We start from the raw sequence: 110,485 nt of genomic DNA, 5'->3' as shown, positions 1-110,485 counted from the left end.
CGACACGAACGGGAAGCTCAGCACCTCCACGAGGCCGGCGCCGGCGAGGGCGCGGCCGACGCGGCGGCGCAGCCGCTGCTGCACGGTGAGGCCGCGGCCCGACACCGGGCGGGGGGCGCGCGAGGGGATGTCCTCGTAGCCCTCCAGCCGGATGACCTCCTCGGCCAGGTCGTTCGGGTCGTTCAGGTCCGGCCGCCACGACGGCGGCGTCACCGTGAGGGCGTCGCCGTCGCCCGCGACCGCGCACCCGACCTGCTCCAGGCGGTGCACGACCCGGTCGCGGCCGTAGGCGACGCCCGCGACGCGGTCGGGGTGCCCGGCGGCCATCGCGACCGTGCGGGCAGGCACCGGCTCCTCGGCGTGGGTGACGCCGGGCGCGACCTCGGCGCCGCCGAGCTCGGCGAGCAGGTGCGCGGCGCGGCGGGAGGCCACCAGCGGCAGGTCGCGGTCGACGCCGCGCTCGAACCGGTAGGACGCCTCGCTGTGCAGCTTGTGGCGGCGCACCGTCCGGGCGATCGCGACGGGGTCGAAGTGCGCGGCCTCCAGGACGATGTCGGTGGAGCCCCCGTCGATCTCGGTGGACAGGCCGCCCATGGCGCCCGCCAGCGAGATCGGGCCCGAGTCGTCGGTGATGAGGACGTCCTCGGCGGAGAGCGCGCGCACGACGTGGTCGAGGGTCTCCAGCTTCTCGCCGGCGACGGCGCGCCGCACCACGATCGGGCCGGTGAGCTTGGCCTTGTCGAAGGCGTGCAGCGGCTGGCCGAGCTCCAGCATCACGTAGTTGGTGACGTCGACGGCGAGCGACACCGGCCGCACCCCGGCGCGGAACAGCCGGGTCCGCAGCCACACCGGCGACGGCGCGGCCGGGTCGAAGCCGCGCACCTCGCGCAGCACGAACCGGTCGCAGGCGCTCGGGTCGGCGATCGCCGCCGGGTGTCCGGGCGCCTCGCCGGCGGGCGGGCCGACCGCCGCCGGGTCGTGGAACGGCACGTCGTAGGCGGTGGCCGCCTCCCGCGCGACGCCGCGGATCGACAGGCAGTAGCCGCGGTCGGGCGTGACGGCGATGTCGAGGACCTCGTCGCGCATGCCGAGCAGCTCGACGGCGTCGGCGCCGACCTCGGCCGTCCCCGGCGGCAGCACCAGGATGCCCGAGTGGTCGTCGCCGATGCCGAGCTCGGTGACCGAGCAGATCATGCCCTCCGACAGCCGCCCGTAGGTCTTCCGGCTGCCGATCTTGAAGCCGCCGGGCAGCTCGCCGCCCGGCAGGATCACCACGACGAGGTCGCCGGCCGCGAAGTTGGTCGCGCCGCACACGATCCGCTGCGGCTCGCCGGTGCCGTTGGCGTCCCCGACGTCCACCGCGCAGTAGCGGATCGGCTTCTTGAAGCCGGCCAGCTCCTCGATCTCCAGCACCCGGCCGACCACGATCGGGCCGGTGATGCCGGCGCCGGCCTGCTCGACCGTCTCGACCTCCAGGCCCGCCGCGATGAGCTTGGCCGCCAGCTCGCGGCCGGTCGTCCCGGCGGGCAGCTCGACGTGCTCGCGCAGCCAGGAAAGCGGGGCCCGCATCAGATCTCCGTTCCGAACGGGAGGGTGAACCGCAGGTCGCCCTCCACCATGTCGTGCATGTCCTCGACGCCGTGGCGGAACATCAGCGTGCGCTCCACGCCGAGCCCGAACGCCCAGCCGCTGTAGCGCCCGGCGTCCACCCCGCAGGCCGTCAGGACGCGCGGGTTGACCATGCCGCAGCCGCCGATCTCGATCCAGCCCTCCGACCCGCAGGTGCGGCACGGCTCGCCGCCCGGCTCGGCCGACGCGCCCCGGCAGACGAAGCACCGCATGTCGACCTCGGCCGACGGCTCGGTGAAGGGGAAGTAGGACGGGCGCATCCGCACCGTCAGGCCCTCGCCGAACATGCCCGCGACGAAAGCGTCGATGGCGCCGCGCAGGTCGGCCATCGTGAGGCCCTCGTCGACCGCCAGGCCCTCGAGCTGGTGGAAGACCGGCGCGTGGGTGGCGTCCAGCTCGTCGGTGCGGTAGGTGCGGCCGGGGCCGACCACGTACACCGGCAGCTCGCGGGCGAGCAGCGAGCGGATCTGCATCGGCGAGGTGTGCGTGCGCAGCACCAGGCCGGTCTCCTCCGACTCCACGAAGAACGTGTCCTGCATGGAGCGGGCCGGGTGGTCGGGCTTGAAGTTCAGCGCGTCGAAGTTGAACCACTCGGCCTCGACCTCGGGTCCCTCGGCGACCTCGAAGCCCATCGAGACGAACACGTCGACCATCCGCTCCTGCAGCGTGGTCAGCGGGTGCCGGGCGCCGCGCGGGGCGCGGTCCCAGGGCAGGGTGACGTCGACGCTCTCCTCGACCAGCACGCGCTGGTCGCGCTCGGCCTCCAGCTCGGCCTGGCGCTCCTTCAGCGCTTTGGACACCGCGCCGCGGGCGGCGCCGATGCGCTTGCCGGCCTCGGCGCGGCCCTGCGGGGGCAGCGCGCCGATCTCGCGGTTGGCGAGGGCGAGCGGGGAGCGGTCGCCGGCGTGCGCCAGGCGGGCCTGCTTCAGGGCGTCCAGATCGGCCGCGGCGGCGATGGCCGCGAGGGCCTCGTCGCGCGCGGCGTCCAGCGCATCGGGCTGCAACGCGGACACCTCGACGGGGTCGTAGGACTTGTTGGGTGCAGACATGGTGGTGTGATGACTCCGGTCGGCGTGGGACGCCCCGCAGTCTAGTGCGCGGACGGCGGGGAGCCGGGAAGGTCGGGGCGGAGGCGCCCGCGCGGGGGCCCGCGCCGCTCAGAAGGCGTGGTCGGGAGCCCCGGCGGGCATGGTAAATCGGAACTCGGCGCCGCCGCCGGGGGCGCGCCGCACCGCGATCGCGCCGCCGTGCGCCTCGACCAGGCCCTTGACGATGTAGAGACCGAGCCCGGTGCCGCCGCGGCGGTTGCCGCCGGGACCGCGCCAGAAGCGCCGGAACACGCGCGCGGCGGCCTCGGGCGGAATGCCCTCGCCCTCGTCGCGTACCGACACGACGGCCCCCTCCTTGTGCGCGTCCGGCTCGACCACGATCGTGACAGTACCAGCGCCGTGCCGCACCGCGTTCTCCAGCAGGTTCCCGAATATCTGGTCGACCTTGTCGGGATCCAGCCACAGGTCGGGCAGGTCGCCGGTCACCTCGAAGCGGAACCGGTCCGCAGGGTCGCCGGCCGCCACCCGCCCGGCGATGATCTTGCGGATCTCCCCCGGCAGGTCCACGACCTGGCGGTGCATCTCCAGCCGCCCCGACTCGATGCGCGACACGTCCAGCAGCTCGGTGATGAGCCGGGTGACGCGGTCGGCGTCGGCGTTGACGGTCTCCAGCATGACCCGCTTCTGGTCGTCGTTGAAGCGGTGCCACTTGGCCAGCAGCGTCGCGGTGAAGCCCTTGACGCTGGTGAGCGGGGAGCGCAGCTCGTGCGCGACGGTGGAGACGAGGTCGGCGCGGTCGCGCTCCTGGCGGGCGCGGGCGGCGGCGTCGCGCAGCGCCACGGTGAAGCGCTCGACGCGGCCGCGCTCGCCGCGCCGGTAGGACGCGGTGACGAGCACCTCGGCGCCGCCGGACAGGTACAGCGACCGCTCGGGGTGGCGGGTGCGGGTGGCGAGGCCCCCGTAGGGGTCGACGCACGCCCACCAGTCGCGGCCCTCGGCGTCGTGCAGCGGCAGCACCTCGCGCAGGTCGGCGCCGAGCGCGCCCGCGGCGGGCACGCCGGTCACCCGCTGGGCGGCGGCGTTGAAGACGACGACGCGGCCGGCGGCGTCGGCGACGACGAGCCCGTCGGGCAGGTCGTCGTACGCCCCCGGGTCCGCGGACCCGGGGTCCGCGGCGTCCCCGCCCCCCCGGCGCGCGGGCGCGCGTTGCGGCGCGCGCGGGGAACCCTCTCCGCCCACAACGGCCTCCAGAACACCGGTGAGAACGCGGCCTGTCGGAACAAGACCCTACCCGCCCGGCGGGCCGCTCCGGGACCGGGCGAGCCCCCTACGGCAGGGCCTTCGCGGCCTCGGCGACGGCTCCGGCGAGGTCGTCGTGCAGGTCGAACAGGGCGTGCAGCCCGGTCAGCCGCACGAGCCGCTCCTGCGCGGGCCGCAGCCGGGCCAGGCGGATGTCACCGCCGCGCCCGGTGACGTGGTTGCGCGCGGCGACGAGCGCGCCGAGGCCCGCCGCGTCGCAGAACGCCACCCCGGCGAAGTCGACCACCAGCCGGCGGTGCCCGGCGTCGTGCAGGGCGATCAGCCGGTCGCGCAGCGCGTCGGCGGTGGACAGGTCGATCTCCCCGGCCACCGCCAGGGCGGCGGCGTGCCCCCTGACCCGCACCAGGTCCAGCGCGAGCCCGGGGCCGCCGCCGTCCGGCGGCACCACCGGCGCCCGCCGCGCGGACGCGCCCGCGCGGCAGCGCACGCCCGGCCCCCGCCGGACGGGCCGCCGCGTCGCGGTCCTGTCGTCGTCCATGCTCGTCGCCCCCATCTCGCGCGGTGTCCCTCGCGGGCGGCACGCCCCCGCGTGCCCCGTGCCGCTCCCCATCCTCCCAGGTCACATGCGGCGAAAAGGCGCACGGCACGGCCGTTCCCGGCCAAGATCATCAGGAACCGGGGCGGCCGGGCGGGCGGCTCAGCCGCGCTGGGCGCGGGCGGAGGCGTAGAGGCAGACCGCCGCGGCGGTCGCCAGGTTGAGGCTCTCGGCGCGCCCGTGGATCGGGACGCGCACCACGTCGTCGACGTGCCGCAGGATCTCCTCGGGCAGCCCCCACGCCTCGTTGCCGAACACCCAGGCGGTGGGGCGCGCCAGCGTGCCGTCGTCGATGGCCTCGTCCAGGGTGCGCGTCCCGGCCCCGTCGGCGGCGAGCACGGTGAGCCCGGACCGCTTCAGCTCGGGGATCAGGGTGTCGAAGCGCGGGCCGGTCACGACCGGCAGGTGGAACAGGCTGCCCGCCGAGGCGCGCACGCACTTGCCGTTGTAGGGGTCGACCGAGGCGTCGGTGAACACGACCGCGTCGGAGCCGGCGGCGTCGGCGGTGCGCAGCACCGTGCCGGCGTTGCCGGGGTCGCGGACGTGCGCGAGCACGGTGACCAGCGACGGCGCGGCCGCCAGGGTCGCGCCGAGCGGCGCGTCCAGGAAGCCGCAGACCGCGAGCAGCCCCTGCGGGGTGACGGTCTGGGCGAGCTCGGCCATCACCTCGCCGCTCACCCGCAGCACCGGGACGCCCGCCTGCTCGGCGGCGCGCACCAGGTCGGCGTGCCGGGCCTCGGCCTCGGCGGTGGCGAACAGCTCGGTGAGCCCGCCGGGGACGCGCAGCGCCTCGCGCACCGCCTGCGGGCCCTCGGCGAGGAAGCGCCGCTCGCGGTGCCGGAACGCACGCTTGGCGAGCCGCCGAGCGGCCTTCACCCGCGGGGACCGCAGGGAGGTCAGCTCGCGGCCCGCCATGGCGTGCGCGCCCGCTCGCGTGCTCAGGCCGCCTCGCTGCCCTCGGCGGGCAGCGCGGCCTTGGCGACCTCGACGAGCGCCGCGAAGGCGGCGGGCTCGTTCACGGCCAGCTCGGCCAGCATGCGGCGGTCGACCTCGACCTCGGCCAGGCGGAGGCCCTGGATGAGGCGGTTGTAGGTCATGCCGTTGGCGCGGGCCGCGGCGTTGATGCGCTGGATCCACAGGCGGCGGAACTGGCCCTTGCGGTCCTTGCGGTCCCGGAAGGCGTAGGTCATGGAGTGGAGCTGCTGCTCCTTGGCCTTGCGGTACAGGCGCGACCGCTGGCCGCGGTAGCCGCTCGCCCGCTCCAGGACGACCCGACGCTTCTTGGCGGCGTTGACCGCCCGCTTCACGCGTGCCACGTGATGAACTCCTTCGTGGGGGCCGGGCCCTTCCGGGCCTCGGCAGGTCGTACGGGTTGCCGGACGGGGGCTACTTGCGCAGCAGCTTCTTGATGTTCTTGGCGTCGGCCGGGGCGACCACGGCCGGGCCGTCCAGGCGGCGGGTGCGCTTGGAGGGCTTGTGCTCCAGCAGGTGGTTCTTGTTGGCGCGGCGGCGCATCACCTTGCCGGAGCCGGTCAGCTTGAACCGCTTCTTGGCACCGCTGTGCGTCTTGGTCTTCGGCATGGTCGCCGTCGTCTCCTCAACTCCAGGGCCCGGCCGCGCGGCGCGGGCGGGCACGCCTGATCGGACGCGCACCACGCGTTCGTGGTCGCGCGCCTGGTCAGGCTCAATGTACGTGCGTCCCGACCGTGCCGGGGCACGGGCGGACCGGACCGGCGCGACGCCGGTCCGGTGGTCCGGCCGCCTTAGGCGCCGGCCTCCGGCAGCGCCTCGACGGCGACGTCGGTGTCGGCGCCGCTGCGGGCGGCGGCGCGCTCGGCCTTGGCTTCGGCCTTCTTCTTGTGCGGACCAAGCACCATGATCATGTTACGGCCGTCCTGCTTGGCGCGGGACTCCACGAAGCCGAGTTCCTCGACGTCGTCGGCCAGCCGCGACAGGAGGCGGAAGCCGAGCTCCGGGCGGGACTGCTCGCGGCCACGGAACATGATCGTGACCTTGACCTTGTCCCCCGCCTTGAGGAACCGCACCACGTGACCCTTCTTGGTCTCGTAGTCGTGCGGGTCGATCTTGGGGCGGAGCTTGATCTCCTTGATGACCGTGTGCGCCTGGTTCTTCCGCGCTTCACGCGCCTTCATCGCCGACTCGTACTTGAACTTGCCGTAGTCCATGAGCTTGGCGACGGGCGGGCGCGCGGTCGGCGCCACCTCGACGAGGTCGAGGTCCGATTCACGCGCGAGTTCAAGGGCCTTGGCGATGGGCACGATGCCCACCTGTTCGCCGTTCGGGCCGACGAGCCGGACCTCGGGCACGCGAATGCGGTCGTTGATACGCGGTTCGGCGCTGATGGGACCTCCTTGGGGCCGTTCTCCGTGCGGGTTCCAGGACCGGTCGTACCCCAGGGCCTTTACGCGAAAAGCCCCGCACGACGCGCATACGGGGCCACCTTCGGTCGCCGGCCGCACGGGGCGACGCGACAACCGGCGTCACGGGCGGAGCCCGCGCGCCGGACCGAGACCCTCCGGCCGATGCGGCCGGTCAGGTGGGAGGTGGCCTCCGCTTGTGTGCCCGGCGAGGCCGTACGGGACGTCCGCGCAGGGCCGGTCAGTGCACCAGTCTACCTCATGGGCGCACCGTCCCCGACCATCCTGCGGGCGGGGACCTGGAACGTGCTGGACGGCACAACCGCGGCGCCGCCCGGGGTATTCCCGGACGGGCCGGTCAGCCGGCGTCCCTGGTACGGGTGAGGACGATGACGCGGTCCTCGGCGGCGAACGCGCGGCGAGCCGCCTTGGCGGGGTTCAGCACGACGCCGAACGCGGGCGGCTCGGCGGTGCGCGCGCCGACGCGGTAGCCGATGGCGATGTCGCCCCGGCGGGCGGCGGCCTCGACCACGGTGTGGAAGTCGATCTCCACGTCGGGCAGCACGTAGTCGGTGGCCGGCCGCAGGTAGATCTCCGCGCCCGCGGGGTCGAACAGCTCGGCGAACACCTCGGCCAGGTGCCGGTTCTCCGAGAGCTGGACCATCAGCAGGCTGAGCAGCTTGTCGCTGACGATGAAGTCGTCGGCCTTGGTGACCTGCGCGAGGCGCCGGTTGCGGTCGTCGCTCATCTCGCTGACGATCGAGTAGCGCCGCCCGGTCTCGGCCTGCATCTGGCGGAGGTGCAGCAGCGTGATGAGCGCCCGGCTGTCGGCGTACTGGGCGTCGGGCCCGTCGTAGCAGAGCACGATCACGTTGTCGTAGGAGGCGATGTCCAGGGCCTCCAGCGGGGCGCGCTCGTCGGTGTCGCCGAGCTCGAACGTCACCTCCAGGCGCTCCAGCCCGGGGCGCAGGGCGTCCAGGCCCGCCTTGGCGTCGGGGTCGTCGGCGACGACGTCCAGCACCGAGCCCGCGGTGACGTAGCCGTCCAGCCGGCGGGCGATGCCGGCCGACCGCCGGTTCCAGCCGAGCATGAGGGTCCGGGTCGGGCGGGCCGCGCGCTCGGGCACCGCCTCGAACGCCTCCTCGGCCACGAACCCGTCCCAGGGGTCGACGAGCAGGGTGTCGTCGTCGGCGGAGATCGCGATGATCTCGTCGCCGGCTCCGACGACCGCGTCCATCGGCGGGCACAGCTCGATCCGGCCGTCCGCGCGGTGCAGGCCGATGACCGAGGAGGCCGGGTAGGCGTGCAGGGCCTCGCCGAAGGCGCGGCCGGCGAGGGCCGGCTCGGCCGCCATGTAGATCTCGTCGCCGGCGAAGTCCAGCAGGTCCTGGTAGACGACCGACAGGCCCGACTGGCGGCAGGTCTGCACGATGAGCCGGGCGGCGATGTCGTCGGCGTCGACCAGGACCGTCTCGGTCCCGCCGGCCAGCTGCGCGGCGGCGCGGTTGCGGGCGTCGCGCACCGCGGCGACGATGTGGTACCGGCCGGGGCGGCGGGTCGGGCTGTTAGTCAGGGCGAGCAGCGTCTTGATGACCTGCGCGTCGGGGGTGTCGCCGGCGGGGCTCAGCACCACCACCGACCGGGCCGTCTGCGGGCCGACGATGTCCAGGTCGCCCGGGTCGATCGGGTTGCCGGTGCGGCAGACGACGCGGGTGCGGCCGGTCCGCCCGACCACCCGGCGGATCTCCTCCTCCATCTCCACCCGGTCGCGGTCGGCGAGGACGGCGACGCAGCCGCCGCGGCGGCTGGCGTTGGCCTCGGCCAGCTCGGAGATCATCGGGAAGATCTGCTCGGACCAGCCGATGAGCACCGTGTGGTCGCGCTCGATGACCAGCGAGCGCCCCTTCCGCAGCTCGGCGATCTTGCGGTCGACGCCGCTGGTGAGCAGGCTGATCAGCGCGCTGGCGAAGAACAGGCCGGCGAGGGCGAGGGCGACGACCAGCGCCCGGTAGACGAGCCCGCCGCTGGTGGCGTCGCCGAGGTGGAAGGTCTCGACGGTGTTCTTCCAGATCTCGTGCGTGGACGTCCCGACGCTCGCCCGCCGCCCGTCCACGGTCACCATCAGCGCGCTGAGCACGACCACCAGCGTCAGCGAGACGAGCGCGAGCCAGCCGACGAGCGCGGGCGTGCCCCGCGACATGGTGTTGTCGAACCAGTAGCGCAGGCGCCGGTAGGACGTCGGACGCTTCATGGATCCCCCTGGGTGAGCGGCCCGCCGGAAACCGGCGGACCATGGTCGTCAAAGGTCTCACAGCCGGGTCGAACGCACTGGTCAGCCGCGTGGGGATGCGCGTGCCCGCCCCGCTCAATTCTGCGCCGGGGCCGGGGACCTGATCCACCGAAACGCGCGCCGAAATGAAATACCCACCGCCGAATATGGCGCGTACCGGAATAAGGGACGGAGAACGCTAAAAGCGCATTTCTTTGAAGAGGGGCATTTCGCCCGCCGGGGTCACCGGCGCCCGAGCGCGGCCTCTCCCGCCGCGCGCATCGCCGCGACCGGGACGTCGTCGCGGCCGGTCATCAGGGCGACCTGCCGGACGGCCTGGTGCAGCAGCATCTCGAAGCCGCCGACGACCGTGCCGCCGCGCGCGCGCACGGCGGTGGCGAGCGCCGTCGGCCAGGGCGCGTACACGACGTCGAACAGCGCCGCGCCCGACGCGGCGACCGGCGCGGCGAACGCGTCGGCGGCGGTGCCGGGCAAGGTGGACACCACCAGGTCGGCGGTGATGCCGGCGGCCGCCTCCGCCAGGGCGACGACCCGCACGTCCAGGCCGAGGGCCCGCCCGGCGTCCACCGACGCCGCGGCCCGCTCGGGGCTGCGGACGGCGAGCACGGCCTCGCGGGCGCCGAGGGCGGCGAGCCCGGCGAACGCCGATGCGGCGGTCGCCCCGCCGCCGAGGACGAGCGCCCGGCCCGGGTCGCCGAGCCCGGCCTCGGCCAGCGCGGTGACGATGCCGTGCACGTCGGTGTTGTCGGCGTGCCAGCGGCCGCCGCCGCGCACCAGGGTGTTGGCGCCGCCGACCGCGACGGCGAGGTCGGAGACGGTGTCGGCGAGCTTCAGCGCCGCGCGCTTCAGCGGCATGGTGAGCGACAGGCCCGCCCAGGAGGCGTCCAGGCCGTCCAGGAAGCCGGCGAGGCCCTCCTCGTCCATCTCGACCGCCCCGTAGGACCAGCCGTCCAGGCCCATCGCCGCGTGCGCGGCGCGGTGCAGCGCCGGCGACAGCGAGTGCGCGATCGGCGATCCGAGCACCGCCGCGCGCGTCGTCGTGGTCGTCACGGAGCCCTTCCTACCGGCGCTGCGGGTGGGCGGCGAGCCAGTCGTTCAGCTTCTTCTGCATCCGGGTGAAGTCGGCGTCGGTCGTGCCGTACTCGGTGAACCCGGTGCTCGGGTCGGTCGTCACGAAGAAGATCCAGTTCCCCCGGGCCGGTGCCAGCGCGGCCTCCAGCGCCTTGGCGCCGGGGCTGTCGATGGCGCCGGCCGGCAGCCCCGGCACCTGGTAGGTGCTGTAGGGCGAGGAGACGGCGGTGTCCCTGGTCGTGACGTTCAGCGACCGCCGGTTCTGGGCGTAGAGCACGGTGGTGTCCAGCCGCAGCTTCATCTTGATCTTCAACCGGTTGTAGAGCACCCGCGCGATCTTCGGGTAGTCCTCCTCGGTGCCGCCCTCGGCCTGCAGCAGGCTCGCCAGCACGACGACCTCGCCGGGGTCCAGGCCCACGTCGCCGGCCTTGTCCTCCAGCCCGACGGTCCTCGCCTCGTCCTTGAAGCGGTCCACCATCTGCTTGAGGATCTGCTTGGCGGTGGCGTTCGGGTCCAGGTCGTAGCGGCCGGGGAACAGGTAGCCCTCGACCTTGCGGTCCCCCTGCCCCCTGGCGTAGGACGGCAGGCCGATGCCCCGGGTGTCGCGGGCCGCGGCCTGGAAGTCGCGGACCGGGATGCCGGTCTTCTTGGCCAGCGTCGCGAACACCTCGGCGGCGCGCCGCCCCTCGGGGATGGTGATCTGGCTGCCCGCGCGCGACTTCGGGTCGTGCAGCAGCGCCATCGCCGACGCCGAGGACATGCGCAGCCGCATCTGGTAGAAGCCGGGCTGGATGCCGGCGGCCTTGGCGTCCTTGGAGTACACCTTCAGGAAGGCGCGGACGCTCTTGACCACGTCGTGCTCCTGGAGGGTCGCGGCGATGCTCGACCCGGTCGCGCCCTCCTTGATCTGCACCGAGACGCTGCCGGCGCCCGCCCCCTTGTAGTCCGGCGGGTGGATCCGGTTGTCCAGCCAGGCCGCGCCGAGCACGCCGGCGGTGCCGAACACCGCGACGATGAAGGCGAGCGCGAACAGGAACGCGGCGCTGCCCTTGCGGCGCTTCTTGCGGCCCTTGCGGGCCGGGCGCCGCGCGTGCGGGTCGGACGGCCGGCGGCCGTCGCCGCGGTCGGGCTCGGAGAACAGGTTCAGATCGTTCATGCGTCCACCCGGACGACCTCGCCCGGCGGGCGTCCCGTCGAGCGCTCGCCGTCGAGCGCGGCCTGCAGCAGCACGGTCGCGGCGGCGCGGTCCACGACGCGGCGCCGCGCCTGGCCGTGCACGCCGCTCGCGCGCAGCCCGTTCTCGGCGGTCACCGTGGTGAGCCGCTCGTCGTAGAGCCGGACGGCGCCCGCGGGCAGCCGCGCGGCGAGCCAGCCGGCGAACCGGCGGGCCGACCTGGCCGCCGGGCCCTCCTGGCCCGACAGCGAGGTCGGCAGCCCGACGATCACTTCGACGGCCGCGTGCTCGGCGACCAGCTCGACGAGCCGGTCGACGTCGCCGCGGCCGGCCTTGACGGTGTCCAGCGGCGAGGCGAGGACCCCGCGCGGATCGCTGCGGGCGACGCCGATGCGCACGCTGCCGACGTCGACGCCGAGCCGCACGCCCGGTCTCATCGCGCTCTCCTGCACGTCGCCTGCTCCACCCGGTCCGGGCTGTTCGGTCACGCGGCCCCTACCGCTCGTTCGACGGCGGCCAGCGCGTCGCCGACCGCCGCGGCGTTCGCGCCTCCGCCCTGTGCCAGGTCGTCCTTGCCGCCGCCGCCCCCGCCGAGGGCGCGGGCGGCGGTCCCGACCAGCGCGCCGGCCGTCAGGCCGCGCTCCCGGGCGCCGTCGCTCGTGGCGATGACGACGACCGGCCGGTCCCGGGGGACCCCGATGATCATAACGACGGCGGGCCGCGCGGCGAGCCTGCCCCGCACGTCGGCGGCCAGCCTGCGCAGGTCGTCGGCGCCGGTGCCGTCCGGGGCGCGGTGCCCGACGAAGGCGACGCCGCCGATGTCGCGGGCGCCCTCGGCGAGGGAGCCGGCGGCCGCGAGGACCTGCTGGGAGCGGAGCCGCTCCAGGTCGCGCTCGGCGTCGCGGAGGCGCGCCACCAGGCCGGCGACCCGCTCGGGCAGCTCCTCCTTGCGCGCCTTCAGCTGCTCCGACAGCTGCGCGACGAGCACGTTCTCGCGGGCCAGGAAGCGGAAGGCGTCGATGCCGACGAGCGCCTCGACGCGGCGGACGCCGGCGCCGATGGAGGACTCGCCGAGGACCTTGACGAGGCCGAGCCGCCCGGAGCTCGCGACGTGGGTGCCGCCGCACAGCTCGCGCGAGTAGTCGCCGACCTCGACGACGCGGACCTCGTCGCCGTACTTCTCGCCGAACAGGGCGAGCGCGCCCATGGCGCGGGCCTCGTCGAGGGAGGTGTGGAAGGACCGCACCTCCAGGTCGTCGACCAGGACCTCGTTGACCTCGTCCTCGACGTCGCGCAGCACGCTCGCCGGGACGGCGCCGGCGGCGGTGAAGTCGAACCGGAAGCGGCCCGGGGAGTTCTCCGAGCCGGCCTGCGCGGCCGAGTCGCCGAGCGCCCGCCGGAACCCGGCGTGCACCATGTGGGTCGCGGTGTGCGAGCGGGAGATGGCGCGCCGCCGGGCCAGGTCGATCTCGGCGTGGGCGGTGTCGCCGGCGCGCGCCTCGCCCTTGACGACGCGGCCGCGGTGCACGATGAGGCCGGGCAGCGGGGCCTGCACGTCGGTGACGGCGATCTCGGCGCCCGAGCCGGTGCGGATGGCGCCCTGGTCGGCGAGCTGGCCGCCGCCCTCGGCGTAGAAGGGGGTGCGGTCGAGGACGACCTCGACCTCGGCGCCCTCCCCCGCCGCCGGGACGCCGGCGCCGCCGACGAGCAGGCCGACCACGCGGGCGTCGCCGCGGACGGCGTCGTAGCCGATGAAGTCGACCGTGCCGCCGGCGCCGACGAGCAGGTCGTCGAGGACCGACACGTCCAGGTTGCCGGTCTTCTTCTCGCGGGCGTCGGCCTTGGCCCGGTCGCGCTGCTCGGCCATGAGGCGGCGGAAGCCGTCCTCGTCGACCTGGAGGCCCTGCTCGGCGGCCATCTCCAGGGTGAGGTCGATGGGGAAGCCGTAGGTGTCGTGCAGCCGGAACGCCTGGTCGCCGGCGAGGCGGGCGCCGCCCGCGCGCTTGGTGTCGGCGACGGCGGTGTCGAACAGCGCGGTGCCGGTGCGCAGCGTGGCGAGGAAGGACTCCTCCTCGGCGTCGATCACGGCGTGGACGCTGTCGGCGGTGCGGGCGAGGTCGCCGTACTGCTCGCCCATCGCCGCGATCGCCGCGCCGGTCAGCTCGTGCAGGAGGCCGGCCTCCCGGCCGCCGAGCAGCCGCAGGTTGCGGACGGCGCGGCGGAGCAGGCGGCGCAGCACGTAGCCGCGGCCCTCGTTGCCGGGGCGGACGCCGTCGGCGACCAGCATGGTGCCGGTGCGGACGTGGTCGGCGACGACGCGGAGCGACACGTCGGCGCGGCGCTCGCGGCCGTAGGCGGTGCCGGTGAGGTCGGCGGCGCGGTCCAGGACGGTGCGCAGGGTGTCGGTCTCGTAGATGTTGCCGACGCCCTGGAGGATCGCGGCCATCCGCTCCAGGCCCATGCCGGTGTCGATGTTCCTGGCGGGCAGGCCGCCGGCGACGTCGAAGTCGGTCTTGGACCGGACGGCGCTCAGCTGCTCCTGCATGAAGACGAGGTTCCAGACCTCCAGGTACCGGTCCTCGTCGGCGACGGGGCCGCCCTCGCGGCCGTGGTCCGGCCCGCGGTCGTAGTAGATCTCCGAGCAGGGGCCGCCGGGGCCGGGCACGCCCATGTGCCAGTAGTTGTCGGCGAGGCCGCGGCGCTGGATGCGGTCCAGCGGGACGCCGACGCGGGCGTGCCAGAGGTCGCGGGCCTCGTCGTCGTCCTCGTAGACGGTCACCCAGAGGCGGTCCTCGGGGAAGCCGAAACCGCCGTCGGCCTGGGGGCGCGTCAGCAGCTCCCAGGCGTAGGTGACGGCGCCCTCCTTGAAGTAGTCCCCGAGGGAGAAGTTGCCGAGCATCTGGAAGAAGGTGGCGTGCCGGGCGGTCCTGCCGACCTCCTCGATGTCGGGGGTGCGCACGCACTTCTGCGCGCTCGTCATGCGCGGCGCCGGGGGCGTCCGCTGGCCGAGGAAGTAGGGCTTGAACGGCACCATCCCGGCGGGCACGAGCAGCAGCGTGGGATCCTCGGCGACGAGGCTCGCCGAAGGCGTCACCAGGTGCCCGCGCTCCTCGAAGAAGCCGAGGAAGCGGCGCGCGACCTCTGCCGACTTCATGATCTGTCGCCGTCCTTGTCGTCGTCGATGACGGTGTAGCGGGCCCGCAGCACGCGCGGGCGCGGCTCGCCCGGCTCCGGCGGGGCCTGGTCCATGCGGATCGCCTCGCGCAGCTCCTCCTCCCGCTCGTGCATGGCGGTACGCACGTCGGTGGCGAAATACCTCAACCGCTGCCCGGTGCTCTGCCCGGTCGCGACGGCGCGCATGGCGACGCCCTCGGGCGACAGCTGCTGCGCGATGCGGGTGACCTTGCGCTTCACGCGGTGGGTGGCGTACACGCCGGCGCCCGCGCCGACGCCGAGCCAGAACAGCCTCTTCATCGTCGTCCTCCCGGGGCGGCGCCGCCGCGCCTCACTTGCGGCCCTTGCCGTTGCCGCGGGGCAGCTCGGGGCGGCCCGCCTCGCCGCGGCCGGGGCCGTTGCCGCCGAGCGCCTTGCGCACGCCGTAGGAGAACGCGGCGGCCTTGACGAGGGGCCCGCCGACCACCGAGGTCATCACCGTGGTGACGGCCGACACGTTGGAGGTGACGCCGGCGACCTGCTTGGTGATCACGTCGGTGCGGCCGAGCTGCTCGTTGGCGCGGCGCACCGTGCGGTTCATGTCCTCCAGCAGCGGCCCGGCCTGCTCGCCGACGTCGCGCACGACCTTGCCGGCCTCGTTCAGCAGCCGGGCGAGCTTCAGCAGGGTGACGGCGAGGAACGCGACGAGTATCGCCCAGAACACGGCCACGATGAGACCCGCGAGCTGTCCACCAGTGAGCATCAGGCTTTCCGTTCGATGAGTCGACTCGGCCGGGCGTTGGTGCCAGACCCTACCGTGGGCGCCGCCCGCCCGAGGCGCGGCGCGACCCCCGCCCGGAGCGGGGCCACGGGCAGCAGGCTAGCGGCCCGTACCCCGCAGTACCGATCTGATGCGCGCCAGGACCTCGGTGAAGCGGCCCTCCGCCCCGTGCCTGGTGGGCTTGTAGTACTCGCGGCCGTGGACGGCGTCGGGCGCGTACTGCTGGCGGACGACGCCGCCGGGGTGGTCGTGGGCGTACTGGTAGCCCTCGCCGTGCCCGATGCGGGCGGCGCCCTTGTAGTGCGCGTCGCGCAGGTGCCCGGGGACCGGTCCGGCGAGGCCCTTGCGGACGTCGCCGATGGCGGCGTCCACCGCCTTGATCACCGCGTTGGACTTGGGCGCCAGCGACAGGTGGACGACGGCCTGGGCGAGGTTGATGCGGGCCTCGGGCAGGCCGACGAGCTCGACCGCCTGGGCGGCGGCCACCGCGGTCTGCAGCGCGGTCGGGTCGGCCATGCCGACGTCCTCGCTGGCGTGCACGACGAGGCGGCGGGCGATGAACCGCGGGTCCTCGCCCGCCTCGATCATGCGGGCGAGGTAGTGCAGCGCGGCGTCCACGTCGCTGCCGCGGATGCTCTTGATGAAGGCGCTGATGACGTCGTAGTGCTGGTCGCCCTCGCGGTCGTAGCGGACGGCGGCGCGGTCGACGGCGCGCTCCAGCACGGCGGTGTCGATCGCGCCGTCCTCGGGGGCCACCAGCGCGGCGGCCTCCAGGTAGGTGAGGGTGCGGCGGGCGTCGCCGCCGGCCAGCCGGACCAGGTGGTCCGCGGCGGCCGGCTCCAGCGTCACCGCGCCGCCGAGGCCGCGCTCGTCGGCGAGCGCCCGGCGGATCACCTCGCGCAGGTCGTCCTCGGCGAGCGGCTCCAGGGTGAGCAGCAGCGACCGCGACAGCAGCGGGCTGATCACCGAGAAGAACGGGTTCTCGGTGGTGGCGCCGATGAACGACACCCAGCGGTTCTCCACGGCGGGCAGCAGCGCGTCCTGCTGGGCCTTGTTGAAGCGGTGCACCTCGTCGACGAACAGGACGGTCTGGCGGCCGCTCATGCCGAGCTCGCGGCGGGCGAGGTCGATCTCGGCGCGGACGCGCTTGACGCCGTCGGAGACCGCCGAGACCTCGACGAAGCGCCGCGCGGTGACCTGGCTGACGACGGTGGCGAGGGTGGTCTTGCCGGTGCCGGGCGGGCCCCACAGCAGCAGCGACATGGGCGCGTCGCGCTCCACGAGCTGGCGGATCGGGGTGCCGGGCCCGAGCAGGTGGCCCTGGCCGACGACCTCGTCCAGGCTGCGCGGCCGCATCCGCACCGCGAGGGGCTGCTCGGCGGGCGCCGGGGCGGCCGACGGGGTCGCGGACGGCGCGGCGGGCCCCGCCGCGCTCTCCGGGCGCGGCTCGCCCACCGGATCGTCGAACAGGCTCTCGGCCTGTCCCGCTTCGCCCCTGCTGCTCACGCTCCGACACTATCCGGCCGCGGTGCCCCGCCGGTCCCGCCGGTTCCGCCGGGAACCTATCCTCGGACCGAAGCGTTCATTCGGCGCGAAACGTCGATCCGGGGAGGCTCGTGGGCACCGCGACCGCGCGCATGCGACGCCGCGGGCCGGCCGTCCTGCTCGTGGCGCTGTTCGCCGTGGCCGGGCTCCTCGCCGGGTACGGGCTGGAGCACGGGGCGCCGCCGAAGGTCTGCGCCGCGCACCTGGCGCACGGCGGGGACGCCGACGTGATCGTCGGCGGCGGCCCGGCCGCCGCCGGGCCCGCGCTGAGCGCCCCGGACCCGCACCCGCCGCTCTCCCCGGGCGACTCCTGCCTCGGTCTCGCGATCCTGCTCACCCTGCTGGTGCTGGCGCTCGCCTGCCGGCCGGGGCGCGCGGGCGCCCGCTTTCCCGCGCGCACGGGCTGGACGCTGGCGCTGCCGCCTCCCCCGGCGCCCCCGCGTCCCGACCTGTCCTCCCTCCAGGTGCTCAGGCTGTGACGGCCCGGCCGTGAGGCCGACCCCGTCGCCATGCCGCCGACCCGTTTCCACGAGCACTCCCCGAGGGATCCCCCATGTCCAAAAGCGCGCGCAACCGCGCCCGCAACAGCACGTCCGGCGCCCCCAAGAAGGGCGGCGCCCCCCGGAAGAACGGCGCCCGGAGCCCCCAGAAGAACGTCCTCACCCAGCGGCAGACGCCCTGGGGCGGCATCGTCTTCTTCACCGCGATCGGCCTGGTCGCCGCCGTCGCGATCACCTTCGCCTTCCTGCAGTCCCGCTCCTCCGCCGGCGACGGCATCGAGGGCCTGATCACCAAGGACGGCCTCGGCCGCGACCACACCACGGCCGCGGTGAAGTACGACAGCCCGCCGATGGGCGGCTCGCACGACCCGACCTGGCAGAACTGCGACGCCCGCGTCTACGGGCAGGCCCTGCGCAACGAGAACGCCGTCCACGCGCTGGAGCACGGCGCGGTGTGGATCACCTACCGGCCCGATCTCGCCGCCGACCAGCGGGAGGCGCTGGCGGCCAAGGTGCGCGCCACCGACTACTCGCTGATGAGCCCCTACCCGGGCCTGGACTCCCCGGTCGTGCTGTCGGCGTGGGGCAGGCAGGTGAAGGTCGGCTCGGCGTCCGACCCGCGCGTCGACGCGTTCCTGCGCGCCTTCGTCAAGGGCCCCCAGACGCCCGAGCCGGGCGCCGCCTGCACGGGCGGCAAGGACACCCCGTGACCCCGTCCCGGGCTCGCGGCAGGCGGCTCACCGTCGTCCTCGCGGTCCTGGTCGCCGTGGCCGGGGCGGCGTGGCTGCTGCTGCCCCGGCTCGGCGGGGGCCCCGCCGCCGACGGCCCCGAGGCCGGGTTCGCCCGCGACATGAGCGCCCACCACGCGCAGGCGGTGCGGATGTCGTTCACCGTCCGGGACCGGACCGGCGACGCGGCGGTCCGCCGGCTGGCGTTCGACGTCATCACCACCCAGCAGGCCCAGATCGGCATGATGACGGCCTGGCTCGACGCCTGGAAGGCGCCGCACACCGACCCCGCCGGGCCGATGCGGTGGATGGAGGGCCACTCCGGGCACACCGCGGGCACGGGCGTCCGCACCATGCCGGGCATGGCGACCGACGCGCAGCTGGCGGCGCTCGGCGCCGCGTCCGGCCGCGACGCCGAGCGCCGCTACCTGCAACTGATGATCACCCATCACCGGGCGGGCGTCGCCATGGCCGAGGCGGTGCTCGCCCGCACCTCGGACGAGGCGGTGCGGCGGCTCGCGCGCAGCATCGTCGCCGGGCAGCGCGCGGAGGTCGCCCTGATGGAGGGGATGCTGGCGGAGCGGTCCGGACGATCTTCGCGATAGCGCTTGACAGGCTCGCCGGGACGCGGGTCACTGGGCGCCATGGCTCAGGAACTCAGCGGCTACCGGCGGGCTCTGGATCGGTTCGAGGACGTGGTCGGCGGGGTCGCCCGGGACGGCTGGGACGCGGCGTCGCCGTGCGCCGGCTGGACCGCGCGCGACGTCGCCGGCCACGTCATCGGCGGCCAGGCCCTGGTGCGCGCCCTCGCCACCGGCGCGCCGCCCCCCGACATCGGCACGGACCCGGCGCGGTTCTGCGCGGGGGACGTGCTGATGGCCTGGCGGACCGCCCGCAAGGAGACCGACGCGGCCCTCACCGCGGACGCGCTGGAGCGCCCGGTGCCCGCGGGCGGCCTCGGCGACGTCCCGCTCGGGATCTTCCTGGAGGGCTACCTGCTGGAGCCCCTGGTGCACACCTGGGACCTGGCGCGGGCCGCCGGCCGGCCGGCCCGCCTGGATCCCGACCTCGTCCACCACGCGTTCGCCACCGCGCAGATGACGGCCGCGGGGATGCGCGCCGCCGGGACGCTCGGCCCGGCGCTGCCCCCGCCGCGCGGCGCCGACGAGCAGACCAGGATGCTCGCCTTCCTCGGCCGCGCCGCCGGATGACCCCCGGCCCCCGCCCGCGGGGCCGGGGACCGGCGCGGCGGGCGGGACCGGCTCAGGAGAACTCCGCCAGGGTGCGCTCGGCCTCCTCCAGCCACGCGCGGCGGGCCGCCAGGGCCTCCTCGGCGTCCTTGACGTCCTTGTCGCGCCCGGCCGCGCGCGCCTTGTCCAGCCGCGCGGCGAGCTGCTCGATCGAGGACCGGAGCTGGTTCACCGTCGCCTCGGCGCGGGCCCGCGCCTCGGGGTTGGTGCGCCGCCACTCCTGCTCCTCGGCGCCGCGCACCGCCTCCTCGATCTTGCGGAGGCGGCCCTCCAGCCGGTCGCGCTGGTCGCGCGGGACCATGCCCGCCGCCTCCCAGCGCTCCTGGACGGTGCGGAGCGCCTGCCGGGCCTGGCGCACGTCGGTGACGGGCAGCAGCTTCTCGGCCTCGACGAGGATCTTCTCCTTCTCGGCGGCGTTGCCGGCGAACTCGGCGTCGCGCTCGGCGAACGCCGCGCCGCGGGCCGCGAAGAAGGTGTCCTGTGCGCCCTTGAACCGCGCCCACAGCTCGTCCTCGGCCTCGCGGGAGGCGCGCCCGGCGAGCTTCCAGCGGCGCATGAGGTCGCGGTAGGCGGCGGCGGTGTCGCCCCAGTCGGTCGACCCCGCCATCGCCTCGGCCTCGGCGACCAGGCGCTCCTTGTCGCGGCGGGCCTCCTCGCGCTGGTCGTCCAGCGTGGCGAAGTAGACCTTGCGGCGCTTGGTGAAGGCGTTGCGGGCGGCCGACAGCCGCTTCCACAGGGCCGTCTCGGTGGGGCGGTCGACGCGCTCGGCGGCCTTCCACTCCTCCACGAGCTGGCGGAGCCGCTCCCCGCCGTTCTTCCAGTGCGTCTCCTCGGCGGCGATCCGCTCGGCCTCGGCGACGATCCGCTCCTTGACCTCGCGCGCCTCGCTCCGGGCGTGCTCGCGGCGGGCCTTGACCTCCTCGCGGCGGCGGCCCACCTGCTCGGTGAGGGCGTCCAGGCGCCGGGCCAGCGCCGCCAGGTCGCCGACGGCGTGCGCGTCGTCGACCTGCTCGCGCAGCCGCTGCACGCTCTGCTGCGCCTGCTGGGGCTGCAGGTCGGTGGTCTTGATCCGCTGCTCCAGCAGGCCGATCTCGGTGACGAGCGTGTCGTACTTGCGCTTGAAGTAGGCCAGTGCCTCCTCCGGTGCGCCGGCCTGCCAGGAACCCACGACGCGCTCGCCGTCCGACGTCTTCACGTAGACGGTGCCGTCTTCGTCCACCCGGCCCCAGGGATCGGTCGCGCTGGACACCCTTGCCTCCTGAATCGCGGGTCCGGCCGCGGTCGAACCCGCCGGACCCTCCACACCTTAGTATCCCGTTCGCCTATTTCCCGGCGATCGTGACGTCCTGGATCGTGACCTTCTTCTTCGGCTCGCCCGTCCCGTCCTGGCCGGCCTTGGCGATGCCGGCCTTGGCGACGGCCTGGAGCGTGTCGAGGCCCGAGGTGATCTTTCCGAGCACCGTGTAGTCGGGCGACAGCTGGGAGTCCCCGTACACGAGGAAGAACTGGCTGCCGTTCGTGCCCGCCCCGGCGTTGGCCATGGCGAGCGTGCCCGCCTTGTAGGTGGCGCCGGCGGTGTTCTCGTTGCCGAACTGGTAGCCGGGGCCGCCGCTGCCGGTGCCGGTCGGGTCGCCGCACTGCAGCATCTTCAGGCCCTCGCTGGTGGACAGCCGGTGGCAGTGGCTGTTCTTCCAGAAGCCCTTGGCCGCCAGGAACGCGAAGGAGTTGGTGGCGCAGGGGGCCTTGTCGCCGTACAGCTGCAGGCCGATGTCGCCCTGGCTGGTCTTGACGGTCGCCGCCACGGGCGCGGTGTAGGCCGGCTTGGCGGGCGGCGTCCCGAGGCCCTTGGGCGCCCCGGCCTCCTGGGCGGGCTTGTAGGAGCAGGTCCCGGCGGCCGCCGTCTTGGCGTCGGCCTTCTTGTCGTCCCGGCCGGTGTACCAGACGGCCGCGCCGGTGCCGGCGGCGATGACCGCGACACCCGCGGCAACGCCTATGATCTTGATGCGGCGCGCCCTGGCCCGCTCGGCCGCCCGGCGCTGCTGCTGCCGTTCATAGCGCTGCCTCGCGAGCTGCTTCTCGCGGTCCTTCCCCGCCACGTGCTGTCCCTCCGCTGTGATCAGGTGAACGTGCAGCGCATAGTAGCGGTACCGGAGGAGCGGCGGGACCGCGCGGCGGAGCCGGGGGCGGCGGCGCCCGACGCGCCGACACGGCGATCCGGCCAACTCGTTCGCGGTGCCGCGGGCCGCGCCGGTACGCTCGGTCGCACCGCAGCTGGCCTCGAAGGAAGGACGACCGTGCTCGTCGCCGGGTTCCCCGCTGGATCGTTCGCCGCGAACTGCTACGTCGTGGCCCCCGCCGCCGGCGAGGAGTGCGTCATCGTCGATCCGGGCGAGAACGCCGAGGCCGGGATCGAGGAGATCCTCCGCGAGCACCGGCTGAAGCCGGTCGCGGTGCTGCTCACCCACGGCCACATCGACCACGTCTGGTCGGTGGCGCCCGTCTGCGGCGCCAAGGACGTGCCCGCCTTCATCCACCCGGACGACCGGGACCTGCTGACCGACCCCGCCAAGGGCCTGTCGCTGCAGGCGGGGCAGCAGCTGTTCGGCGGGATCACCCTGGCCGAGCCCGACGACGTCCGCGAGCTCGCCGACGGCGAGGCGATCGAGCTGGCCGGCCTCAGCTTCACCGTCGACCACGCGCCGGGCCATACGCCCGGGTCGGTGACCTTCCGCACCCCGCCGGCCGGCGACGTCCCCGATGTGATGTTCACCGGGGACCTGCTGTTCGCCGGGTCCATCGGGCGCACCGATCTGCCGGGCGGGTCCTACGAGGAGATCCTGCGCAGCCTGGCGCGGGTCTGCCTGGCGCTCCCCGACGAGACCGCCGTCCTGCCCGGCCACGGCCCGCAGACCAGCATCGGGCGCGAGCGCGCCACCAACCCGTTCCTGGCGGACCTCACGCCGGCGGACGGGCCGCACAAGGGATTCTGAGCGAAGATCATGAGTTCGACCTTCCAGGCCCCCAAGGGGGTCAAAGAGTATGTCCCGCCGCAGGCCGAGGTCTTCCAGGCCGTCCGCGCGGCGTTCGCCGAGCAGGCCCGGCTGGCCGGATACGGCTACCTGGAGCTGCCGGTCTTCGAGGACACCAACCTCTTCAAGCGCGGCGTCGGGGAGTCCACCGACGTCGTCAGCAAGGAGATGTACACCTTCGAGGACCGCGGCGGCCGGTCGCTGACGCTGCGGCCGGAGTTCACCGCCTCGGTGCTGCGCGCCGTGCTGGAGCACAACCTGCACCGCCAGGGCGGCCTGCCGGTCAAGGTGTGGACGACCGGGCCGGCGTTCCGCGCCGAGGCGCCCCAGGCCGGCCGCTACCGGCAGTTCTACCAGCTCGACCTGGAGGCGATCGGCAGCGAGGACCCGCAGGTCGACGCCGAGACGATCGCGATCGCGGCGGGCTGGTACCGCTCGCTCGGCCTCACGCGGGTGCGGCTGCTGCTGAACTCGCTCGGCTGCCGCGAGTGCCGCCCCGCCTACCGGGCCCTGCTGCAGGACTTCCTGCGCGGCCTGGACCTGGACGAGGCCACCCGCGCCCGCATCGAGATCAACCCGCTGCGGGTGCTGGACGACAAGCGCCCGCACGTCCGCGCGCAGCTCGCCGGGGCGCCGCTCATGGCCGACCACCTGTGCGCCGCGTGCAAGGCCCACCACGACACCGTCCGCTCCCTGCTCGCCGACCTCGGCATCGCCTGGGAGGACACCCCGACGCTGGTGCGCGGCCTGGACTACTACACCCGCACCACCTACGAGTTCGACCACCCGCTGCTCGGCGCCCAGTCGGGCATCGGCGGCGGCGGCCGCTACGACGGCCTGTCGGAGGACATCGGCGGCCCCGAGCTGCCCGGCATCGGCTTCGGGCTCGGCCTGGACCGCACGATCCTGGCGCTGGAGGCCGAGGGCGTCGCCTTCGACGCCGCGCCGCGCTGCGAGGTGTTCGGCGTCGCGCTCGGCGAGGAGGCCGGGCGGCGGGTGTTCGCGCTGGTCGCCGAGCTGCGCCGGGCCGGCGTCGCCGCCGACCTCGCCTTCGGCGGCAAGCGGCTGAAGGGCGCCATGAAGGACGCCGACCGCTCGGGCGCCCGCTTCGCCGTCATCCTCGGCGAGCGCGACCTGGCGGCGGGCGAGGCGCAGGTCAAGGAGCTGGCGACCGGCGAGCAGACCGCCGTCCCGCTCACCGCAATCGTTCCGACGCTGACCGAAAGGCTTTCACGATGATCCGCTCACACGAGGCGGGCACGCTCCGCCCGGAGCACGCCGGGCAGCAGGTGACGCTGGCCGGCTGGGTCGCGCGCCGCCGCGACCACGGAGGCGTCACCTTCATCGACCTGCGCGACGCCTCCGGCTCGGCGCAGGTGGTGTTCCGCGAGGACGAGGCCGCGCACGACCTGCGCTCGGAGTACTGCGTGCGGATCACCGGCGAGGTCCGGGTCCGGCCCGAGGGCAACGAGAACCCCGAGCTGCCGACCGGCGGCATCGAGGTCGCCGCCACCGAGATCGAGGTGCTGTCGGAGTCGGCGCCGCTGCCGTTCCCCATCGAGGGCGACGTCAACGTCAACGAGGAGGTCCGGCTCCGCTACCGCTACCTGGACCTGCGCCGCGAGTCCGTCGCGCGGGCCGTGCGGGTCCGCTCGCAGGGCGCGCAGATCGTCAACCGGGTGCTCGGCGAGCGCGGCTTCGTCAACGTCGAGACCCCGACGCTGACCGCCTCCACCCCCGAGGGCGCCCGCGACTTCCTCGTGCCCGCGCGGCTCCGCCCCGGTCACTGGTACGCGCTGCCGCAGTCGCCGCAGCTGTTCAAGCAGCTCCTCATGGTCGGCGGCCTGGAGCGCTACTACCAGATCGCCCGCTGCTACCGCGACGAGGACTTCCGCGCCGACCGGCAGCCGGAGTTCACCCAGATCGACGTCGAGATGTCGTTCGTCGAGCAGGACGACGTCCTCGCCGTCGGCGAGGCCCTCGTCCGCGCGCTGTGGGGCGAGCTGCTCGGCCACGAGATCGGCGAGATCCCGCACATCACCTACGCCGACGCCCTCGCCCGCTACGGCTCCGACAAGCCGGACCTGCGGTTCGGGCAGGAGCTGACCGACCTCACCGCCTACTTCTCCGGCACCTCCTTCCGGGTGTTCCAGGCGCCCTACGTCGGCGCGGTCGTCATGCCCGGCGGCGCGTCCCAGACCCGCAAGGAGCTCGACGCCTGGCAGGACTGGGCGAAGGCGCGCGGCGCCCGCGGCCTCGCCTACGTCCTCGTCGGCGAGGACGGCGCGCTCGGCGGCCCGGTCGCCAAGAACCTGTCGGACGAGGAGAAGGCGGGCCTCGCCGCCGCGACCGGCGCCGGCCCCGGCGACGCCGTCTTCTTCGGCGCGGGCCGCCCGCACGCCACCCGCGAGCTGCTCGGCGCGGCCCGGCTGGAGATCGGCCGCCGCTGCGACCTCATCGACCGGGACGCCTGGGCGTTCTGCTGGGTCGTGGACGCCCCGGTGTTCGAGCCCGTCGAGGACGACAAGGGCGAGCGGATCGGCTGGACCGCGGTGCACCACCCCTTCACCGCGCCGAAGCCCGAGCACGCGGCCGACTTCCAGGACGACCCGGGCGCGGCGCTCGCCAACGCCTACGACATCGTCTGCAACGGCAACGAGATCGGCGGCGGCTCGATCCGCATCCACCGCGCCGAGATGCAGCAGCGGGTGTTCGACGTGCTCGGCCTGTCCAAGCAGCAGGCCGAGTCGCAGTTCGGGTTCCTGCTGGAGGCGTTCAAGTTCGGCCCGCCGCCGCACGGCGGCATCGCCTTCGGCTGGGACCGCGTCGTCATGCTGCTCACCGGCTCGGACTCGATCCGCGACGTCATCGCCTTCCCGAAGGCGGCGTCCGGCTACGACCCGCTGACGTCGGCGCCGACGCCGATCACCGCGCAGCAGCGCAAGGAGGCGGGCGTCGACGTGATCCCCGAGGACGAGGACGCCGCCGCCGAGAACGCCGACACCACCGCCGGCGGCCTCGCGGTCGACAACTCCTGACGTCCCGCACGGAAAAGGGCCGGTCCGCTTCGGCGGGCCGGCCCTTTCCCGTGCGCGCGGGCTAGCGGTTGGTGCCGCTGGTGACGCGGTAGACGTCGTAGACGCCGTCGATCGACCGGACGGCCTTCAGCACGTGCCCGAGGTGCTTGGGGTCGCCCATCTCGAAGGTGAAGCGGCTGACGGCGACGCGGTCGCGGGTGGTGGTGACCGACGCCGACAGGATGTTGACGTGCTGGTCGGACAGGACGCGGGTGACGTCCGACAGCAGCCGCGGCCGGTCGAGCGCCTCGACCTGGATCGCGACGAGGAACACCGAGTCCTCGCCGGGCGACCACTTGACGTCGATGAGCCGGTCGGGCTGGGCCTTCAGGCTCGCCACGTTGGCGCAGTCGTTGCGGTGCACCGACACGCCGTGGCCGCGGGTGACGAACCCGACGATGTCGTCGCCGGGCACCGGCGTGCAGCACCGCGACAGCCGCACCCACACGTCGGGGTCGCCGGCGACGACGACGCCCGGGTCGGCGGACGGCCGGTTGCGCTTGCGCGGCGTCGGCAGCGCGATCTCGGCGAGGTCCTCCTCGGCGCTCTCCACGCCGCCGAGGGCGTCCACCAGGCGCTGCACGACGGTCTGCGCCGACACCTGGTTCTCGCCGACGGCCGCGTACAGCGACGACACGTCCGAGTAGCGCATGTCGCGGGCGAGGGCGAGCAGCGCCTCCCCCGACATCATCCGCTGCAACGGCATGTTCTGCTTGCGCATCGCGCGGGCGATCGCGTCCTTGCCGGACTCGATCGCGGTGTCGCGGCGCTCCTTGGAGAACCAGTGCTTGATCTTGTTGCGGGCGCGGGCCGACTTGACGAAGTTCAGCCAGTCGCGCGACGGCCCCGCGTCGGGCGACTTGGAGGTGAACACCTCGACGCTGTCGCCGTTGTCGAGGGTGGACTCCAGCGGGACGAGGCGGCCGTTGACGCGCGCCCCGATGCACCGGTGCCCGACCTCGGTGTGGATGGCGTAGGCGAAGTCGACCGGGGTGGCGCCCTGCGGGAGCGCCATCACGTCGCCCTTCGGCGTGAAGACGAACACCTCCGACACCGACAGGTCGAAGCGGAGCGACTCCAGGAACTCGGCCGGGTCGGCGGTCTCCTTCTGCCAGTCCAGGAGCTGGCGGAGCCACTGCATGTCGGCCGCCTTGCGGCCGCCGACCGTCTCCTCCTTGTACTTCCAGTGCGCGGCGACGCCGTACTCGGCGCGGCGGTGCATGCCCCAGGTGCGGATCTGCAGCTCCACCGGCTTGCCCTCGGGGCCGATCACCGTGGTGTGCAGCGACTGGTACATGTTGAACTTCGGCATCGCGATGTAGTCCTTGAACCGGCCGGGCACCGGGTTCCACCGCGCGTGGATCGTGCCGAGGGCCGCGTAGCAGTCGCGGACGCTGTCCACCAGGACCCGGATGCCGACCAGGTCGTAGATGTCGTCGAACCCGACGTCGCGGGCGATCATCTTCTGGTAGATGGAGTAGTAGTGCTTGGGGCGGCCGGTGACGGTCGCCTTGATCTTGGACTCCCGCAGGTCGGCCGAGACGTTCTCGATGACCTCCTGGAGGAAGATGTCGCGGCGCGGGGCGCGCTCGGACACCAGCCGGGCGATCTCGTCGAACCGCTTGGGGTACAGGGTGGCGAAGGACAGGTCCTCCAGCTCCCACTTCAGCGTGTTCATGCCGAGGCGGTGCGCGAGCGGGGCGAAGACCTCCAGCGTCTCGCGGGCCTTCTTCTCCTGCTTGTGCCGCGGCATGTACCGCAGCGTGCGCATGTTGTGCAGCCGGTCGGCCAGCTTGATCACCAGGACGCGGATGTCGCGGGCCATGGCGACGACCATCTTGCGGACGGTCTCGGCCTCGGCGGCGTCGCCGTACTTGACCTTGTCGAGCTTGGTGACGCCGTCGACCAGCGCGGCGATCTCGTCGCCGAAGTCGCCGCGCAGCTCGGCCAGGGTGTACGGGGTGTCCTCGACGGTGTCGTGCAGCAGCGCCGCGCAGATCGTCTCGGTGTTCATGCCGAGCTCGGCGAGGATGGTGGCGACGGCGAGCGGGTGCGTGATGTACGGGTCGCCGCTCTTGCGCTTCTGGTCGCGGTGGTAGTGCGCCGCGACGTCGTAGGCGCGCTCGATCAGCCGCAGGTCGGCCTTCGGATGGGTGTTGCGGATCGTCTTGTTGAGTGGTTCCAGAACCGGGTTCATCGTGGGCCCGCGCTGTGCTCCGAGCCGGGCGAGCCTGCGGCGCACCCGGGCGGCGGACGGTGGGATGGCGGCCGCGGACGGCCGGGACGGGTCGGCGGCCTCGGCCGGCTCGCCGGCGGCGTCGTCGGCGGTCGCGCCGGCGGGCACGTCACCGGTGCCGGCGGCGCCGTCACCGCCGGTGTCGTCGGCGGGACCGGAGGCGGCCGGGTCGGCGGGCGCGGCGGGCGTCCCGGTGCCGGGCGCTCCCCCGGACCCGGGCACGGCGACGTCGCCGGGCGCGGCGCCGGGCGCCGCGTCCTGGATCACCGCTTCGGTCGATACCGCCTCACCTGGCACCCAGCCTCCTCAGCGCTCGTGGGCGCGTGCCACGGTCCGTCCCGCGGGAAGCGCCCGTCCCCACCGGACCGCTGATGCCGCCAGTGTATCCGGCGCCGTTTTCGTACTAGACCGTAACCAGCGAATGGACGTCCAGATTCCCCAGCTTGGCGCGGCCGTGCAGGAACGACAGCTCGATCAGGACCGAGATCCCGGCCACCTGCCCGCCGCCCCGGCGCACCAGCTCGGCGGCCGCCGCCGCGGTCCCCCCGGTCGCCAGCACGTCGTCGACGATCAGGACCCGCTCGCCGGGCGCGAACGCGTCGGTGTGCATCTGGATCGTCTCGGTCCCGTACTCGAGATCATAGTTCTCCTCGATGGTGGCGGCGGGCAGCTTCCCCTTTTTCCGCACCGGGACGAAGCCCGCGCCGAAGTGGTAGGCCACCGGCGCGGCCAGGATGAACCCGCGTGCCTCGATCCCCACGATCTTGTCGACGGTGCCGCGGCCGTGGTGGTTGACGATGGTGTCGACGACGCCGGCGAACGCGACGTGGTCGGCGAGCAGCGGGGTGATGTCCTTGAACACCACGCCGGGCTTGGGGTAGTCCGGGATGTCGCGGATCCGGTCCTGGATCAGCCGGTCGAGGTCCACGCCTGCGTCGCTCCTTGCTCATGGCGACGGCCGCGCCCCGCGATCAGGCGGGGACGCGGCCGTCGAACGGTCGGTCCGAGACTACTTGGTGTTCCGGCGCTGGTTGCGGGTGCCCCGCTTGGGCTGGTTGCGCGGCCCCTGCTGGACGACCTTGCGGACCGTCACGCCGGACGGCAGGCCGTCCTCCGCGCCCGCGGCCGGGCCGCCCGCCGGCGCGTCGTCCACCGGCTCCTCGCCCGCGGCGGTGGCGCCGAGCGCGGCGCCGACCTTGGCCGACCTGGCCTGCCGCTTGGCGCTCGCCTCGCGGCGGGCGATGTTGGCGCGCAGCTCGCGGAACCGCGGCTCGCGCTCCTTCAGCTGCACCAGCAGCGGCGTGGCGACGCAGATCGAGGAGTAGGTGCCGACGATCATGCCGACGAACAGCGACAGCGACAGGTCCTTGAGCGTGCCCGCGCCGAACAGCGTGGTGCCGATGAACAGGATCGCGCCGACCGGCAGGATCGCCACCAGCGAGGTGTTCAGCGACCGCACCAGGGTGCTGCTGAGCGCCTGGTTGGCGGCCTCGCTGTAGGTGATCCGGGAGGCCGGGGTGAGCGGCCTGGTCACCTCCTTGATCATGTCGAACACCACGACCGCGTCGTAGAGCGAGTAGCCGAGGATCGTCAGGAAGCCGAGCAGCGTCGCCGGCGTCACCTCGAACCCCGTCCAGGCGTACACGCCCGCCGTGATGACCAGGTCGTGCACCAGCGCGACGAGCGCCGCCACCGCCATCCGCCACTCGAAGGCGATGGACAGGTAGGCGATGATGATGATCATGAAGACGGCGAGCGCCTGCCAGGCCTTGCTCTGGATCTCACCGCCCCAGGACGGGCCGACCACCTGGGTGCTGACCTTGTCGGTGGACACGTCCAGCTTCTCGCTGATCGACTGCTTGACCTTGGTGACCTCGGCCGACGGCAGGCTCTCGGTGGTGACCCGCCAGCCGTCGCCGGCCTTCTGCACGATGGCCTGGTGCGGGCCGGCGCTCGTCACCGCGCCGCGCACCTCCTCGATGGAGTGGTGCGGGGCGCCGAAGGTGAAGACCGCGCCGCCCTTGAACTCCACGCCGAGGGTGAGGCCCTTGATCAGCAGTCCGGCGATGGACAGGATCAGCAGCACGCCGGAGATGGTGTACCAGATCTTGGGGCGGCCGACGATGTCGGCGCTGATCTCGCCCCGGAAGATGCGCCCGACGGCGGTGCGCAGGCCCAGCATCACGCCTCCTGACGGGTCGGTCGGCCGGCGGAGGGGGGCGCCGCCGGTTCCTTGTGGAGCTTGCGCGGGTCGAGGCCCGACATCGGGTGCCCCTTGCCGTAGAAGGAGGTCCGCGCGAGCAGCGCGACCAGCGGCTTGGTGAAGAAGAACACCACCACGATGTCGATCAGGGTGGTGAGGCCCATCGCGAACGCGAAGCCCTTGACGCCGCCGACGGCGAGGAAGAACAGCACCGCCGAGGCGATGAAGGTGACCGCGTCGGCGACCAGGATGGTGCGCCGCGCCCGCTTCCAGGCGACCTCGACCGAGGGCCGCAGCTTGCGGCCCGCCCTGATCTCGTCCCGCAGCCGCTCGAAGTAGACGATGAACGAGTCCGCGGTGATGCCGATCGACACGATGAGGCCGATGATGTGCGGCAGCGAGAGCCGGAAGCCCATGTTCTCGCCGAGCACGACCACCGACACGTAGGTGACGCCGCCCGCCACCAGCAGCGAGGACACCGCGACGAGGCCGAGGCCCCGGTAGTACAGCAGGCAGTACAGCACCACCAGCACGAGGCCGATGCCGCCGGCGATGATGCCGCCGCGCAGCTGGTCGGTGCCGAGGGTGGAGGACACCTCGTCGATGGAGCTCTGCCTGAACTCCAGCGGCAGCGCGCCGAACTTCAGCACGTTGGCCAGGTCGGTGGCGTAGGTCTGGGTGAAGCTGTCGACCGAGCCGTCGATGCTGGCGATGCCGCCGGTGATCGCGCCCTGCTGGATGCTCGGCGCCGACACGACCCGGCCGTCCAGCACGATCGCGACCTGGCCCTGCGCGGACGTCGGGTCGGCCTGGTACGCCTGGTAGGCCTTGGCGGTGACGTCGCCGAACGCCTTGGCGCCGCGGCCGTTGAACGACAGGTTCACCGACCAGCTCGCCGAGCCGCCGTTCTGCAGGTCCGGCGGCATCGCCGAGGCGCTCTTGACGTCCTCGCCGAGGACCGACACCGGGCCGAGGATGTACTTGGCGGTGGCGCCCTTCTCGACCTTCTGGTCGCAGGCGGCGACCCACTTCTTGTTCGGGTCGTTGGCGCCGGGGGCCAGGTTGTTGGCGGTGTAGCAGTTCAGCTCGGCGAACTGCTTGACCACCGCGGGGTCGGTGACGCCCGGCACCGTCTCGTCGCCGGCCGCCGGGGCGCTGGCCGACGGGCTCGGGCTCGCCGACGGCTTGGCCGACGCGCTCGCGCTCGGCGTCGGCGCGGTGAGCGCCCTGTCGGCGGCCCTGCCGCGCGGCGTGGCGGTCCCGGCGGGCTTGGCGGACGCCTTGGGCGACGCCTTGGCCGAGGACGACGCCTTGGGCGACGGGGAGGCGCTGCCGCTCGCCGACGGGCTCGGCGAGGCCGTGGCGCCGGCGGGCTTGCCGTCGGCGACGGCGTAGACCTGCCGGAACTGCAGCTTGGCCGTCGTGCCGATCATGTTGACGACGCGCTCCTGCCCCTCACCGGGCACGTTCACGACGATGTTGTTGCTGCCCTGCTTGGAGACCTCGGCGTCGGCCACGCCCAGACCGTTGACCCGCTGGGTCATGATCTTCACGGCCTGGTCCATCTGGGCTTGCGGCGGGTTCTTGCCGCTCTCGGTCTTGGCGGTGAGCGTCACCGTCGTCCCGCCGGCGAGGTCCAGACCCAGCTTGGGGGTCGCGCTGCCCTGCAAGAACATCACACCGATGAGAGCGGCCATGACCACGAAGAACGCGAGGAGCGTCCGTCCTGGCCGGGGCACATTGCTACGAGGCGGAGCCACTGGTCGTCATACTTCCCGTCTTGGAGTGTCGGTGCCGGCCGGCGTCAGGCCGAGGGCTTGTCGGCGCCCTTCGCGCTGGTGACGGGCTCGACCGGCTCGACCGGCTCGCCCGTGGCGGTCGCACCGGCGGCCGCGTCCCGGCCGGTCTCCTTGGTCAGCTCGACGCGGTCGCCGGCCTCGTCCGCCGGCTCCACCGCGTCGTCGTCCACCGCGTCGTCGTCCTCGGTGAGGTCGTCCTCGGCGTCCGCGTCGTCCTTGACGACCTGCATGATCGCCTGCTTGAGGAAGCGGGCGTTGACGCCCGGGGCGATCTCCAGCACGACGCCGTCGTCGTCGGTCTCCACGACGGTGGCGTGCATGCCCGCGGTCGTGATGACCTTGGCGCCCGGCTCGATGGCGCTCTGCATCGCCACCTGCTCCCGGCGCCGCTTGTTCTGGGGGCGGATCAGCAGGAAATAGAAGACCAAGACCATCGCGAGCAGGACCAAGATAGTCATGGATCCACTCCCTCCCGAATTCTGCGCCGCAAGATTCATGTCGCTGCCCGTGAAAGGGCATCCTTCCGATGTGGGTTTGCCCAGCCCATCGCCTGAGCGGCCGAGTCCGCGGCGGGCGGACGGCTGGTGGCGGTGACCAAGTCCCGGAGTCTAGAGATTACGCCAGACCCCGGCAACGACGTGACGAGCGAGCGCCCGCGAAGGTTCCCAACCCGTTACCCGATGATCACCTAGTCGGTGCCGGTGCCCGGCTCGTCCAGGTCGAACAGGGCGCCGGCGAGGGGCGCCGTCGGGGGCGCGGTGAGGCCGAGGTGCGCCCAGGCGGCGGGGGTGGCGATCCGGCCGCGCGGGGTGCGGGCCAGCAGCCCCTGGCGGACCAGGAACGGCTCGGCGACGACCTCGACGGTCTCCGGCTCCTCGCCCACCGAGACCGCGAGCGTGGACAGGCCGACCGGGCCGCCGCCGAACTTGCGCAGCAGCGAGCCGAGGACGGCGCGGTCCAGGCGGTCCAGGCCGCGCTCGTCGACCTCGTAGAGCTTCAGGGCGGCCCGCGCGGAGTCGCGGGTGACCTCGCCGCCGGTGCGGACCTCGGCGAAGTCGCGGACGCGGCGGAGCAGCCGGTTGGCGATGCGGGGCGTGCCCCGGGAGCGGCCGGCGACCTCGGCGGCGGCGTCGTCGTCGATCCGCACGTCCAGCAGCCGCGCCGACCGCTGGACGATCACCTCCAGCTCCGCCGGGCCGTAGAAGTCCATGTGGGCGACGAACCCGAAGCGGTCGCGCAGCGGGCCGGGCAGCATGCCGGCCCGGGTGGTGGCCCCGACCAGGGTGAAGGGGGCGATGTCCAGCGGGATGGCGGTGGCGCCGGGGCCCTTGCCGACGACGACGTCGACGCGGAAGTCCTCCATCGCCATGTAGAGCATCTCCTCGGCGGGGCGGGCCATCCGGTGGATCTCGTCCAGGAACAGCACCTCGCCCTCGGAGAGGGTGGACAGGATCGCGGCGAGGTCGCCGGCCCGCTCGATCGCGGGGCCGGAGGAGATGCGCAGCGGGCGGCCCAGCTCGGCCGCGATGATCATGGCGAGGGTGGTCTTGCCGAGGCCGGGGCCGCCCGACAGCAGGACGTGGTCGGGGGTGCGGCCGCGGCGCAGGGCGCTGTGCAGGACGAGCGAGAGCTGCTCGCGGACGCGGTCCTGGCCGATGAAGTCGTCGAGCTGCTTCGGCCGCAGCGCGGCCTCGATGACCTCCTCCTCCGGGCTCGCGGCGTCCCCCGAGACGAGGCGCTCCTCGGCGCCGCGGCCGTCGTCGTGCCCGCTCATCGGGACAGCTTCTTCAGCGCGGCCTTCAGCAGCACCGGCACCGGCGGCACGTCGGCGCCGTCCAGGTCGGCGGCGACGGCGTCCACGGCGGCCTCGGCGTCGCGGACGTTCCAGCCGAGGTTGATCAGGCCCGCCGACACCTGGTCGCGCCAGGCGGCGGCGCGGGCCGGGGCGCGGGTCTCGGGGGCGCCGCCGGAGGGGGCGCCGAGCCGGTCCTTCAGCTCCAGGACGATGCGCTGGGCGCCCTTCTTGCCGATGCCGGGCACCTTGACCAGGGCGTTCAGGTCCTCGGCGGCGACGGCGTGGCGGAGCGCCTCGGGGCTGTGCACGGCGAGCATCGCGAGGGCGAGGCGGGGGCCGACGCCGCTGGCGGTCTGGAGCAGCTCGAACACCTGGCGCTCGTCGTCGTCGGCGAACCCGAACAGCGTCATGGAGTCCTCGCGGACGACGAGCGAGGTCGGCACCCTGGCGTCGGCGCCGACGCGCAGCCCGGCGAGAGTGGCCGGGGTGCACTGCACCGCGTAGCCGACGCCGTGCACGTCGATCACGGCCCCGTCCGGCCCGGCCGCGGCGACCTGGCCGCTGACGAAGGCGATCACTGCCCGAGTCCTCCCGTCCGCGGCGCGCCGAGGCGCGCCCGTGCCTGTGCGTGCGACCGTGCCTGCGCCTGGGCCCTGGCGAGCCGCGTCTGCGCGCCGCCCCGCCACACGTGGCAGATGGCGAGGGCGAGCGCGTCGGCGGCGTCGGCGGGCTTCGGCGCCGTCTCCAGCCGCAGCAGGCGGGTCACCATCATGGTCACCTGCGCCTTGTCGGCGCGCCCGTTGCCGGTCACCGCCGCCTTGGCCTCGCTCGGGGTGTGCAGCGCCACCGGCAGGCCGCGCCGGGCCGCCGCCAGCATCGCGATGCCGGCGGCCTGCGCGGTGCCCATGACGGTGCGCACGTTGTGCTGGGCGAAGACCCGCTCGACGGCGACGGCGTCGGGCCGCAGCTCGTCCATGAGGGCCTCGATGCCGCGCTCCACGCCGAGCAGCCGCTGCTCGATCGGCTCGTCCGGGCCGGTCCGCACCACCGAGACGTGGACGAGGCCGAGGGGCCGCCCGGGGGCGCCCTCGACGACGCCGACGCCGCAGCGGGTGAGGCCCGGGTCGATGCCCATCACCAGCACGGACCGCTCCTTCGATCATCTGTTCGGTCAGCCGCCACGCTATCGGAAGGCGGGCTCCGGCGTCGCGCGCGACCGGCCGGTCAGAAATGCTCCAGGGAGATCGCCTGGCCCGCGAAGGCGGCGCCGAGCGCGCCGAGCGGGCCCCCGCGCAGCAGCCCGGCCCGGCGCAGCGTGCCCTCGGGCACGCCCGCGTACAGGGCGGCGAGGCCGTTCGGGCCGACCTCGGCGGCCCCCGGGCGCTCCGGGGAGCGCTCCAGGCGGCCCTCCCCGCCCGCCACGGACAGCGTCCAGGAGCCGGTGTTGGCGGGCAGGTGCGGGTCCTCGACGCGGAGCGGGACCTCGGCGGTCACGCCGTTGGGGTAGCCGCGGGCGGCGACGGCGGCCGGGGCGTCCACCAGCCGCAGCATCCACGGGTCGCGTTGCACCGTCACCGGGTGCCGCTCGCGCAGCGCCCAGAGCAGCGGGTCGTGGGCGCCGAGGCGGGCGCGGACGGTGCGCGCGGTGGACGAGCCGGACCCGACCAGCGCCCAGAGCGCCCGCAGGGTGGCCTCCGAGCCGGCGAGCAGGCGGACGACCTCCAGCCGCTCCTCGCCCGCCCAGCGGTAGGTGAGCAGCCCGTCGGGGGCCAGGTAGTGGTACTCCCCCGGCACGTCCAGGTAGAACCGCAGGCCGTCGGCCTTGCGGTCCACGGCGCCGAGCAGCCTGTTGTCGCGGTAGACGGCGCGCAGGACCGCGAGGGCCTCCTCGACGTCCTCGGGGCCGATCGGACGGACGTCCACGGCCGCGCCGCCGCCGAGCCCGCGCAGGGCCTCGGCCGGGAACTCGGCCCAGTCGTCGGAGCCGGCGTGCTCCCAGCCGAGGGCGCGGTAGAGCGGCGTGGTGGCCGGGAACAGCGCGGAGACGGCGTGCCCGAGGTCGACGCACTGTTCCAGGACCGCGGCCATCAGCCGCTTGCCGAGGCCGCGGCCGCGCGCCTCGGGCGCGACCGCGACGGCGGCGACGCCGCCCATCGACACCGGGCGGCCGCCCCACCACTGGTCCATGTCCCACAGGGCCGAGGTGGCGACCGCGCGGCCGTTCTCGCGCCCGGCGAGGTCGCGGCCGGCGGCCAGCCGGTACCGGGCGTGGCGGGTCTTGCGGGCCCACCGCTCGTCGCTGATCGGCTCGAAGGACCGGGTGAGCAGGTCGCGGACGTCGTCGTAGGTCTCGGAGGTGAGGGGGCTCAGTTCCATGGGGTCCGACCGTTCCAGGGCCGCCTAGAAGAAGTCCAGCGAATAAGCGTCGGCGGCGAAGACGGCGCCGAGCGGGGCGGCGGCCGCGGCCTCGGCGGCGTCCAGGATCCCGGCCCTGACCAGCGTGGTGACCGGGACGCCCGCGTACAGGGCGGCCAGGGCGTTCGGGGTGAGGCGGACGGCGGACGCGCCCGGCCCGGCCTCCTCGACCCGCCCCTCGCCGTCCTTGACCGTGAGCCGCCAGGTCCCGGTGTTGGCGGGCAGCTGCGGGTCCTGCACGGCCAGGGTGACGGCGGTCTCCAGGCAGGCCGGGTAGCCCCGCCCGGACAGGGCCGCCGGGACGTCCACGACGCGCAGCATCCAGCGCTCCTGGCGCAGGGTGTCGCCGGTGCGCTCGCGCAGCGCCCACAGGACGGGGTCGTGGGCGCCGACGACGGCCTTGACAGTCGAGGCGGTGGAGGAGCCGGAGCCGACGACGGCCCAGAGGGCCCGCAGGGTCTCCTGCGAGCCCGCGACGGCCCGGTGGACCTGCAACGTCCCGTCGCCCTCGGGCCCGTAGCCGTCCGCCCAGCCGTAGGACAGGAAACCGTCGCCCGCCAGGTAGTGGAAGCGGCCCTCCTGGCCGAGCGCGATCCGCCAGGCGTCCGCGCCGAGGTCGAGCGGCCCCGCGTCGCCGGCCTCCTCGTGCACGCGGGCGATGGTCGCGGCGACCTCGGCGGCGTCGTCCGGGCCGGCCCGCCGGACCGGGACCGGCGCGGCCGCCAGCGTCCGCAGCGCCTCGGCCCGCAGCGTGACCTGGGCCTGCGCGCCGGCGTGCTCCCAGCCGAGGCTCCGGTAGAGCGGGGTGGTCGCCGGGTACAGCATCGCCAGGGCGTGGCCCAGCCCGGCGCAGCGGTGCAGCGCGTCGGTGACGACGGCCCGCCCGACGCCGCGGCCGCGCTCCTCGGGCGCCACGGTGATGTTGGTGACGCCGCCGAGGGACACCGCGCGCCCGTGCCACCACTGGCGCATGCCGTACACGCGCGAGGTGCCGACGAGGCGGCCGCCGTCGAACGCCCCGAACTGGCGCCCGGCCGCCACCGCGTCCGACAGCCTGGCCCGTACCGCCCCCTCGTGGGGGGCGGGCGGGTGCCCGAAGGCGCGGGCGGCGGCGTCGAGGGCGGCGGGAGAGTCGTCGGGGGTCAGCGGCCGGATGTCCATGATCTGCACGTTAGTGCAGATCGGAACAGGTCCGCCCCGCCCCCCGCGGCGGGGGGCGGGGCGGGACCGGAGCCGACGATCAAGCGTCGATGCTCGCCATGACCTCGTCGCTGACGTCGAAGTTGGCGTAGACCTCCTGGACGTCGTCGGAGTCCTCCAGCGCGTCCAGCAGGCGGAACACCTTGCGGGCGTTGTCCTCGTCGAGCTCGACGGTCGAGGTCGGCAGGAACTTGCTCTCGGCCGACTCGTAGTCGATGCCGGCGTCCTGCAGCGCCTTGCGGACGCCGAGCAGGTCGCCCGCCTCGGACACGACCTCGAACTCCTCGCCGATGTCGTTGACCTCCTCGGCGCCGGCGTCCAGGACCGCCATCATGACGTCGTCCTCGCTGGTGCCGGCCTTCGGGACCACGACGACGCCCTTGCGGTTGAACATGTAGGACACCGAGCCCGGGTCGGCGAGCGTGCCGCCGTTGCGGGTGAGCGCGACGCGCACCTCCGAGGCGGCCCGGTTGCGGTTGTCGGTGAGGCACTCGATGAGCACCGCGACGCCGCCGGGGGCGTAGCCCTCGTAGGTGATGTTCTGCCAGTCGGCGCCGCCCGCCTCCTCACCGGCGCCGCGCTTGCGCGCGCGCTCGATGTTGTCGTTCGGCACCGAGCTCTTCTTCGCCTTGTAGATGGCGTCGTAGAGCGTCGGGTTGGCGTCGGGGTCGCCGCCGCCGGTGCGGGCCGCGACCTCGATGTTCTTGATCAGCTTGGCGAACAGCTTGCCGCGCTTGGCGTCCAGCGCGGCCTTCTTGTGCTTGGTCGTCGCCCATTTGGAATGGCCGGACATGCGTTAATCCTCCTGATCCGTCGCCCGGCGCACCAGATCGGCGAAGTAGTGGTGCACGCGGAAGTCGCCCGTCAGCTCGGGGTGGAACGCGGTCGCCAGCAGGCGGCCTTGACGGACGGCGACGATCCTATCGGCGTCCGGCCCGCTCTCGGCACGACCGAGCACCTGGACCCCCGCGCCGACGCTCTCCACCCAGGGTGCGCGGATGAACACGGCGTCGAACGGCGTGTCCCCCATGCCCGCCAGCCGGACGGTGGACTCGAAGGAGTCCACCTGGCGGCCGAAGGCGTTGCGGCGCACCGTCATGTCGATGCCGCCGACGGTCTCCTGGCCGGCGATGCCGTCCTCGATCCGGTCCGCCAGCATGATCATGCCGGCGCACGAGCCGTACACCGGCAGGCCGCCCTCGACGCGCTTGCGCAGGGGATCCAGCAGGTCGAAGGCGCGCGCGAGCTTGCCCATCGTGGTGGACTCGCCGCCGGGGATGACCAGGCCGTCCGCCCGCTCCAGCTCCTCGGGCCGCCGCACCGTGAGCGTGCGGGCGCCCGCCGACTCCAGCGCGCGCAGGTGCTCGCGCACGTCGCCTTGCAGGGCGAGGACTCCGATGGTGGGCACAGCGATCACGTGGGACCTTCCGGATGGCTCGGCGCGGGACGCGCCCGGGGGCGGGGCACCGCCCCGGGTACAGGGTTCAACGCCCGCGGAACGGGGTGTTCTTCCCGGCCGCCCCCGGACCGGGGCGGTCAGGACATCGTGAAGCGCCGGAGCGGGAGCTCCAGCGCCAGGAAGCCGTCGTCGCCGCGCTCGGCGATGCCGCGCCCGAACATGTGGGCCTCGGCGAGCGCGAGCCCGAAGTCCTCGGCGGCGAAGGGCAGCGGGACGTCGCCGCCGCCCTCGTCGATGGTCTTCCAGAAGGGCGCCTCGGCGGGCAGCCGGTCGCCCTGGTCGATCACGACGCCGTCCGCGGCGGTGACCAGCACCTCCCGGCGCGGCTCGCCCGCCTCGTACCAGCGGAACCAGCAGCCGGGCTGCACGCCGTGCAGGACGAGCACGCCGCAGCGGGCGCCGGGCAGCGCGGCCGCGGTGGTGTCGGCGACGCGGCGGGCGTCGTCGTCCAGGCCGGCGAGACGCCGGTCGCAGACCAGCAGCGCGCCGCCGAAGGCGCCGACGAACAGCTCGTCGGCGTAGGGCCAGAGCGCGAAGTCCAGGACGGTGTCGCCGATCTCGGTGACGGTGCGGCCGGGGGTCAGCCGCCGGGCGAGGGCCCCGGCGGCGCCGGGGTCGGGGGCCAGGCCGGGGCGGAAGACCGCGCCGGGCTCACCGGAACTCGCGCAGGCGAGCGCGACCGACCACGCCATCTCGTCCCCTCCCCCGGCCGGACGCTGCGCGGGAGCCCGCCCCCCGATCGGCCGCGCCGCCAGCGTAAACCGAAAACGGCGCGGTGTGCAGGGGCGGTGGAAAGTGACCGGCCGGCCACCGGGCCGGGCCGTCCGCGCCCGGCCGGGGCGCGGACGGCGGGCGGTTCACCAGCCGCGGTGCGCGAACTTCTGGTCCTCGCCGAGGGAGGCGACGTTGATGCCGACCATGGCCTCGCCGAGCCCGCGCGACACCTTGGCGATGACGTCGGGGTCGTCGTGGAAGGTGGTGGCCTTCACGATCGCCTCGGCGCGCTGGGCCGGGTTGCCGGACTTGAAGATGCCCGAGCCGACGAACACGCCCTCGGCGCCGAGCTGCATCATCATCGCGGCGTCGGCGGGGGTGGCGATGCCGCCGGCGGTGAACATCACCACCGGCAGCCTGCCGGCGCGGGCGACCTCGACGACCAGGTCGTAGGGGGCCTGGAGCTCCTTGGCCGCCACGTAGAGCTCGTCCTCGCGCAGGGCCGCCAGGGCCCGGATCTCGCCGAGGATCTTGCGCATGTGGGTGGTGGCGTTGGAGACGTCGCCGGTGCCCGCCTCGCCCTTGGAGCGGATCATCGCCGCGCCCTCGGTGATGCGGCGGAGCGCCTCGCCGAGGTTGGTGGCGCCGCACACGAACGGCACGGTGAAGGCGTGCTTGTCGATGTGGTGGGCGTAGTCGGCCGGGGTCAGCACCTCGGACTCGTCGATGTAGTCGACGCCGAGCGACTGCAGCACCTGGGCCTCGACGAAGTGGCCGATGCGGGCCTTGGCCATGACCGGGATGGACACCGCCGCGATGATCCCGTCGATCATGTCGGGGTCGCTCATCCGGGAGATGCCGCCCTCGGCGCGGATGTCGGCGGGCACCCGCTCGAGCGCCATGACGGCGACGGCACCGGCGTCCTCGGCGATCTTCGCCTGCTCCGGGGTGACCACGTCCATGATCACGCCGCCCTTGAGCTGCTCCGCCATGCCGCGCTTGACGCGCGGGGTGCCCGTCGCGGGCGCGGTGTTCTCAGAAGCCGGGCTGGTTGTGGACACGGGCAATCCTCACATGAACCGATGACACGTCTTCTGCCATGGTATTGCCTGCTAGGCCCGCTCCTCGACCCGGCACAGTGTCAGCACCGGGCCCCGCCCCCTTACGGGATGTAGGGCTTGCCGTCGTTGAGGAGCACGATCCAGACCTGGCCGGTGGCGAAGGTCATGGGCGCGCCGGCGGTGGTGGTGAAGGTGGTGCCCTTGTCCTCGCTCGGCCGCGACCACTTGGCGCTGTAGGACTTCCCGTCCCGCAGGACGGTCGCGCGGCCGGTCCCGGTGGTCTTGATCAGCGGCGTGTAGCTGCCGAGGAAGTCGTGGAACTTCGACCGGGTGGTCTTGGCGTACTGCAGGACGACGGTCCTGCCGCCGAGCCGCCCGCCCTCGCGGGCCATGTCGGGGCGGCCGCCCCAGGAGGCCAGCCAGCGTTTCTCCTTGGCCGACCAGGTGAAGGCCATGTTCGCGGCGGGCCACTTGGCCGAGGCGGTCTTGACGGGCGTGCCGCCCTCGGGGGCGGGCCCGAACCGGAAGCCGACGTCGCGCGGCCCCTGCGCCTTGGGGGCCTGCTTGAGCAGGTCGTGCGGGTCGGCGTACAGGTTGTAGGGCGGCGCCGCGTTGTTGCCGCGGTAGTAGGCCGATCCCCCGTTGTCCTGGGAGATGTCCTCGACAGGGGCCTTGCGGACGTACTTCTTCATCTTGCTCTGCACGCCGGAGAAGGCGAAGGCGGGGCGGCCGAACTGCGGCAGCAGGTGCAGGTCGGAGATGCGGGCGCTGCGGACGGGCCCGACCTTCTTCGGCAGGTGCGAGGAGAAGACGGCCATGAGGCGGGTCTCGCCGCCCTCGACCTGCTCGACGTAGACGATGTCGGCCGACTTCACGCCGCTCTGCGGCATCGCCGGCCGGGTGTTCTCGATCTTCACGGCGAGCACCGGGTTGCGCAGGCCCGCCGTCCCGCCGGTGAAGGGGTGGGTGGCGGCGGCCGTCGCGGTCGGCGCGGGGCTCGCCGGCGTCCCCGCGGTGGTCGGGGCCACCTTGGCGGGCTTGTCGCCGTCCGAGCAGGAGGTCAGCGCGGTGACGGCGAGGACGGCGGCGCCCCCGGCGGCGGCGCGGCGGCACCGCACGGCCCGATTCCAGACAAAGACCACCGTCTACCCTCTCTTCCGGCGAACAGCCCGAGGGTAGCGAACGGCGTCAAAGCCGGGGCGGGTCGTCGTCGATCTCGAAGAAACCGGGCAGCGGGGCGCGGCCGGCCAGCGGCAGCGCCCTGATCAGCCACTTGCGGCGGGCGTCGCGGGCCGAGGCGACGGCGTCGTTGTAGAAGTTGCGGGCGTAGACGACCTTGGACGCGGCGGCGCCCACCTCGTCCAGCACCGCCGCGCCGTCGGCGCGCCCGTCCAGCGCGGCGGCGAAGCCGGGCTGGTCGACGACGGCGCGGAGCGCCCGCGACAGGTCGCTCTCGGCGAACTCGCGGCCCTCGCTGTCGGCGGTGCGGGCCTCGTGCGCGGCGGTCGCGAGGACCAGGCTCGTCGCCGGGTCCAGCAGCCGCGACGCGGCGAGCTCCAGCGCGACCGCGGCGCGCCGCACGAGCGCGGCGTCCAGCGCGGCGCGCGCCGTCTCCACCCGCACGTGCAGCCGGTCCAGGCGGGTGGCCCGCCAGGACACGTACACCGCGACCAGGAAGACGACCGCGACCCAGAACAGCAGGTCGATGATCCAGTCGTAGGACACGCTCACCCCTCCGGCGGCGCTCAGCCGCCGCGTCCGGTCGCGACGACGGCGACGCCGTCCAGCGCGACGGTCTCGTAGACGCGCTCGACCTCGCGGGCGACCGACGACCAGTCGTAGGCGCGCACCGCCGACCGGGCCTCGGCCGACAGCTGCTTGCGGCGCGCCGGGTCGTCCAGCAGCTCCCCCGCGGCGGCCGCCAGCGCGGCGGCGTCGCCGACGGGGAACAGGGCGCCCGCGCGGCCGCCGCGAAGCACCCGGTCGAACGCCTCGATGTCGCTGGCGATGATCGGCGCGCCCGCCGACATGGCCTCGGCGAGCACGATGCCGAAGCTCTCCCCGCCGAGGTTCGGCGCGACGAACACGTCCACCGAGTGGTAGGCGCGGACCTTGTCCTCCTCGCTCACCAGGCCGAGCGGCACGACCCGGTCGCGCAGCTCCGGCGAGACCCGGGCGAGCGCGTCGGCGGCGTCGCCGGGGCCGGCGAGCAGCAGCCGGAGGCCCGGCCGCTCGCGGCCGAGCGTCTCGAAGGCGCGCAGCAGCACCGGCAGGCCCTTGCGCTGCTCGTCCATGCGGCCGAGGAAGCCGAGCGCGCCGCCCTCGCCGGGCCAGCCGGGCAGCGGCTCGGCGGCGGTGTAGCGGGCGGTGGCGACGCCGTTCGGGATGAGCACCGCGTCGCCGCCGAGGTGCTCGACCAGGGTGGTGCGGGCCGCCTCCGACACCGCGATCCGGCCGGTGATCTTCTCCAGCGCGCTCTGCAGGATCGGCGCGGTCACCGACACCACCCGCGACTTGGCGTAGGAGGCGTGGAAGGTCCCGACGATCGGCCCGTCGGCGGTCCAGCAGGCCAGCAGGCCGAGCGAGGGCGCGGCGGGCTCGTGCACGTGCAGCACGTCGAAGTCGTTGTCGTTGATCCAGCGGCGCACCCGGGCGGCCGACAGGAACCCGAACGCCAGCCGCGCCACCGACCCGTTGTAGGGCACCGGGACGGCGCGGCCCGCCGACACGGCGTAGGGCGGCAGCTCGGCGTCGTCGTCGGCCGGGGTGATCACCGAGACGGAGTGGCCGAAGCCGGTGAGCGCCTCGGCGAGGTCGCGGATGTGCTGCTGCACGCCACCGGGCACGTTCCACGTGTAGGGGCAGACGATCCCGACCCTCACCGGCCGCCCGTCCTGTCCCGCGCGGCCGGGGGGAAGTCCTCCACCCAGACCTTCTGCAGCATGTGCCAGTCCTCGGGGTGGGCGGCGATGCCCTCGGCGAAGGCGTCGGCGAGCCGCTGGGTCATCGCCTGGATCCGCTCCTGCCGGGTGCCCTCGGCGGGGACGGCGATCTCCTCGTGCACGCGCGCGCCCCAGCCGCCGTCCTCGAACCACAGGGTGACCGGGTGCAGCGCGGCGCCGGTCTGGATCGCCAGGGCCGCCGACACCGCCGGCATCCGCGCGGTGCGCCCGAAGAACTCCACGTCGATGCCGCTGTCGGTGAGGTCGCGGTCGACCACCAGGCAGACGGGCCGGCCGGCGCGGAGCCGCTGGGCGAGCTTGCCGAACGCCGACGCGCCCTTGTGCGCCAGCACCTCCATGCCGAGGCCCTCGCGGAAGGCCACGAACCGGTCGAACAGCGACGCGGGCTTCAGCCGCTCGGCGACGGTGGTGAAGGGGTACCCGCTGTAGACGAGCCAGGCGCCGGCCTGCTCGTAGTTGCCCATGTGCGGCAGTGCGAGGATCACGCCGCGGCCCGCGTCCAGGGTGGCGAACATCGGCTTCTCGCCGGTGACGTGCATGCCGCCGAGGATGCGGTCGCGGCCGAACTCCGGCAGCCGGAACACCTCCAGCCAGTACCGGAAGTACGAGCGCAGCACGCGCTTGCTGAGGACGCGGACCTCGTCGTCCACCCGGTCCTTGCCGAGGACGCGGCACAGGTTGCGCTCCAGCTGCTTGACGCCGCCGCCGTGCTGCTGCCAGGTGCGGTCGGCGAGGCAGTTGAAGACCAGCCGGGCGGCGCTCTCGGGCATCTTGCGCACCACGGTCCAGCCGAGCGCGTACGCGGTGTCCATCACCTCGTCGCGGGCGGCGGCGAGCGCCTCGCGGCCGGGCCCAGGACTCATGCGCGCGGCCCGGCCGCGGCCGGTGCCGCACCGGCCTGCTCCGCGCGGGCCTGCTTGTACACGACGGCGAAGCGCTGCCCGACGGTCACGGTGCTGAGGGCGGCGAGCGCCCAGAGCGCGAGCGTCAGGACGTAGGGGACGCCGAGCCCGTCGAGGCCCGCCGCGACGAGCGCGACGATGAGCCGCTCGGCGCGCTCGGCGATGCCGACGTTGCAGGTGTAGCCGAGCCCCTCGGCGCGGGCCTTGGCGTAGGACACCACGACGCCCGAGACCAGGCAGTACAGGGCGACGGCGGCCAGGCCGCGCTGCCCGTCGCGGTCCAGGCCGATCATCAGGCCGGCGAAGATGGCGGCGTCGGCGACCCGGTCCATGGTCGAGTCCAGGAACGCGCCGAACTTGGAGGTCTTGCCGGTGACGCGCGCGACCGCGCCGTCCAGCATGTCGAACAGCACGAACGCGGTGATGACCATCGTGCCCCAGAAGAACGAGTGGCGGGGGAACCACCCGAGCGCGCCGACCAGCACGCCCGCGGTGCCGATGACGGTGATGGTGTTCGGCGAGACCCCGGTCCGCGCGACCGCCTGTCCGATGGGGGTCAGGACGCGACCGATCGCGGGCCGCAGTTTGTTGAGCATCGCCGTCCGTTCGTTCAGGGCTCGTGGTCGTGGGCCGTGGCGGTCCGCCCGCTCCCGGGGGGCCGCGGGCGCGCCCATCGTAGTGCCGATGTCGGCACAGGTGGTGACGCCGGGCCCGCCCCGCCGGCCCCGCCCCGCCGGGGCCCGTCACCCGACCTCGCCTCTTGTGATCGGCGCCCGCCCGGTGAAGGGTGGGAGCACGGATGTGACGTCGGTCACGCATCCTGGGAGGCCGGACGCCGCACCCGGACGCGGGGCCGGGCCCCCGCGGCCCGCCCCGAGCCGACGCGGGCCCGCCGGGCGGGCCCCTTCCGAGGAGGTAGTCATGACCGACAGGGGAGGACCGTCAGGAGGCCCCGGCAGGGCACCGGCGGCCGACCGGCCCGGCGGCGTGCGCAACGTCGCGCTGGTCGGCCACTCGGGCGCGGGCAAGACCACGCTGGTCGAGGCGCTGCTCGCGGCGACCGGCACCATCGCGCGCGCCGGGCGGGTGGAGGACGGCGGCACGGTGAGCGACTCCGACGACGTCGAGGTCCGCCAGCGCCGCTCGGTGAACCTGGCGGTGGCGCCGCTGGAGCACGCCGGCACCAAGGTCAACCTGATCGACACCCCGGGGTACGCCGACTTCGCCGGCGACCTGCGGGCCGGGCTGCGCGCCGCCGACGCCGCGCTGTTCGCGGTGTCGGCGGTGGACGGCGTGGACGGCGTCACCCGCCTGCTGTGGGAGGAGTGCGCGGCGGTCGCGCTGCCGCGCGCCGTCGTCATCACCAAGATCGACCAGGTGCGCGGCGACTTCGAGCAGGTCCTCGCGCAGTGCCGGGACGCCTTCGGCGAGGGCGTGCTCCCGCTCTACTTCCCCGTCGGCGCCGGGGAGGCCGCGACCGGCCTCGTCGGGCTGCTCACCCGCCGCTGCTTCGACTACGCGGCCGGGGCGCGCCGCGAGTGCGCGCCCGACGGCGCGCTCGCCGGGCGGATCGAGGAGCAGCGCGCCGCGCTCATCGAGGGGATCATCCAGGAGAGCGAGGACGAGTCCCTCATGGACCGCTACATCGGCGGGGAGGAGCTCGACGTCGGCGCGCTCGTCGCCGACCTGGAGACCGCCGTCGCGCGCGGCGGCCTGCACCCGGTGCTCGCGACGAGCGTCCCGCACGGCGACCGGACCGGGCCGGTGATCGGGATGCTGGAGCTGCTGGAGATCGTCACCCAGGCGTTCCCCGGACCGGCCGAGCGCGTCCTGCCCCGGGTGGAGCCGGTGGCCGGCGGCGCGCCCCGCGAGCTCGCCTGCGACCCGGAGGGCCCGCTCGTCGCCGAGGTGGTGAAGACGACCTCCGACCCCTACGTCGGGCGCATCTCGCTCGTGCGGGTGTTCTCCGGGACGCTCCGCCCCGACGCGCTGGTGCACGTGTCCGGGCACGGCCTCGCCGACCGCGGGCACGAGGACCACGACGTGGACGAGCGGATCGGCGCCCTCGGCGCGCCGCTCGGCAAGGCGCAGACGCCCGTCGGGTCCTGCGCGGCGGGCGACATCTGCGCCGTCGCCAAGCTCGCCCGCGCCGAGACCGGCGACACCCTGTCCGACCCCGCCGACCCGCTGCTGATGGAGCCCTGGACGATGCCCGATCCGCTGCTGCCGGTCGCGATCGAGGCGCGCTCCAAGGCCGACGAGGACAAGCTCGGCCAGGCGCTCGCCCGGCTCGTCGCCGAGGACCCGACGCTGCGGCTGGAGAACAACGCCGAGACCCGCCAGCTCGTCCTGTGGTGCATGGGCGAGGCGCACGCCGACGTGCTGATCGACCGGCTCGGCGGCCGGTACGGCGTCGAGGTGGACCGCGCCGAGCTGCGCGTGCCGCTCCGCGAGACCTTCGGCGGCGCCGCGAGCGGGCTCGGCCGGCACGTCAAGCAGAGCGGCGGGCACGGCCAGTACGGCATCTGCCGGGTCGACGTCGAGCCGCTGCCGTCCGGGGCGGGCTTCGAGTTCGTCGACAAGATCGTCGGCGGGGTGGTGCCGCGCCAGTTCATCCCCTCGGTCGAGAAGGGCCTCCGCCGCCAGATGGCGCGCGGCGTCGCGGCCGGCTACCCGCTGGTGGACGTGCGGGTGACGCTGCGCGACGGCAAGGCGCACTCGGTCGACTCCTCCGACATGGCCTTCCAGGCCGCCGGGGCGCTCGCGCTGAAGGACGCCGCCGCCGGCGCCCCGATGCTGCTGCTGGAGCCGGTGGACGAGGTCGCGGTGCTCGTCCCCGACGACCACGTGGGCGCGGTCATGTCGGACCTGTCGGCGCGGCGCGGGCGCGTGCTCGGCTCGCAGACGGTGCCGGGCGGGCGCACGCTCGTCCGCGCGGAGGTGCCGCAGCTGGAGATCGTCCGCTACGCGATCGATCTGCGCTCGCTGTCGCAGGGCACCGGCACCTTCAGCCGCGGCTTCCTGCGCTACGAGCCGCTGCCGGCCCACCTGGCGGACAAGGTCGCGGCCGCGCACGCCCCGTGACGGCGCGCCGCGCCGCGCGGTCAGGGAACGTCCCCGCCCCGTCCGGCGGACGGGACGGGGGCGTTCCTCCTTCTTTCGGCCGATATTCAGCGGAACACCCTCGTTCACGCGACGGATGACCTTGACCGTGCCGCCGTGCGACGCTGAGGCCACCATGGGGAGAACAGCGGATGCACCGCCGCCGGGGGCGGCCGCGGGCCCGCCGGGGCGGCGCTCCCTGCTCCGGGGCCTCGCGCTCGGGGCGGGCGGGGCGGTGCTCGGGGGCGCGGGCGGGATCGCGGGCGGGCGGCTGATGGCCGAGGACGAGGTGCCGGCGTCGGCGGCGTCGGTGGACTCCTGGGAGCCGCCCGAGCGCCAGGTCGACATCGTGTGGTCGGTCGACACGGCGGCGCGGCTCGTCGCGCTCACCTTCGACGACGGGCCGCTGCCGAAGTGGACGCCGATGGCGCTGGACGTGCTGGACGAGGCGCGGATCCCGGCGACGTTCTTCATGGTCGGGTCACGGCTCGCGGCGCACGCGGGCCTCGTGCGGGGGCGGCTCGGCCGGCACGAGGTCGGCAACCACACCTGGCGCCACGACGACCTGTCGCGCCTCAGCCGCGCGGCGGGCTACCGCACCGTGCACCGCACGCACGCCGCGATCGCCGCGGTGACCGGCCGCGAGCCGGTCCTGCTGCGCCCGCCGTGGGGCCGGATGGGCGGCACCACCGTGCACGTCGCCGCCCAGCACGGCTACGACATCGCGCTCTGGTCGCTGCTCGTGCAGGACCGCGCGCTGCACCGCGACCCGCAGCGGATGATCGACGACGTGGTGCAGCGGGCGCGGCCCGGCACCGTGCTGCTCGCGCACGACGTCGGCCAGGCGTCCCGGCTGGAGGCCGTCCGCCGGCTGCCCGCGATGATCGCCGGGCTGCGCGGGCGCGGGTTCTCGTTCGTCACCCTGTCGGAGCTGCGCCGGGCGGCCGCCCGGTCCGGCGGGCGCGCCGCGCCCGCCGCGCCGTGAGCGCCGCTCCCCCGGTCCGCCGCCTCGGCGCCGCGGGCCGGCGCTGGCGCGTCCTCACCGCCGCCGGCGCGGTGGTCGCGCTGTTCGCCACCAGCCTGTTCGGCAGCGACGACGACTTCCCCATCGGGCCGATGTCGCAGTTCGCGTTCTCGGTCAAGAGCGACGGCGGCGTCATCACCTCGCACTGGCTGGAGGCCGACACCGCGGGCGGCGGGCGGGTCAAGCTGTCCCTGGACGCCGTCGGGACGGGCCTGAAGCGCGCGGAGGTCGAGGGGCAGATGAGCCGGTTCGTGCACGACCCGTCGCTGCTGCAGGGCATCGCCGACGCGCAGCGGCGGCTGCGGCCCGGCGCCCCGCGCCTCACCCGCGTCTACGTGGTGTCGCAGGTCAAGACCCTGGAGCACGGCCGGGTCACTTCGGTCGCGACCACCGACCGCGTCTCCTGGACGGTCCGGTGAGCGCCCCGGCCGCCGCGTGGCGGCGCTGGTGGTTCGGGCCCGTCCCGCTCGCCCGGATCGCCTGGCTGCGGATCCTCGCCTACGGGTTCCTGCCGTTCGACATGCTGCTGCTCACCGGCAGCACCCTCGCGCACGCCCGGCTGCCCGCCGACCTGTACCAGCCGGTGCGGCTCGCCCGCTGGCTGCACCTGCCCGCCCCGACGCCGGACGCGATGCACGCGCTGCTCGCGGTCACCCTGGCGGCGGCCCTCGTCGCGGTGACGGGACGGCTGCCCCGCCTCGCCGGGTACACCGCCGCGCTCGGCTACCTGTGGTGGGTCCTCATCAGCATGTCCTACGGCAAGGTCGACCACGACCACCTCGCGCTCGTCGTCGCGCTGCTGGTGCTGCCGACGGCCGGGCGCGCCTCGGTGCGGGACCGGGACGCCGGCGAGGACGCCGCCTGGGCGGCGCGCTGCATCCAGCTCGCCGTGGTCGCCGCCTACTTCCTGTCGACGTGGGCCAAGGTGCGGTTCGGCGGCTTCCCCGCCTGGCCGAACGGCGCCACGATGCAGTGGGCGCTCAGCCGCCGGGGCACGCCGCTCGGCCGGGAGCTGATCGGCTGGACGGTGCCGCTGAAGATCAGCCAGTGGTTCACCATGGCGGCCGAGGCCGCCTCCCCCGCCCTGCTGTTCCTGCGCGGGCGGCCGCTGTACCTGGCGGTCGCCGGGTTCGCCGGCTTCCACGCCGTCACCTACGCGCTGATGAGCATCCACTTCCTGCCGCACGCGATCTGGCTGGCCGCGTTCCTGCCGCTGGAGCGGCTGTCGGACCGGCTGCCGGCCCGGCCGGGCGGGCCCCGCGCGAAGGCCCCCGTCCCGGCGCCCGCGCGCGCGGCCTAGGACGCGGGGCGGGCGGTCGCGCCCGGACGCTGGGCGGCGGGCAGCGCGCAGGCGGCCGTCCCGCCCGGCATCCGCTGCCGGTTGTTCGCCACCAGGCGGTAGACGGCGTGCGCGAGCCAGCTCACCGGCGGGATCCGCATCGCCACCCCCGGTACCCGCCACACGCCGCCCGCGTCGGTGAGCAGCCGCCCGACGGCCTCGGCGCCGCCCGCGACGCGGCCGTCCGGCGTCACCCACAGCACCTCGTGCTCGGCGCGCTCGGCGGTGACGCCGAGGGAGGCGAGGTCGGCGAACTGGAACGCCACCACCTCGGCGCGGGTGCCGATCCGCGTCTCCAGGAACCGCACCGAGCTGGTGCAGAACCCGCAGTCGCCGTCGTAGACGAGCACCGGGCGGGTGCGGCGGGCGGCGTCGGTCATCTCAGTCCTCCGGCCAGGCGTCGGCGATGATCTGGCGGGTGTCGCGGAGCAGCTGCGGCAGCACCTTGGTGTGCCCGACCACCGGCATGAAGTTGGTGTCGCCGCCCCAGCGCGGCACCACGTGCTGGTGCAGGTGCGCGGCGATCCCCGCGCCCGCGACGAGCCCGAGGTTCATGCCGACGTTGAAGCCCTGCGCGCCGCTCGCCTTGCGGAGCGCGGTGAGGGCCCGCCGGGTGAGGACGGCGAGCTCGGTGTACTCGGCGGCGTCCAGCTCGCCGTAGTCGGCGACGTGCCGGTACGGCACGACCATCAGGTGGCCGGAGTTGTAGGGGTAGAGGTTCAGCACCCCGAACACGTGCGCGCCCCGCGCGACGACCAGCCCGTCCTCGTCGGACATGGCCGGGATCTCGCAGAACGGGCAGGCGTCGCCGCCGGCGGCGGGCTTGTTCTCGCCCTTGATGTAGGCCATCCGGTGCGGCGTCCAGAGCCGCTGGAAATTGTCGGGGACCCCCGCGCCGCCGCGTTCCTCCTCCAACGAGGGCTGCGGGACGGTCCGCGCGCGCGGCTCGGGCGCGTCCGCGCGCGCCTCCGGCACCCTGGGCTCCTCCGGCTCTACGCTCAAGGCGGTGCTCTCCTTTGCTCACGGCCTGCCAGCAGCATAGAGAGCGCCCGCGGGTGCTCGGTCGCCGGGCTCCCGGCGCGCGCCTTCCCGGCCCCGAAATCCCGGGTTCGGTGACGCGGCGGACGCCGCTCCGCCACCATGTCTGTTCGCACGCCCCTTCCGCACCACCCCTCCGCACCACCCTTCACGCACCACGACCGATCCATGCCGTGCGGCGCCGGGACCCCCGCGCCGCACCCGAGACCGCACGATGGGGAGCCGCTCCATGACCGACCTCGACAAGGGCTATCCGGGCGCCGGCGGCCAGGAGCCGCACCCCGAGGTCAGGTCCATGCCCTTCTTCCCCGGGCCGCCCGGCCCGCCGCCCGGCTCCACCCCCGGCGGCGGCCTGCCGCTCGGCGCCCCGACGCTGGCGCCCCCGCCGCAGATCCCGCACCAGGCCGGCCGGTCCGGCTCCGACGCCGAGGGCACCCGGCCGCTCCGCGACGAGTTCGGTCCGCCGGACGGTCCCGGGCGCCTCGGCGGGCCGGGCGGCGGCGCGGTGCAGGGCCGGATCACCATCGAGGACGAGGTCATCGAGAAGATCGCCACGCTGGCTGCGCTGGAGGTCGCCGGCGTCGCCGGGCTCGGCGGCCGCGCCGAGCCCGGCGGGGCGGACCCCGATCCGTACGGGCGGCCGGGCGTGCGCGTCCTCATGCACGACAGCGAGGTCAGCCTGGAGCTGCTCGTCGCGGTCGAGTACGGCAGCGTGGTCATGGACGTGGCCAAGGTCGTCCGGACCAACGTGGCCCGGGTGATCGGGCTGATGCTCGGGATGCGGGTGGCCGCGGTCGACGTGGCCGTCGAGGACGTCCGGATGCCCGGCGCCGGCGCGCCCTGACCGGGCCGCCGGCCGGCGGGCGGCGGCGCCGCGCGGTCAGGCGGGGCGGGCGTAGCAGGTGGTGCTGGCCGCCGCGATCGACACCGTGGTGATCTTGACGCGGCTCACGTCGGCGGGCCGCACGCCGGTGAAGTGGAAGGTGTGGGGCGTGCCGCCGTTGACCGTGGCGCTCCGGGAGATCGCGGACGCCCCGCCGTTGCGGGTGAGGTCGGCGCGGACCGCGCCGCTCGCCGACACGTTGATCACCAGGTCGACGCCGCCGGGAACGCCCTGGTAGATGGCGGTGCCGGCCGGGCACCAGGTGGCCCCGGCGCCGCCGGAGTTCTGCGACGGGACGACCTGCGGGCCGCCGCCCGCCCCCGCCCCCGCCCCGCCCTGGCCGTTCTGCCCGTTCTGGCCGGTCACGGGGGCGGTGCTCCGCCCGGCGGCGGGCGCGGTGCCGGTGGGCGCGGCGCCGGGGGCGCCGCCGGCCAGGCCGGGCAGCCCGGTCTGCGCGGCCGGCGCCGTCGGCCGCCCGGCGGCGGCCTTGCGGTCGCCGCCGGAGTCCTTGCCGAGCAGCGGTGTCAGCAGGACGGCCACGGCGAGCGCCACCAGCACCAGGGCGCTCCCGTAGCCGGTGACGCGCCCCGGCACCGGCCGTTTGCCCCCGGGCCTTCTGGCCGACTTCATCGCTGCACTCCCCGGTCGTGAACGTGACCGCCGAGGCTACCAACTCCCCGCGCGGGCCCGGACCGTCACTCGTCGCGGCGGAGCGCCTCGTCCAGCCGCGCGAACATCTCGGCGACCTGCGGATCGCCGCCGTCGCAGGCCCGGCAGTAGGTGATCGGGATCGCGGCCACCCCGATGGTGTCGGGGTCCAGCGGGACGGCGGCGGTGATGACCTCGCGGCCGCCGCACTCCGCGCAGCCGCGCGGCCCCCGCGCGTCGGCCCGCGCGATCAGCCGGGCCACTTCCTGGATGTAGCGATCGTCCATGCCGGCGCGACCCTCCGGGTGAGTGCTACCGGCGAGTCTGCCCCAGCGGGCGCGGGGGCGTCCGCGGAACCGGCCAACCGGTCTCGGACGCCCGCCGGCCCGGCCGTCACCCCGGCCCGGCGAGCGCCGGCCCGGTCTCCGCGCGGGGCGGAGGGCCGGGCCGGCGCTCGCGCGGCCGGTCAGATCTGGACGCGGGCCTCGACGGTCTTGACGATCTCCTCGACGGCGTCCTCGAGGGACACGCCGTTCTTCTGCTCGCCGCTGCGGTAGCGGAACGACACCGCGTCCTTGGCGACGTCCTCGTCGCCGGCCAGCAGCATGAAGGGGATCTTCTGCTTCTGCGCGTTGCGGATCTTCTTCTGCATGCGGTCGGCGGAGGCGTCCACCTCGACGCGGATCCCGCGCGCGCGCAGCAGGGCGGCGACGCGCTCCAGGTGCGGGACGTGGGCGTCGCCGATCGGGATGCCGACGACCTGGACCGGCGACAGCCACGGCGGCATGGCGCCCGCGTAGTGCTCGATCAGCACCGCCATGAACCGCTCGATGGACCCGAACAGCGCGCGGTGCAGCATCATCGGGCGCTTGCGGGTGCCGTCGGCGGCCTGGTACTCCAGCCCGAACCGCTCGGGCTGGTTCGGGTCGACCTGGATGGTGGACAGCTGCCAGGTGCGGCCGATGGCGTCGCGGGCCTGCACCGAGATCTTCGGGCCGTAGAAGGCGGCGCCGCCGGGGTCGGGCACGAGGTCCAGGCCGGTCGCCTCGGCGGCCTCGCGCAGCGCGCCGGTGGCGGTCTCCCACATCTCGTCGGTGCCGATGAACTTCGGCGAGTCGTCGCGGGTGGACAGCTCCAGGTAGAACTCGCTGAGGCCGTAGTCGCGCAGCAGCCCGAGGACGAAGTCGAGCAGCCGCTTGATCTCGTCGCCCATCTCCTCCTCGGTGCAGTAGATGTGCGCATCGTCCTGGGTCATGCCGCGCACCCGGGTGAGGCCGTGCACGACGCCCGACTTCTCGAACCGGTAGACGCTGCCGAACTCGAACAGCCGGAGCGGCAGCTCGCGGTAGGAGCGGCCGCGGGCCCGGTAGACGAGGTTGTGCATCGGGCAGTTCATCGGCTTGAGGTAGTACTCGGCGCCGTCGACCTCCATGGCCGGGAACATGTCCTCCTTGTAGTTCTGGAGGTGCCCGGAGGTCTGGAACAGGTGGCCCTTGGAGATGTGCGGGGTGTTGACGAACTCGTACCCCTCCTCCTCGTGCCGGCGGCGCGAGTAGTCCTCCATCACCCTGCGGATGACGCCGCCCTTGGGGTGGAACACCGCGAGGCCGCTGCCGATCTCGTCGGGGAAGGAGAACAGGTCGAGCTCGGCGCCGAGCTTGCGGTGGTCGCGCTTCTCGGCCTCCTCCAGCATCTTCAGGTACTCGTCCTGGCGCTCGCGCGACTCCCAGGCGGTGCCGTAGATGCGCTGGAGCTGCGGGTTCTTCTCGCTGCCGCGCCAGTAGGCGCCGCCGCTGCGCATCAGCTTGAAGGCGGGGATGACGCGGGTGGAGGGCAGGTGCGGGCCGCGGCAGAGGTCCTTCCAGCACAGCTCGCCGGACTTGGCGTCCAGGTTGTCGTAGATGGTGAGCTCGCCGCCGCCGACCTCGACGCCCGCGCCGTCGTCGGCGGCCGCCGCGGAGCCCTTCAGCCCGATCAGCTCCAGCTTGTAGGGCTCGCCGGCGAGCTCGGCGCGGGCGTCGTCGTCGCTCACCGGCCGGCGGGCGAACCGCTGGCCCTGCTTGACGATCTCGCGCATCCGCTTCTCGACGCGCTTCAGGTCCTCGGGGGTGAACGGCTCGGCGACGTCGAAGTCGTAGTAGAAGCCGTTCTCCACCGGCGGGCCGATGCCGAGCTTGGCCTCGGGGAACAGGTCCTGGACGGCCTGCGCCATGACGTGCGCGGCCGAGTGCCGCATGATCGCCCGCCCGTCCACCGAGCCGATCGCGACCGGCTCGACGCGCTCGCCGTCGCGGACCGCGTACTCCAGGTCGCGCAGCTCGCCGTCGACGCGGGCCGCGATCACGGTGCGGCCGTCGGCCTCCAGGGCCTGCCCGGCGGTCGTGCCGGCGGGCACCACTCGATCGCTCCCGTCGAGGTCGATGCGCAGCTCTGACACGGTGGACACGGGTTCTCCTCGCGGTGGGGACGGCTCGACGCGGATCGCCGGTCGAGCGGGGTCAGGGTACCGGCTCGCAAAACACCGAAGGCCCCGGGAACATCTCCCGGGGCCTCAGCGGATGCGCGTCAGTGCGTGCGGCCGCGGCGCCGGGCGGAACCCGGCGTGGTCGTCTCGAACCTGGCGGCCTGCACGCTCCCCATCCTACCGCACCGGCCCGCTCAGGACCGGCCGGGAACCTTCAGGTCGTCCATGTCCTCCAGCTCGCGGCCCTTGGTCTCGGGGACCGCCCGCAGCACGAACACGAACGCGATGGCGGCGAACACCGCGTAGGTGCCGTAGGCGAAGCCAAGGCTGATGTCGGCCATGCCGGGGAACAGCGTGGTGATCAGCCAGTTGGCGATCCACTGGGCGGCCGCGGCGACGGCGAGCGCCGAGGTGCGGATCCAGTTGTTGAACATCTCGCCGAGCATGACCCACACGACCGGCCCCCAGGTGGCGCCGAAGGCGACCACGTACAGGTTGGCGGCGATCAGGGCGAGGAGGCCGGCGGTGTCGCCGAGCTTCGGGTCGCCGTCCACGATCGGGGCGGTGGCGAAGCAGACGGTCATCACCGCGAGGGTGACGGTCATGCCGGCGGCGCCGAACAGCAGCAGCGGGCGGCGGCCGATCTTGTCGACCAGCGCGATCGCGATGAGCGTGGTGACGATGTTGGTGACCGAGGTGATCACCGAGGTGAGCATGGCGTCGTCCTCGCTGAAGCCGACCGACTGCCAGAGCGTGGAGGAGTAGTAGAAGATCACGTTGATGCCGACGAACTGCTGGAAGACCGACAGCAGGATGCCGACCCACACGATCGGCTGCAGGCCGAGCCGGGTCCCCTTGAGGTCGCTGAGGCGGACCGGGCGGTCGGTGCGCAGCGACTTGACGATCTGGCTGATCTTCAGGTCGGCCTCGCCGCGGCCCATCAGCCGCATGAGCACCTGGCGGGCCTTGGCGATCTGCTGCTTCTTCACCAGGTAGCGCGGCGACTCGGGGATCGTCGTGGCGACCACCCCGTAGACGAGGGCGGGCAGCGCGGCGCTCGCGAACATCCACCGCCAGGCGGTGCCGCCGAGGGGGAACCGCCCGGACGCGCCGCCGTCGGAGACCTGCGCGATGACGTAGTCGGCGACGAGCGCGGCGAAGATGCCGATGACGACGGCGAGCTGCTGGAGCGAGCCGAGCCGGCCGCGCATGGAGGCGGGGGCGATCTCGGCGATGTAGGCGGGCGCGATCACCGAGGCGGTGCCGATGGCGAGGCCGCCGATCACCCGCCAGAAGGTGAGGTCGATGGCGTTGAAGGCCAGCGAGGAGCCGATCGCGCTGATGAAGAACAGCAGCGCGGCGATCTGCATGACGCGCACCCGGCCGAACCGGTCGGCGAGCGGCCCGGCGAACCAGGCGCCGACGGCGCAGCCGAGCAGCGCCGCCGACACCACGAACCCGACGACCACCGAGTTCAGGTGGAACTGCGTCTGCAGCGCGTCCACCGTCCCGTTGATCACCGAGGTGTCGTAGCCGAACAGGAAGCCGCCGAGGGCGGCCGCCCCGGCGAGCAGGGCGGCCGTCGCCGCGGAGTGCGCCGGCCGGCCGCCGTCGCCGGTCGCCGGACCGGCCGGCGTCGCACCACTACTCTCGGTCATGATCGTTGATCTTCCCGGTCGCGCGGGCATTATGCGCGGTCGGGGGCCCTTCCCTGCGAGGCAGGGCGGGCCGAGCAGGCCGAGGCGGGCCGGGCGGACCGGCCGGCGCGGGGACGTCCCCCCGCGCCGGCCGCGGTCCCGCACACGTCCCTGGGAGTGGCGGTGAGTCCGCGGAGGAGGCGGGGCTGCTCCGGCCCCGGGCACGCCTCCCCCGTCCCTTCCGCACGCCAGGCGACGACGAGACGTTACTACCCGCCGCCGGGCGCGATGAAAGATCGGGACGCGATTCCCCCCGAATGACTATTCGGCGGCCGCGCCGCCTGGTCACCGCGTGGCCGCCGCGGGCCATCCGCCATCCGGCCGGTGGCCGGACGGTCAGGCGGCCCCGCCCGGCCCGGTGTAGGAGCCGCGCCGGCGCAGCTCCGACAGCACGCCCTCGCCGAACCAGTAGGACTCCTCCAGGTGCGGGTAGCCGGACATGATGAACTCCTCGATGCCGAGCGCCGCGTACTCCTCGATGAGGTCGGCGACCTCGGCGTGGCTGCCGACGAGGGCCGTCCCGGCCCCGGCGCGCACCAGGCCGACGCCGGCCCAGAGCCCCGGGTGGATCTCCAGGCTCCGGGCGCCGGCCCCGCCGCCGGCGCGGTACTCCTCGTGCAGCGAGCGCATCCGCCGCTGCCCGACCGAGTCGCTGGCGGCGAGCGCCTCCTGCGCCTTGGCGATGTCGGCGGGGTCCACGCCGGACTGCAGCCGGTCGGCCTCGGCCCAGGCGGCCTCGGAGGTGTCGCGGCTGACGGTGTGCAGCCGGATCCCGAACCGCAGGGTGCGGCCCTCGGCCGCGGCGAGGCCGCGCATCCAGGCGATCTTCTCGGCGACCTGCGCGGGCGGCTCGCCCCAGGTGAGGTAGACGTCCACGTGCTTGGCCGCGACGGGCCCGGCGGGGCCGGACGAGCCGCCGAAGTAGATCTCGGGGATCGGGTCCGGCGGCAGGGCGACGACGGCGCCGTCCACGTGGTAATGGTCGCCCTTGAAGTCGAACGGGGTGCCGGTCCAGGCGCCGCGGACGATCTCCAGGAACTCGCCGGTGCGGGCGTAGCGCTCGGCGTGGTCCAGGTGGTCGCCGAAGCGGCGCTGCTCGGCGGCCTCGCCGCCGGTCACCACGTTCAGCAGCAGCCGCCCGCCGGAGATGCGCTGGTAGGTCGCCGCCATCTGGGCGGCGAGCGTCGGCGAGACGAAGCCGGGCCGGAAGGCGACCAGGAACTTCAGCCGGGACGTCTCGCGCAGCAGCGCGGCGGTGACGAGCCAGGCGTCCTCGCACCAGGTGCCGGTCGGGGTGAGCACGGCCTCGAAGCCGAGCTGCTCGGCCGAGCGGGCGACCTGCGCGAGGTAGTCGATCGTCGGCGGGCGGAGCCGGTCGGCGGTCCCCGGCCGTGCCTGGGGGCGCCCGACGCCCGCGGGCACGGCGTGGCCGCCGCCGATGAGGGCCCGGCTGTCGCCGGTGGTCGGCAGGAACCAGTGGAAGCGCAGGGACATCACTTCACCTCGATGTCGTTGGAGCGGCGGTCGACGAAGTCGGCGATCTTCACTTTCGCCGGGATGGGTCCCGCGGCGTTGAAGGCGTCGGCGAGCCGCGGTTCGTTCGCGATGAGCGTGTCGTCGACCGGGGGAACCCGGCGATGCGCCGGTCGCGGCGGGCGGGCGTCAGCGGGACCGGCGGCTCAGCGGATCCGGTGACACGGACATGCGGCGCGACACAGGCAGGCGGCCTGGCGGCGCAGGTCCACGTGCCGCCGCGCGACGAGGAGGGCTTGGGGGCGGCTCACGCGTTCCACCCTGACCCAAATTTCCTATCAAGTCAATCGGGAATATCGCCTTGGTCGCGCGCTGTGATCATCACCACCCCGGGTAGCGGTCCCGATCTCCCCCTCCGGAGGCACGCGGCACCGCCGCCGCGCGGCCTAGGCTCGGGCCCAGGATGAACGAGAACACCCCCGCCCCGCCCCGCGCCCCCGGCGCGCTGGCGCGCGGCGTCCGGCTGGCCGTCCGGCCGGGCCCGCACGACCCGCGCGGCTCGCGGCTGCCCGCCTCGCCGCTGGCCCGCCTCCCGCTGCTCGCCCTCATCACGCTCGCCGCGGTGGGGCTGACCGGCGGGACCATCGCGATCCCGCTGCAGATCTTCCGCCCGCACCCGCCGGCCTCGCTCGCGCTGCTGCTCGCCCTCGCGCAGGCCGCGCCGCTCGCGCTCGCCCCCTACCGGCCGCTCCTCGCCTGGCGGATCAGCGCGCTCGGGCTGCTGGCGGGCGGCCTGCTGCTCGGCGGCGACTACTTCTTCCCCTGGCCGGTGACCGGCTGGATCGCCGTCCTGCTGCTGCTGTTCCTGGTCGGCCTCGCCGGCGCCCGCGAGGCCACCCTCGGCGTCGGCGCGGTGACCGTCGGCGCCGTCCTCGTCCCGGTGTCGGCCCTCGGCGCGATGCCGGGCTGGTTCGCGGCGATCCTCGCCGGCACGGTCGCGCTCGCGCTGCTGTTCGGCGACGCGATCGGCGGGCGCCGGAGCGCCGTCGCCGAGCTGCGCGAGCGCACCGAGCAGCACCGCCAGGACCTCGCCCGGCAGGCGGTGCTGGAGGAGCGCGCCCGCATCGCCCGCGAGCTGCACGACGTGGTCGCGCACCACATGTCGGTGATCGCGATGCAGGCCGAGGCGGCGCCCTACAAGATCCCCGACCTGCCGGCGGACGCGGCGCGCACCTTCCAGGTGGTCCGCGACGCCGCCCGCGACGCGCTCGCCGAGACCCGCCGGGTCGTCGGGCTGCTCCGCGCCGAAGGCGAGGGCGCCGAGCGCGCCCCGCAGCCCGGCCTGGACCGGCTGGACGAGCTGGTCGAGGCCGCCCGCTCCCACGGTCTCGCCGTCACCGCCTCGGTGGTCGGGATGCCGCGGCCGCTGGAGGCCGGCCTCGACCTGTCGGCGTACCGCATCGTCCAGGAGTCGTTCAGCAACGCCGCCCGCCACGCGCCCGGCTCGGCGGTGCGCGCCGAGATCCGCTACGGCGAGCGGGCGCTCCGCGTCAGCGTCCGCGACGACGGGCCGCGCACCGCGCCCGCCGCCTCCCCCGGCGGCGGCCACGGCATCGTCGGGATGCGCGAGCGGGCCGCCATGCTCGGCGGCACGCTGGAGGCCGGACCGGACGGGGCGGACGGCGCGGGCTGGCGCGTCGTCGCCGATCTGCCCTATGACGGCCCCGCCTGACCGTTCCGCCTGGCTAGAGTTCCCCTGTGACGATTCGGGTGCTGATCGCTGACGACCAGGTGATGATCCGCGACGGGCTGGCGGCGCTGCTGTCCTCCGACCCGCGCATCGAGGTGATCGGGCAGGCGGGCGACGGCCGCGAGGCGGTGGACCTGGCCCGCGAGCTGGACCCCGACGTCATCGTCATGGACATCCGGATGCCCGAGCTGGACGGCCTCGCCGCGACCGCCGAGCTCCTCGGCGACCGCGCGGCCGCCGAGGACGCCGACCCCGCCCGGCTGCGGCCGAAGGTCCTCGTCCTCACCACCTTCGACCTGGACGAGTACGTCTACGAGGCGCTCGGCGCGGGCGCGAGCGGCTTCCTGCTGAAGGACGCCCCGGCCGCCGACCTCATCCAGGGCGTGGTCGTCGTCGCGAGCGGCGACGCGCTGCTCGCGCCGTCCATCACCCGCCGCCTGATCGGCGACTTCGCCCGCCGCCGGCGGCACCAGCGCCCGAGCCCCGGCGCGACGGCCGGGCTGACCCCGCGCGAGCTGGACGTGCTCCGGCTCATCGCGCGGGGCCTGTCCAACGCCGAGATCGCCGCGGAGCTGGTGCTCGCCGAGCAGACGGTGAAGACCCACGTGGGGCACCTGCTGACCAAGCTCGGCCTGCGCGACCGCACGCAGGCCGTCGTGTACGCCTACGAGAACGGCCTCACGGCCTAGCCGGGCCTCCTACCGGGACGGGTCGAGCAGCAGCTTGCCGCTGGTGCGGCGGGCCCGCAGGTCCTCGTGCGCCCGCCGGACCTCGGTGAGCCCGTACTCGCCGCCCGGCACCACCCGCAGCCGCCCGTCGGCGACGAGGCCGAACAGCTCGCCGAGGGCGGTGCGCATGACGTCGCCGGGCAGCGCGAAGACGTGCGCGAGCCACATGCCGGCGACGGTGGTGGAGTGCGCCATCAGCGCGGCGGGCTGCACCGGCTGCGGGGGCGTCCGCGACGCCATCCCGTAGAAGCCGAGGCGGCCGAACGGCGCGAGGGCGCGGAGGCTCTGGTCGGTGACGGTGCCGCCGGTCATCTCCAGCACGATGTCCACGCGGCGGCCGCCGTTGGCGTCGATGAGCGCGGCCTTCATGTCGGGCTCGTTCGCGTCCACCGCGACGTCGGCGCCGAGCTCCAGCGCGAGGTCGCGCTTCTCCTTCGAGGAGGCGGTGGCGATGACCCGCCCGGCGCCCCACGCCTTGGCGAGCTGCACGGCGAGGGTGCCGACGCCGCCGGCGGCGGCGTGCACGACGACCGACTCGCCGGGGGCCAGGTGGGTGCTGCGGCGGAGCAGCAGCCAGGCCGACGCCCCCTGGACGATCATCCCGAGGGCGGTCAGGTCGTCGACGGCGTCCGGCACGTCCCAGGCCATCGCGGCGGGCGCGACGGCCTTCTCGGCGTAGCCGCCGGTGCCGAGCAGCGCGACGACGCGGCGGCCGTCGGCGGTGCGGCCGACGACCTCGCCGCCGGGCACGAGCGGCAGCTCGGCCTTGGACAGGTAGCTGTTCTCGGCCTGGTGGGTGTCGGCGTAGTTGACGCCGGCCCGGGACACCTCGATCAGCACCTGGCCGTCGCCGGCGACGGGGTCGGGCAGCTCGGCGAGGTTCAGCACCTCGGGGCCGCCGAACTCGGTGATCTGGATGGCGCGCATGTCTTCGCTGTCTCCTAACGCGGGCCGGGGACGCCGCGGAACTTGAAGGGGGCGGACTCGCGTCCGGGCACCACGAACCACGCCTCGCCGGTGCCGTCGCCCGCCAGAATCGCCAGGAAGGCGTCCACCACGTCGGAGACCGCCAGGATCGGGAACCCGGTGCTCTCCAGCTGGTCCTTCAGCGGGACGAGGATGTCGGTGTCGGCGAAGGAGGGGCAGAGGGCGTTCACCCGGATGCCCTCCCCGGCGTAGGTGGGCCCGAGGGCGCGGACCAGCCCGACCACGGCGGCCTTGTTGGCGCCGTAGACGGGGTCGAACGGGGTGGCGGTCAGGCCCGCCATGCTCGCGGTGGCGACGATGTCGCCGCCGCCGCGGGCGCGCAGCGCGGGCAGCGCGGCGTGCACGCCGTACACGACGCCGTCGAGGTTGATCGACATCGCGCGGCGGTAGGCGGCCGGGTCGAAGTCCTCGCCGAGGTCGCCGCCGCCAGCGACGCCGGCGTTGAGGAAGGCCAGGTCCAGGCCGCCGTGGGCGTCCACGGCGGCGGCGACCGCGGCGGCCGAGTCGGCGGGCTCGCGCACGTCGCAGCGGACGAAGGTCGCGTCCAGCTCGGCCGCCACCTGCCGGCCGCGCTCGGCGTCGACGTCGGCCAGCACCAGCCGCCAGCCGTCGCCGGCGAGCCGCCGCGCGACCGCCGCGCCGATGCCGTTGGACCCGCCGGTGATGACGGCCACCCTGCTCTCGGTCATCCGGACTCCCTCTCCAAGTAACTGACCCGTCAGTTACTGTAGCGCCATGGACTTCGCACTGAGCGAGCGGGCGCGGGAGTACCACGACCGCCTGCAGGAATTCATGGACTCCCACATCTACCCCGCCGAGGCGGTCTACGAGGAGCAGCGGGCGGAGCTCGTCGCGTCCGGGCAGACCCACACCGTCCCGCCGGTGGTCGAGACGCTGAAGCTGGAGGCGCGGAAGCGCGGGCTGTGGAACCTGTTCCTGCCCGACAGCGAGGACCCCGCGCACGGCCTCTCGGTCACCGACTACGCCTCGCTCGCCGAGATCACCGGCCGCTCCCCGCACCTGGCCCCCGAGGCGACCAACTGCGCCGCCCCCGACACCGGGAACATGGAGGTGCTGCACCTGTTCGGCACCCCCGAGCAGAAGGAGCGCTGGCTGCGGCCGCTGCTGAACGGCGAGATCCGCAGCGCCTTCGGCATGACCGAGCCCGCCGTCGCCTCCTCCGACGCCACCAACATCGCCACCCGCATCGAGCGCGACGGCGACTCCTACGTGATCAACGGCACCAAGTGGTGGATCAGCGGCACCGCCGACCCGCGCTGCAAGATCATGATCGTGATGGGCAAGACCGACCCCGACGGCCACCCCTACCTGCAGCAGTCCATGGTGCTGGTGCCGCTGGACGCCCCCGGCGTCGAGATCGTCCGGCCGCTGCCCGTCTTCGGCTACCAGGACCAGCACGGCCACTGCGAGATCCGGCTGACCGACGTGCGCGTCCCGGTGGAGAACCTGGTCGGCGAGGAGGGCGGCGGGTTCGCCATCGCGCAGGCCCGCCTCGGGCCCGGCCGCATCCACCACTGCATGCGCGCCATCGGCATGGCCGAGCGCGCCCTGGAGCTCATGTGCCGGCGGGCGGTGGACCGCGTGGCGTTCGGCAAGCCGCTCGCCGCGCAGGGCGTCGTGCGCGAGCAGATCGCCGAGTCGCGGATGGCGATCGAGCAGGCGCGGCTGCTCACCCTGAAGACGGCCTGGCTGATCGACGAGCACGGCGTGAAGGCGGCCCGCTCCGAGGTGGCCGCCATCAAGGTGATCGCCCCGCGGGTCGCGCTGGAGGTCGTCGACCGCGCCATCCAGGTCCACGGCGGCGCCGGCGTCTCCGCCGACACCCCGCTCGCCGCCATGTGGGCGGGCCTGCGGACGCTGCGGCTCGCCGACGGCCCCGACGAGGTGCACGTGCGCTCGGTCGCGCGCGCCGAGCTGGGCCGGTACACCGCCAAGTGACCGCGGACACGGGGGGAGCGGCGCCGGGCGCGCGGCGGCGGATGCCGCACGCCCGGCGCCGCGAGCAGCTGCTCGGGGAGGCGCTGCGCGAGTTCGGGCGGCGCGGCTACCACCTCACCCAGATGGAGCACGTCGCCGCCGCCGCGCAGGTCTCCAAGGCGCTGCTCTACCAGCACTTCGCCTCCAAGGAGGACCTGTTCGCCGAGGTCACCGAGGCCGTCGTCGCCGAGCTGACGGGGCGGCTCACCCGCTCGGTGTCGCCGGACCGCGGCTCGGTGGACAACATCGCGGCGATGGTGCGGGTGCTGTTCGACTACGCCACCGACGAGCCGGACGCCTGGACGCTGGTGATCCGGCACCTGGACAAGCCCGAGGTCGGCACCGAGCTGCAGGGCCTGCGCGACCGGCTCGGCGAGGCGTTCGCGGGGCTGCTGCTCCGCCGCCGCCGCGCCGACCCGCAGATGTCGCCGGGCGCCCTCGCCGTCAACGAGTACCGGGCGCGGCTGCTCGTCCCGCTGATGTACGGGTCGCTGCTGTCGATGGTGTCGTGGTGGCTGGACCGGCCCGAGGTCGCCCGCGAGGAGGCCGAGGGGATGGCGGTCGAGTTCATCTGGCTCGGCCTGGACCGGCTGCGTTCGGGGGAACGCCTGGACCGCCCCGTCCGTTAGACGGGGCGGTGGGACATGCGGCCGCGGCGCGGGAGGGCGCCGCGGCCGCCTCGCTCCCCGGGGGCCCGTGCGGGCGTCAGCCCTTGACGCGCGGCACGCTCAGCGACGCCCGTGCCACGTCCACCCAGCCGATCGCCTTCTGCCCGGTGAACAGGCCGGTCGAGGGGATGATCTGCAGGACCAGCCGGCTGGACGGGCCGGTCTTCCACGACACCGCCTCGATGTCGCGCTCCACCGTCCGGGTCCGGCCGTCCAGCACGACCGGCAGCGGCGTCGCCTGGTTGCCAAGGACGACGCCGGTCGCCTTGTCGACGAGCTGGGCGTAGACGGCGGTGCGGTCGTTCAGCGCGCTGCCCTTGTAGGTGATCTTCAGGTGCGGGACGCCGGCGGCCATGCCGGCCGTCGCGGGCGCCTTGACCGGGATCTCGATCGCCTTGGCCGCGGGCTGGGCGGCGGTCTGGATGCCCGAGGTCGGCGCGAGCGGCCCGAGGTCCAGGTGGCCGGCGCCGGCGGCGGCGAGCGTCCCGGCGGCGGGCGCCGGGTAGGTCGCGGCGGCGTGGTAGGCGCCGTCCTGGTCGATGAACTCGAAGCCGGGGCCGGTCTGCACCGACGCGTCCTTCTTCAGGTAGCGGGCGAACCAGGCGAGCGTCGCGTCGTTCAGCTTGTTCGCGTCGCCCGGCTTCGTCGTGCAGGTGCCGTGGCCGCCGCAGAACCAGATCATCTTGACCGGCGCGCCGGACGCCTTGATCGGCCGGTAGAAGGTGAGGCCCTCGCGCAGCGTGAACAGGGTGTCGACGGTGCCCTGCATGACCAGCGTCGGGATCTTGATCTTCTTGACGAGGTCGCCGGCGCCGGCGTGGTCGAACCAGTCGGCGATCTGCGGGGACAGCGTGCCGGTGAGGCCGCCGGACGCGCAGCCCTGCAGCACCTGCGGGGCGATCCGGTTGCCGCTGGTGACGCCGCCGAGGCAGAGCAGCGCGCCCCAGCCGGCGCGGTAGATCTCGTCCCGGTACAGGCTGCGCCGCACGTTGGCGAAGGCGATGGTCGGGGCGATCACGTCGACCCGCCTATCGAGGCCGGCGGCGACGAGCTGGATGCCGCCGCCGTAGCTGCCGCCCGCCATGGCGACGCGCGGGTCGCCGGCGCGGTCGAGCAGCGCCTCGGGCTGGGCCGCCGTCCAGTCGACCAGCTTGATCACGTCGCGGCCCTCGACGTCGGGCCGGTCGACGTTGGCCTCCCCCGCCGAGCCGAAGCCGCGCGCGTTCCAGGTGAGGACGTTGTAGCCGGCGCCGGTGAACAGGGCGACCTGGCCGGCGGCGGGGTCGGTCTCGCCGCGGCCGCCCCAGCCGTGGCCGACGAGCACGGTCGGGGCCTTGGCGCCGGCCGCCAGGCCCTTGGCCGGGAAGAAGTTCGTGACGATCTTCGTGCCGTCGAAGGACGGGACCTGGACGGTGCGCGGCTGCGGGGCGTCGGCCGGGGCCGCGCTCGCCTGCGGCGCGAGGGCGGGGAGGGCGAGCAGTCCGGTGGCGAGCGCCGCGGCGGCGGCGGTGGAGCGAGGTGGCATGGGGGTCCCCCGGATGAGCACTGCGGAAAGTGCGGGTGGGAAATAAGCAACTGATTCCTATCACCGCCGGTCGGGCCGATCCAGAGCGGACGCGAAGGCATTTCGCGTTCCGTCCGACGGCGGTGCCGGGCCGCGCAAAGGATCGGCCATGGCCGGGCGCGGCCCGGCCGCCCGCGGCGGCGCGCTCGCTAGGCTGACGCGCCGTGACGGCGGAGTCGGGGGACGCGTCCGCGGACGCGGGGCAGGCAGGGAACGCCGACGGCGGCGGCGCGTACGGGGCGATGGACCTGGCGCTCCGGGTCGGCGAGCTGATGCTCGCGGGCGGGGAGACCGCCGAGGCGGTGGACCGCGCGATCGGCCGGCTCGGCCGCGCCTACGGGCTGCCGCACGCCGAGGTCAACGTGACGCTCGCCGCCATCGGGGTGTCCTACCTGCCGCGCGGGGGCCGCCCGCCGGTGACGGCCGAGCGGCGGGTGCGCCGCCGGCTGCCCAACTACGCGCGGCTCGCCGCCGTGCACGAGCTGGTGCGCGACGCGCAGGAGCAGCGGCTGCCGCTCCGCCAGGCCCGGTACGCGCTCAGCGACATCATCGGCCGCCGCCCCGCCTATCCGGCCTCGGTGCAGGTGGTCGCGCTGTCGCTGATCGGCGCGGCGGGCGCGGTGCTGGTCGGCGGCGGCCCCGTCCCGGCGCTCGCGGCGTTCGCGGCCGCGCTGATCGGGGACCGCACCGGCGACTGGCTCGCCCGCCGCGGCATCACCGACTTCTTCCAGATGGCGCTGGCCGCCGCCATCGGGACGCTGGTCACCGTGCTGCTCGTCGCCGGCCCGCTCGACGTGCGCGCCGGCACCGTGATCATCGGGGTGGTCATCGCGCTCATCCCCGGCCGCGCCCTGGTGGTGTCCATGCAGGACGGCATCGCCGGGGACCTGGTGACCGGCACGATCCGGCTGGTCGAGGTGCTGTTCACCATCACCGCGATCCTGAGCGGCATCGGCGCCGTCACCTACCTGGCCGCGCGCCACGGCCTGCCGGTGTCGCCGACCGACCTGCCGACCGTGCCGTCGTCGTTCGCCGCGCCGCAGACGTTCGGCGCCGCCGCCATCGCGACCGCGTTCGCCGTCTACCACCTGGTGCCCCGCGGCTACCTGCCGCCGATCGCGCTCGGCGGCGCCGTCGCCTGGACCGCCTACGTCGAGATACGGGCGCTGGAGGTGCCGGCGGCGCCCGCGACGGCCGTCGCGGCGACGCTGATCGGCCTGCTCGGCACCGCCTTCGCGCGGTGGCGCCGCGTCCCGGCGCTGATCTGCGTCACGCCGTGCATCGCGCCGCTCATGCCGGGCTCGCTGATGTACCGGGGGATGCTGCAGCTCAGCGCGGGCAATAGCGCGCGCGGCGCCCTCACCCTCGCCGAGGCGCTCGCGACGGCGCTCGCGATCGGCGCGGGCGTCTACATCGGCGGGGAGCTGCTGCGCGTGGTGCGGCCCGCCCGCCGCGTCCTGCGGCGCCGCCCCGTCTGAGGCGGGAACGGCGTCCGGGAACGGCGGAGGCCCGCACCGCGCGGACGCGGTACGGGCCCCTGTCGAAGCTTGCGAAGCCGGCCTTAGAGGGGGTAGACGCCCTCGGCCTGCGGGCCCTTCTGGCCCTGGGTGATCTCGAAGCCGACGCGCTGGTTCTCTTCCAGCGTGCGGTAGCCCTGGGTGGAGATCGCCGAGTAGTGGACGAAAACGTCCGGGCCGCCGCCGTCAGGGGCGATGAACCCGAAGCCCTTTTCCGCGTTGAACCACTTCACGGTGCCTTCGGCCATGCTGTTCTTTCTCCTTGGGTATTGCTTCACCGTCCGCCACCTCGACGGTCGGGGCTGCGTGCGGATGATCCTGCATCCGCCGGGAACCCGGAGAAAGCAAAAAGCACCCGCTGTCTAGAAACTTCCGCGGGCGCCGAGTTGAGCAACGTTCGAGGAAACCACGACTGCAACGCCCCCCACAGTAGCCGACCATCGGGACTCCGCAACCCCCCGGAGCGTAAAGTCGGCGCCAGGGGCGGCCCGGAAGCGGAAACGCCCTGCCAGAAGCGACTTCCCGCCCCCAAAAGTGACGAGAGCTACTTCTCCCGCAGAACGGCGGCGAGCGCTTCGGCCGCCCGGTGGCAGTCCAGGAACGTGCTGTAGAGCGGGGCCGGTGCGAACCGCACGATGTCGGGCTCGCGGGCGTCGGCGATGACGCCGTGCTCGCGCGCGAGCCGCTCCGCCGCGGCCCCCGCGCCCGCGACCCGCACCGACAGCTGCGCGCCGCGCCGCGCGGGGTCGGCCGGCGTGACGACGTCCGCGCCGATCTCGGCGAACCGCCGCGCGAGGTGGCCGGTGAGGCGCTCGCTCTTGGCGCGCAGGGCCGGCATCCCGACCCGGTCGAAGATTTCGTAGGAGACCAGGACGGGCGCCAGGGCGAGGATCGGCGGGTTGGACAGCTGCCAGGCATCGGCGGTCGGCGGCGGGGCGATGTCGGGCGCCATCGCGAACCGGCCGGCGCGCTCGGTGCCCCACCAGCCCGACAGGCGCGGCAGCGCGGCGTCGCGGACGTGCCGCTCGTGCACGAAGCAGCCCGCCACGGAGCCGGGCCCGCCGTTCAGGTACTTGTAGGTGCACCAGGCCGCGAAGTCCGCGCCCCAGTCGTGCAGGCGGAGCGGGACGTTCCCGGCGGCGTGCGCGAGGTCCCAGCCGACGGCGGCGCCGGCGGCCCGCCCCGCCGCGGTGATCGCCTCCATGTCCATGAGCTGGCCGGTGAGGTAGTTGACGCCGCCGAGCAGCAGCAGCGCGACGGTGCGCCCCTCGCGCTCCAGGAACGCCCGGACGTCCTCGGTGCGCAGGTGCTCCTCGCCGTCGCGGGGGCGCAGCCGCACGACGGTCGCGGCCGGGTCCAGGCCGTGGTGGACGGCCTGGCTCGCGACGGCGTAGGAGTCGGAGGGGAAGGCGGTGTCCTCGATGACGATCCGGGTCCGCTCCCCCGCCGGGCGGTAGAAGGTCGCCATCATCAGGTGCAGGTTCACCGTCAGGGTGTTCATCGCGACGACCTCGTGCGGCAGGGCGCCGACGAGGCGGGCGGCGGGCTCGCGCAGCAGCTCGTGGTAGTCCACCCACGGCCGGCGGCCCTGCGTGTGGCCCTCCACGCCGAGCCGCGCCCAGTCCGCCAGCTCCGCGGCGATCCGGTCGGCGGTGGCGCGCGGCTGCAGGCCGAGGGAGTTGCCGGCGAAGTAGGCCGCCTCGGCGTACGCGCCGCCGGGCGCGGGCGGGACGAGGAACTCGCCGCGCAGCGTGGGCAGCGGATCGGCGGCGTCGAGGCGCCGCGCCTCGTCCGCTCCCGCCGTGACGGGCGCGGGGCCGGGAGTGCTCATCGGGTGGACGGCCTTTCTGCGACGCGGAGAGCGGGGTCCGGGGCGAGGAACGCCGCGGCGTTGCCGCCGAGCAGCGCGGCCCGGCCGGCGTCGTCCAGCCCGGCGCAGGCGCGGATCGTCGATCCGGGCTCCCGCTCGCCGAGCGGGAAGGGGTAGTCGGTGCCGAGCATCACCCGGCCGGCGCCCATGACGTCGACCAGCAGGCGGAGGGCGCGCGGGTCGAAGACGGCGGAGTCGACGCTGAACCGGTCGGTGTACTCCGAGGGCGGGCGGGGCGAGTCGGCGCGGACGAGGTCGCGCCGGTGCCAGGCGTTGTCGGCGCGGCCGAGCAGGAACGCGAAGCTGCCGCCGCCGTGGCAGAAGCAGAGGCGCAGGGACGCGGGGATGCGCTCGAAGGCGCCCGACAGGAGCAGGCCGAGGATGCTGAGCTGGGTCTCGGCGGGCATCCCGACGAGCCAGGGCAGCATGTGCCCGCGCATCCGCTCGGGCGCCATCATGTCCCAGGGGTGGGCGAGGACGGGCAGGCCGATCTCGGCGCAGTGGGCCAGGAACGCCACGATGCCCGGGTCGTCGAGGTTGCGGTCGCCGACGTGGTTGCCGATGTGGACGCCGCGGTGCCCGGCGTCGCGGGCGCGGTCGGCGGCCGCGCAGGCGAGCGCGGTGTCCTGCAGCGGCACCTGGGCGAGCGGCAGCAGCCGGGCGGGGGCGGCGGCGCAGAGGTCCAGGACGAGCTCGTTGACGAGGTCGCACCATTCGGCGGCGCGGGCGGGCTCGGCGTCGTAGCCGAACATCAGCGGGGTGGAGGAGACGGCCTGGACGTCGACGCCGGCGGCGTCCATGTCGGCGAGGCGGGCGGCGGCGTCCCAGAGGCCGGCGTGGACGGGCCGGTACTCGGCGTCGCCGGCCATCATCATCCCGGTGCCGTCGCCGTGCACGCGCAGCCACGGCTCCCCGGCGTCGGCGAGGACGCGTCCCTGCGCGCGGGTCAGGGGCGGGAAGACGTGGGTGTGCACGTCGATGACGGTCATGGCGGGCTTTCCGTTCGCGGGCGGGTCAGGCGCGGGTCGCGGTGACCGGCTCCAGGCCGGCGGGCCACCGCCGGCCGGGGTGCAGGGCGCCGCAGTGCGGGCAGGTCCGGGCGTCCTCGTCGGCGTAGAAGGCGCTGAAGACCGGCGGGAGGTCGGCGACGATCGAGCGGACCTGCAGCTCGGCGCGGTGCACCAGGTGCGAGCACTCCACGCAGTACCACTCGAACGCCTCCGGCGTGCCCTCGGCCCGCGGGATCTCCACGACGAGGCCGATGGAGCCCTCCTCGGGCCGCTGCGGGGAGTGCCGGACGTGCGGGGGCAGCAGGAACACGTCGCCCTCGTTGATCTGCACGTCGACGGGCGGCCGGCCCTCCTCCTCCATCACCCGCAGCACCATGTTGCCCTTGAGCTGGTAGAAGAACTCCTCGTGCGGGTCGTCGTGGAAGTCGGTGCGCCGGTTCGGGCCGCCGACGACCATGACGATGAGCCCGGCGTCCTCGAACACCTGGACGTTGCCGACCGGGGGGCGCAGCAGGTCGCGGTGCTCGTCGATCCAGCGCCGGAGGTCGAACGGCGCGCCGAAGCGCAGCTTGGGCAGGGTCATGCGCGGGCCTCCTCGCCTGCGGGGATGTGCGCCACGCACGCGATCTCGACGAGCAGGTGCGGGTGCGGGAGCTGGTGGACGGCGACGGTGGTGCGGGCGGGGCCGGTCTCGTCGAAGTAGGTCCCGTAGACCTCGTTGTAGCCGCCGAAGTCGTTCATGCTCACCAGGTAGGCCGTCACGTTGACGACGTCGGCGAGGCCGCCGCCCGCGGCCGCCAGCAGGTCGGCGATGTTGTCGAGCACGGCGCGGGTCTGCTCGCGGATGTCGAGGTCGGTGACGCCCATCGCGTCGGCGCTCGCCCCCGCGAAGGTGCCGTCGGGGCGCCGCGCGCTCGTCCCGGACACGAACACCAGGTCGCCGGCCCGCTTGAGGTGCGGGAACCGGCCGCGCGGCGCCGCCTTCCCGGCGACGGTGAGGTGGTCGCTCACCGGGTCGTCACCTCCGCGGCGCCGAGCCCGGCGCCGACGACGCGGACGTGCGCGCCGGCGGGCAGCGGGACGGCGGCGGTCGCGGCGCCGGCGAGCACGACCATGCCGGGCTGCAGCGCGACGCCGGCGGCCGCCGCGAGCCGCGCGGCGGCGCGCAGCGACCGGTAGGGGTCGCCGAGGATCGCCGCGGCCGAGCCGGTCGCGACGGCCCGCCCGTCGATCTCCAGGAGGAGGCCGGTGTTGGCGAGGTCGCGGGGCCGGTGCCAGGCGCCCACGCCGTAGCCGGACGCCGAGGCGTTGTCGGCGATCACGTCGGGCAGCGCGAAGCTGAACCCCGCGTACCGCGAGTCGAGCACCTCGAAGCCGACCGCGACGCCGTCCACCGCGGCCTCCACCGCGAGCGGCGAGGTCACCTCGCGGCCGATCAGGAAGGCGATCTCGGGCTCGACGCGCGGGTGGATGCGGGTGCCGGTGTCGAGCGCGCCCTCGGCGGGCATGGCGTCGGTGAGCAGTCCCCAGATGACGTCGTCGACGCCCATCTGGGCCATCTTGGCGCGGCTGGTGAAGCCCATCTTGACACCGGTGACGCGCTCGCCGCGCCCCACCCGCAGGTCGATCCCGGCGCGCTGCACCGCGTAGGCGGTCGCCGCGTCCAGGCCGGCGCCGCCGGGGCCGTCGGTGAGGCGCGGGACGGGCGCCCGGTCGCGGGCGGCCCGGTCGAGCGCCGCCGCGGCGGCCTGGACGTCGAAGCTCACGGGGTCTCCTTCGCGAAGGCCACGCGGACGTCGCCGAGGCCGTCGATGCGGGCCTCCAGGACGTCGCCGGGCGCGGCCGCGACCATGGGTCCGAGCGCGCCGGTCAGGACGGTGTCGCCCGCGCGGAGCGGGCGGCCGACGCGGACCAGGGTGTCGGCGAGCCAGAGCGCGGCGTTCAGCGGGTGGCCGAGGCAGGCGGCGCCGGTGCCGGTGGACACCTGCTCGCCGCGCCGCTCCACGACCATGCCGCAGAGCCGCAGGTCGACGTCGGCGAGCGCGACGGGCCGGTTCCCGAGGACGTACATCCCGCTGGAGGCGTTGTCGGCGACGGTGTCGGCGAGGGTGATGTCCCAGTCGCGGACGCGGCTGCCGGCGACCTCGATCGCCGGGAGCGCGAACGCGGTGGCCCGGATGAGATCGGCGGCGGTGTGCCGCTCGTGGTCCAGGTCGCGCTCCAGCACGAGTGCGACCTCGGCCTCGGCCCGCGCCTGCGGCACCGCGCCCGCCGGGATCTCGGCGCCGTCGGGGACGGCCATGTCGGCGAACAGCATGCCGAAGTCGGGGCTGTCCACGCCGAGCTGGCGCTGCACCGCCGCGGAGGTGAGGCCGATCTTGCGGCCGGCGAGGCGCCGCCCCGCGTCGAGCCAGGTCTCGGTGATCCGCTCCTGGACGGCGTAGGCGGCGTCCGCCGAGCCGACCAGGTCGCGGACGGGGTCGCAGGGCACGCCGGTCTCGTGGGCGCGGAGCAGCCGGGCGGCGGCCCGCTCGACGGCGGTCGCGGGAGTCGCGGTCTGGGTCACGTCGGGTCTCTCAGATCTGGATGCACACGTTGACGGGCTCGGAGAAGAAGTCCAGGGAGTACTCTCCCCCCTCGCGGCCGATGCCCGACGCCTTGACCCCGCCGAAGGGGGTGCGCAGGTCGCGCAGGTTCCAGCAGTTCACCCAGACGATGCCGGCCTCGATCCGCGGCGCGACGCGGTGCGCGCGCGACAGGTCGCGGGTCCACACGGTGGCGGCGAGCCCGTAGGGGCTGTCGTTGGCGAGCCGGACCGCCTCGTCCTCGGCGTCGAAGGGCGCGAGGTGGCAGACCGGGCCGAACACCTCCTCGCGGACGGCGCGGGCGGTCCCGGGCAGGCCGGTGAGGACGGTCGGCTCGACGTGGAAGCCCCCGTCGCGGGCGTCGCCGAACGCCGGGACGCCGCCGCCCGCGAGGACCGTCGCGCCCTCCTCCACGGCGAGCCGGTAGTAGGACAGCACCTTGTCGCGGTGCGCGGCCGAGATCATCGGGCCGTAGCCCGCCAGGGCGGCGGCGCGGCCGGCGAGCCGCTCGGCGAACTCGGCGAAGACGGGCCGCTCGACGTACACGCGCTCGGTGCAGAGGCAGATCTGGCCCGAGTGGGTGAACGACGAGCGGACCGTGCCCTCGACGGCGGCGTCCAGGTCGGCGTCGGCGAAGACCAGGGCGGGGTTCTTGCCGCCGAGCTCGAAGGAGACGGGGGTGACGTGGTCGGCGGCGTTCCGCATGATGGCGGCGCCGGTGGCCGACTCGCCGGTGAACGCGATCGCGTCCACGCCCGGGTGGCCGGTGAGGAACTCCCCCGCCGCCCCGGGGCCGTGGCCGTGCACGAGGTTGAAGGCGCCGGCGGGCAGCCCGGCGGCGTCGACGACCTCGGCGAGCAGCGTCGCGGTGGTCGGCGCCTCCTCCGACGGCTTGGCGACGACGGCGTTGCCGGCCGCGAGCGCCGGGGCGACCTTCCAGGTGAGCAGCAGCAGCGGCAGGTTCCACGGCGAGATGACCGCGACGACGCCGAGGGGGCGCCGCACCGTGTAGTTGAGGGCCTGGCCGGTGCCGCCGCTCCAGCCGGGGACGCTCGTCGTGTAGGCGCGCTCGGGGCGCCCGTACAGCAGGTCGGCGTAGGCGCGGAAGTTGCCGATCGCGCGCGGGACGTCGACCGTCGCGGCCAGCTCGCGGGGCTTGCCGGTGTCGGCGGCCTCGGCGGCCGTGAACTCCTCGGAGCGGGCCTCGATCCCGTCGGCGATGCGGCGGAGCGCGGCGGCGCGCTCCTCGGCGGGCGCGGCGCCCCAGCCGGCGTCCAGCGCGGCGCGGCCGGCGCGGACGGCCTCGTCCACCAGCTCGCGCGTGGCCTCGGGCGCCTCCCCCGCGACCTTGCCGGTCACCGGGTCGACCAGCGGGAAGGCCGCCCCGCCGGACCGGAACTCGCCGGCCACGTAGTGCGCGAGCACCCGGTGCCCCATGACCGCTCCCCCTCTCGCCCGCCGGACGCCCCCATCATCACGCCGCCCGGTATGACCGTCCAATACCGAGAACGGCACAAGCTATGACAGATCCGTGATAGGAAGGCGCGCATGCGCGCGATCGACCTGCTCAACGGCCGGCTGAAGCTGCGGCACCTGGTGCTGGTGGTCGCGATCGCCGACCAGGGCAGCGTGCTCCGCGCCGCCGAGCACCTGCACCTGGCGCAGCCCGCTGTCACCCGCAGCCTCCGCGAGGTCGAGCGGATCCTCGGCGTCGAGCTGTTCGCCCGCGGCCCGCGCGGGGTCACCCCGACGCTGTTCGGGGAGGCGTTCGTCGAGCACGCCCGCGCGGTCCTCGCCGAGCTGCGCCGGGCCGGCGAGCGGATCACCGGGCTCGCCGACGCCCGGGTCGGCGCGGTCTCCGTCGGCACCCTGCTCGCCGGGTCCAACGCGCTGCTGCCGCGCGCCATCGCCGCGCTGAAGCGGGACCGGCCCGGCGTCACCGTCACCGTGCACGAGGCGGCCTTCGACGCGCAGGTGCCGCGGCTGCTGGACGGCGAGATCGACATGATCGTCGGGCGGCTGAACCCGCTCGGCGGGCGGGCCGGGCTGCGCCAGACCGCCCTCTACAGCGAGCCGGTCCGGCTCGTCGCGCGCACCGGCCACCCGGCGCGCGCCCGCGCCGGCCTCACCCTGGCGGCGCTGCTGGACTACCCGTGGGTGCTGCCGCTCCCGCAGACCTCGCTCCGGCGCGAGCTGGAGCGGGCCTTCCACGGCGCGGGCCTCGGCCTGCCGGGCGACGTGGTCGAGTGCACCTCGATCCTCACCGTCCGCACGCTGGTCCGCGACACCGACATGATCGCCGCGCTGCCCGAGCTGGTGGCGCGGAGCGGCGAGGGCGTCGCGCCGCTGCCGGTCCCGCTGGAGGGGGTGCGCCGCCGGGTCGGGGTGACGCTGCCGGACCGGCGCCCGCCGACGCCGTCGGCCCGGCTCATGCTCGACCACCTGCGCCGCGAGGCCGCCGCGCTCGACGCCTGAGCGGGGCGCGCCGGCGGATCAGGTCGAGCGGATCAGGTCGAGCGGATCAGGTCGAGCAGCGCCCGCGCGACCGTCGATTCGGGGTCGCCGAGGTCGAGGACGACGTCGAAGTGGTCGCGGCCGGGCACGATCAGCGGCTCGATGCCCCAGTGCGCGGCGAACGCCCGGGTCTGCTCGACGAACCCGGCGCCGTCGTGCTCGGCGGCCGCGACGACCGCCGGGAACCGCCGCCCGGCGGGCAGCAGCGCCGGGCTGAGCCGCGCGGCGCGCGCCGCGTCCAGGCCGAGCCACTCGTTGACGTAGACGCGGGTCAGCGGGCGCAGGTCGAACAGGCCGCTGAACGGCATCGCCGCCTTCACCGCGTCGGCGGGCAGCCCGAGCTCCTCCTGCCAGCCCTCCACCATGAGCGTCCCGGCGAGGTGGCCGCCCGCCGAGGAGCCGCCGACGGTGATCCGGTCGGGGTCCAGGCCGTGCGCGCGGCCCTCGCGGTGCACCCAGGCGACCGCGGCGCGGACCTGCCGGACGATCTCCTCCAGGGTGGCGGCGGGGGCGAGGGTGTAGTCGGGCACGACGGTCGCGACGCCCTGCCCGTGCAGCATCCGGGCCATGAACCGCGAGTCCTCGCGGGCGAGCGCGCGCCAGTAGCCGCCGTGCACGAACACGAACACCGGGCGGGGGCCGCCGCCGGTGCCCCACACGTCGAGCCGCTCGCCGCTCGCCGCGTCGTAGACGATGCCGGGCGTGCCCGGCAGGCCGTCCACGGCCGCGTCGGACGCGGCCCGGTAGCGCGCCATGTGGGCGGCGAACAGCTCCTCGCCGGCCTTGCGGCGCACGTTGTAGGCGACGTCCAGTTCCTCGTCGGACAGCTCCGGCCACTCGCGCAGATCCATGCCCTCAGCCTGCCCGACGGCCGGACGTCACTTCCCGGCGGCCTTCTTCTTCCCCTTGCCCTTGCCGGCCTTGCCCTTCGCGGGCTTGGCGGGCCTCTCGGCCTTGGCGGGCTTCTTCTTGCCCTTCTTGGCCTTCTTCGGCTCCGCGGCGGCCTCGGCGACCGCCGCGACCTCCGCGGCGGCGGCCGCGGCGGCGACGCGGTTCTTGAAGGTCTGCCCGACGCGGAACCGCGGCAGCTCGGCCGCCGGGACCGCCACCGGCTGCCCGGTGCGCGGGTTGCGGGCGGTGCGCGCGGGCCGCGACGTCCGGTCGAAGGTGCCGAACCCGGTGACGAGCACGCGCTCCCCCGCGGCCACGCTCTCCATGATCGCGTCGAGGACGGCGTCCACGTGGCGGCGCGCCGCCGCCGGGTCGCTGCCGGCCCGGCGCGCCACGTCCTCGACGAGTTGGGTCCTGTTCATGAGGCAGCCTCCACCGCGAGCCGTTGCTTTTCCGCAGATTAGACCAGAAGCTCCTGCTCAGGCGGCGGACAGCGGGATCGAACCCGCGGGGGCGTCGCCGAGCGCTCCCCGGCGCCGTTACGATTCCCGGAGTGCCAAGATCCTGTTGGTATGTTCTGCACCGGAACGGCGTGAGATGGACGACGTGGATCTCCGGCTCCCCCTGCCGGACAACCTGCCGCAGCTGTTCGCGGGCGGCCCTCCCCCGAGGGGCCTCGCGACGCCGCTGCCCGCGGGCGACGTGGTCTGGCCCGATCCGGGCTACCCGCAGCGGCAGCTGACGCTGCGCCCCGCCTTCTGGGTCAGCGACGAGCCGGTGTCCGGCGAGCTGTGGGCCCGCCTCCGCGCCGAGCACGAGCACTCGGGCCTCTGGCCGCTGCTCCTCGACGAGTCCGCCCAGCCGTGGGCGGCCGGGCAGATCGCGCCCGAGCCGGTCGCCGAGATCGGCAACTACGCGCCGATCGCGTTCATGTCCGAGGTGTGGGCCGAGTGGGCCGAGCAGGTCGCCGACGAGGACGTCGACGACCTCGCGCCGTTCGGCCTCCAGTGCCCCGGACCGGCGCCGCGCGGCCTCGCGCTGGAGGACCCCGGCGCCGTCGCCGACCGGCACGCCCGCGTCCTCGCCGGGCGGGGCCTGTCGCTCGGCCTCGTCGCCGTCGAGCGGAGCGCGGACGTCCTCACCGCCGTCGGCTGGCAGGGCGCGCTCAACCACAACGAGTGGACCGCGCCGCTGTCGGCGGTGCTGCGCGGCTGGGAGGACCGCTTCGGCGCGCGCGTCGTCGGCCTCGGGTTCAACACCCTGGAGCTCAGCGTGGCCGGGCCGCCGGTCACCGCGAAGCACGCCCTCCAGGTCGCCGCCGAGCACTGGGCGTTCTGCCCCGACATCCTGTTCCAGGGCCCGGGGACCCTCGCCGGGTACGCCGAGGAGATCCGCGGCCGCACCACCTGGTCGTTCTGGTGGGACTGAGCCCGGCCCGGCTGCGAGACTGAGGCGGCGGCGCTGCGATACTCGGTGCCGTGCCTACCGCCTCCTCCGCCGAGCGGCCCGCCAGGCGCGGGCGCCCCGGCCACGACCTCGAATCGGTGCTGGCGGCCGCCGTCCGGCTGTTCAACGAGCGCGGCTACGAGGCCACCGGCATGGAGGCGCTGTCGCGCGCGCTCGGCATCACCAAGTCCGCGATCTACCACCACGTGGACAGCAAGGAGGACCTGCTCCGGCTCGCCGCCGACCGCGCCCTGGACGGCCTGTTCGAGGCGGCGGACGAGGCCCTGGCCCGCGAGGGCCGGGCGATCGACCGGCTGGAGTTCCTGGTCGAGCGGAGCGTGCTCGTGCTGGCCGACCGGCTGCCGTTCGTGACGCTGCTGCTGCGGGTGCGCGGCAACACCGAGGTCGAGCGGCGCGCCCTGGAGCGGCGCCGGGCGTTCGACCACCTGGTGGCCGACCTGATGGAGCGCGCCGCCGCCGAGGGCGACCTGCAGGCCGGCCTCGACCCGACGGTCGGCGCGCGGCTGCTGTTCGGCATGGTCAACTCGCTGATCGAGTGGTACCGGCCGGGCGGCGACCTGGACGCCGCCGCGCTCGCCGCGCTCGTCCGGCGCACCGCGTTCGACGGGCTGCGCGCCCGGCCCGCCGGCCGCTGATCAGGAGCCGGTGAAGTCCGGGCGGCGCTTGGCCAGGAACGCCTCGACGGCCGCGGCGTGGTCGCGGCTCAGCCCGAGGCGCGTCTGCGCGGCGCGCTCGTCGGCGAGGACCGCCGGCCAGCCGGCCGCGAGCGCGCGCTTGGCCTCGGCGTAGGCGAGGGTCGGCCCGGCGGCGAGGCGGGCCGCGAGCTCGGCGGCGCGGCCGGCGAGCTCGGCGGGCTCGACGACGGCGGTGAGCAGGCCCCACTCCAGCGCCCGCGCAGCGGTGAACGGCTCCGCCAGCATGATCAGCTCGGTCGCGCGGGCGGTCCCGACGGCGCGGGCGAGGCTCGCCGACAGGCCCGAGTCGCAGGTGAGGCCGATGCCGGTGAAGGCCGTGCCGAAGCGCGCGGTGCCGGCGGCGACGCGCAGGTCGCAGGCGAGCGCGAAGCCGAGCCCGGCACCGACGCAGGTGCCGTTGACGGCCGCGACGACCGGCTTCGGCATGCCGGTGAGGGCGAGGACGATGGGCTCGTAGTGCTCCTCCAGCGTCGCGAACGCCGTGCCCGGGTCGGCGCGCAGCGCCGCGGCGTGCTCGGCGAGGTCCTGCCCGACGCAGAACGCCTTGCCCGTGCCGGTGAGCACGACCGCGCGGACGGCCGGGTCGGCGCCCGCCTCCCGCAGCGCGTCCCGCAGGCCCTCTTTCACGTCCGCGGTGAGCACCGGGCCGGGCAGCGTCACGGTGGCCACCGCTCCGGTCACCGACAGCAAGGTGTTCTCAAGTCCCATGTCCGGACGTTAACATAAGTTACCGAACGTCCGGTCAGTAATTCGGTGAGGCGGCGAAGGGAGCCGGCATGACGGCGCTGCGCAGTTACGTCGCGGGCGGATGGCACACCCCCGGGGACGAGGGGGTGCCCGTCCACGACGCGGTGACCGGCGCGGAGGCGGCCCGCGTCTCCTCCGCCGGGATCGACCTCGCCGCCGCGCTCGCCTACGGCCGCGAGCGCGGCGCCGCGCTGCGGGAGCTCACCTTCCACCAGCGCGCCGCGCTGCTGACGGCGCTCGGCTCCCATTTGCGCGAGCACCGCGAGGAGCTGTACGCCCTGTCGCACCGCGCGGGCGCCACCCTCGCCGACGCCCGGGTCGACGTGGACGGCGGCATCGGCACGCTGCTCGCCTACGCGAGCAAGGGCCGCCGGGAACTGCCGAACGCGACCGTCCACGTGGAAGGCCCGGTCGAGCCGCTCGGCCGCGGCGGCACGTTCGCCGGGCGCCACATCGCGACGCCGCTGCACGGCGTCGCCGTCCAGATCAACGCCTTCAACTTCCCCGTCTGGGGCCCGCTGGAGAAGCTCGCCCCCGCCTTCCTGGCCGGGATGCCGTCGCTGGTCAAGCCGGCCGACCAGACCGCCTACCTCACCGCCCGCCTCGTCGAGCTGATCGTGGCGTCGGGGATCCTGCCCGAGGGCGCCGTCCAGCTCGTCTGCGGCGCCCCGCGCGACCTGCTCGACCATGTCGCCGAGCAGGACGTGGTCGCCTTCACCGGCTCGGCCGCGACCGGCCGCCTGCTGCGCGCCCACCCCGCGATCGTGGAGCGCGCGGTGCGCTTCACCGCCGAGGCCGACTCCCTCAACGCCTCGATCCTCGCCCCCGACGGCGACCTCGACCTGTACGCGAAGCAGCTCGTCACCGAGATGACGGTGAAGGCCGGGCAGAAGTGCACCGCGATCCGCCGCGCCCTCGTCCCCCGCGACCGGCTGGACGAGGTCGCCGAGGCCGTGCGGGCGCGCCTGGCGCGCGTCACCGTCGGCGACCCCGCCGCCGAGGGCGTGCGGATGGGCCCGCTGGTCAGCCTCGCCCAGCGCGAGGAGGTGCGCCGCGCGATCAAGGCGATCGGCGGCGAGCCGCTGTTCGGCGACCCCGACCGCGTGGACGTCGCCGGCGCCGACGCCGAGCTCGGCGCGTTCCTGTCGCCGGTCCTGCTGCTCGGCGACCCCGACCGCGCCGAGCCGCACGAGGTGGAGGCGTTCGGGCCGGTCGCCACGCTGCTGCCCTACGACGGCCTCGACCAGGCCGTCGAGTACGCCGCGCGCGGCCGGGGCAGCCTCGTCGCGTCGGTCGTCACCGAGGACCCGCAGGTCGCCGCGCGCGTCACGGTCGGCCTCGCACCCTGGCACGGCCGCGTCCTCGTGCTCGACCGGGCGGGCGCCGCCGAGTCCACCGGGCACGGCTCGCCGATGCCGGGCCTGGTCCACGGCGGCCCCGGCCGCGCGGGCGGCGGCGAGGAGCTCGGCGGCGTCCGCGCCGTCCTGCACCACATGCAGCGCACCGCCGTGCAGGGCTCCCCCGACGTGCTCACCGCGATCACCGGGCAGTGGACGGCGGGCGCCCGGCGCGGCGACGACGGCGTGCACCCCTTCCGCAAGAGCCTCGCCGAACTGCGCGTCGGCGACGCCGTCACCGCCGGGCCGCGTCCGGTCACCCGCGCCGACATCGACCACTTCGCCGAGTTCACCGGCGACACCTTCTACGCCCACACCGACGAGGAGGCCGCCGCCGCCAACCCGCTGTTCGGCGGGATCGTCGCGCACGGCTACCTGGTGGTGTCCTGGGCGGCCGGCCTGTTCGTGTCGCCCGAGCCCGGCCCCGTCCTCGCCAACTACGGGCTGGAGAACCTGCGGTTCCTCACCCCGGTGAAGGCCGGCGACGAGCTCACCGTCACCCTCACCGCCAAGCAGATCAGCCCGCGCGACGGCGCCCCGCACGGCGAGGTCCGCTGGGACACCGACGTCGTCAACCAGCGCGGCGAGTCCGTCGCCAAGTACGACGTGCTGACCCTGGTCGCCAAGGAGGCCCCGTGAGCTCCTTCGAGGACGTCCTCGCCGCCGACCGGCGGATCGAGCCGCGCGACGCCGTGCCGGACGCCTACCGGAGCACGATGGTCCGGCAGATCGCCCAGCACGCCCACTCGGAGATCATCGGGATGCAGCCGGAGGGGTACTGGATCACCCGGGCGCCCTCGCTCCGCCGCAAGGCGATCCTGCTCGCCAAGGTGCAGGACGAGGCCGGGCACGGCCTCTACCTGTACTCGGCCGCCGAGACCCTCGGGGTGGACCGCGACGACCTCACCGAGCGGCTGATCGACGGCCGCCAGAAGTACTCCTCGATCTTCAACTACCCGACCCTGTCCTACGCCGACGTCGGCGTCATCGGCTGGCTGGTGGACGGCGCCGCGATCTGCAACCAGGTCCCGCTCTGCCGCAGCTCCTACGGCCCCTACGCCCGCGCGATGATCCGCATCTGCAAGGAGGAGTCCTTCCACCAGCGGCAGGGCTACGAGCTGCTCCTCACCATGATGGGCGGCACCGCCGCGCAGCGCGCGCAGGTGCAGGACGCCGTGGACCGCTGGTGGTGGCCCTCGCTCATGATGTTCGGGCCGCCCGACGCCGACTCCCCCAACACCGCCCGCTCGATGGCCTGGCGCATCAAGCGGCACACCAACGACGAGCTGCGGCAGCGGTTCGTCGACATGACCGTCCCGCAGGCCGAGCGGCTCGGCGTCACGCTGCCCGACCCCGAGCTGCGCTGGAACCCCGGGCGCGGCCGCCACGACTTCGGCACCCCCGACTGGGACGAGCTGAAACGCGTCATCTCCGGCGGCGGCCCCTGCAACGCCGAGCGGATCGAGCGCCGCCGCCGCGCCCACGAGGACGGCGCCTGGGTGCGCGAGGCCGCCCTCGCGCACGCCGCCAGGCGGCAGGAGGGGGAGACCGGATGAGCTGGCCGCTGTACGAGGTGTTCGTCCGCGCCAAGCGGGGCCTCAACCACGTCCACGTGGGGTCGCTGCACGCGCCCGACGACGCGGCCGCGCTCCGCAACGCCCGCGACCTGTACACCCGCCGCAACGAGGGCGTCAGCATCTGGGTGGTGCGGTCGGACGCCGTCACCGCCTCCAGCCCGGACGAGAAGGACGCCTTCTTCGACCCGAGCGGCGACAAGGTGTACCGGCACCCGACCTTCTACCCGATCCCGGGCGACGTCCCGCACATCTGAGGGGGACCGCCCCGCATGGACCTCTACGACGACGACCTCACCGGCGACGGCCACTGGGCCTTCGGCACCGGCTTCGCCGACCCGCTCGCCGGGATCGACGCGCCGCCCGCCTCGCCCGAGCTCGCCGCGTACTGCCTGGCGCTCGGCGACGACGCCCTGGTCATGTCGCACCGGCTCCAGGAGTGGTGCACCCGCGCGCCCGAGCTGGAGGACGAGGTCGCGATCGCCAACGTCGCGCTCGACCTGCTCGGCCAGGCCCGGCTGCTGCTCGCCCGCACCGGCCGCGGCGAGGACGACCTGGCGTTCGGCCGCGACGCCGCGGAGTTCCGCAGCGTCCGGCTGGCCGAGGCCGCCAACGGCGACTTCGCCCACCTGGTCGTCCGGCTGCTGCTGTTCGCCACCTGGCGCCTGGCGATCCTCGGCGGCCTGCGCGACCACCCCGACCCCGTGCTCGCCGCCATCGCCGCCAAGGGCGTGAAGGAGGTCGCCTACCACCGCGACTACGCCGCCGGGTGGGCGATCCGCCTCGGCGACGGCACCGCCGAATCGCACCGGCGGATGCGCGCCGCCCTGGAAGCGCTCTGGCCGCTCGTCCCCGACCTGCACGCCGACCACCCCGGCGCCCGCGCCGAGTTCGAGACCGTCGTCGCCGACGTCCTCGCCCGCGCGACCCTCGACGCGCCCGCGACGACCGGGCGGGCCGCGCCGCGCGGCGAGCACCTGCCCGAGCTCGCGGACGCGGTCGCCGAGATGCAGAGCGTCGCGCGCGCCCTGCCGGGGGCGACGTGGTGACGGCGCGCGCGGTCGCCGAGACCGTCACCGACCCCGAGCTGCCGCAGCTCACCCTCGCCGACCTCGGCGTCCTCCGCGACGTCGCCGAGGACGCCGGCCGCGTCACCGTCTGGATCACCCCGACCTACACCGGCTGCCCCGCCATGGACGCCATGCGCGACGACCTCGTGCACCGCCTCGCCGCGGCCGGCTACCCCGGCGCGGACGTGCGCGTCGTCCTCAGCCCGCCCTGGACGACCGACTGGATCACCGAGGCGGGCCGCCGCAAGCTCGCCGCCGCCGGCATCGCCCCGCCCGGTCCCGCGCCGCGCCCGGCGGCCGGGCCGGTGCCGCTCGCCCTCGGCCCCACCCGCGCCGCCGTCCGCTGCCCGCAGTGCGGGTCGGGCGACACCGAGGAGCTGTCCCGCTTCGGCGCGACCGCCTGCCGGGCGCTCCGCCGCTGCCGCGCCTGCGGCGAGCCCTTCGACCACGTGAAGGAGATCTGACATGCCGCTCCTCCGCGTGGCCGCCGTCGAGCGCCTCTGCGACGACGCCGTCGCCGTCACCTTCGGCGTCCCCGGCGACCTCGCCGGGCGGTTCGCGTTCCGGCCCGGCCAGTCGCTCACGCTGCGGCGCGTCGTCGACGGCCGCGACGAGCGCCGCTCCTACTCCATCTGCTCCCCCGCGGGCGGCCCGCCCCGCGTCGGCGTCCGCGAGGTCCCCGGCGGCCTGTTCTCCGGCTGGCTCGTGCACGAGGTGCGGCCCGGCGACGAGATCGAGGTGCTGCCGCCGGCCGGGTCCTTCACCGCCGACCTGGAACCGGGCGCGCACCACGTCCTCGTCGCCGCCGGGTCGGGCATCACCCCGGTCCTGTCGATCGCGGCGTCCGCGCTCGCGCTGCCCGGCACCCGCGTCACCGTCCTCTACGGCAACCGGGCCAGCGGTTCGGTGATGTTCGCCGACGAGCTCGCCGACCTCAAGGACGCCCACCCCGGCCGCGTCGAGATCGTCCACGTGCTGTCGCGCGAGCCCCGCGACGTCGAGCTGTTCTCCGGGCGCCTGGACGCCGACCGGCTGCGCCGCCTGCTGCCGCTGCTCACCCCCGTCCCCGACGTCGACCACTGGTGGCTGTGCGGCCCGCACGGCATGGTCGCCGACGCCCTGGACGTGCTCGCCGAGCTCGGCGTGCCGCGCGAGCGCGTCCACCGCGAGCTGTTCTACGTCGAGGACACCCCGCCCGCGCGGCGGCTCGCCCCCGCCGACCCCGACGGTCCCGCCACGCCGGTCACCGTCGTCCTGGACGGCCGCAGGACGCGGCTCGACCTGCCGCCGGGCGCCACCGTCCTCGACGGCGCCCAGCGGGCCCGGCCCGACCTGCCGTTCGCCTGCAAGGGCGGCGTCTGCGGCACCTGCCGCGCCCGCGTCACCGAGGGCGCGGTGACCATGCGCCGCAACTACGCCCTCGACCCCGCCGAGCTGGCCGCCGGCTACGTCCTCACCTGCCAGGCCGAGCCGGCGGGCGACGGGCCGGTGACGGTCGACTTCGACGGCTGAGCCGGCCGGCGGGCACGGCGGCCCCCTCCTCGGCGGGCCCCGCATGGCCGGGGCCCGGCCCGCTGTCTAGGATGCCCCGCAGGCACGGGTCGGGCGGGGAAGTCGGGCGGGAGGCGGGCGGCGGGTTGCGGCGGAGACGGACGGCTCCTCTGGTCATCGGGGCGGCGGCGCTCGGCACGCTGGCCGCCGACATCGCCGTCCTCGCCACCGGCCACGCGCGCCCCGCCGCGGACCGCCCCGCCGCCCGCCCCGCGGGCGGCCTCGTGTCGGTCGCGCAGGCCGCGCCCCCGGCGGGCGGCGTCGCCCCGCTCGGCCGCCGCCTCGTCCCGCACCTCCTCATCGCCGGCCGCGCGCCGCTGCCCGCCGCGTCCGTCGAGCGGGCGCGGCGGACGAAGGGCGTCGCCGGGCTCGCGGTGGTCGACGCCGCGCGGACCCGGATCGGCGAGCGGCCGGCCGGGATCCTCGGCGTGGACCCCTCCACCTTCCGCACGTTCGCGCCCGCGCGGACGGCCGAGTCCGACCAGCTCTGGCGGACCGTGGCGACCGGCGGCCTCGCCGTCTCCTTCGACCTCGCCCGCGACGGGTCGCTGCCGCTCGGCGGCGTCGTGCGGGCGGGCGGCGCCCGGCCCGCGCAGCTCCGCGTCGGCGCCTACGCCTCGATGGGCATCGGCAGCGTCGACGCCGTCGTCTCGCGCGCCGAGGCCCGCGGCCTCGGCATGCCCGCCGGCAACGGCCTGGTGGTGAGCGCGTCCAGGACCAGCCCGAGGAAGCTCGCCGCGCGCCTGAAGAAGGTGCTGCCGCGCGGCACGAGCATCTCCGTGCTGGGCGCGAAGGAGCGCAGGGCCCCCGGCGCCGCCGCGCCCGCCGCGCAGCCGCAGGTGACCGGCCGCCCCGACGGGGTGACGGGACCGGCCACCCTCATCACCGGCAACAGCATGACCCCGACGATGCGCGGCGTCGTCGTCGCGGTCAACGGCATGTTCGGGCCGTTCCCCGTCATCGGCTGCTACCGCGCCGGCGTCGACGCCCAGGACCACGGCGACGGCCGCGCCTGCGACTTCATGGAGAGCACCGGCGGCCGGATGCCGAGCGCGAGCGCGCGGCGCCACGGCGACCAGCTCGCCGCCTACGCCGTCGCCAACGCCCGCCGCCTCGGCGTCTCCTACGTCATCTGGAAGCAGCACATCTGGAACGTGCGCGGCGGCGGCTGGCGGCCCATGGAGAACAGGGGCGGCATCACCGCCAACCACTACGACCACGTGCACGTGTCGGTGCTGCGCTAGCCCGCCCTACTTGAGCGGCTGCTCGCACCAGACCGCCTTGCCGTGCGGGGTGCGCCGCACCCCCCAGCGCGACGCCAGCCTGCTCACCACGTTCAGGCCGCGGCCCGCCTCGGCGAACGGGGCGCCGTCGCCGGCCCGGACGCGCGGCCGCCCGTCGGAGGCGTCGAACACCTCGCAGACGAGGCCCTCCTCGCGGACGAGCCGCAGCGTGATGCGGCCCCCCGCGTGCCGGATCGCGTTGGTGACGAGCTCGGAGGCGAGCAGCACCGTCGACTCGGCCATCTCCGCCAGCCCCCAGCGGGCCAGCCGGTCGCGGACGAGGCCGCGGGCGCGGCGCACCGCGGCCGGGTCGGCCGGCAGGTCCCACGAGACGTGCGCGTCGTCGCCGATGCGGTGCAGGCGGGCCAGCAGCATCGCGATGTCGTCGCGGTGCTGGTCGTCGTACACGCCGTCGAGGGCGGCCTGGCAGAGCGCGTCCAGCGTCGGCGCGCCGAGGTCGAAGGTGCGGCGCAGCCGGCCCAGGCCGTCGTCGATGTCGCGGGCCCGGTTCTCCACCAGCCCGTCGGTGTAGAGGAACAGCAGCGTGCCGTCCTCGACGGTGAACTCCCGGCTCACGATCGGCCCGTCGCCGATGCCGAGCGGCGGCGCGGGCGGCACGTCCAGGTAGGCGGCGGGGCCGCCCGGCGGCACCACCAGCGGCGGCAGGTGCCCGGCGGACGCCACCTCGCAGCGGCCGCTGACCGCGTCGTAGAGGACGTAGGCGCAGGTCGCGAAGTGCGGCTCGCGCTCGCCGAGGCTGCGCATCAGCGAGTCCAGGCGCTCCAGCGCCTCGGCGGGCGGCAGGTCCAGGCCGGCCAGGGTGTGGATCGCGGTGCGCAGCCGGCCCATCGTCACCGCGGCCCGCACGCCGTGCCCGGCGACGTCGCCGACGACGAGCGCGACCCGGGCGCCCGGCAGCGCGATCGACTCGTACCAGTCGCCGCCGACCTCGATCAGCCGGCTGCCCGGCAGGTAGCGGTGCTGGACCTGCACCGACGACGGCGCCGACAGGCCCGTCGGCAGCAGGCTGCGCTGCAGGGTGAGGGCGGTGGCGCGCTCGCGCCCGTAGCGGCGGGCGCTCTCGACGAACCCGGCGGCGCGGGAGGCGAACTCCATGCCGATCTCGACGTCGTAGGCGTCGAACGGGCGGTGCGCGGTGTTGCGGGAGCACGCGAAGAAGCCGAGCACCGTGCCGCCGGCCTCGATCGGCAGCAGCAGCAGCGACGAGCCCTTCAGCAGGTCGGCGACCGCAGGGCGGCGCCACGCCTCGGCGAGGGCGACCGCCTCCTCCCCCGCCGGCAGCGCCCGCACCGGCTCGCCGCGCCGCAGGCACTCCATGTGGGGGCTGTCCCCGGGGTAGGTGAGGGCCTCGCCGGTCGGGAAGGCGGCGTCCCAGGCCGGGTCGTCGTCGTCCGTGGCGACGGCCATGCGGCGCAGCAGCGGGGTGGGGTCCTCGGGCGGCTCGTCGGCGTCGACCAGGCTGTCGAGGAGCAGCAGCGCGCCGGAGTTGCAGAACGCCGGGACGAGGATGTCGACGAGGCCGCGGGCGAGCAGGTCCAGGTCGAGGGTCGCGCCGATGCGCGGCAGCGAGTCCTCCAGCAGGGTGCGGCGCATCACCGCCGGGTCGAGGAACCGGTCGGCGAGCGGCACCGGCACCCGCACGACGGCGAGGGCCGCCAGCCCGGTCCCGCCGTCCCCGCCGCTCATCGGGTGGGCGGTCACCACGGCGTCGTAGGCGCTGCCGTCCAGGGTCTGCATGCTGAGCACGACGGTGCGCTCGCGGCCGGTGCGGAGGGCCTCCAGCAGGGTGTCGCGGGCTCCGGCGACCAGCTCGTCCAGCATCATTCCCGGCCGCACGTCCAGCACCGCCGCCGCGTTGCGGTCGAACTGGAGCACCTTCCCCGTCGAATCCGTGCCGAGAATGAGAATTCGGGTGGACGACTCCATCGCTCGATTATGGGACACCGACGGGCCGCCGCGAGGGCGATACGCGCAGGGCCGCGCCACCGGAGACCCGATCGCGCGAATCGGTCCGGCGACAATTCCCGATCGGCGCGGACTGAATGCCGAACGCTGTCCGGAACACCTCCCCGCGCGGTCAGGAACGCGGTCAGGAGCGGCCGAAGATCTGCGGCGGCGGGACGGGCGCGGCCACGTCCTGGCCGTCGCGGATCGGCGCGCCGCCCGCGATGAAGTCGGTGAGGTCGCCGCCCTCCACCAGGCGAGCGCGGGCGAGGCCGCCGGCGGCGAGGCGGGCCAGCTCGGGCACCGGCAGGGGCGCCCGGGACGCGGCGACGACGAGGTTGCCGAACCGGCGCCCGCGCAGCACGCCGGGGTCGGCGAGCAGCAGGGCGTGCGGGAACAGCGACCGGACGGTGGCGGCGACGCGCCGCGCCCACATCAGCCGGAACCCGTCGGCGATGTTCATCAGGTAGACGCCGCCGGGGCGCAGCACCCGCGCGACGTCGGCGGTGAACTCGGCGGTGACGAGCTCGGCGGGCACCCGGGCGTCGGCGAAGGCGTCCAGCACCACCAGGTCGTCGGCGCCGTCGGGCAGCGCGGCGATCCCCGCGCGGCCGTCGGTGACGCGGATGCGCAGCCCCGGCACGTCCTTCACCGGCAGCCGCTCGCGGACCAGCGCCACGAGCGCGGCGTCCGGTTCGAGCACCACCTGCCGGGAGCCGGGCCGCGTCGCGGCGACGTAGCGCGGCAGCGTGCAGCCGGCGCCGCCGATGTGGACGGCGTCGAGCGGCTCGCGCTCCAGGCCGAGGTTGTCGATGACGTCGGCGAGCAGCCGCATGTACTCGAATTCCAGGAAAGTGGGGTCGGCCAGGTTCACGTAGGACTGCGGCACCCCGCCGACGCAGAGGACCCAGCCGCCCTCGCGGTCGGGGTCGCGCAGCAGCTCGGCCTCGCCCGAGCCGATCTCGTGAACGTCCTCCGCGCGCCGCGCGGCACGCCTGTCCTTGCGCCCCATCCGCACAGTCTACGAACCGCGGGCCGGCGGGGCGGCGGGCGGCGGGCGGCGGTGGCTACGGTAGGAATGATCGTTCAGCCGGACCCGTGGAGGGGGGAGCTTTCATGACCCGGGCCGAGACGCGCCCCGTGACGGCGGCGGACGAGGTCGCCGGCATCTGCGCCGACCTGCTGCGCTTCGACACCACCAACGAGGGCGAGGGCAAGGCCCGGCCCGAGCGGCCGGCCGCCGAGCACGTGGCCGTCCTGCTGGACGAGGCGGGCGCCGACCCGGTGGTGGTCGAGTCGGCGCCGGGCCGGGCGAGCACGCTCGTCCGCCTGCCCGGCACCGACCCGGACGCCCCGGCGTTCCTGATCCACGGCCATCTGGACGTGGTCCCCGCCGACCCGGCCGAGTGGACGCTGCCCCCGTTCGCCGCGGAGGTCCGCGACGGCTGCCTGTGGGGGCGCGGCGCCGTCGACATGAAGGGGTCGCTGGCGATGACGATCGCCGTGGTCCGCCAGCGGCTGCGCGAGGGCCGCCGCACCCGCGGCGACCTCGTCCTCGCGTTCCTCGCCGACGAGGAGTCGACCGGCGACTTCGGGTCGCGGCACGTGGTGGGCGCGCACCGCGAGTGGTTCGACGGCGTCACCGAGGCGATCGGCGAGTCCGGCGGCTACAGCGTCACCGCCGCGCCCGGCACCCGCGTCTACCCCATCGCGACCGGCGAGCGCGGCACCGCGTGGATGCGGCTGACCGCGCGCGGCACCGCCGGGCACGGCTCCAAGCCCGCCCCCGACAACGCCGTCGCCGAGATCGCGCACGCGGTGTCGCGGATCGCCGCGCACACCTGGCCGGTCCGGCTGACGCCGGGCGTCCGCGCGCTGCTGGACGCCCTCGGCGAGGTGCTCGGCGCACCCCTGGACCTGGACCGGCTGGACGCCGAGGCGGCCCGGCTCGGGCAGATCGGCCGGCTGTTCGCCGGCACCGTCCGCAACTCGGCGAACCCGACCCGGCTGGACGCCGGCTACAAGGTCAACGTCGTGCCCGGCAGCGCCACCGCGCAGGTCGACGGCCGCTACCTGCCCGGCACCGGGGACGAGTTCTTCGCCACGATCGACCGGCTGCTCGGCCCGAAGGTGACCCGCGCGTTCGTCAACCACGACCCGGCGCCGGTCGCCGACCCGGCGGGCGCGACGTTCGCCGCGCTCGCCGCGGCGCTGCGCGCCGAGGACCCCGGGGCGCACCCGGTCCCGTACGTGATGTCGGGCGGCACCGACGCCAAGTCCTTCGCCCGGATCGGCATCCGGGGCTTCGGCTTCGCGCCGCTCCTGCTCGGTCCCGAGCTGGACTACCAGGGCATGTTCCACGGCGTCGACGAGCGCGTCCCGCTGGCCGGGCTGCGGTTCGGCACCCGCGTGCTGGACCGGTTCCTGGACACCCGCTGAGGCCGGGCCGCGCCGATCTCTACCGGCCTTTTCTTGACTGATTCAAGAAAAGGCCGCATGCTGGTGCCATGCCCACCACCCCGGACCTGCCGAAACTGCTGCGCGGCGCCGAGCTGCGCGTCACCCGGCCCCGGCTCGCGGTGCTCGGCGCGGTGCACGCGCATCCGCACGCCGACACCGACGCGCTGATCCGCGCGGTGCGCGGGGAGCTGCCCGAGGTGTCGCACCAGGCCGTCTACGACTCGCTGCGCGTCCTGACGGCGGCGGGGCTGCTGCGCCGCATCCAGCCGTCCGGCTCGGTGGCGCGCTACGAGACGCGGATCGGCGACAACCACCACCACCTGGTGTGCCGGTCGTGCGGCGCCGTCGCCGACGTCGACTGCGCCGTCGGCGAGGCGCCCTGCCTGACCGCGTCCGACGGCCACGGCTTCTCGATCGACGAGGCCGAGGTCATCTACTGGGGGCGCTGCCCCGCCTGCTCGTCCTCCCCCCACCCCACCCGAGAGGATCACCATGCCCGAGAACGATGACGCCATCGTCGTCGACGCCAAGCTCGACGAGGCGGGCGGCGGCTGCCCCGTCGCGCACGACCGCGCCCCGCACCCGACCCAGGGCGGCGGCAACCGCCAGTGGTGGCCGGAGCGCCTGAACCTGAAGATCCTCGCCAAGAACCCGGTGGTCGGCAACCCGCTCGGCGCGGACTTCGACTACGCCGCCGCCTTCAACGGCCTCGACCTGCCGGCCGTGAAGCGCGACATCGCCGAGGTCCTCACCACCTCGCAGGACTGGTGGCCCGCCGACTTCGGCAACTACGGCCCGCTCATCGTCCGGATGGCCTGGCACAGCGCCGGCACCTACCGGATCAGCGACGGCCGGGGCGGCGGCGGCACCGGCCAGCAGCGGTTCGCGCCGCTGAACAGCTGGCCCGACAACGTCAGTCTCGACAAGGCCCGCCGGCTGCTCTGGCCGGTCAAGCAGAAGTACGGCCAGAAGATCTCCTGGGCCGACCTGATGATCCTCGCCGGGAACGTGGCGCTGGAGACCATGGGCCTGAAGACGTTCGGGTTCGCCGGCGGCCGCGAGGACGTCTGGGAACCCGACGAGGACGTGTACTGGGGTCCCGAGACCGTCTGGCTGGACGACGAGCGCTACACCGGCGACCGCGAGCTGGAGACCCCGCTCGCCGCCGTGCAGATGGGCCTCATCTACGTCAACCCCGAGGGCCCGAACGGCAACCCCGACCCCCTGGCCGCGGCCCGCGACATCCGCGAGACGTTCCGCCGGATGGCGATGAACGACGAGGAGACCGTCGCGCTGATCGCCGGCGGCCACACCTTCGGCAAGACCCACGGCGCCGGCCCGGCCGACAGCGTCGGCGACGACCCCGAGGGCGCCCCGATGGAGGCCCAGGGCCTCGGCTGGCGGAACACCCACGGCACCGGCAAGGGCCGCGACACCATCACCAGTGGCCTGGAGGTGACCTGGACCGGAACCCCCACCACCTGGGACAACAGCTTCTTCGAGATCCTGTTCGGCTACGAGTGGGAGCTGACGAAGAGCCCGTCCGGCGCCCACCAGTGGCGGCCCAAGGACGGCGGCGGCGCCGACACCGTCCCCGACCCCGAGGACGGCACGCTCAACCGGGCGCCCGCCATGCTGACCACGGACCTGTCGCTCCGCGTGGACCCGATCTACGAGCCGATCTCGCGGCGCTTCAAGGACAACCCCGACGAGTTCGCGGACGCCTTCGCCCGCGCCTGGTTCAAGCTGACGCACCGCGACATGGGCCCGGTCGCGCGCTACCTCGGCCCCGAGGTCCCGGCCGAGACGCTGATCTGGCAGGACCCGCTGCCCGCCCCGGCCGCCGTCACCCTGGACGCGGCCGGCGTCGCGGACCTGAAGGAGCGGGTCCTCGCCACCGGCCTGCCGGTGTCCGACCTGGTCTTCACCGCCTGGGCGTCGGCGTCCTCGTTCCGCGGCAGCGACAAGCGCGGCGGCGCCAACGGCGCCCGCATCCGGCTGGAGCCGCAGCGCGGCTGGGAGGCCAACGACCCCGACCGCCTCACCGGGGTGCTGCGCGCCCTGGAGGACGTCCAGCGGGCGTTCGCCGCGGACGGCAAGCGGGTCTCGCTGGCCGACCTCATCGTCATCGCGGGCAACGCGGCGGTCGAGAAGGCCGCCCGCGACGCCGGCCACGACGTCGAGGTGCCGTTCACCCCGGGCCGCGTCGACGCCGCCGAGGAGCAGACCGACGCCGAGTCGTTCGCCGCGCTGGAGCCGGTCGCCGACGGCTTCCGCAACTACGCCCGCGAGGGCGTCCGGCTGCCGGCGGAGTTCCTGCTGGTCGACAAGGCCAACCTGCTCACCCTGAGCGCGCCGGAGATGACGGTGCTGGTCGGCGGCCTGCGCGTCCTGGGCGCCAACCAGGGGCGGTCGCGGCACGGCGTCCTCACCGACCGTCCGGGCACGCTGACCAACGACTTCTTCGTCAACCTGCTCGACATGGGCACGACGTGGTCGTCCACCTCGGCGGACCAGTCCACGTTCGAGGGCCGGGACGCCTCGGGCGCGGTCCGGTGGACCGGCACCCGCGCCGACCTGGTGTTCGGCTCGAACTCCGAGCTGCGGGCCCTCGCCGAGGTCTACGCGAGCGCCGACGCGAAGGAGAGGTTCGTGGCGGACTTCGTGGCGGCCTGGGCCAAGGTCGCCGACCTCGACCGGTTCGACGTCCGCGGGTGATCCGCCGGTGCCCGCGGCGTCCGGTCCGGCCCCTGCGGCCGCCCGGACGCCGCGGGCCGCGGCGCTAGCCGGCCGTGCGGCCCGACCAGCGGAAGACCGGCAGCCTCCCCTCCGGGGTGTCGCGGTGCCGCGGCGTGACCCTGAAGTGCTCGATGCCCCCGTGGTGGTGCAGCAGCAGCTCGTTCCCGGGGGGCGTGATCCCGACGATGCGCCGGGGCAGGTCCTCGGGACCGCCTTCCAGGAAAGCCTTCAGCGAGGTAGCCATGCCGGGATGGTCACACGCGGGGCCGCCCCGGCCAAGGCCCCCGGTGGAGGTATCACCCGAACCCCGCCTTTGCGGACGGTCCGAACGGTGCGGGCCGCCACCGCCGGAACCCGGCCGCCGCGCGCCCGGCCCGCGTACCCCGAGTAAACGGATGATTAGATCGATGAAGTAGGTTCTGTCCGGATCATCGGCCGCGACGGAGGGGGACACGGTGGCCGCACCGCTCATGGAGCAGCCCGGGGACTGGACCGAGCCGGGGGCGCACCCGGTGGTGCCGGGCGTGCACCGCGTCCCGCTGGCGCTGCCCGTCGCGTCGCTGCACGCCGTCAACGTCTACGTGATCGACGATCCGGCCGGCCCGGTCGTGGTCGACTCGGGCTGGTCGATGCCCGACTCGCGGACCGCGCTCGCCGCCGCCCTCGGCGCGCTCGGCCACGGCCTGGACGACGTCTCGCAGTTCATCGTCACGCACGCGCACTGGGACCACTACTCCCAGGCCCTCGCGCTGCGCGACGCGTTCGGCACCCGGGTGCGGATCGGGCGCGGCGAGCGGCACTCCCTGGAGGCGTTCGACGTGAGCCGGGGCCTGCACCCGCGCCAGGCCGAGCTGCTCCGCCGCTGCGGCGCGCCCGGCATCGCCGACCGGGTGCTCGCGATGGGCGTGAGCACCGACGAGCGCGCCATGCCGCACACGCTGCCGGACGCCTGGCTCGACGACGGCGAGCGCATCGGCCTCGGCGAGCGCGGCCTCGACGTGTTCGCCACCCCGGGTCACACCCGCGGCCACATCGTGCTGCGCGACGCGGCGGCCGGCCTGCTGTTCGCCGGCGACCACGTGCTGCCGCACATCAGCCCCTCGATCGGTCTGGAGACCGAGCCCGAGCCGAAGCCGCTGCGCAGCTACCTGGACTCGCTGCGGATCGTGCGGGAGATGCCCGACACGCTGCTGCTGCCCGCGCACGGCGCAGTCACCCCGAGCGTGCACACCCGCGTGGACGAGCTGCTGGAGCACCACGCCGAGCGGCTCGGCGCGGCCGCCGCCGAGGTGCGGGCGGGCCGCTCGACGGCGTTCGAGGTGGCGAGCGCGATGCCGTGGACGCGGCGCCGCCGCAAGCTGGACGACCTGGAGGTGTTCTCCCAGATGCTGGCCGTCCTGGAGATCGACGCGCACCTGGACGTCCTCGTCGACCAGGGCCTCCTCGACGTCCACGAGGAGGGCGGCGTCCGCCGCTACGCCACGCGGGCCTGAGGCCCCCGTCAGCCGGGCCGGCGGCCGAGGAGCGCGAGGAGCCGCTCCCCCGGCGGCGCGTCCGGCGGCCAGGCGACCGGCGGCGCGAACAGCCCGGCGCGGCCGCCGCCGACGAGAGCGGGCGCGGCCCGCAGCAGCCGCTCGGCGAGCCCGTCGGGCATCGGCCGGCACGCCCCGAGGGACCGGGCGATGTCCCAGCCGTGCACCGCGACCTCGGTGGCGGCGACCGCGGCGAGCGGGCGGGCGCCGTCCCCGCCGGCGGGCCAGGCGCGGGCGAGCCGCAGCGCCTCCGTCCGGCAGGCCGCCACCGGGTCGCGGCCGGGCCGGCACGCGCGAACCGCCGGCGTCCCGGTGACCGTCTCGCGCAAGATCACCAGCGACTCGGCGAGGTGCGCGCAGAGCGTCCCGAGGTCCCAGCCCCGGCACGGCGTCGCCCGCGCCAGCGCGTCCGCGCGGAGGCCCGCCATGGCGAGGAGCGCGTAGCCGACCGCCTGGTCCACCAGCGCCGTCCCCGGGTCCTCGGCCATCGCGCCTCCCGTCCTCCCCCGCTCCAGGACCGACCCGCGCCGCGCCGCGAACTCACCGCCGCCCGGCGCGGTCCCGGACGCCGCGGCCGGATCGGGACGGTGCGGCGATCCGGGTCCCTTCCGCCCTGGGCAATCCCGCCGGACGGGGCTACCCTGTCCATCGTCAGTGCATTTGCAGATGCATCTGCACGTGCATGACCGCGGTGCCGCCGCTCCGGACGGGGGCCCGGAGACGGCGCACCGCGGGCCGCCCGGCGGCGGCCCGCCCTTTGCCGGGCCGTTGCCCGGCGGCGCGGTTGCCGGCCCGCCCCGCCGATCATGATCAGGGGATGGCGGACGCGAGGCTCGCGCCGGAGCTGGCGGCGGAGCGGCTGAAAGAGCGGATCTACGCGACCATCACCATGGTCGCGGTGCTGATCGGCCTGACCTTCGCGGGCGGCCTGGACGCCCTCGGCGCGGCGCTCACCGTCGCGGTCACCGCGCTCGGGCTCTGGCTCGCCTCGCTCGTGGCCGACGTTCAGGCGCACCGCACCGTGCACCGCGCCTCGCTCGACCGCTCGGGGATGCGCGAGGCGCTGTTCGTGAGCTCGCCGCTGCTGCTGGCGGCGGTGAGCCCGCTCGTGCTGGTCGCGCTGTCGGCGCTCGGCGCGATGGGACTGGTGACGGCGCTCCGCGTCGCGGCGGGGCTGGACGTCCTGTCGCTGTTCCTCTGGGGGTACGCGGGCGGCCGCCGGATGGGCAACGGCCCGTGGGTCGCGGTCATCGCCGGGATCGCCGACACCGCGATCGGGCTCGCGGTGGCGGTGGTCAAGCTCCTCGCCGGGCACTGACCCGCCGTTCCCCCTCCTCCCACAGCGCGCCCGCGTCGCCGGGACCGGCGGGCAGACCGCCGATCGGCGTCTCCCAGTAAACGAAGTCCGCCGACCGGGTCCACGGCCTGACCGCGGCGAGGACGCGGCCGTGCGGGTCGGTGCGCGCGTACCGGGCGAGCGCGGCGCGGTCCTGCCAGGCCGACAGCGTCCAGAACACCCCGCTCAGCGGCGCGGCGCGCAGCGCGACGCCGAGCGCGCCGGGCGCGCGCCGCGCCTGCCGCCACAGGCGCAGCGAGTGCAGCAGGAAGACCGGCGAGCGCCAGGCCGAGGCGAGTTCGAACCGGGACGCCATCACCACCGCGTCCGCGCCGTCCGCGCTCCCACCGCCGCCGACGCGGGTCCAGGGGATCTCCATGGCGGCCTCCTCAGACCTTGCCGATGCCGAGGGTGTTCACGGCGGGCAGCAGGCCGCTGCCGACGGCGGCCGCCCAGACCGGCCCGAGCAGGCCGGCGAGGCGGTCGGTGGCCTCGGCGCCGAGGGCCTCCCAGGGTGCGGCGGCGAGGGCGTCGGTGCGCTCCTCAACGTCCCGGCGGAGCGCCCGGCCCTCGTCGGTGAGGGCTCCGGCGGCGTCCAGGAGGCCGCGCGAGCGCAGCCGCTCGCCCGCCTCCGTCCACTCCCGCTCGGTCCATCCCCGGCCGGCGAAGACCTCCTCGGGCGCGGCGCCGAAGGCGGCGAAGGACACCAGCGACTCGGCGGGGTCCAGCCCGGCGGCGAGCAGCGCCGCGATGTGGCCGTCCCCGCGCTGCTCGCGCAGCAGCGTGGCGGCGTGCCAGAGCACCTGGTGCGGCTCGCCGGGCCAGGGCAGCGCGGCGAGGGCGGCGGCGAGCGGGCGGCCGGCGGTCGGCGCGGCCTCGGCGGCGCGGCGGGCGAGCGCGGCCGCCTCCGCGAGGTCCGGCGAGGCCACCGCGTCGCCGAGGAGCCGCCGGTAGACGGCGTCCATGGCGCGGGCGCGGGCGTCCAGGACCTGCTGCGGGGTCGCGTCGCGCCAGGCGTCCTCGGTGTGCCGGCGGACCATGGCGGGCGCGAAGCTGTAGAAGGCCGAGCCGATCCGCTCGGGCGCGGCCGCACCGAGCGGGGCGGCGCGCAGCGGGAAGTAGCTCGGCCAGCGGGGCTCGGGGGCGTAGCCGAGCGCGGCGGCCTCGGCGAACGCCTCGGGAGCGTAGTAGAGCAGGGCGTGCACCGGCTCCAGCAGATGCCAGAGGCGTCGGGCGGTGGTCGTTCCGGTCATGGCGGCCTCCTGAACTTGCCACCGACAAGATGCACCCGCGCTCCGGAACTTGTCAATGGCAAGTTCCGGGGTACGGTGGGGCCATGACCGACCGCCCGTACCACCACGGCGACCTGCGGCGCGCGCTGCTGCGGGGTGCGGCCGAGCTGATCGCCGAGCGCGGCCCGGCCGCGTTCAGCCTGCGCGACCTGGCCCGCCGCACCGGCGTCTCGCACGCCGCGCCCGCCCACCACTTCGGCGACCGGACCGGCCTGTTCACCGCCCTCGGCGCCGAGGGGTACGCCCTGCTCGCGGACGCGCTGGCGGGCGGGCCGGGCGAGCTCAGCGCGCTCGGCGCCCGCTACGTGGCGTTCGCGACGGACCACCCGTCCCACTTCCAGGTGATGTTCCGCGCCGACCTCGTCCGCGACGACGACCCGGAGCTCGCCGCCGCCCGCGACCGCGCCGGCGCCCTGCTCCGCGCGGCGGTCGCGGGGAACGGCGGCACCGCCGCGCCCGACACCGTCCTCGCCGCCTGGGCGCTCGCCCACGGGTTCGCCTCCCTGGCCGGCAGCGGCGCCCTGGCCGGGCGGCTCGCCGGCGCCGCACCGGCCGAGCGCTTCCCCGCGATCGCCCGCGCCGCCGCCCGCCTCGCCGACCACTGATCATCGAGGTCGGGCCGGGGGTGTGCCTTTGCCCGGACCGGGTCAGGAACCGGGACGACGAGAGGAGTCCCCTTGGCCGCCTCACCCCTGGCCGACCGCACCTTCCGCATGCTCTGGCTGGCGCAGCTCGTGTCGGGCGTCGGCACCTGGATGCAGACGGTCGGCGCGCAGTGGCTGCTGGTCCACCAGGCGCACGCGGCCACGCTGGTGTCGCTCGTGCAGGCGGCGAGCCTGCTGCCGGTCATGTTCGTCTCGCTGCCCGCCGGGGTGCTCGCCGACGTGCTGGACCGGCGCCGCCTGCTGGTGTCGGTGCAGGCCGCCATGGGCGTCACCGCCGCCGCCCTCGCCGCGCTCACCGCGGCCGGCCTCACCACGCCGGCGGTGCTGATCGCGCTGACCTTCCTGCTCGGCATCGGCCAGGCGCTCACCAACCCGGCCTGGCAGGCGATCCAGCCCGAGCTCGTGCCGCGCGAGCAGATCCCGGCCGCCGCGTCCCTCGGCAGCCTCAACGTCAACGTGGCCCGCGCCGTCGGCCCCGCCCTCGCGGGCGCCCTCGTCGCCGCCGCCGGGTCGTGGGCGGTGTTCGCGGTGAACGCCGTCTCCTTCGTCGGGGTGCTCGCCGCGCTGCTCGCCTGGAAGCGCGCGGCACCGCACGCCGGCCCCGCCGAGCCCATCGGCCCGGCGCTGCGGGCGGGCACCCGGTACGTGCGCAACGCGCCGGGCGTGCGGCGCATCCTGCTCCGCGCGGCGATCTTCGTGGTCCCGGCGAGCGCGCTCTGGGCGCTGCTGCCGGTCGTGGCGAGCGGCCGGCTGCACCTCGGGGCGGGCGGGTACGGGATCCTGCTCGGCGCGCTCGGCGCCGGCGCGGTCGCGGGCGCGCTGATGCTGTCGCGGCTGCGCGCCCACCTGTCCAACAACGTGCTGCTGGCCGCCGCCACCTGCGTCTTCGCGGCCGGCACCCTGGTCGCGGGGACGGTCGCCTCGACGGCCGCCGTCACCGCGGTCATGCTCGTCACCGGCGTCGGCTGGCTCGTCGCGCTGTCGACCCTGAACACCGCCCTGCAGCTCAGCCTGCCCGCCTGGGTGCGGGCGCGCGGCCTCGCCGGCTACCTCATCGTCTTCATGGGCGGGCAGGGCCTCGGCTCGCTGCTGTGGGGCGCGGTCGCCGGCCGGCTGCAGACGGGCCCGACGCTGGTCGTGGCGGCCGTCCTGCTGGTCGCCGGCGCCGCGACGCTGCGCGGCCTGCCGCTGCTGGCGCAGAGCGGGCGGCTGGACCGCACCGTCGGGGCGCACTGGCCCGAACCGCACCTGGCGTTCGACGCCGATCCCGACGACGGCCCCGTCCTGGTGACGGTCTCCTACCGGGTCCCGCCCGGCAGCGAGCGGGCGTTCCTGGACGCCGCCCGCGCGCTCGGCGTCTCGCGCCGCCGCACCGGCGCCGTCCACTGGGGCGTCTACCGCGACAGCGCCGACCCGGGCGCCTTCGTCGAGGCGTTCCAGGTGCCGTCGTGGCAGGAGCACCTGCGCCAGCACCACGACCGCGTCACCGGCTACGACCAGGAGCTGGTCGACGCCGTGCGCGCGCTGTCGTCCGGAGAGCCCGCCGTCCGCCACCTCCTGCCGCCCGGTTACGCTGCTGCCCTGACCCCCGACGCTGGGAGCGATGGTGACGGCACCGCTGACGGACATGGTGGAGATCGGCTCTGAGGAGGAGCTGCGGGCGCTGCTCGGCGAGGTCGCGCCGCGCTCCGCGAACAAGGAGCGGGCCCGGCTGCACCCCCGCGACCGCGAGTGGCTCGCCGCGTCCCCCTTCTGCCTCGTCGCGACGAGCGCCGCCGACGGCACCTGCGACGTGTCCCCGAAGGGCGACCCTCCCGGGTTCACCCTGGTGCTGGACGACGCGACGATCGCCCTGCCCGAGCGCCCCGGCAACCGGCGCGCGGACGGCTTCCGCAACATCCTGTCCAACCCGCACGTCGGGCTGGTCTACCTGATCCCGGGCCGCACCGAGACGCTGCGCATCAACGGCCGCGCGCGCTTGGTCCGCGACGCGCCGTTCTTCGACGAACTGGTCGTGAAGGGCCACCACCCGCAGCTCGCGGTGGTGGTGGAGATCGAGCAGATCTTCTTCCACTGCGCGAAGGCGTTCCTGCGCTCGGCGCTCTGGCGGCCGGAGACCTGGACGCCGGACGCGCTGCCCTCGCACGCCCGCATCACCAAGGACGTCATGGCGACCGAGGAGTCGCTGGAGGAGCTGGAGCGCTACTACGGCCCGTCCTACGCCGAGCGCCTCTACAAGGGCTGACGGCGGCGCGGACCCCGGCGGGGCGCCGGGGTCCGCGGCCGGTCAGCCGCTCTTGCGGCGGAACTGGCGCTGTCCGCCGGCCCGCGAGTGCGCCCCGCGGACCTTGCCGTCCTTGCCGCCGCCGCCCGCGGCGTTCCCGGACGCGGCGTCGCGCTTGCGGTCCAGGGCCTCCCTGAACCGCCGCTTCACGTCGTCCCCGGCGGCGGCGCCGTCGGCGCCCTCCGGTTCGGCGGGTACATCGGCCATCGTGACCTCCGGCTGTCGTGGATCCTCCCCTAGCGTCGCACGTCCGGTGGCCACTCCCGGACGCGGACCCGGGCGGTGGAAAAACCGCGAACAGATCAAACCGGGCGCCGCAGCCTCTAGAGTCGGGCCCGATGGAGCCTCACACCCCGCCTCCGGAGCCCCCGCCCGTCCACCCGCCGCTCGCCGAGCTCGCCACCGAGGCGCTGCTCACGCGCGACTACGAGACGCGCCCGGTGCTGTTCTACGAGCGGCTGCGCGCCCGCTACGGCCCGGTCGCCCCGGTGGACGTCCTCGGCGTCCCCGCCTGGCTGGTGCTCGGCTACCCGCAGATGCTCGACGTCCTGCGCGACCCGCGCGGCCTGTGGAGCAAGCGCCTGGACTCCTGGCGCGCGCGGTGCGAGGGCCGCGTCCCCGCCGACTGGCCGCTGCTGCCCGCCTTCGAGATCGACAGCTCGGTGTTCCAGGACGGTCCCGGCCTCGCCCGGCTGCGCACCGCCTGGACGGCGGGCCTGAAACCCTTCCAGGACCGCTCGCAGCCGCAGGCGCGCGCCCTGGAGGCGGCGATCCGCCGGTACGCCGACGACCTCATCACCGCGCTCGCCGGCCACGGCCGGACCGGCACCGCCGACCTCGCCGGCCAGTACGCCCGGCCGCTGCCCCTCATGATCGTCAACCGGCTGCTGGGGTTCCCCGCCGCGCGCGGCGAGGAACTGCTGATGGACATGTGGCGGGTGCTGGACGCCGGCCCGGACGCCGCCGAGGCGTCGGCCCGGCTCGGCGCGGCGGTCGCCGAGGTGTGCGCCGCCCGGTTCGCCGCGCCCGCCGAGGACCTGCCCTCCTACATGATCGCCGCGGTGCCGGACCTGACCGTCGACGAGCTGGCCCGCGAGATGGTCATGCTGATCGGGCTGGTCGGCGACCACACCGGCACCCTCATCGGCAGCACCGTCGCCGAGGTCGTCATCGGCGACAGCGGGGTGCGCGCCAGCCTGTCCGCCGGGATGATCGCCGAGGCGGTGAACCGGGCCGCGATCGCCTCGCCGCCGATGGCGAACCTGACCTTCCGGTGGCCGCGCGCCGACGTCCGGCTCGGCGCGTACCGGATCGCCGCGGGCGATCCGGTCATGCTGTCGCCCGCCGCCGCGCACCTGGACCCGGCCTTCACCGGCGGCCGCTCCCCCGACGCGATCTACAGCTCGCGGGCGCATCTCTCCTGGGGCGCCGGGGCGCACGCCTGCATCGGCCGCGAGCTCGCCACCGTCATCACCACGATCGCGGTGGAGCGGCTGTTCGAGCGCTTCAGCGCGCTCAGCCTGGCGCTGCCCGCCGACCAGCTGCCCTGGCGGTCCTCGCCGCTGATGCGCGGGCTCCGGGCGCTGCCGGTCCACTACGAGCTGGCCCCCGGCGCGGACGTGCCGCAGACCCCGGCCCCGGCGCCCGTACCGCAGACCCCGGCCGAACCGGAACCGGCCCCCTCGCCGTCGCTCGTCCAGCGGTTCCTGCGCGCGCTGCGGCGCGACCCGCAGGAGCAGTCCCGCTGAACGCCTAGCCCCGGGCGGCGCCGCTGTCGTCGATGGCGAGGATCCGCACCGTCCACACCTTCTCCAGGACCTCCAGCAGCACGAGGCGGACGGTCAGCGTGGAGCGGCCCTCCTGCGCGGTCCACAGCGGCACGTCCACCCGGTAGGCGCTCTCGAACTCCGCGCCCGCGTCCAGCTCCGCCGCCGGCGGGTCGGCGAGGTCCTGCGCGGGCGGGCTGATGAGCGTGCGCCCCGACCCCTCGACCGCCGCGGCCATCGCGGCGGCGCCGAGATCGCGCCCCTCGGTGAGGGACTCCAGTTCGGTGTAGGCGCCGGTCGTCAGCATGGCGACGACGGCGCGCACGGCGCCGGCGGCTTCCTCGGGCAGCATCGGGGTCCTTTCGCCGGACGGACGTCCCAACCCTAGGGCCGCGCCGGACCGTTAGCGGTCGCCCCGGCTGGGCAGGGGGAGCGTTCCGAACGAGAAGGAGGGCACCGACATGGCCGACAGCACCGGCAAGCACGGGGCGCCGATGGACGACCGCCTCGCCAAGGCGACGCGGGGCATGACGAGCGGCGGGCACTCCACGCGGGCGGAGGAGGACCGCGAGATCGAGCCCGTGGCGGCCGATCCGACCTGGGATCCGGCGGGTCCCGAGGACGCGTCGCTGCCGAGCACCTCCGGGCAGGGCGGCGCCCCGCACGGGATGAGCGCGGCTTCGGTCGAGGAGCGCAGCGCCCTCGCGCGGCTGCTCACCGGGGTGAGCTGGCCGGCCCGCGTGGCCGATCTCACCGCCCACGTGTCGGCGGCGCGGGCGTCCGAGGGCGCGCTGTCGGCCCTGGAGTCGCTGCCCGACCGCGAGTACGCCAACGTCGCGGACGTCGCCGAGGAGCTCGGCTACGGCCGGGAGGACCGCCGCTTCTGATCGGCGGCGTGCTCCCCCGCGGGACCGCACCACCGGACGAGCGCGTCGCGGATCTGCGCGGCGCGCTTGTCGGGTGCGGTCTCGTCGGTCGCCCAGGCGATGTACCCGTCGGGCCGCACCAGGACGGTGGTGCGGGTGGCGCCGCCGGCCAGGGCGTAGCGCACGCGGCCCGCCCAGCGCCGGGTCGCCAGGTAGGTGACGGCCGGGTCGTTGGCGGCCACCACCAGCACGAACCGCCCGTCGCCGAGGGCCTCGTAGAGCCGGGACGGCTCGCCCGCGAGCGGCACGTCGGGGGCGCGCCGGCCGGTGAGCCGGTGCGCGCCGCGCGGCGCGGGGTAGGCGATGTCGAGGCCGGACGCCGCGCCCGCCGCCCGCCGCGCGACGGGGCGGGCGCGGGTCGCCGTCCCGGCGATCACCGTGCGGGCGGCGCGCAGCACGCGGGGCCGCAGCCGCGCGACGCGCAGCATCGTCCCGCTGATCAGCAGGGCCCGCCGGCCGACCGGGTGGCGCTCGGCGTGGTAGGTGTCCAGCAGGCCGGGCGGCGCCCAGCCCTGCAGCGCCGCGGCGAGCTTCCAGCCGAGGTTGGCCGCGTCCTGCAGCCCGGTGTTCATGCCGAGGCCGCCCGCCGGGGAGTGCACGTGCGCGGCGTCGCCGGCGAGGAAGGCGCGGCCGACGCGGTAGCAGGGGACCTGCCGCTCGTCGCTGTGGAACCGCGACGTCCAGCGCGGGGCGTGCATGCCGTGGTCGGTGCCGAGGGCGCGGCGGACGACGGCGCGCAGCTCGGCGACGTCGACCGGCTCGTCGTCGGCGGCCTGGTGGTCGCGGTTCCAGGCGATGACCCGGTACCAGCCGTCGCCGAAGGGCACCAGGAACGCGAACACGGTGCCGTCGGAGCCGACGGTGAGGACGTCGGCGGGCTCCTCGGCGAGCCGCACGTCGGCGAGCATCACCGAGCGGATCGCGGCGCCGCCGGGGAACGGCAGGCCGAGCGCCTCGCGGACGGTGCTGCGCACCCCGTCGGCGCCGACCAGGTAGTCGGCGCGGCGGGTGCCGACGGCGCCGTCGGCGCCGCGCACCCGGACCCGGACGCTCGCGGCGTCCTGGCCGGCCCCGACGACCTCCGCGCCGCGCACGATCTCGGCGCCGGCGGCGAGCGCCCGCCGCTCCAGCAAGCGCTCGACGCGGTACTGCGGGGTGACGAGCAGGAACGGGAAGCGGCCGGGCAGCAGGGAGAAGTCCACGCGGACGCGCCCGAAGGCGCGGACGGCGGGGACGCGCGCCCCGCCGTCGACGAGCTCGCGGGCGAGGCCGCGCATCTCCAGCAGCTCCAGGGTGCGCGCGTGCACGGCGAACGCCCGGGTGAGGCCGGACACGTCCGTCCGGCGCTCCAGGACGGTGACGGCGACGCCCGCGGTGGCCAGGTCGCCGGCCAGCAGCAGCCCGGCCGGGCCCGCTCCCACGATCAGCACCGTGCCGGTGGCCGCCATCGCCCGCGCTCCTTCGCCTCGCCGTCCGCCCGTCGTCCGCCCCTGCCGACCCTGCCCCGGGAACGCCGTCTCGAACCCGATATGCCCCGCTCGCGGCCCGCTCCGGCCGCGCGCCCGGCTCAGCGGCCGGCGAGCCCGCGCAGCAGCAGGTCGGTGAGGGTGTCGACGATCTCGGTCTCGGTGGCGTCCGGACCGTGCTCGCCGGCGGTCAGCGCCGCGTACCCGAACATCGAGATCATGACGCCCATCGCCGCGGCGACCAGGGCGGGGTCGCCGGGCAGCGGGTGCCCGCGGCCGCGCAGCCACTCCAGGTGCTCGCGGAAGACCCCGGTCTCGGCGAGCAGGCCCCGCCAGAGCTCGCCGGAGGCGGGGCTGCCGGCCATCGACGCCTGCATCCGGGCCGCGACGACGGGCAGGTTGTCGCGCAGCACCGTCCAGACGACGGCGACGTGGTCGCGCAGCTGGGCGCGGTCGGACAGGTCGTGGTCGGGCGGATGCCCCTGGGCGGCGAGCACGTCGTCGGCCTGGCCCTCCATGTCGGCCATCAGCGCCTGGAGGAGCTCCTCCTTGCCCGCGAAGTGGTCGTAGAAGGACCCGGTGGCGCGGCCGGCCGCCGCGGTGATGTCGGTGATCTTGGTGTTGAGGTAGCCGCGCTCCATGAAGAGCCGGCGCGCGGCGTCCTTCAGCGCCGCCCGCGTCTCGGCCGCCCTCTCCTTGCGGGTGCCCGTCACCGCCTCGCCTCCCCCTCTTGACCGCCGGTGCGGCCCCCAGCATACTGAGGTCCCATTCACCGAATCATTATTCGGTGAATCGATATTCAGGGAGGTTCCATGAAGGCGATCGTGGCGGGCGGCGGCGTGGCGGGGGCGGCGGCGGGGCTCGCCCTCGCCCGGACCGGCGTCCGGGTGCGCGTGTACGAGTCCCACGAGGACCCGGCCGGGCCGGTCGGCTCGTTCGTCAGCCTCGCCGCCAACGGGCTGCGCGGCCTGCGCGCGCTCGGCGTCCTGGACGCCGTGCAGGCGGCGGGATTCCCGGTGGAGCGGCAGCGCCTCTGGTCCGGGAGCGGCCGCCTGATGGGCGACGTGCCGCGCGGGCGCCTCAGCGGCGACCCGCTGCACAGCGTCACGCTGATGCGCGCCGACCTCGTGCGCGAGCTGCGCGCGGCGGCGCTCGCCGCCGGCGCCGAGATCGTCACCGGCGCCCGCGTGACCGGCGCCGAGCACGCTGGCGGCGGCGTCCGGGTCGCCCTGGCGGACGGCGGCGCCGACGAGGCGGACCTGCTGGTCGGCGCGGACGGCATCTGGTCGGCGACCCGCCGCGTCCTCGACCCGGCGGCGCCCGAACCCGCCTTCGGCGGCCAGTACTCCCTGGCGGGCACCGCGGACCCCGTGCCCGGCGCCGACCCCGGCACGTTCAACATGATGTTCTGCCGCGCCGGCGCGTTCATCGCGATCGCCGCCCCCGGCGGGGCCGTCTGGTGGGCGGCACAGGTCACCGCCGGCCGCGCACCCGACCTCGGCGCCGTCGCACTGGACGTCGTCCGCGACCTGTTCCCCGAGAACATGCCGGCGGCGGTGCTGCGCGCCGCCACCGCCGTGCACCGGCCGACGCTGCACCACGTCCTGAAGCCGGTACGCGTCTGGCGCGACGACCGCGTCGTGCTGGTCGGCGACGCCTCGCACCCGGTCGGCGCCGGCCAGGGCGCGTCCATGGCGATCGAGGACGCCGCCGTCCTCGCGCACGCCCTGCGCGCCCGCGGCGGCGTCGCGGCGGGCCTCGCGTCCTACGAGGCCGACCGGCGCGAGCGGGTCGCGTCGCTGGTGAAGATGGCGGCGGCCAACCGCGACGCCAAGACCGCCGGGCCGGTCGCCCGGCGGGTCCGCGACGCCGTCATGCCGGTCGTGCTGCGCCTGTTCTACGAGCGCTCCACCGCCTGGCTCTACACCCGCGAGCCCGTCCTCGACGGCGCCGCCGAACCGGCCGTCGCTACGGGGCGCGCAGGCTGAGGCCGAGCGCCCGGAACTGCTCGACGGGCCGGTGGTAGCCGCGCTCGATGTGCTGCACGCCGCGCAGCGTCGACGGCCCCTCGGCGACGGCCGCGGCGAGCACCGCCGAGAACCCGGCCCGGATGTCGGGCATGGTGACGTCGCCGCCGCGCAGCTTGGTGACGCCCCGCACGACCGCCGAGTGCAGCGCGCCGGTGTCGTGGTAGCGGCAGGCCGGGCCGCCGAGGCAGGTGTCGTACACCTCGATCTCGGCGCCCATGCTCTTCAGCGCCGGCACGTAGGCCAGCCGGTTCTCGTACACCGTCTCGTGCAGCACCGACATGCCGTCGGCCTGGGTGAACAGCACCATCAGCGGCGTCTGCCAGTCGGTGGCGAACCCGGGGTGGGTGTCGGTCTGCACGGCGGCGGGGCGCAGCCCGTCCGGCGCCGACGCCATGATCCAGTCGTCGGTGATCTCGAACCGGGCGCCCATCCGGGCCAGCGTGGTGATCGGGGTGACCAGGCGGTCCTGCGGGCAGCCGTGCACCCGCACCTCGCCGCCGGTGACCAGCCCGGCGACCAGGTAGGAGAACGCCTCGATGCGGTCGCCGGCGAGGCGCGTCACCGCGCCGCCGAGCCGGTCCACGCCCTCCACCACGATGCGCCGGTCGGGGCTGAAGGAGATCCCGGCGCCCATCCGCTGCAGGAACAGCGCCAGCTCGATGATCTCCGGCTCGGTCGCGGCGTTGCGGATCACCGTCTTGCCGCGGGCCAGGACGGCGGCCAGCAGCACCGTCTCGGTGGCGCCGACGCTCGGGTACGGCAGTTCGATGCGGGTGCCGACGAGCCGCTCGGCGCGCGCGTGGATGCCGTCCTCGGCGATGGTGACCTCGGCGCCGAAGGCGCGCAGCGCCTCCACGTGGAAGTCCACGGGGCGGCGCCCGATCGGGTCGCCGCCGACCAGCGGCACGAACGCCTCCCCCGCCAGGTGCAGCAGCGGCCCGAGCATGAGGATCGGGATCCGGTTGAGGCCGGTGAACGCCTTCGGCACGTTCGGGTCGGCCACCGGGCCCGGCACGATCGTGATCTCGTCGCCGGTCCGCTCCACCGCCATGCCGAGGTGCTCCAGCATCGCCGCGGTGATGCCGACCTCGCCCACGTCGGGCGCGTTGCGGATCGTGCTCGGCTCCGAGCCCAGCATGGCCGCCACCATGTGCTTGCTGACGGCGTTCTTGGCGCCCCGCACGGTGACGTCGCCGCGCAGCGGCCCGGACGGCTCGATCTCCCATACCTTGTCGGTCATCCGTGCAGCCTACGGGCGGTCCGGCCGGCGTCCAACCCGCCCGTCACGAACATCCGTGGAACTCGGGCACCTCGGCGACCGGCCGCAGCCCGGCCCCCTCGAACCAGCGGTGCAGCAGCCGCCCCGCGGTGCCGTCCTGGTACATGACGGTGATCGCTTTGTTGACGGCCTCGCAGCCGTCCAGGTCGCCCTTGCGCATCCCGACGCCGTACGGCTCGTCGGTGAAGGCGTCGCCGACGAGCCGGACGCCGCCGCGGCGGGCGAACCCCGCGAGCACCAGGTCCCCGGTGGACACCGCGTCCACCTCGCCGCTCCGCAGCTTGGCGTAGCAGTCACTGTAGGACGCCGCCGGCACCAGCGTCGGCCTGATGCCGAGGCCCTGCACGATCCGCGCGGTGGACACCGACCCGCTCGCCTCGCACAGGCGGCGGCCGGCGAGGTCGCGGACGCCGCCGACGCCCCGCTCCCCCGCCCGCACCATGATCCGCTGGTGCGCGGTGGTGTAGGGGCCGCCGAAGGTCACCTGCGCGGCCCGCTCGGGCGTGATCGAGTACGAGGCGAGCACCAGGTCCACCCGGTGCCCGTTCAGCAGCCGCTCGCGGTCCTCGGAGGTGACCGTCCGGTACTCGACGCGCTTCGCGCCGATCCGGCGGGCGACCTCGGTGCCGAAGTCGACCTCGAACCCGCGGTAGCCGCCGGAGGCGCGCTCGGCGAGACCCGGCTGGTCGGCCTTCACGCCGAGCACGACGGTGTCCTGCCGCGTCACCGAGGCCGTCGAGGCCGCCGCCGCGCACCCCCCGAGGGCGAGCACGAGCGGCAGCGCGGCGAGCAGGCGTCCCAAGACCGTTGTCACGGCTCCACAGGTACCGGCCGCGCGTGAAGCCCCGGTGAACCCCGAGCGAGCGCCCGCCCACTCCGCGCGGCCGCAACCGGCCCAGAAAACCCGCTCGACACGGGAACCCGCCGGTACTTGAATCTCCGACCATGTCCCTCGACCGACGCGAGCTGCTCGACCGCCTGGACACCTACGACGACCCGTCCCCCCGCGCGACCGCCCCTGAGGGGGACTCCGGCCCGCTCTCCCCGTCCGTCCGTCCCGCGCCCGGAGCGGCGAAGCCCGCCGCCGGGCCGCAGGACGTGGACCGCAACCCGGGGAGCGCCGCGTGGGTCGCCGCGACCGCCGCGTCCCTCCGCGCCGCCGTCGAGGCGGCCGGACTGCGCATCCGCGAGCACCCGGCGATGGTCCTCACTCCCCGATACCCCGCTCCCGGCGTCCGGGGCCCGCGCCTCGGCGCCCGGCGGCACCACCCTCGCGTCCGTCCCCGCCGTGGCCCGCCCGACGTCCACCACGTCCGCCACCGCCATCGGAGCCGCCGGCCCCACTGAGCGGCCTTTCCCGTCCGGGGACCGGCTGTTACCTTCCCCGGAGGGGACAGGCCGAGGACAAGGACGCATCATGCGACCTCACGACGCGCAGGACCCGCCCGACGACGTCCGGCTGCTCCACGGGTCCCCCGCCCGTTCCCACGGCTTCCGGCAAGGCTCGTCGCTGCCCCTCACGGCGTCCCTCGCCCTCGGCCTGTTCTTCGTCCTCGGCTCCGTGGACCTGCCCGGGGCCTGGCGGAAGACGGGGCTCGCCCTCGGCCTCGCGACGTTCGTGGTCCTCGGCATGGCCGTGCAGCACCGCGCCGGTCTGCGGCGCAGGGCCACCGGTCCCGAGGTCGCCCTGCACCTGGCGGCCACGTTCCTGCTGCTCGTCCTGTACCTGCTGTGCAGCGCGGCGACCGTCCTCGCCCACACCGGGTTCGGGCTCCCCTCCCCGCACTCGGTCGCCGCGGCCGCGACGGCCGTCCTCGCCCTGGCGTTCGCCCTGCCCGCCCGGCGCCTGCTGAAGAGGTTCCTCAAGCTGGACGACCCGTCCTGACCACGCCCAAGCCATAAATGCACATGCGCCAGTCCCAAGATCACGTGCAGAATGCCCCCGTGCTCGCCGATCACTGGCCGCTGTTCGGCCTCCGTGTCCGTACCCCCCGCCTGGAGCTGCGACTGCCCACCGAGGACGAGCTGTCCGCGCTCGCCGACGTCGCCGCGCGCGGCGTCCACCCTCCCGGGGCGCGCCCCTTCCTGCACCCGTGGGGCGAACTCCCGCCCGCGCAGCGAGGCCGCACCGTCCTCAAGGACCACTGGCGCCGTCTCGGCAGCTGGGATCCCCGCGATTGGGAACTCAGCCTGGCCGTTTTCGAGGACGGCGTCCCGCTCGGCTTCCAGGACATCGAAGGCCGCGACTTCGCCGTCCTCCGCGAGGTGTCGACCGGCTCCTGGCTCAGTCTGGAACACCAGGGCCGCGGCGTCGGCACCGAAATGCGCGCAGCCGTCCTGCACTTGGCTTTCGCCGGCCTCGGCGCCACCGACGCGACAACGGAGTCCTTCACCGACAACCCGGCGCCCCTGGAGGTCTCCCGCAGGCTCGGCTACCGACCCGACGGCATCGACCACCACGTCGTGAGGGACGAGGCCGTCACCACCCAGCGCCTCCGCCTCACCCGCAACGTCTGGGAATCCACCGAACGCCCCGACGTCACCATCGAGGGCCTCGCCCCCTGCCTGGAACTGTTCGGCCTACAAGAATGAACCACTTGAGTCGGGACACCATGCAGCTGCACATCCTGAGGCTGGAGTAAACCGCGTCCGAAGACACCGCCGCTCCCCACATCCCCGGCCATGTCGCCTATCTGGAGCGCCACCACGCCACCGGCGTCTTCCTGATCTCCGGCCAAACCGTTCCGCCGTCCCAAGGCGGCGCCATCATCGCGTGCGGCATCGACCGCACCGACGTCGAGCTCATCACCGGCGAAGACCCTTTCGTCATCGCCGGTGTCGCCCAGTACTCAGTGACCACGATTCAGGCAGGCCGCCACCATCCGGCCCTGGCCGCCTTGCTCACCCGCTGATCCCCAGGGCATTCTGTCCGGAAATGGAAAAGGCCCCGCCATC

112 protein-coding genes and 1 pseudogene (1 of these 113 cut by a window edge) are annotated in these 110,485 nt (G+C 75.0%); 42 read left to right on the top strand and 71 right to left on the bottom strand.

Annotated elements, in window-relative coordinates:
* The 16 genes from pheT to K1Y72_RS29560 all read right to left on the bottom strand — a co-directional run.
* Nucleotides 1–1,569, bottom strand: the 5' portion of a protein-coding gene (pheT, locus tag K1Y72_RS29635; protein WP_220169796.1) for a phenylalanine--tRNA ligase subunit beta. The gene continues 915 nt to the left of window position 1, outside the view; the window shows 1,569 of its 2,484 coding nt (coding positions 1–1,569); the start codon lies at nt 1,567–1,569; its stop codon lies beyond the left edge, outside the window.
* Nucleotides 1,569–2,678: a phenylalanine--tRNA ligase subunit alpha gene (pheS, locus tag K1Y72_RS29630; RefSeq protein WP_220169795.1), complete on the bottom strand. Its 1,110-nt coding sequence runs from the start codon at nt 2,676–2,678 to the stop codon at nt 1,569–1,571. The genes pheT and pheS overlap by 1 nt, the downstream gene beginning before the upstream one ends.
* Before the next feature lie 108 nt (nt 2,679–2,786).
* Nucleotides 2,787–3,812: a sensor histidine kinase gene (locus tag K1Y72_RS29625; RefSeq protein WP_258574119.1), complete on the bottom strand. Its 1,026-nt coding sequence runs from the start codon at nt 3,810–3,812 to the stop codon at nt 2,787–2,789.
* Nucleotides 3,813–4,005: 193 nt separating this feature from the next.
* Nucleotides 4,006–4,476 carry an STAS domain-containing protein gene (locus K1Y72_RS29620; RefSeq protein ID WP_220169793.1) on the bottom strand — a complete coding sequence of 157 codons (471 nt, stop codon included), beginning with the start codon at nt 4,474–4,476 and terminating at the stop codon, nt 4,006–4,008.
* Nucleotides 4,477–4,635: 159 nt separating this feature from the next.
* Nucleotides 4,636–5,448 (bottom strand): TrmH family RNA methyltransferase, encoded by an 813-nt coding sequence (locus tag K1Y72_RS29615; protein WP_220169792.1) that lies wholly within the window; start codon nt 5,446–5,448, stop codon nt 4,636–4,638.
* 23 nt (nt 5,449–5,471) lie between these two features.
* Complete coding sequence (rplT, locus tag K1Y72_RS29610) at nt 5,472–5,849, bottom strand: 50S ribosomal protein L20 (protein WP_220169791.1); 378 nt, start codon at nt 5,847–5,849, stop codon at nt 5,472–5,474.
* A 70-nt stretch (nt 5,850–5,919) separates the two neighbouring features.
* Entirely contained in the window at nt 5,920–6,114 is a 195-nt protein-coding gene (gene rpmI, locus K1Y72_RS29605) for a 50S ribosomal protein L35 (RefSeq protein ID WP_019634496.1), read from the bottom strand.
* 182 nt (nt 6,115–6,296) lie between these two features.
* Complete coding sequence (gene infC / locus K1Y72_RS29600; protein ID WP_308287279.1) at nt 6,297–6,878, bottom strand: translation initiation factor IF-3; 582 nt, start codon at nt 6,876–6,878, stop codon at nt 6,297–6,299.
* A gap of 391 nt (nt 6,879–7,269) precedes the next feature.
* Nucleotides 7,270–9,162, bottom strand: coding sequence for a CASTOR/POLLUX-related putative ion channel (locus K1Y72_RS29595; RefSeq protein ID WP_220169790.1), 1,893 nt, complete (start codon nt 9,160–9,162; stop codon nt 7,270–7,272).
* A gap of 261 nt (nt 9,163–9,423) precedes the next feature.
* A complete protein-coding gene (locus K1Y72_RS29590; protein ID WP_220169789.1) occupies nt 9,424–10,251 on the bottom strand; it encodes a shikimate dehydrogenase in 828 nt (275 codons plus the stop codon).
* A 10-nt stretch (nt 10,252–10,261) separates the two neighbouring features.
* Nucleotides 10,262–11,428: an endolytic transglycosylase MltG gene (gene mltG / locus K1Y72_RS29585; RefSeq protein WP_220169788.1), complete on the bottom strand. Its 1,167-nt coding sequence runs from the start codon at nt 11,426–11,428 to the stop codon at nt 10,262–10,264.
* Nucleotides 11,425–11,883, bottom strand: coding sequence for a Holliday junction resolvase RuvX (ruvX, locus tag K1Y72_RS29580; protein ID WP_220169787.1), 459 nt, complete (start codon nt 11,881–11,883; stop codon nt 11,425–11,427). Before ruvX ends, mltG begins: the two co-directional genes overlap by 4 nt.
* A gap of 47 nt (nt 11,884–11,930) precedes the next feature.
* The gene (gene alaS / locus K1Y72_RS29575; protein ID WP_220169786.1) at nt 11,931–14,600 is read right to left on the bottom strand and encodes an alanine--tRNA ligase; all 2,670 of its coding nucleotides are present in this window, start codon (nt 14,598–14,600) and stop codon (nt 11,931–11,933) included.
* The gene (locus K1Y72_RS29570; protein WP_220169785.1) at nt 14,597–14,920 is read right to left on the bottom strand and encodes a DUF6167 family protein; all 324 of its coding nucleotides are present in this window, start codon (nt 14,918–14,920) and stop codon (nt 14,597–14,599) included. Before K1Y72_RS29570 ends, alaS begins: the two co-directional genes overlap by 4 nt.
* 31 nt (nt 14,921–14,951) lie before the next feature.
* Nucleotides 14,952–15,362 (bottom strand): DUF948 domain-containing protein, encoded by a 411-nt coding sequence (locus K1Y72_RS29565; protein ID WP_220169784.1) that lies wholly within the window; start codon nt 15,360–15,362, stop codon nt 14,952–14,954.
* Between the two features lie 117 nt (nt 15,363–15,479).
* Nucleotides 15,480–16,736: a replication-associated recombination protein A gene (locus K1Y72_RS29560; protein ID WP_258574117.1), complete on the bottom strand. Its 1,257-nt coding sequence runs from the start codon at nt 16,734–16,736 to the stop codon at nt 15,480–15,482.
* 260 nt (nt 16,737–16,996) lie between these two features.
* Between K1Y72_RS29560 and K1Y72_RS29555 the strand changes: the two genes are divergently transcribed.
* The 4 genes from K1Y72_RS29555 (at nt 16,997) to K1Y72_RS29540 (ending at nt 19,364) form a co-directional block, all read left to right on the top strand.
* Entirely contained in the window at nt 16,997–17,404 is a 408-nt protein-coding gene (locus K1Y72_RS29555; RefSeq protein WP_220169782.1) for a hypothetical protein, read from the top strand.
* A gap of 74 nt (nt 17,405–17,478) precedes the next feature.
* Nucleotides 17,479–18,135: a thioredoxin-like domain-containing protein gene (locus K1Y72_RS29550; RefSeq protein WP_220169781.1), complete on the top strand. Its 657-nt coding sequence runs from the start codon at nt 17,479–17,481 to the stop codon at nt 18,133–18,135.
* A complete protein-coding gene (locus tag K1Y72_RS29545; protein ID WP_308287278.1) occupies nt 18,132–18,758 on the top strand; it encodes a DUF305 domain-containing protein in 627 nt (208 codons plus the stop codon). The genes K1Y72_RS29550 and K1Y72_RS29545 overlap by 4 nt, the downstream gene beginning before the upstream one ends.
* Nucleotides 18,759–18,797: 39 nt before the next feature.
* Nucleotides 18,798–19,364 carry a TIGR03086 family metal-binding protein gene (locus K1Y72_RS29540; RefSeq protein WP_220169780.1) on the top strand — a complete coding sequence of 189 codons (567 nt, stop codon included), beginning with the start codon at nt 18,798–18,800 and terminating at the stop codon, nt 19,362–19,364.
* A 52-nt stretch (nt 19,365–19,416) separates the two neighbouring features.
* Here the strand turns inward: K1Y72_RS29540 and K1Y72_RS29535 are convergent, their stop codons facing one another.
* Both K1Y72_RS29535 and K1Y72_RS29530 read right to left on the bottom strand, forming a co-directional pair.
* A complete protein-coding gene (locus tag K1Y72_RS29535; RefSeq protein WP_220169779.1) occupies nt 19,417–20,652 on the bottom strand; it encodes a DUF349 domain-containing protein in 1,236 nt (411 codons plus the stop codon).
* 73 nt (nt 20,653–20,725) lie between these two features.
* Nucleotides 20,726–21,499 carry a peptidylprolyl isomerase gene (locus K1Y72_RS29530; protein ID WP_220169778.1) on the bottom strand — a complete coding sequence of 258 codons (774 nt, stop codon included), beginning with the start codon at nt 21,497–21,499 and terminating at the stop codon, nt 20,726–20,728.
* 198 nt (nt 21,500–21,697) lie between these two features.
* On the opposite strand from K1Y72_RS29530, the gene K1Y72_RS29525 reads away from it, so the two are divergent.
* Genes K1Y72_RS29525 through aspS form a run of 3 tightly spaced genes read left to right on the top strand, consistent with a single transcriptional unit; the run spans nt 21,698 to nt 25,470 of the window.
* Nucleotides 21,698–22,393, top strand: coding sequence for an MBL fold metallo-hydrolase (locus K1Y72_RS29525; protein WP_220169777.1), 696 nt, complete (start codon nt 21,698–21,700; stop codon nt 22,391–22,393).
* A gap of 9 nt (nt 22,394–22,402) precedes the next feature.
* Nucleotides 22,403–23,671 carry a histidine--tRNA ligase gene (gene hisS, locus K1Y72_RS29520; protein ID WP_220169776.1) on the top strand — a complete coding sequence of 423 codons (1,269 nt, stop codon included), beginning with the start codon at nt 22,403–22,405 and terminating at the stop codon, nt 23,669–23,671.
* Nucleotides 23,668–25,470, top strand: coding sequence for an aspartate--tRNA ligase (gene aspS / locus K1Y72_RS29515; RefSeq protein WP_220169775.1), 1,803 nt, complete (start codon nt 23,668–23,670; stop codon nt 25,468–25,470). The genes hisS and aspS overlap by 4 nt, the downstream gene beginning before the upstream one ends.
* 61 nt (nt 25,471–25,531) lie before the next feature.
* Here aspS and K1Y72_RS29510 read toward each other — a convergent pair whose 3' ends face one another.
* The 19 genes from K1Y72_RS29510 to pgsA all read right to left on the bottom strand — a co-directional run bounded on the left by K1Y72_RS29510 (nt 25,532) and on the right by pgsA (nt 44,852).
* Nucleotides 25,532–28,042 (bottom strand): RelA/SpoT family protein, encoded by a 2,511-nt coding sequence (locus tag K1Y72_RS29510; protein ID WP_372453034.1) that lies wholly within the window; start codon nt 28,040–28,042, stop codon nt 25,532–25,534.
* 106 nt (nt 28,043–28,148) lie between these two features.
* A complete protein-coding gene (locus tag K1Y72_RS29505) occupies nt 28,149–28,673 on the bottom strand; it encodes an adenine phosphoribosyltransferase (protein ID WP_220169774.1) in 525 nt (174 codons plus the stop codon).
* 81 nt (nt 28,674–28,754) lie between these two features.
* Nucleotides 28,755–29,927, bottom strand: coding sequence for a protein translocase subunit SecF (secF, locus tag K1Y72_RS29500; protein ID WP_220169773.1), 1,173 nt, complete (start codon nt 29,925–29,927; stop codon nt 28,755–28,757).
* Nucleotides 29,927–31,624, bottom strand: coding sequence for a protein translocase subunit SecD (gene secD, locus K1Y72_RS29495; RefSeq protein WP_220169772.1), 1,698 nt, complete (start codon nt 31,622–31,624; stop codon nt 29,927–29,929). The genes secF and secD overlap by 1 nt, the downstream gene beginning before the upstream one ends.
* 128 nt (nt 31,625–31,752) lie before the next feature.
* A complete protein-coding gene (gene yajC / locus K1Y72_RS29490; protein WP_258574097.1) occupies nt 31,753–32,205 on the bottom strand; it encodes a preprotein translocase subunit YajC in 453 nt (150 codons plus the stop codon).
* A gap of 230 nt (nt 32,206–32,435) precedes the next feature.
* Entirely contained in the window at nt 32,436–33,521 is a 1,086-nt protein-coding gene (ruvB, locus tag K1Y72_RS29485) for a Holliday junction branch migration DNA helicase RuvB (RefSeq protein WP_220169770.1), read from the bottom strand.
* The gene (gene ruvA / locus K1Y72_RS29480) at nt 33,518–34,120 is read right to left on the bottom strand and encodes a Holliday junction branch migration protein RuvA (RefSeq protein ID WP_220169769.1); all 603 of its coding nucleotides are present in this window, start codon (nt 34,118–34,120) and stop codon (nt 33,518–33,520) included. Before ruvA ends, ruvB begins: the two co-directional genes overlap by 4 nt.
* Nucleotides 34,117–34,686 (bottom strand): crossover junction endodeoxyribonuclease RuvC, encoded by a 570-nt coding sequence (ruvC, locus tag K1Y72_RS29475; protein WP_220169768.1) that lies wholly within the window; start codon nt 34,684–34,686, stop codon nt 34,117–34,119. The genes ruvA and ruvC overlap by 4 nt, the downstream gene beginning before the upstream one ends.
* A gap of 80 nt (nt 34,687–34,766) precedes the next feature.
* Nucleotides 34,767–35,918, bottom strand: coding sequence for a GNAT family N-acetyltransferase (locus K1Y72_RS29470; RefSeq protein ID WP_220169767.1), 1,152 nt, complete (start codon nt 35,916–35,918; stop codon nt 34,767–34,769).
* A gap of 24 nt (nt 35,919–35,942) precedes the next feature.
* A complete protein-coding gene (locus tag K1Y72_RS29465) occupies nt 35,943–37,118 on the bottom strand; it encodes a GNAT family N-acetyltransferase (RefSeq protein ID WP_220169766.1) in 1,176 nt (391 codons plus the stop codon).
* Between the two features lie 79 nt (nt 37,119–37,197).
* Nucleotides 37,198–37,950 carry a YebC/PmpR family DNA-binding transcriptional regulator gene (locus tag K1Y72_RS29460; protein WP_220169765.1) on the bottom strand — a complete coding sequence of 251 codons (753 nt, stop codon included), beginning with the start codon at nt 37,948–37,950 and terminating at the stop codon, nt 37,198–37,200.
* A gap of 3 nt (nt 37,951–37,953) precedes the next feature.
* Nucleotides 37,954–38,574 (bottom strand): pyridoxal 5'-phosphate synthase glutaminase subunit PdxT, encoded by a 621-nt coding sequence (gene pdxT / locus K1Y72_RS29455; RefSeq protein WP_308287277.1) that lies wholly within the window; start codon nt 38,572–38,574, stop codon nt 37,954–37,956.
* 119 nt (nt 38,575–38,693) lie between these two features.
* Nucleotides 38,694–39,308, bottom strand: coding sequence for a DUF6928 family protein (locus K1Y72_RS29450; RefSeq protein ID WP_220169763.1), 615 nt, complete (start codon nt 39,306–39,308; stop codon nt 38,694–38,696).
* A 165-nt stretch (nt 39,309–39,473) separates the two neighbouring features.
* Entirely contained in the window at nt 39,474–40,391 is a 918-nt protein-coding gene (pdxS, locus tag K1Y72_RS29445; protein WP_220169762.1) for a pyridoxal 5'-phosphate synthase lyase subunit PdxS, read from the bottom strand.
* Nucleotides 40,392–40,492: 101 nt separating this feature from the next.
* Nucleotides 40,493–41,509 (bottom strand): DUF3048 domain-containing protein, encoded by a 1,017-nt coding sequence (locus K1Y72_RS29440; protein ID WP_220169761.1) that lies wholly within the window; start codon nt 41,507–41,509, stop codon nt 40,493–40,495.
* A gap of 70 nt (nt 41,510–41,579) precedes the next feature.
* Entirely contained in the window at nt 41,580–42,116 is a 537-nt protein-coding gene (locus tag K1Y72_RS29435) for a hypothetical protein (RefSeq protein WP_220169760.1), read from the bottom strand.
* A gap of 20 nt (nt 42,117–42,136) precedes the next feature.
* A complete protein-coding gene (locus K1Y72_RS29430) occupies nt 42,137–43,273 on the bottom strand; it encodes a glycosyltransferase family 4 protein (RefSeq protein ID WP_220169759.1) in 1,137 nt (378 codons plus the stop codon).
* Nucleotides 43,270–44,217, bottom strand: coding sequence for a phosphatidylinositol mannoside acyltransferase (locus K1Y72_RS29425; RefSeq protein WP_220169758.1), 948 nt, complete (start codon nt 44,215–44,217; stop codon nt 43,270–43,272). The genes K1Y72_RS29430 and K1Y72_RS29425 overlap by 4 nt, the downstream gene beginning before the upstream one ends.
* On the bottom strand, nt 44,214–44,852 hold the full coding sequence (pgsA, locus tag K1Y72_RS29420; RefSeq protein WP_220169757.1) for a phosphatidylinositol phosphate synthase: 639 nt from the start codon (nt 44,850–44,852) through the stop codon (nt 44,214–44,216). Before pgsA ends, K1Y72_RS29425 begins: the two co-directional genes overlap by 4 nt.
* Nucleotides 44,853–45,177: 325 nt before the next feature.
* Between pgsA and K1Y72_RS29415 the strand changes: the two genes are divergently transcribed.
* The 4 genes from K1Y72_RS29415 to K1Y72_RS29400 all read left to right on the top strand — a co-directional run bounded on the left by K1Y72_RS29415 (nt 45,178) and on the right by K1Y72_RS29400 (nt 49,682).
* Nucleotides 45,178–47,340 (top strand): elongation factor G-like protein EF-G2, encoded by a 2,163-nt coding sequence (locus K1Y72_RS29415; RefSeq protein ID WP_220169756.1) that lies wholly within the window; start codon nt 45,178–45,180, stop codon nt 47,338–47,340.
* A 154-nt stretch (nt 47,341–47,494) separates the two neighbouring features.
* Nucleotides 47,495–48,343: a polysaccharide deacetylase family protein gene (locus K1Y72_RS29410; RefSeq protein WP_220169755.1), complete on the top strand. Its 849-nt coding sequence runs from the start codon at nt 47,495–47,497 to the stop codon at nt 48,341–48,343.
* Nucleotides 48,340–48,801, top strand: a complete 462-nt coding sequence (locus tag K1Y72_RS29405) for a hypothetical protein (protein WP_220169754.1) — start codon at nt 48,340–48,342, stop codon at nt 48,799–48,801. The genes K1Y72_RS29410 and K1Y72_RS29405 overlap by 4 nt, the downstream gene beginning before the upstream one ends.
* Nucleotides 48,798–49,682, top strand: a complete 885-nt coding sequence (locus K1Y72_RS29400) for an HTTM domain-containing protein (RefSeq protein ID WP_220169753.1) — start codon at nt 48,798–48,800, stop codon at nt 49,680–49,682. Before K1Y72_RS29405 ends, K1Y72_RS29400 begins: the two co-directional genes overlap by 4 nt.
* On the opposite strand, the gene K1Y72_RS29395 is transcribed toward K1Y72_RS29400, so the two are convergent.
* Nucleotides 49,679–50,101 (bottom strand): thiol-disulfide oxidoreductase DCC family protein, encoded by a 423-nt coding sequence (locus K1Y72_RS29395; protein WP_220169752.1) that lies wholly within the window; start codon nt 50,099–50,101, stop codon nt 49,679–49,681. The genes K1Y72_RS29400 and K1Y72_RS29395 overlap by 4 nt on opposite strands.
* A gap of 1 nt (nt 50,102) precedes the next feature.
* On the bottom strand, nt 50,103–50,723 hold the full coding sequence (locus K1Y72_RS29390; RefSeq protein WP_372453033.1) for an HIT family protein: 621 nt from the start codon (nt 50,721–50,723) through the stop codon (nt 50,103–50,105).
* Nucleotides 50,724–50,988: 265 nt separating this feature from the next.
* Here K1Y72_RS29390 and K1Y72_RS29385 point away from each other — a divergent pair, with 265 nt between their 5' ends.
* Nucleotides 50,989–51,603: an Asp23/Gls24 family envelope stress response protein gene (locus tag K1Y72_RS29385; RefSeq protein WP_220169751.1), complete on the top strand. Its 615-nt coding sequence runs from the start codon at nt 50,989–50,991 to the stop codon at nt 51,601–51,603.
* A 36-nt stretch (nt 51,604–51,639) separates the two neighbouring features.
* On the opposite strand, the gene K1Y72_RS29380 is transcribed toward K1Y72_RS29385, so the two are convergent.
* The 6 genes from K1Y72_RS29380 to K1Y72_RS37655 all read right to left on the bottom strand — a co-directional run bounded on the left by K1Y72_RS29380 (nt 51,640) and on the right by K1Y72_RS37655 (nt 58,235).
* A complete protein-coding gene (locus K1Y72_RS29380) occupies nt 51,640–52,272 on the bottom strand; it encodes a hypothetical protein (protein WP_220169750.1) in 633 nt (210 codons plus the stop codon).
* Nucleotides 52,273–52,337: 65 nt separating this feature from the next.
* The gene (locus K1Y72_RS29375) at nt 52,338–52,577 is read right to left on the bottom strand and encodes a hypothetical protein (RefSeq protein ID WP_220169749.1); all 240 of its coding nucleotides are present in this window, start codon (nt 52,575–52,577) and stop codon (nt 52,338–52,340) included.
* 179 nt (nt 52,578–52,756) lie between these two features.
* Entirely contained in the window at nt 52,757–54,736 is a 1,980-nt protein-coding gene (gene thrS / locus K1Y72_RS29370; protein WP_220169748.1) for a threonine--tRNA ligase, read from the bottom strand.
* Nucleotides 54,737–54,948: 212 nt separating this feature from the next.
* Nucleotides 54,949–56,412 (bottom strand): sugar porter family MFS transporter, encoded by a 1,464-nt coding sequence (locus K1Y72_RS29365; RefSeq protein WP_220169747.1) that lies wholly within the window; start codon nt 56,410–56,412, stop codon nt 54,949–54,951.
* 375 nt (nt 56,413–56,787) lie between these two features.
* Nucleotides 56,788–57,945 carry an LLM class flavin-dependent oxidoreductase gene (locus tag K1Y72_RS29360; RefSeq protein WP_220169746.1) on the bottom strand — a complete coding sequence of 386 codons (1,158 nt, stop codon included), beginning with the start codon at nt 57,943–57,945 and terminating at the stop codon, nt 56,788–56,790.
* Between the two features lie 185 nt (nt 57,946–58,130).
* Nucleotides 58,131–58,235, bottom strand: coding sequence for a putative leader peptide (locus tag K1Y72_RS37655; RefSeq protein WP_372453031.1), 105 nt, complete (start codon nt 58,233–58,235; stop codon nt 58,131–58,133).
* Between the two features lie 152 nt (nt 58,236–58,387).
* On the opposite strand from K1Y72_RS37655, the gene K1Y72_RS29355 reads away from it, so the two are divergent.
* The gene (locus K1Y72_RS29355) at nt 58,388–59,656 is read left to right on the top strand and encodes a sensor histidine kinase (protein WP_220169745.1); all 1,269 of its coding nucleotides are present in this window, start codon (nt 58,388–58,390) and stop codon (nt 59,654–59,656) included.
* 62 nt (nt 59,657–59,718) lie between these two features.
* Complete coding sequence (locus K1Y72_RS29350) at nt 59,719–60,363, top strand: LuxR C-terminal-related transcriptional regulator (protein ID WP_258574106.1); 645 nt, start codon at nt 59,719–59,721, stop codon at nt 60,361–60,363.
* Nucleotides 60,364–60,372: 9 nt separating this feature from the next.
* Here K1Y72_RS29350 and K1Y72_RS29345 read toward each other — a convergent pair whose 3' ends face one another.
* Together K1Y72_RS29345 and K1Y72_RS29340 are read right to left on the bottom strand one after the other, a co-directional pair.
* The gene (locus tag K1Y72_RS29345; RefSeq protein WP_220169743.1) at nt 60,373–61,329 is read right to left on the bottom strand and encodes a quinone oxidoreductase family protein; all 957 of its coding nucleotides are present in this window, start codon (nt 61,327–61,329) and stop codon (nt 60,373–60,375) included.
* Nucleotides 61,330–61,343: 14 nt separating this feature from the next.
* Nucleotides 61,344–62,078, bottom strand: a complete 735-nt coding sequence (locus K1Y72_RS29340) for an SDR family oxidoreductase (RefSeq protein WP_220169742.1) — start codon at nt 62,076–62,078, stop codon at nt 61,344–61,346.
* 46 nt (nt 62,079–62,124) lie between these two features.
* On the opposite strand from K1Y72_RS29340, the gene K1Y72_RS29335 reads away from it, so the two are divergent.
* Both K1Y72_RS29335 and K1Y72_RS29330 read left to right on the top strand, forming a co-directional pair.
* The gene (locus K1Y72_RS29335; RefSeq protein ID WP_220169741.1) at nt 62,125–63,348 is read left to right on the top strand and encodes an acyl-CoA dehydrogenase family protein; all 1,224 of its coding nucleotides are present in this window, start codon (nt 62,125–62,127) and stop codon (nt 63,346–63,348) included.
* Entirely contained in the window at nt 63,345–64,016 is a 672-nt protein-coding gene (locus K1Y72_RS29330) for a TetR/AcrR family transcriptional regulator (RefSeq protein ID WP_220169740.1), read from the top strand. Before K1Y72_RS29335 ends, K1Y72_RS29330 begins: the two co-directional genes overlap by 4 nt.
* Nucleotides 64,017–64,092: 76 nt before the next feature.
* Here K1Y72_RS29330 and K1Y72_RS29325 read toward each other — a convergent pair whose 3' ends face one another.
* Entirely contained in the window at nt 64,093–65,580 is a 1,488-nt protein-coding gene (locus K1Y72_RS29325; RefSeq protein WP_220169739.1) for an alpha/beta hydrolase family protein, read from the bottom strand.
* Nucleotides 65,581–65,783: 203 nt separating this feature from the next.
* Here K1Y72_RS29325 and K1Y72_RS29320 point away from each other — a divergent pair, with 203 nt between their 5' ends.
* The gene (locus tag K1Y72_RS29320) at nt 65,784–67,097 is read left to right on the top strand and encodes a threonine/serine exporter family protein (protein ID WP_308287276.1); all 1,314 of its coding nucleotides are present in this window, start codon (nt 65,784–65,786) and stop codon (nt 67,095–67,097) included.
* Nucleotides 67,098–67,180: 83 nt separating this feature from the next.
* Here K1Y72_RS29320 and K1Y72_RS29315 read toward each other — a convergent pair whose 3' ends face one another.
* From K1Y72_RS29315 to K1Y72_RS29280, 8 genes are all read right to left on the bottom strand, one after another.
* Nucleotides 67,181–67,384 carry a cold-shock protein gene (locus tag K1Y72_RS29315; RefSeq protein WP_220169738.1) on the bottom strand — a complete coding sequence of 68 codons (204 nt, stop codon included), beginning with the start codon at nt 67,382–67,384 and terminating at the stop codon, nt 67,181–67,183.
* 296 nt (nt 67,385–67,680) lie between these two features.
* Complete coding sequence (kynU, locus tag K1Y72_RS29310; RefSeq protein ID WP_220169737.1) at nt 67,681–68,967, bottom strand: kynureninase; 1,287 nt, start codon at nt 68,965–68,967, stop codon at nt 67,681–67,683.
* The gene (locus K1Y72_RS29305; RefSeq protein ID WP_220169736.1) at nt 68,964–69,995 is read right to left on the bottom strand and encodes an amidohydrolase family protein; all 1,032 of its coding nucleotides are present in this window, start codon (nt 69,993–69,995) and stop codon (nt 68,964–68,966) included. Before K1Y72_RS29305 ends, kynU begins: the two co-directional genes overlap by 4 nt.
* A gap of 25 nt (nt 69,996–70,020) precedes the next feature.
* The gene (locus tag K1Y72_RS29300) at nt 70,021–70,599 is read right to left on the bottom strand and encodes a 3-hydroxyanthranilate 3,4-dioxygenase (protein WP_220169735.1); all 579 of its coding nucleotides are present in this window, start codon (nt 70,597–70,599) and stop codon (nt 70,021–70,023) included.
* Nucleotides 70,596–71,027 carry a RidA family protein gene (locus K1Y72_RS37410; RefSeq protein WP_220169734.1) on the bottom strand — a complete coding sequence of 144 codons (432 nt, stop codon included), beginning with the start codon at nt 71,025–71,027 and terminating at the stop codon, nt 70,596–70,598. The genes K1Y72_RS29300 and K1Y72_RS37410 overlap by 4 nt, the downstream gene beginning before the upstream one ends.
* Complete coding sequence (locus K1Y72_RS37405; RefSeq protein ID WP_220169733.1) at nt 71,024–71,782, bottom strand: 2-keto-4-pentenoate hydratase; 759 nt, start codon at nt 71,780–71,782, stop codon at nt 71,024–71,026. The genes K1Y72_RS37410 and K1Y72_RS37405 overlap by 4 nt, the downstream gene beginning before the upstream one ends.
* The gene (locus K1Y72_RS29285; protein ID WP_220169732.1) at nt 71,779–72,582 is read right to left on the bottom strand and encodes a 2-keto-4-pentenoate hydratase; all 804 of its coding nucleotides are present in this window, start codon (nt 72,580–72,582) and stop codon (nt 71,779–71,781) included. Before K1Y72_RS29285 ends, K1Y72_RS37405 begins: the two co-directional genes overlap by 4 nt.
* Nucleotides 72,583–72,592: 10 nt before the next feature.
* A complete protein-coding gene (locus K1Y72_RS29280) occupies nt 72,593–74,038 on the bottom strand; it encodes a 2-hydroxymuconic semialdehyde dehydrogenase (protein ID WP_220169731.1) in 1,446 nt (481 codons plus the stop codon).
* Nucleotides 74,039–74,149: 111 nt separating this feature from the next.
* On the opposite strand from K1Y72_RS29280, the gene K1Y72_RS29275 reads away from it, so the two are divergent.
* Complete coding sequence (locus K1Y72_RS29275; protein WP_220169730.1) at nt 74,150–75,076, top strand: LysR substrate-binding domain-containing protein; 927 nt, start codon at nt 74,150–74,152, stop codon at nt 75,074–75,076.
* 32 nt (nt 75,077–75,108) lie between these two features.
* On the opposite strand, the gene K1Y72_RS29270 is transcribed toward K1Y72_RS29275, so the two are convergent.
* Nucleotides 75,109–75,966, bottom strand: a complete 858-nt coding sequence (locus tag K1Y72_RS29270) for an alpha/beta hydrolase (RefSeq protein ID WP_220169729.1) — start codon at nt 75,964–75,966, stop codon at nt 75,109–75,111.
* 27 nt (nt 75,967–75,993) lie between these two features.
* Nucleotides 75,994–76,428, bottom strand: a complete 435-nt coding sequence (locus K1Y72_RS29265) for an HU family DNA-binding protein (protein WP_220169728.1) — start codon at nt 76,426–76,428, stop codon at nt 75,994–75,996.
* Nucleotides 76,429–76,603: 175 nt separating this feature from the next.
* Here K1Y72_RS29265 and K1Y72_RS29260 point away from each other — a divergent pair, with 175 nt between their 5' ends.
* Nucleotides 76,604–77,434, top strand: a complete 831-nt coding sequence (locus tag K1Y72_RS29260) for a DUF4253 domain-containing protein (RefSeq protein WP_220169727.1) — start codon at nt 76,604–76,606, stop codon at nt 77,432–77,434.
* 50 nt (nt 77,435–77,484) lie between these two features.
* Nucleotides 77,485–78,108 carry a TetR/AcrR family transcriptional regulator gene (locus K1Y72_RS29255; protein ID WP_308287275.1) on the top strand — a complete coding sequence of 208 codons (624 nt, stop codon included), beginning with the start codon at nt 77,485–77,487 and terminating at the stop codon, nt 78,106–78,108.
* Here K1Y72_RS29255 and K1Y72_RS29250 read toward each other — a convergent pair whose 3' ends face one another.
* Nucleotides 78,109–78,876, bottom strand: a complete 768-nt coding sequence (locus tag K1Y72_RS29250) for an enoyl-CoA hydratase/isomerase family protein (protein WP_220169726.1) — start codon at nt 78,874–78,876, stop codon at nt 78,109–78,111.
* Between the two features lie 68 nt (nt 78,877–78,944).
* On the opposite strand from K1Y72_RS29250, the gene paaZ reads away from it, so the two are divergent.
* The 7 genes from paaZ (at nt 78,945) to K1Y72_RS29215 (ending at nt 85,751) form a co-directional block, all read left to right on the top strand.
* Nucleotides 78,945–80,951, top strand: coding sequence for a phenylacetic acid degradation bifunctional protein PaaZ (gene paaZ, locus K1Y72_RS29245; protein WP_220169725.1), 2,007 nt, complete (start codon nt 78,945–78,947; stop codon nt 80,949–80,951).
* Nucleotides 80,948–81,868 (top strand): 1,2-phenylacetyl-CoA epoxidase subunit PaaA, encoded by a 921-nt coding sequence (paaA, locus tag K1Y72_RS29240; RefSeq protein ID WP_220169724.1) that lies wholly within the window; start codon nt 80,948–80,950, stop codon nt 81,866–81,868. Before paaZ ends, paaA begins: the two co-directional genes overlap by 4 nt.
* Entirely contained in the window at nt 81,865–82,143 is a 279-nt protein-coding gene (gene paaB / locus K1Y72_RS29235; RefSeq protein WP_220169723.1) for a 1,2-phenylacetyl-CoA epoxidase subunit PaaB, read from the top strand. Before paaA ends, paaB begins: the two co-directional genes overlap by 4 nt.
* A 15-nt stretch (nt 82,144–82,158) precedes the next feature.
* On the top strand, nt 82,159–82,935 hold the full coding sequence (paaC, locus tag K1Y72_RS29230) for a 1,2-phenylacetyl-CoA epoxidase subunit PaaC (RefSeq protein ID WP_220169722.1): 777 nt from the start codon (nt 82,159–82,161) through the stop codon (nt 82,933–82,935).
* Nucleotides 82,932–83,420, top strand: a complete 489-nt coding sequence (gene paaD / locus K1Y72_RS29225; RefSeq protein ID WP_308287274.1) for a 1,2-phenylacetyl-CoA epoxidase subunit PaaD — start codon at nt 82,932–82,934, stop codon at nt 83,418–83,420. Before paaC ends, paaD begins: the two co-directional genes overlap by 4 nt.
* Before the next feature lies 1 nt (nt 83,421).
* Nucleotides 83,422–84,468, top strand: coding sequence for a 1,2-phenylacetyl-CoA epoxidase subunit PaaE (gene paaE / locus K1Y72_RS29220; RefSeq protein WP_220169720.1), 1,047 nt, complete (start codon nt 83,422–83,424; stop codon nt 84,466–84,468).
* A 125-nt stretch (nt 84,469–84,593) separates the two neighbouring features.
* On the top strand, nt 84,594–85,751 hold the full coding sequence (locus K1Y72_RS29215; protein WP_258574096.1) for a VldE C-terminal domain-containing protein: 1,158 nt from the start codon (nt 84,594–84,596) through the stop codon (nt 85,749–85,751).
* A 6-nt stretch (nt 85,752–85,757) separates the two neighbouring features.
* Here K1Y72_RS29215 and K1Y72_RS29210 read toward each other — a convergent pair whose 3' ends face one another.
* Both K1Y72_RS29210 and K1Y72_RS29205 read right to left on the bottom strand, forming a co-directional pair.
* Complete coding sequence (locus K1Y72_RS29210) at nt 85,758–87,737, bottom strand: ATP-binding SpoIIE family protein phosphatase (protein ID WP_220169718.1); 1,980 nt, start codon at nt 87,735–87,737, stop codon at nt 85,758–85,760.
* A gap of 163 nt (nt 87,738–87,900) precedes the next feature.
* Entirely contained in the window at nt 87,901–88,767 is an 867-nt protein-coding gene (locus tag K1Y72_RS29205; RefSeq protein ID WP_220169717.1) for a spermidine synthase, read from the bottom strand.
* Between the two features lie 104 nt (nt 88,768–88,871).
* Between K1Y72_RS29205 and K1Y72_RS29200 the strand changes: the two genes are divergently transcribed.
* The 3 genes from K1Y72_RS29200 to katG all read left to right on the top strand — a co-directional run bounded on the left by K1Y72_RS29200 (nt 88,872) and on the right by katG (nt 92,933).
* Nucleotides 88,872–90,194 (top strand): M20/M25/M40 family metallo-hydrolase, encoded by a 1,323-nt coding sequence (locus tag K1Y72_RS29200; RefSeq protein ID WP_220169716.1) that lies wholly within the window; start codon nt 88,872–88,874, stop codon nt 90,192–90,194.
* A gap of 68 nt (nt 90,195–90,262) precedes the next feature.
* Nucleotides 90,263–90,724 (top strand): Fur family transcriptional regulator, encoded by a 462-nt coding sequence (locus K1Y72_RS29195; RefSeq protein WP_220169715.1) that lies wholly within the window; start codon nt 90,263–90,265, stop codon nt 90,722–90,724.
* Nucleotides 90,708–92,933, top strand: coding sequence for a catalase/peroxidase HPI (gene katG / locus K1Y72_RS29190; RefSeq protein WP_220169714.1), 2,226 nt, complete (start codon nt 90,708–90,710; stop codon nt 92,931–92,933). Before K1Y72_RS29195 ends, katG begins: the two co-directional genes overlap by 17 nt.
* Nucleotides 92,934–92,997: 64 nt before the next feature.
* Here katG and K1Y72_RS29185 read toward each other — a convergent pair whose 3' ends face one another.
* Complete coding sequence (locus tag K1Y72_RS29185; protein ID WP_220169713.1) at nt 92,998–93,198, bottom strand: DUF5988 family protein; 201 nt, start codon at nt 93,196–93,198, stop codon at nt 92,998–93,000.
* 211 nt (nt 93,199–93,409) lie between these two features.
* Here K1Y72_RS29185 and K1Y72_RS29180 point away from each other — a divergent pair, with 211 nt between their 5' ends.
* A complete protein-coding gene (locus K1Y72_RS29180) occupies nt 93,410–94,447 on the top strand; it encodes an MBL fold metallo-hydrolase (protein ID WP_220169712.1) in 1,038 nt (345 codons plus the stop codon).
* A gap of 8 nt (nt 94,448–94,455) precedes the next feature.
* Here K1Y72_RS29180 and K1Y72_RS29175 read toward each other — a convergent pair whose 3' ends face one another.
* Complete coding sequence (locus tag K1Y72_RS29175) at nt 94,456–94,974, bottom strand: TIGR03086 family metal-binding protein (RefSeq protein WP_220169711.1); 519 nt, start codon at nt 94,972–94,974, stop codon at nt 94,456–94,458.
* A 329-nt stretch (nt 94,975–95,303) separates the two neighbouring features.
* Here K1Y72_RS29175 and K1Y72_RS29170 point away from each other — a divergent pair, with 329 nt between their 5' ends.
* Nucleotides 95,304–95,804 (top strand): hypothetical protein, encoded by a 501-nt coding sequence (locus K1Y72_RS29170; RefSeq protein ID WP_220169710.1) that lies wholly within the window; start codon nt 95,304–95,306, stop codon nt 95,802–95,804.
* On the opposite strand, the gene K1Y72_RS29165 is transcribed toward K1Y72_RS29170, so the two are convergent.
* Nucleotides 95,782–96,201 (bottom strand): hypothetical protein, encoded by a 420-nt coding sequence (locus K1Y72_RS29165; RefSeq protein ID WP_220169709.1) that lies wholly within the window; start codon nt 96,199–96,201, stop codon nt 95,782–95,784. The two genes, K1Y72_RS29170 and K1Y72_RS29165, sit on opposite strands and share 23 nt — an antisense overlap.
* A gap of 10 nt (nt 96,202–96,211) precedes the next feature.
* On the bottom strand, nt 96,212–97,075 hold the full coding sequence (locus K1Y72_RS29160; RefSeq protein ID WP_220169708.1) for an SCO6745 family protein: 864 nt from the start codon (nt 97,073–97,075) through the stop codon (nt 96,212–96,214).
* Nucleotides 97,076–97,158: 83 nt separating this feature from the next.
* On the opposite strand from K1Y72_RS29160, the gene K1Y72_RS29155 reads away from it, so the two are divergent.
* The 3 genes from K1Y72_RS29155 to K1Y72_RS29145 all read left to right on the top strand — a co-directional run bounded on the left by K1Y72_RS29155 (nt 97,159) and on the right by K1Y72_RS29145 (nt 100,024).
* Entirely contained in the window at nt 97,159–97,719 is a 561-nt protein-coding gene (locus K1Y72_RS29155; RefSeq protein ID WP_220169707.1) for a TetR/AcrR family transcriptional regulator, read from the top strand.
* Nucleotides 97,720–97,791: 72 nt separating this feature from the next.
* Complete coding sequence (locus K1Y72_RS29150; protein WP_220169706.1) at nt 97,792–99,426, top strand: MFS transporter; 1,635 nt, start codon at nt 97,792–97,794, stop codon at nt 99,424–99,426.
* Nucleotides 99,383–100,024 carry a pyridoxamine 5'-phosphate oxidase family protein gene (locus tag K1Y72_RS29145; RefSeq protein ID WP_258574095.1) on the top strand — a complete coding sequence of 214 codons (642 nt, stop codon included), beginning with the start codon at nt 99,383–99,385 and terminating at the stop codon, nt 100,022–100,024. Before K1Y72_RS29150 ends, K1Y72_RS29145 begins: the two co-directional genes overlap by 44 nt.
* Before the next feature lie 42 nt (nt 100,025–100,066).
* Here the strand turns inward: K1Y72_RS29145 and K1Y72_RS29140 are convergent, their stop codons facing one another.
* A complete protein-coding gene (locus K1Y72_RS29140; protein WP_220169705.1) occupies nt 100,067–100,270 on the bottom strand; it encodes a DUF5302 domain-containing protein in 204 nt (67 codons plus the stop codon).
* A gap of 131 nt (nt 100,271–100,401) precedes the next feature.
* Between K1Y72_RS29140 and K1Y72_RS29135 the strand changes: the two genes are divergently transcribed.
* Complete coding sequence (locus K1Y72_RS29135; RefSeq protein WP_220169704.1) at nt 100,402–101,811, top strand: cytochrome P450; 1,410 nt, start codon at nt 100,402–100,404, stop codon at nt 101,809–101,811.
* 4 nt (nt 101,812–101,815) lie between these two features.
* On the opposite strand, the gene K1Y72_RS29130 is transcribed toward K1Y72_RS29135, so the two are convergent.
* On the bottom strand, nt 101,816–102,181 hold the full coding sequence (locus tag K1Y72_RS29130) for a DUF7668 domain-containing protein (protein WP_220169703.1): 366 nt from the start codon (nt 102,179–102,181) through the stop codon (nt 101,816–101,818).
* 109 nt (nt 102,182–102,290) lie between these two features.
* Between K1Y72_RS29130 and K1Y72_RS29125 the strand changes: the two genes are divergently transcribed.
* Nucleotides 102,291–102,716, top strand: a complete 426-nt coding sequence (locus K1Y72_RS29125) for a DUF2795 domain-containing protein (protein WP_220169702.1) — start codon at nt 102,291–102,293, stop codon at nt 102,714–102,716.
* Here K1Y72_RS29125 and K1Y72_RS29120 read toward each other — a convergent pair.
* Together K1Y72_RS29120 and K1Y72_RS29115 are read right to left on the bottom strand one after the other, a co-directional pair.
* Nucleotides 102,689–104,203, bottom strand: a complete 1,515-nt coding sequence (locus tag K1Y72_RS29120) for an FAD-dependent monooxygenase (RefSeq protein WP_220169701.1) — start codon at nt 104,201–104,203, stop codon at nt 102,689–102,691. The genes K1Y72_RS29125 and K1Y72_RS29120 overlap by 28 nt on opposite strands.
* 119 nt (nt 104,204–104,322) lie before the next feature.
* Nucleotides 104,323–104,934 (bottom strand): TetR/AcrR family transcriptional regulator, encoded by a 612-nt coding sequence (locus tag K1Y72_RS29115; RefSeq protein WP_308287273.1) that lies wholly within the window; start codon nt 104,932–104,934, stop codon nt 104,323–104,325.
* Nucleotides 104,935–105,033: 99 nt separating this feature from the next.
* Between K1Y72_RS29115 and K1Y72_RS29110 the strand changes: the two genes are divergently transcribed.
* Complete coding sequence (locus K1Y72_RS29110; RefSeq protein ID WP_220169700.1) at nt 105,034–106,209, top strand: FAD-dependent oxidoreductase; 1,176 nt, start codon at nt 105,034–105,036, stop codon at nt 106,207–106,209.
* On the opposite strand, the gene murA is transcribed toward K1Y72_RS29110, so the two are convergent.
* On the bottom strand, nt 106,190–107,491 hold the full coding sequence (gene murA / locus K1Y72_RS29105; RefSeq protein WP_220169699.1) for a UDP-N-acetylglucosamine 1-carboxyvinyltransferase: 1,302 nt from the start codon (nt 107,489–107,491) through the stop codon (nt 106,190–106,192). The two genes, K1Y72_RS29110 and murA, sit on opposite strands and share 20 nt — an antisense overlap.
* A gap of 43 nt (nt 107,492–107,534) precedes the next feature.
* Nucleotides 107,535–108,344, bottom strand: coding sequence for a glutamate ABC transporter substrate-binding protein (locus K1Y72_RS29100; RefSeq protein ID WP_220169698.1), 810 nt, complete (start codon nt 108,342–108,344; stop codon nt 107,535–107,537).
* A 131-nt stretch (nt 108,345–108,475) separates the two neighbouring features.
* Here K1Y72_RS29100 and K1Y72_RS29095 point away from each other — a divergent pair, with 131 nt between their 5' ends.
* From K1Y72_RS29095 to K1Y72_RS37650, 4 genes and pseudogenes are all read left to right on the top strand, one after another.
* Nucleotides 108,476–108,877, top strand: a complete 402-nt coding sequence (locus K1Y72_RS29095; RefSeq protein WP_220169697.1) for a hypothetical protein — start codon at nt 108,476–108,478, stop codon at nt 108,875–108,877.
* A 70-nt stretch (nt 108,878–108,947) separates the two neighbouring features.
* On the top strand, nt 108,948–109,415 hold the full coding sequence (locus K1Y72_RS29090; RefSeq protein WP_220169696.1) for a hypothetical protein: 468 nt from the start codon (nt 108,948–108,950) through the stop codon (nt 109,413–109,415).
* A gap of 59 nt (nt 109,416–109,474) precedes the next feature.
* Nucleotides 109,475–110,122: a GNAT family N-acetyltransferase gene (locus K1Y72_RS29085; RefSeq protein ID WP_220169695.1), complete on the top strand. Its 648-nt coding sequence runs from the start codon at nt 109,475–109,477 to the stop codon at nt 110,120–110,122.
* 68 nt (nt 110,123–110,190) lie between these two features.
* Nucleotides 110,191–110,442, top strand: a pseudogene (locus K1Y72_RS37650) (YciI family protein); the annotation flags it as partial.
* Between the last annotated feature and the right edge of the window lie 43 nt (nt 110,443–110,485).

Origin of the sequence: Actinomadura parmotrematis (assembly GCF_019458805.1) — a bacterium.
GTDB classification, from domain to species: Bacteria; Actinomycetota; Actinomycetes; order Streptosporangiales; family Streptosporangiaceae; genus Spirillospora; species Spirillospora parmotrematis.
Note: the sequence above shows the minus strand (reverse complement) of the source record. Positions and strands in the feature narration are given on the sequence as shown.

Excerpts from the sequence above, each read along its gene's own strand:
- pheS (WP_220169795.1), bottom strand. The coding sequence starts at position 2,678 with ATGTCTGCACCCAACAAGTCCTACGACCCCGTCGAGGTGTCCGCGTTG.
- K1Y72_RS29620 (WP_220169793.1), bottom strand. The coding sequence starts at position 4,476 with ATGGACGACGACAGGACCGCGACGCGGCGGCCCGTCCGGCGGGGGCCG.
- K1Y72_RS29615 (WP_220169792.1), bottom strand. The coding sequence starts at position 5,448 with ATGGCGGGCCGCGAGCTGACCTCCCTGCGGTCCCCGCGGGTGAAGGCC.
- rpmI (WP_019634496.1), bottom strand. The coding sequence starts at position 6,114 with ATGCCGAAGACCAAGACGCACAGCGGTGCCAAGAAGCGGTTCAAGCTG.
- K1Y72_RS29595 (WP_220169790.1), bottom strand. The coding sequence starts at position 9,162 with ATGAAGCGTCCGACGTCCTACCGGCGCCTGCGCTACTGGTTCGACAAC.
- mltG (WP_220169788.1), bottom strand. The coding sequence starts at position 11,428 with ATGAACGATCTGAACCTGTTCTCCGAGCCCGACCGCGGCGACGGCCGC.
- ruvX (WP_220169787.1), bottom strand. The coding sequence starts at position 11,883 with ATGAGACCGGGCGTGCGGCTCGGCGTCGACGTCGGCAGCGTGCGCATC.
- alaS (WP_220169786.1), bottom strand. The coding sequence starts at position 14,600 with ATGAAGTCGGCAGAGGTCGCGCGCCGCTTCCTCGGCTTCTTCGAGGAG.
- K1Y72_RS29570 (WP_220169785.1), bottom strand. The coding sequence starts at position 14,920 with ATGAAGAGGCTGTTCTGGCTCGGCGTCGGCGCGGGCGCCGGCGTGTAC.
- K1Y72_RS29565 (WP_220169784.1), bottom strand. The coding sequence starts at position 15,362 with ATGCTCACTGGTGGACAGCTCGCGGGTCTCATCGTGGCCGTGTTCTGG.
- K1Y72_RS29560 (WP_258574117.1), bottom strand. The coding sequence starts at position 16,736 with ATGCGGCCGCGCAGCCTGGACGAGGTCGTCGGCCAGGGCCACCTGCTC.
- K1Y72_RS29550 (WP_220169781.1), top strand. The coding sequence starts at position 17,479 with ATGTCCAAAAGCGCGCGCAACCGCGCCCGCAACAGCACGTCCGGCGCC.
- K1Y72_RS29540 (WP_220169780.1), top strand. The coding sequence starts at position 18,798 with ATGGCTCAGGAACTCAGCGGCTACCGGCGGGCTCTGGATCGGTTCGAG.
- hisS (WP_220169776.1), top strand. The coding sequence starts at position 22,403 with ATGAGTTCGACCTTCCAGGCCCCCAAGGGGGTCAAAGAGTATGTCCCG.
- aspS (WP_220169775.1), top strand. The coding sequence starts at position 23,668 with ATGATCCGCTCACACGAGGCGGGCACGCTCCGCCCGGAGCACGCCGGG.
- secF (WP_220169773.1), bottom strand. The coding sequence starts at position 29,927 with ATGCTGGGCCTGCGCACCGCCGTCGGGCGCATCTTCCGGGGCGAGATC.
- secD (WP_220169772.1), bottom strand. The coding sequence starts at position 31,624 with ATGTTCTTGCAGGGCAGCGCGACCCCCAAGCTGGGTCTGGACCTCGCC.
- yajC (WP_258574097.1), bottom strand. The coding sequence starts at position 32,205 with ATGACTATCTTGGTCCTGCTCGCGATGGTCTTGGTCTTCTATTTCCTG.
- ruvB (WP_220169770.1), bottom strand. The coding sequence starts at position 33,521 with ATGAGCGGGCACGACGACGGCCGCGGCGCCGAGGAGCGCCTCGTCTCG.
- K1Y72_RS29470 (WP_220169767.1), bottom strand. The coding sequence starts at position 35,918 with ATGGAACTGAGCCCCCTCACCTCCGAGACCTACGACGACGTCCGCGAC.
- K1Y72_RS29465 (WP_220169766.1), bottom strand. The coding sequence starts at position 37,118 with ATGGACATCCGGCCGCTGACCCCCGACGACTCTCCCGCCGCCCTCGAC.
- K1Y72_RS29460 (WP_220169765.1), bottom strand. The coding sequence starts at position 37,950 with ATGTCCGGCCATTCCAAATGGGCGACGACCAAGCACAAGAAGGCCGCG.
- K1Y72_RS29450 (WP_220169763.1), bottom strand. The coding sequence starts at position 39,308 with ATGGCGTGGTCGGTCGCGCTCGCCTGCGCGAGTTCCGGTGAGCCCGGC.
- K1Y72_RS29425 (WP_220169758.1), bottom strand. The coding sequence starts at position 44,217 with ATGAGTCCTGGGCCCGGCCGCGAGGCGCTCGCCGCCGCCCGCGACGAG.
- pgsA (WP_220169757.1), bottom strand. The coding sequence starts at position 44,852 with ATGCTCAACAAACTGCGGCCCGCGATCGGTCGCGTCCTGACCCCCATC.
- K1Y72_RS29415 (WP_220169756.1), top strand. The coding sequence starts at position 45,178 with ATGACCGACAGGGGAGGACCGTCAGGAGGCCCCGGCAGGGCACCGGCG.
- K1Y72_RS29410 (WP_220169755.1), top strand. The coding sequence starts at position 47,495 with ATGGGGAGAACAGCGGATGCACCGCCGCCGGGGGCGGCCGCGGGCCCG.
- K1Y72_RS29395 (WP_220169752.1), bottom strand. The coding sequence starts at position 50,101 with ATGACCGACGCCGCCCGCCGCACCCGCCCGGTGCTCGTCTACGACGGC.
- K1Y72_RS29385 (WP_220169751.1), top strand. The coding sequence starts at position 50,989 with ATGACCGACCTCGACAAGGGCTATCCGGGCGCCGGCGGCCAGGAGCCG.
- K1Y72_RS29380 (WP_220169750.1), bottom strand. The coding sequence starts at position 52,272 with ATGAAGTCGGCCAGAAGGCCCGGGGGCAAACGGCCGGTGCCGGGGCGC.
- K1Y72_RS29375 (WP_220169749.1), bottom strand. The coding sequence starts at position 52,577 with ATGGACGATCGCTACATCCAGGAAGTGGCCCGGCTGATCGCGCGGGCC.
- K1Y72_RS29365 (WP_220169747.1), bottom strand. The coding sequence starts at position 56,412 with ATGACCGAGAGTAGTGGTGCGACGCCGGCCGGTCCGGCGACCGGCGAC.
- K1Y72_RS29360 (WP_220169746.1), bottom strand. The coding sequence starts at position 57,945 with ATGTCCCTGCGCTTCCACTGGTTCCTGCCGACCACCGGCGACAGCCGG.
- K1Y72_RS29355 (WP_220169745.1), top strand. The coding sequence starts at position 58,388 with ATGAACGAGAACACCCCCGCCCCGCCCCGCGCCCCCGGCGCGCTGGCG.
- K1Y72_RS29350 (WP_258574106.1), top strand. The coding sequence starts at position 59,719 with ATGATCCGCGACGGGCTGGCGGCGCTGCTGTCCTCCGACCCGCGCATC.
- K1Y72_RS29345 (WP_220169743.1), bottom strand. The coding sequence starts at position 61,329 with ATGCGCGCCATCCAGATCACCGAGTTCGGCGGCCCCGAGGTGCTGAAC.
- K1Y72_RS29340 (WP_220169742.1), bottom strand. The coding sequence starts at position 62,078 with ATGACCGAGAGCAGGGTGGCCGTCATCACCGGCGGGTCCAACGGCATC.
- K1Y72_RS29335 (WP_220169741.1), top strand. The coding sequence starts at position 62,125 with ATGGACTTCGCACTGAGCGAGCGGGCGCGGGAGTACCACGACCGCCTG.
- K1Y72_RS29325 (WP_220169739.1), bottom strand. The coding sequence starts at position 65,580 with ATGCCACCTCGCTCCACCGCCGCCGCCGCGGCGCTCGCCACCGGACTG.
- K1Y72_RS29315 (WP_220169738.1), bottom strand. The coding sequence starts at position 67,384 with ATGGCCGAAGGCACCGTGAAGTGGTTCAACGCGGAAAAGGGCTTCGGG.
- kynU (WP_220169737.1), bottom strand. The coding sequence starts at position 68,967 with ATGAGCACTCCCGGCCCCGCGCCCGTCACGGCGGGAGCGGACGAGGCG.
- K1Y72_RS29305 (WP_220169736.1), bottom strand. The coding sequence starts at position 69,995 with ATGACCGTCATCGACGTGCACACCCACGTCTTCCCGCCCCTGACCCGC.
- K1Y72_RS29300 (WP_220169735.1), bottom strand. The coding sequence starts at position 70,599 with ATGACCCTGCCCAAGCTGCGCTTCGGCGCGCCGTTCGACCTCCGGCGC.
- K1Y72_RS29280 (WP_220169731.1), bottom strand. The coding sequence starts at position 74,038 with ATGGGGCACCGGGTGCTCGCGCACTACGTGGCCGGCGAGTTCCGGTCC.
- K1Y72_RS29275 (WP_220169730.1), top strand. The coding sequence starts at position 74,150 with ATGCGCGCGATCGACCTGCTCAACGGCCGGCTGAAGCTGCGGCACCTG.
- K1Y72_RS29270 (WP_220169729.1), bottom strand. The coding sequence starts at position 75,966 with ATGGATCTGCGCGAGTGGCCGGAGCTGTCCGACGAGGAACTGGACGTC.
- K1Y72_RS29265 (WP_220169728.1), bottom strand. The coding sequence starts at position 76,428 with ATGAACAGGACCCAACTCGTCGAGGACGTGGCGCGCCGGGCCGGCAGC.
- K1Y72_RS29260 (WP_220169727.1), top strand. The coding sequence starts at position 76,604 with ATGGACGACGTGGATCTCCGGCTCCCCCTGCCGGACAACCTGCCGCAG.
- K1Y72_RS29250 (WP_220169726.1), bottom strand. The coding sequence starts at position 78,876 with ATGGGACTTGAGAACACCTTGCTGTCGGTGACCGGAGCGGTGGCCACC.
- paaZ (WP_220169725.1), top strand. The coding sequence starts at position 78,945 with ATGACGGCGCTGCGCAGTTACGTCGCGGGCGGATGGCACACCCCCGGG.
- paaB (WP_220169723.1), top strand. The coding sequence starts at position 81,865 with ATGAGCTGGCCGCTGTACGAGGTGTTCGTCCGCGCCAAGCGGGGCCTC.
- paaC (WP_220169722.1), top strand. The coding sequence starts at position 82,159 with ATGGACCTCTACGACGACGACCTCACCGGCGACGGCCACTGGGCCTTC.
- paaE (WP_220169720.1), top strand. The coding sequence starts at position 83,422 with ATGCCGCTCCTCCGCGTGGCCGCCGTCGAGCGCCTCTGCGACGACGCC.
- K1Y72_RS29210 (WP_220169718.1), bottom strand. The coding sequence starts at position 87,737 with ATGGAGTCGTCCACCCGAATTCTCATTCTCGGCACGGATTCGACGGGG.
- K1Y72_RS29205 (WP_220169717.1), bottom strand. The coding sequence starts at position 88,767 with ATGGGGCGCAAGGACAGGCGTGCCGCGCGGCGCGCGGAGGACGTTCAC.
- K1Y72_RS29200 (WP_220169716.1), top strand. The coding sequence starts at position 88,872 with ATGACCCGGGCCGAGACGCGCCCCGTGACGGCGGCGGACGAGGTCGCC.
- K1Y72_RS29195 (WP_220169715.1), top strand. The coding sequence starts at position 90,263 with ATGCCCACCACCCCGGACCTGCCGAAACTGCTGCGCGGCGCCGAGCTG.
- katG (WP_220169714.1), top strand. The coding sequence starts at position 90,708 with ATGCCCGAGAACGATGACGCCATCGTCGTCGACGCCAAGCTCGACGAG.
- K1Y72_RS29185 (WP_220169713.1), bottom strand. The coding sequence starts at position 93,198 with ATGGCTACCTCGCTGAAGGCTTTCCTGGAAGGCGGTCCCGAGGACCTG.
- K1Y72_RS29175 (WP_220169711.1), bottom strand. The coding sequence starts at position 94,974 with ATGGCCGAGGACCCGGGGACGGCGCTGGTGGACCAGGCGGTCGGCTAC.
- K1Y72_RS29170 (WP_220169710.1), top strand. The coding sequence starts at position 95,304 with ATGGCGGACGCGAGGCTCGCGCCGGAGCTGGCGGCGGAGCGGCTGAAA.
- K1Y72_RS29165 (WP_220169709.1), bottom strand. The coding sequence starts at position 96,201 with ATGGAGATCCCCTGGACCCGCGTCGGCGGCGGTGGGAGCGCGGACGGC.
- K1Y72_RS29160 (WP_220169708.1), bottom strand. The coding sequence starts at position 97,075 with ATGACCGGAACGACCACCGCCCGACGCCTCTGGCATCTGCTGGAGCCG.
- K1Y72_RS29155 (WP_220169707.1), top strand. The coding sequence starts at position 97,159 with ATGACCGACCGCCCGTACCACCACGGCGACCTGCGGCGCGCGCTGCTG.
- K1Y72_RS29145 (WP_258574095.1), top strand. The coding sequence starts at position 99,383 with ATGGTGACGGCACCGCTGACGGACATGGTGGAGATCGGCTCTGAGGAG.
- K1Y72_RS29140 (WP_220169705.1), bottom strand. The coding sequence starts at position 100,270 with ATGGCCGATGTACCCGCCGAACCGGAGGGCGCCGACGGCGCCGCCGCC.
- K1Y72_RS29135 (WP_220169704.1), top strand. The coding sequence starts at position 100,402 with ATGGAGCCTCACACCCCGCCTCCGGAGCCCCCGCCCGTCCACCCGCCG.
- K1Y72_RS29130 (WP_220169703.1), bottom strand. The coding sequence starts at position 102,181 with ATGCTGCCCGAGGAAGCCGCCGGCGCCGTGCGCGCCGTCGTCGCCATG.
- K1Y72_RS29125 (WP_220169702.1), top strand. The coding sequence starts at position 102,291 with ATGGCCGACAGCACCGGCAAGCACGGGGCGCCGATGGACGACCGCCTC.
- K1Y72_RS29120 (WP_220169701.1), bottom strand. The coding sequence starts at position 104,203 with ATGGCGGCCACCGGCACGGTGCTGATCGTGGGAGCGGGCCCGGCCGGG.
- K1Y72_RS29110 (WP_220169700.1), top strand. The coding sequence starts at position 105,034 with ATGAAGGCGATCGTGGCGGGCGGCGGCGTGGCGGGGGCGGCGGCGGGG.
- murA (WP_220169699.1), bottom strand. The coding sequence starts at position 107,491 with ATGACCGACAAGGTATGGGAGATCGAGCCGTCCGGGCCGCTGCGCGGC.
- K1Y72_RS29095 (WP_220169697.1), top strand. The coding sequence starts at position 108,476 with ATGTCCCTCGACCGACGCGAGCTGCTCGACCGCCTGGACACCTACGAC.
- K1Y72_RS29090 (WP_220169696.1), top strand. The coding sequence starts at position 108,948 with ATGCGACCTCACGACGCGCAGGACCCGCCCGACGACGTCCGGCTGCTC.